Origin of the sequence: Alteromonas sp. ASW11-130, from assembly GCF_026183735.1 — a bacterium.
In the GTDB taxonomy this organism is placed as follows: Bacteria; Pseudomonadota; Gammaproteobacteria; order Enterobacterales; family Alteromonadaceae; genus Alteromonas.
On sequence record NZ_JAPFRE010000045.1, the window covers coordinates 288,358 to 375,251 of the forward strand.

Annotated in this window: 87 protein-coding genes (1 of these 87 running past the window's edge); 22 read left to right on the top strand and 65 right to left on the bottom strand. The window is 42.7% G+C overall.

Translation table 11 applies throughout. From position 1 onward, the window contains the following. The 6 genes from OPS28_RS16470 to OPS28_RS16495 form a co-directional block, all read right to left on the bottom strand. Positions 1-1,805: the 5' portion of a P-loop NTPase fold protein gene (locus OPS28_RS16470; protein WP_265610558.1), read on the bottom strand. Its footprint begins 1,534 nt before the window's first position; 1,805 of the gene's 3,339 nt are visible here — the first part of the coding sequence; the start codon lies at positions 1,803-1,805; the stop codon falls past the left edge of the window. 10 nt (positions 1,806-1,815) lie between these two features. After that, complete coding sequence (locus OPS28_RS16475; protein ID WP_265610559.1) at positions 1,816-3,138, bottom strand: restriction endonuclease subunit S; 1,323 nt, start codon at positions 3,136-3,138, stop codon at positions 1,816-1,818. Beyond that, positions 3,131-4,648: a type I restriction-modification system subunit M gene (locus OPS28_RS16480; protein WP_265610560.1), complete on the bottom strand. Its 1,518-nt coding sequence runs from the start codon at positions 4,646-4,648 to the stop codon at positions 3,131-3,133. The genes OPS28_RS16475 and OPS28_RS16480 overlap by 8 nt, the downstream gene beginning before the upstream one ends. A gap of 53 nt (positions 4,649-4,701) precedes the next feature. Further along, the gene (locus OPS28_RS16485) at positions 4,702-5,280 is read right to left on the bottom strand and encodes a restriction endonuclease subunit S (protein WP_265610561.1); all 579 of its coding nucleotides are present in this window, start codon (positions 5,278-5,280) and stop codon (positions 4,702-4,704) included. 584 nt (positions 5,281-5,864) lie between these two features. Next, positions 5,865-6,068 (bottom strand): helix-turn-helix transcriptional regulator, encoded by a 204-nt coding sequence (locus tag OPS28_RS16490; RefSeq protein WP_265610562.1) that lies wholly within the window; start codon positions 6,066-6,068, stop codon positions 5,865-5,867. Positions 6,069-6,080: 12 nt separating this feature from the next. After that, the gene (locus OPS28_RS16495; RefSeq protein ID WP_265610563.1) at positions 6,081-7,355 is read right to left on the bottom strand and encodes a tyrosine-type recombinase/integrase; all 1,275 of its coding nucleotides are present in this window, start codon (positions 7,353-7,355) and stop codon (positions 6,081-6,083) included. A 196-nt stretch (positions 7,356-7,551) separates the two neighbouring features. On the opposite strand from OPS28_RS16495, the gene OPS28_RS16500 reads away from it, so the two are divergent. Both OPS28_RS16500 and OPS28_RS16505 read left to right on the top strand, forming a co-directional pair. Next, positions 7,552-7,872: a hypothetical protein gene (locus OPS28_RS16500; RefSeq protein ID WP_265610564.1), complete on the top strand. Its 321-nt coding sequence runs from the start codon at positions 7,552-7,554 to the stop codon at positions 7,870-7,872. A gap of 116 nt (positions 7,873-7,988) precedes the next feature. Continuing rightward, complete coding sequence (locus tag OPS28_RS16505; protein ID WP_265610565.1) at positions 7,989-8,282, top strand: hypothetical protein; 294 nt, start codon at positions 7,989-7,991, stop codon at positions 8,280-8,282. An 813-nt stretch (positions 8,283-9,095) separates the two neighbouring features. On the opposite strand, the gene OPS28_RS16510 is transcribed toward OPS28_RS16505, so the two are convergent. Both OPS28_RS16510 and OPS28_RS16515 read right to left on the bottom strand, forming a co-directional pair. After that, the gene (locus OPS28_RS16510; protein ID WP_265610566.1) at positions 9,096-9,350 is read right to left on the bottom strand and encodes a hypothetical protein; all 255 of its coding nucleotides are present in this window, start codon (positions 9,348-9,350) and stop codon (positions 9,096-9,098) included. Between the two features lie 780 nt (positions 9,351-10,130). Then, the gene (locus OPS28_RS16515; RefSeq protein WP_265610567.1) at positions 10,131-10,298 is read right to left on the bottom strand and encodes a hypothetical protein; all 168 of its coding nucleotides are present in this window, start codon (positions 10,296-10,298) and stop codon (positions 10,131-10,133) included. 388 nt (positions 10,299-10,686) lie between these two features. On the opposite strand from OPS28_RS16515, the gene OPS28_RS16520 reads away from it, so the two are divergent. Next, entirely contained in the window at positions 10,687-11,439 is a 753-nt protein-coding gene (locus OPS28_RS16520) for a PEP-CTERM sorting domain-containing protein (RefSeq protein ID WP_265610568.1), read from the top strand. Between the two features lie 152 nt (positions 11,440-11,591). Here OPS28_RS16520 and OPS28_RS16525 read toward each other — a convergent pair whose 3' ends face one another. From OPS28_RS16525 to OPS28_RS16540, 4 genes are all read right to left on the bottom strand, one after another. Continuing rightward, positions 11,592-12,302 (bottom strand): NlpC/P60 family protein, encoded by a 711-nt coding sequence (locus tag OPS28_RS16525; RefSeq protein WP_265610569.1) that lies wholly within the window; start codon positions 12,300-12,302, stop codon positions 11,592-11,594. A gap of 261 nt (positions 12,303-12,563) precedes the next feature. Further along, entirely contained in the window at positions 12,564-13,208 is a 645-nt protein-coding gene (locus tag OPS28_RS16530; protein WP_265610570.1) for an OmpA family protein, read from the bottom strand. A 206-nt stretch (positions 13,209-13,414) separates the two neighbouring features. Further along, positions 13,415-14,632, bottom strand: coding sequence for an HD-GYP domain-containing protein (locus OPS28_RS16535; protein WP_265610571.1), 1,218 nt, complete (start codon positions 14,630-14,632; stop codon positions 13,415-13,417). Between the two features lie 67 nt (positions 14,633-14,699). After that, a complete protein-coding gene (locus tag OPS28_RS16540) occupies positions 14,700-15,041 on the bottom strand; it encodes an MGMT family protein (protein ID WP_265610572.1) in 342 nt (113 codons plus the stop codon). Between the two features lie 26 nt (positions 15,042-15,067). Between OPS28_RS16540 and OPS28_RS16545 the strand changes: the two genes are divergently transcribed. Continuing rightward, a complete protein-coding gene (locus tag OPS28_RS16545; protein WP_265610573.1) occupies positions 15,068-15,649 on the top strand; it encodes a tRNA-uridine aminocarboxypropyltransferase in 582 nt (193 codons plus the stop codon). Here OPS28_RS16545 and OPS28_RS16550 read toward each other — a convergent pair whose 3' ends face one another. The 25 genes from OPS28_RS16550 to rpmH all read right to left on the bottom strand — a co-directional run bounded on the left by OPS28_RS16550 (position 15,650) and on the right by rpmH (position 35,696). Beyond that, positions 15,650-16,003, bottom strand: a complete 354-nt coding sequence (locus tag OPS28_RS16550) for a VOC family protein (protein WP_265610574.1) — start codon at positions 16,001-16,003, stop codon at positions 15,650-15,652. It abuts the gene before it with no gap. Positions 16,004-16,023: 20 nt separating this feature from the next. After that, a complete protein-coding gene (locus tag OPS28_RS16555) occupies positions 16,024-16,443 on the bottom strand; it encodes a GFA family protein (RefSeq protein ID WP_265610575.1) in 420 nt (139 codons plus the stop codon). A gap of 106 nt (positions 16,444-16,549) precedes the next feature. Continuing rightward, positions 16,550-16,966, bottom strand: coding sequence for a F0F1 ATP synthase subunit epsilon (locus OPS28_RS16560; protein ID WP_169211212.1), 417 nt, complete (start codon positions 16,964-16,966; stop codon positions 16,550-16,552). 58 nt (positions 16,967-17,024) lie between these two features. Further along, complete coding sequence (atpD, locus tag OPS28_RS16565) at positions 17,025-18,413, bottom strand: F0F1 ATP synthase subunit beta (protein ID WP_265610576.1); 1,389 nt, start codon at positions 18,411-18,413, stop codon at positions 17,025-17,027. A gap of 33 nt (positions 18,414-18,446) precedes the next feature. Further along, positions 18,447-19,307: a F0F1 ATP synthase subunit gamma gene (gene atpG, locus OPS28_RS16570; protein WP_265610577.1), complete on the bottom strand. Its 861-nt coding sequence runs from the start codon at positions 19,305-19,307 to the stop codon at positions 18,447-18,449. Between the two features lie 56 nt (positions 19,308-19,363). Next, complete coding sequence (gene atpA / locus OPS28_RS16575) at positions 19,364-20,905, bottom strand: F0F1 ATP synthase subunit alpha (protein ID WP_265610578.1); 1,542 nt, start codon at positions 20,903-20,905, stop codon at positions 19,364-19,366. Positions 20,906-20,918: 13 nt separating this feature from the next. Further along, positions 20,919-21,452 (bottom strand): F0F1 ATP synthase subunit delta, encoded by a 534-nt coding sequence (gene atpH / locus OPS28_RS16580; RefSeq protein ID WP_265610579.1) that lies wholly within the window; start codon positions 21,450-21,452, stop codon positions 20,919-20,921. A 14-nt stretch (positions 21,453-21,466) separates the two neighbouring features. After that, entirely contained in the window at positions 21,467-21,937 is a 471-nt protein-coding gene (gene atpF, locus OPS28_RS16585) for a F0F1 ATP synthase subunit B (protein ID WP_265610580.1), read from the bottom strand. 49 nt (positions 21,938-21,986) lie between these two features. Beyond that, positions 21,987-22,208: a F0F1 ATP synthase subunit C gene (gene atpE / locus OPS28_RS16590; RefSeq protein ID WP_169211206.1), complete on the bottom strand. Its 222-nt coding sequence runs from the start codon at positions 22,206-22,208 to the stop codon at positions 21,987-21,989. 101 nt (positions 22,209-22,309) lie between these two features. Continuing rightward, a complete protein-coding gene (atpB, locus tag OPS28_RS16595) occupies positions 22,310-23,146 on the bottom strand; it encodes a F0F1 ATP synthase subunit A (RefSeq protein WP_265610648.1) in 837 nt (278 codons plus the stop codon). A gap of 62 nt (positions 23,147-23,208) precedes the next feature. Further along, positions 23,209-23,655, bottom strand: coding sequence for an ATP synthase subunit I (locus OPS28_RS16600; protein ID WP_265610581.1), 447 nt, complete (start codon positions 23,653-23,655; stop codon positions 23,209-23,211). Positions 23,656-23,777: 122 nt separating this feature from the next. After that, positions 23,778-24,650, bottom strand: coding sequence for a ParB/RepB/Spo0J family partition protein (locus OPS28_RS16605; protein ID WP_265610582.1), 873 nt, complete (start codon positions 24,648-24,650; stop codon positions 23,778-23,780). A 44-nt stretch (positions 24,651-24,694) separates the two neighbouring features. Next, entirely contained in the window at positions 24,695-25,489 is a 795-nt protein-coding gene (locus OPS28_RS16610; RefSeq protein ID WP_265610583.1) for a ParA family protein, read from the bottom strand. An 18-nt stretch (positions 25,490-25,507) separates the two neighbouring features. After that, positions 25,508-26,146 carry a 16S rRNA (guanine(527)-N(7))-methyltransferase RsmG gene (gene rsmG / locus OPS28_RS16615; protein WP_265610649.1) on the bottom strand — a complete coding sequence of 213 codons (639 nt, stop codon included), beginning with the start codon at positions 26,144-26,146 and terminating at the stop codon, positions 25,508-25,510. Positions 26,147-26,148: 2 nt separating this feature from the next. Continuing rightward, positions 26,149-28,050: a tRNA uridine-5-carboxymethylaminomethyl(34) synthesis enzyme MnmG gene (gene mnmG / locus OPS28_RS16620; protein WP_265610584.1), complete on the bottom strand. Its 1,902-nt coding sequence runs from the start codon at positions 28,048-28,050 to the stop codon at positions 26,149-26,151. Positions 28,051-28,543: 493 nt separating this feature from the next. Beyond that, complete coding sequence (locus OPS28_RS16625; protein ID WP_265610585.1) at positions 28,544-29,326, bottom strand: DUF4097 family beta strand repeat-containing protein; 783 nt, start codon at positions 29,324-29,326, stop codon at positions 28,544-28,546. Between the two features lie 81 nt (positions 29,327-29,407). Further along, complete coding sequence (locus OPS28_RS16630; RefSeq protein ID WP_265610586.1) at positions 29,408-30,229, bottom strand: ATP-binding protein; 822 nt, start codon at positions 30,227-30,229, stop codon at positions 29,408-29,410. Positions 30,230-30,249: 20 nt separating this feature from the next. Further along, on the bottom strand, positions 30,250-30,903 hold the full coding sequence (locus tag OPS28_RS16635) for a DnaT-like ssDNA-binding domain-containing protein (protein WP_265610587.1): 654 nt from the start codon (positions 30,901-30,903) through the stop codon (positions 30,250-30,252). A gap of 4 nt (positions 30,904-30,907) precedes the next feature. Further along, a complete protein-coding gene (mioC, locus tag OPS28_RS16640) occupies positions 30,908-31,348 on the bottom strand; it encodes an FMN-binding protein MioC (protein ID WP_265610588.1) in 441 nt (146 codons plus the stop codon). A gap of 1 nt (position 31,349) precedes the next feature. Next, positions 31,350-32,732: a tRNA uridine-5-carboxymethylaminomethyl(34) synthesis GTPase MnmE gene (gene mnmE / locus OPS28_RS16645; protein ID WP_265610589.1), complete on the bottom strand. Its 1,383-nt coding sequence runs from the start codon at positions 32,730-32,732 to the stop codon at positions 31,350-31,352. A 5-nt stretch (positions 32,733-32,737) separates the two neighbouring features. Next, on the bottom strand, positions 32,738-33,220 hold the full coding sequence (locus OPS28_RS16650) for a YajQ family cyclic di-GMP-binding protein (protein ID WP_265610590.1): 483 nt from the start codon (positions 33,218-33,220) through the stop codon (positions 32,738-32,740). A gap of 55 nt (positions 33,221-33,275) precedes the next feature. Next, the gene (yidC, locus tag OPS28_RS16655; RefSeq protein WP_265610591.1) at positions 33,276-34,943 is read right to left on the bottom strand and encodes a membrane protein insertase YidC; all 1,668 of its coding nucleotides are present in this window, start codon (positions 34,941-34,943) and stop codon (positions 33,276-33,278) included. 10 nt (positions 34,944-34,953) lie between these two features. Next, positions 34,954-35,223, bottom strand: coding sequence for a membrane protein insertion efficiency factor YidD (yidD, locus tag OPS28_RS16660; RefSeq protein ID WP_265610592.1), 270 nt, complete (start codon positions 35,221-35,223; stop codon positions 34,954-34,956). Continuing rightward, a complete protein-coding gene (gene rnpA / locus OPS28_RS16665) occupies positions 35,184-35,546 on the bottom strand; it encodes a ribonuclease P protein component (protein WP_265610593.1) in 363 nt (120 codons plus the stop codon). Before rnpA ends, yidD begins: the two co-directional genes overlap by 40 nt. Before the next feature lie 15 nt (positions 35,547-35,561). Next, entirely contained in the window at positions 35,562-35,696 is a 135-nt protein-coding gene (gene rpmH / locus OPS28_RS16670; protein WP_014290886.1) for a 50S ribosomal protein L34, read from the bottom strand. Positions 35,697-36,271: 575 nt separating this feature from the next. Here rpmH and dnaA point away from each other — a divergent pair. Genes dnaA through gyrB form a run of 4 tightly spaced genes read left to right on the top strand, consistent with a single transcriptional unit; the run spans position 36,272 to position 42,437 of the window. Further along, positions 36,272-37,702 carry a chromosomal replication initiator protein DnaA gene (gene dnaA, locus OPS28_RS16675; protein WP_265610594.1) on the top strand — a complete coding sequence of 477 codons (1,431 nt, stop codon included), beginning with the start codon at positions 36,272-36,274 and terminating at the stop codon, positions 37,700-37,702. Between the two features lie 47 nt (positions 37,703-37,749). Then, on the top strand, positions 37,750-38,853 hold the full coding sequence (gene dnaN / locus OPS28_RS16680) for a DNA polymerase III subunit beta (RefSeq protein ID WP_265610595.1): 1,104 nt from the start codon (positions 37,750-37,752) through the stop codon (positions 38,851-38,853). 60 nt (positions 38,854-38,913) lie between these two features. After that, the gene (gene recF / locus OPS28_RS16685) at positions 38,914-40,008 is read left to right on the top strand and encodes a DNA replication/repair protein RecF (protein WP_265610596.1); all 1,095 of its coding nucleotides are present in this window, start codon (positions 38,914-38,916) and stop codon (positions 40,006-40,008) included. 2 nt (positions 40,009-40,010) lie between these two features. Then, positions 40,011-42,437: a DNA topoisomerase (ATP-hydrolyzing) subunit B gene (gene gyrB, locus OPS28_RS16690; protein WP_265610597.1), complete on the top strand. Its 2,427-nt coding sequence runs from the start codon at positions 40,011-40,013 to the stop codon at positions 42,435-42,437. Between the two features lie 613 nt (positions 42,438-43,050). Here the strand turns inward: gyrB and OPS28_RS16695 are convergent. Beyond that, positions 43,051-44,223: a GAF domain-containing sensor histidine kinase gene (locus OPS28_RS16695; protein WP_265610598.1), complete on the bottom strand. Its 1,173-nt coding sequence runs from the start codon at positions 44,221-44,223 to the stop codon at positions 43,051-43,053. A gap of 251 nt (positions 44,224-44,474) precedes the next feature. Between OPS28_RS16695 and OPS28_RS16700 the strand changes: the two genes are divergently transcribed. Together OPS28_RS16700 and OPS28_RS16705 are read left to right on the top strand one after the other, a co-directional pair. Further along, entirely contained in the window at positions 44,475-44,645 is a 171-nt protein-coding gene (locus OPS28_RS16700) for a hypothetical protein (RefSeq protein WP_265610599.1), read from the top strand. Between the two features lie 145 nt (positions 44,646-44,790). After that, complete coding sequence (locus OPS28_RS16705; RefSeq protein WP_265610600.1) at positions 44,791-44,997, top strand: transposase; 207 nt, start codon at positions 44,791-44,793, stop codon at positions 44,995-44,997. Positions 44,998-45,480: 483 nt separating this feature from the next. Here OPS28_RS16705 and OPS28_RS16710 read toward each other — a convergent pair whose 3' ends face one another. Next, positions 45,481-47,133 carry a hypothetical protein gene (locus OPS28_RS16710; RefSeq protein ID WP_265610601.1) on the bottom strand — a complete coding sequence of 551 codons (1,653 nt, stop codon included), beginning with the start codon at positions 47,131-47,133 and terminating at the stop codon, positions 45,481-45,483. Positions 47,134-47,907: 774 nt separating this feature from the next. Here OPS28_RS16710 and OPS28_RS16715 point away from each other — a divergent pair. After that, on the top strand, positions 47,908-48,144 hold the full coding sequence (locus tag OPS28_RS16715) for a DUF2798 domain-containing protein (protein WP_265610602.1): 237 nt from the start codon (positions 47,908-47,910) through the stop codon (positions 48,142-48,144). A 3-nt stretch (positions 48,145-48,147) separates the two neighbouring features. Here the strand turns inward: OPS28_RS16715 and OPS28_RS16720 are convergent, their stop codons facing one another. The 3 genes from OPS28_RS16720 to glyQ are packed head-to-tail and all read right to left on the bottom strand — an operon-like array spanning position 48,148 to position 51,589. Further along, the gene (locus OPS28_RS16720) at positions 48,148-48,591 is read right to left on the bottom strand and encodes a hypothetical protein (protein ID WP_265610603.1); all 444 of its coding nucleotides are present in this window, start codon (positions 48,589-48,591) and stop codon (positions 48,148-48,150) included. 17 nt (positions 48,592-48,608) lie between these two features. Beyond that, positions 48,609-50,681 carry a glycine--tRNA ligase subunit beta gene (gene glyS / locus OPS28_RS16725; RefSeq protein WP_265610604.1) on the bottom strand — a complete coding sequence of 691 codons (2,073 nt, stop codon included), beginning with the start codon at positions 50,679-50,681 and terminating at the stop codon, positions 48,609-48,611. Positions 50,682-50,683: 2 nt separating this feature from the next. Then, positions 50,684-51,589, bottom strand: a complete 906-nt coding sequence (gene glyQ, locus OPS28_RS16730) for a glycine--tRNA ligase subunit alpha (protein WP_265610605.1) — start codon at positions 51,587-51,589, stop codon at positions 50,684-50,686. Between the two features lie 122 nt (positions 51,590-51,711). Here glyQ and OPS28_RS16735 point away from each other — a divergent pair, with 122 nt between their 5' ends. After that, entirely contained in the window at positions 51,712-52,299 is a 588-nt protein-coding gene (locus tag OPS28_RS16735; protein WP_265610606.1) for a DNA-3-methyladenine glycosylase I, read from the top strand. Between the two features lie 179 nt (positions 52,300-52,478). On the opposite strand, the gene OPS28_RS16740 is transcribed toward OPS28_RS16735, so the two are convergent. The 4 genes from OPS28_RS16740 to OPS28_RS16755 form a co-directional block, all read right to left on the bottom strand. Beyond that, positions 52,479-52,937, bottom strand: coding sequence for a DUF2489 domain-containing protein (locus tag OPS28_RS16740; RefSeq protein ID WP_265610607.1), 459 nt, complete (start codon positions 52,935-52,937; stop codon positions 52,479-52,481). Positions 52,938-52,946: 9 nt separating this feature from the next. Then, positions 52,947-53,438 (bottom strand): Der GTPase-activating protein YihI, encoded by a 492-nt coding sequence (gene yihI, locus OPS28_RS16745; RefSeq protein WP_265610608.1) that lies wholly within the window; start codon positions 53,436-53,438, stop codon positions 52,947-52,949. A gap of 296 nt (positions 53,439-53,734) precedes the next feature. Further along, the gene (locus OPS28_RS16750; protein ID WP_265610609.1) at positions 53,735-54,385 is read right to left on the bottom strand and encodes a class I SAM-dependent methyltransferase; all 651 of its coding nucleotides are present in this window, start codon (positions 54,383-54,385) and stop codon (positions 53,735-53,737) included. A gap of 359 nt (positions 54,386-54,744) precedes the next feature. Beyond that, on the bottom strand, positions 54,745-55,368 hold the full coding sequence (locus tag OPS28_RS16755; protein ID WP_265610610.1) for a c-type cytochrome: 624 nt from the start codon (positions 55,366-55,368) through the stop codon (positions 54,745-54,747). Positions 55,369-55,547: 179 nt separating this feature from the next. On the opposite strand from OPS28_RS16755, the gene yihA reads away from it, so the two are divergent. Next, entirely contained in the window at positions 55,548-56,165 is a 618-nt protein-coding gene (gene yihA, locus OPS28_RS16760) for a ribosome biogenesis GTP-binding protein YihA/YsxC (protein ID WP_265610611.1), read from the top strand. 282 nt (positions 56,166-56,447) lie between these two features. Here yihA and OPS28_RS16765 read toward each other — a convergent pair whose 3' ends face one another. From OPS28_RS16765 to polA, 13 genes are all read right to left on the bottom strand, one after another. Beyond that, entirely contained in the window at positions 56,448-57,563 is a 1,116-nt protein-coding gene (locus OPS28_RS16765) for a hypothetical protein (protein WP_265610612.1), read from the bottom strand. Positions 57,564-57,665: 102 nt separating this feature from the next. Beyond that, positions 57,666-58,472 (bottom strand): outer membrane lipoprotein-sorting protein, encoded by an 807-nt coding sequence (locus OPS28_RS16770; protein ID WP_265610613.1) that lies wholly within the window; start codon positions 58,470-58,472, stop codon positions 57,666-57,668. An 11-nt stretch (positions 58,473-58,483) separates the two neighbouring features. Next, positions 58,484-60,820 (bottom strand): efflux RND transporter permease subunit, encoded by a 2,337-nt coding sequence (locus tag OPS28_RS16775; protein WP_265610614.1) that lies wholly within the window; start codon positions 60,818-60,820, stop codon positions 58,484-58,486. Beyond that, positions 60,810-61,880 carry a flavin-containing monooxygenase gene (locus OPS28_RS16780; protein WP_265610615.1) on the bottom strand — a complete coding sequence of 357 codons (1,071 nt, stop codon included), beginning with the start codon at positions 61,878-61,880 and terminating at the stop codon, positions 60,810-60,812. Before OPS28_RS16780 ends, OPS28_RS16775 begins: the two co-directional genes overlap by 11 nt. 1 nt (position 61,881) lies before the next feature. After that, positions 61,882-62,151: an acyl carrier protein gene (locus OPS28_RS16785; protein WP_265610616.1), complete on the bottom strand. Its 270-nt coding sequence runs from the start codon at positions 62,149-62,151 to the stop codon at positions 61,882-61,884. A 32-nt stretch (positions 62,152-62,183) separates the two neighbouring features. Continuing rightward, positions 62,184-63,857: a fatty acyl-AMP ligase gene (locus OPS28_RS16790; protein WP_265610617.1), complete on the bottom strand. Its 1,674-nt coding sequence runs from the start codon at positions 63,855-63,857 to the stop codon at positions 62,184-62,186. A 3-nt stretch (positions 63,858-63,860) separates the two neighbouring features. Continuing rightward, positions 63,861-65,036, bottom strand: coding sequence for a cysteine desulfurase family protein (locus OPS28_RS16795; protein WP_265610618.1), 1,176 nt, complete (start codon positions 65,034-65,036; stop codon positions 63,861-63,863). Position 65,037: 1 nt separating this feature from the next. Further along, the gene (locus tag OPS28_RS16800; protein ID WP_265610619.1) at positions 65,038-65,406 is read right to left on the bottom strand and encodes an iron-sulfur cluster assembly scaffold protein; all 369 of its coding nucleotides are present in this window, start codon (positions 65,404-65,406) and stop codon (positions 65,038-65,040) included. Positions 65,407-65,486: 80 nt separating this feature from the next. After that, the gene (locus tag OPS28_RS16805; protein ID WP_265610620.1) at positions 65,487-66,662 is read right to left on the bottom strand and encodes a LuxE/PaaK family acyltransferase; all 1,176 of its coding nucleotides are present in this window, start codon (positions 66,660-66,662) and stop codon (positions 65,487-65,489) included. Between the two features lie 77 nt (positions 66,663-66,739). After that, positions 66,740-67,507, bottom strand: a complete 768-nt coding sequence (locus tag OPS28_RS16810; protein WP_265610621.1) for an AraC family transcriptional regulator — start codon at positions 67,505-67,507, stop codon at positions 66,740-66,742. Positions 67,508-68,120: 613 nt separating this feature from the next. Next, positions 68,121-68,915, bottom strand: coding sequence for a glycosyltransferase family 2 protein (locus OPS28_RS16815; protein ID WP_265610622.1), 795 nt, complete (start codon positions 68,913-68,915; stop codon positions 68,121-68,123). Positions 68,916-68,919: 4 nt separating this feature from the next. Continuing rightward, on the bottom strand, positions 68,920-69,693 hold the full coding sequence (locus tag OPS28_RS16820; RefSeq protein ID WP_265610623.1) for a glycosyltransferase family 2 protein: 774 nt from the start codon (positions 69,691-69,693) through the stop codon (positions 68,920-68,922). 408 nt (positions 69,694-70,101) lie between these two features. After that, positions 70,102-72,858 (bottom strand): DNA polymerase I, encoded by a 2,757-nt coding sequence (gene polA, locus OPS28_RS16825; RefSeq protein ID WP_265610624.1) that lies wholly within the window; start codon positions 72,856-72,858, stop codon positions 70,102-70,104. Between the two features lie 413 nt (positions 72,859-73,271). On the opposite strand from polA, the gene elbB reads away from it, so the two are divergent. Continuing rightward, on the top strand, positions 73,272-73,925 hold the full coding sequence (gene elbB / locus OPS28_RS16830; protein ID WP_265610625.1) for an isoprenoid biosynthesis glyoxalase ElbB: 654 nt from the start codon (positions 73,272-73,274) through the stop codon (positions 73,923-73,925). Positions 73,926-74,061: 136 nt separating this feature from the next. After that, positions 74,062-75,513: a TrkH family potassium uptake protein gene (locus OPS28_RS16835; RefSeq protein WP_265610626.1), complete on the top strand. Its 1,452-nt coding sequence runs from the start codon at positions 74,062-74,064 to the stop codon at positions 75,511-75,513. A 14-nt stretch (positions 75,514-75,527) separates the two neighbouring features. Here the strand turns inward: OPS28_RS16835 and trkA are convergent, their stop codons facing one another. Genes trkA through def form a run of 4 tightly spaced genes read right to left on the bottom strand, consistent with a single transcriptional unit; the run spans position 75,528 to position 79,723 of the window. Next, complete coding sequence (trkA, locus tag OPS28_RS16840; RefSeq protein ID WP_265610627.1) at positions 75,528-76,907, bottom strand: Trk system potassium transporter TrkA; 1,380 nt, start codon at positions 76,905-76,907, stop codon at positions 75,528-75,530. 25 nt (positions 76,908-76,932) lie between these two features. Beyond that, a complete protein-coding gene (rsmB, locus tag OPS28_RS16845) occupies positions 76,933-78,252 on the bottom strand; it encodes a 16S rRNA (cytosine(967)-C(5))-methyltransferase RsmB (RefSeq protein WP_265610628.1) in 1,320 nt (439 codons plus the stop codon). Between the two features lie 2 nt (positions 78,253-78,254). Next, entirely contained in the window at positions 78,255-79,205 is a 951-nt protein-coding gene (gene fmt / locus OPS28_RS16850; protein WP_265610629.1) for a methionyl-tRNA formyltransferase, read from the bottom strand. A gap of 8 nt (positions 79,206-79,213) precedes the next feature. Beyond that, positions 79,214-79,723 carry a peptide deformylase gene (gene def / locus OPS28_RS16855; RefSeq protein WP_265610630.1) on the bottom strand — a complete coding sequence of 170 codons (510 nt, stop codon included), beginning with the start codon at positions 79,721-79,723 and terminating at the stop codon, positions 79,214-79,216. Between the two features lie 227 nt (positions 79,724-79,950). Here def and OPS28_RS16860 point away from each other — a divergent pair, with 227 nt between their 5' ends. From OPS28_RS16860 to hemF, 6 genes are read left to right on the top strand one after another with little or no spacing between them, the layout of a single operon-like run. After that, entirely contained in the window at positions 79,951-81,033 is a 1,083-nt protein-coding gene (locus OPS28_RS16860; protein WP_265610631.1) for a LysM peptidoglycan-binding domain-containing protein, read from the top strand. A 48-nt stretch (positions 81,034-81,081) separates the two neighbouring features. Then, positions 81,082-82,242, top strand: a complete 1,161-nt coding sequence (gene dprA, locus OPS28_RS16865) for a DNA-processing protein DprA (protein WP_265610632.1) — start codon at positions 81,082-81,084, stop codon at positions 82,240-82,242. Then, complete coding sequence (locus OPS28_RS16870; RefSeq protein WP_265610633.1) at positions 82,214-82,690, top strand: DUF494 family protein; 477 nt, start codon at positions 82,214-82,216, stop codon at positions 82,688-82,690. The genes dprA and OPS28_RS16870 overlap by 29 nt, the downstream gene beginning before the upstream one ends. 25 nt (positions 82,691-82,715) lie before the next feature. Further along, positions 82,716-83,261: a DNA topoisomerase family protein gene (locus OPS28_RS16875; RefSeq protein ID WP_265610634.1), complete on the top strand. Its 546-nt coding sequence runs from the start codon at positions 82,716-82,718 to the stop codon at positions 83,259-83,261. A gap of 60 nt (positions 83,262-83,321) precedes the next feature. Further along, complete coding sequence (locus tag OPS28_RS16880) at positions 83,322-83,879, top strand: Sua5/YciO/YrdC/YwlC family protein (RefSeq protein ID WP_265610635.1); 558 nt, start codon at positions 83,322-83,324, stop codon at positions 83,877-83,879. Between the two features lie 2 nt (positions 83,880-83,881). Further along, entirely contained in the window at positions 83,882-84,817 is a 936-nt protein-coding gene (gene hemF / locus OPS28_RS16885; RefSeq protein ID WP_265610636.1) for an oxygen-dependent coproporphyrinogen oxidase, read from the top strand. Positions 84,818-84,820: 3 nt separating this feature from the next. On the opposite strand, the gene OPS28_RS16890 is transcribed toward hemF, so the two are convergent. Then, complete coding sequence (locus OPS28_RS16890) at positions 84,821-85,231, bottom strand: group II truncated hemoglobin (protein ID WP_265610637.1); 411 nt, start codon at positions 85,229-85,231, stop codon at positions 84,821-84,823. Between OPS28_RS16890 and aroE the strand changes: the two genes are divergently transcribed. Further along, the gene (gene aroE, locus OPS28_RS16895; RefSeq protein ID WP_265610638.1) at positions 85,230-86,039 is read left to right on the top strand and encodes a shikimate dehydrogenase; all 810 of its coding nucleotides are present in this window, start codon (positions 85,230-85,232) and stop codon (positions 86,037-86,039) included. The genes OPS28_RS16890 and aroE overlap by 2 nt on opposite strands. A 4-nt stretch (positions 86,040-86,043) precedes the next feature. On the opposite strand, the gene OPS28_RS16900 is transcribed toward aroE, so the two are convergent. Then, a complete protein-coding gene (locus OPS28_RS16900; RefSeq protein WP_265610639.1) occupies positions 86,044-86,586 on the bottom strand; it encodes a gamma carbonic anhydrase family protein in 543 nt (180 codons plus the stop codon). Positions 86,587-86,894 lie beyond the last annotated feature (308 nt).

The window sequence follows — 86,894 nt, forward strand, 5'->3', positions numbered from 1 at the left end:
CTTTGCTTTAACTTTGTTCTCAATTGCTTTAGGAAATCGTCTTCTTGGGTAGTTAATTCAACTAACTGCTCAACCGCCGATTTATAGTTGAACTCTCCAAGGTTCCAGTTATCAAATGACCAGAGGTATGAATGTTTAATTTGAGCGATATAATGCCTTAAATAGGCTTTTTTATTGTTAAACGCTTCGTATAACGCTTTGACAATATTTATTTTATACTCATCAACATGCGAATCTGACAGTATCCATTTGTCTTCACAAGCTCTTAACGCCACCCAAAATGCTTCGTCATGCGATTTTTCTAATAAAGATAATTGTTCTCCATTCCCTTCTTTGATGGCCCTCTGAATTTCGGGCGCCAGTAATAGTTGCATCCCTTTTTCGGCAGCAACGCCGAAAAGCATACCTGCCAATTCCTTTTTAAGTTGCTGGGTAGAGTGATGTCCTGAATAGTCGTTTGGAAGACCATCACCAAGCAAAGCATTTCGCAGTTCAGATTCAGACTTTTCTTGTCTGTAGATAGCATACAGACAGATAGCTTCGGCACTTACTTCGTCCTCCCAGTGCATCGCCAACATACCTGCTCGGTTTATTTGATTGTGGATTTGTCTAGGAGAAGGGGATACATCCAATTTACTCATGTACTTGGTGTATGTGTCTCGAAATTCCTTTTTCCGAGCACTTGGCCATCCCGTAAACGCCCGCTCGACGCATGATTCAAGATAACCTATCCATGCCGACACGACAGGCGTTGGTACTTCGGTAACGACCTGGAAACATTTTTCCATAAACGAAGATGCAACATTGCAACCTCCATTACTTTCTTCTACCGCCCAAGCTCGCCTAATGCCCTCTCGATCATAGGGGATTAGAAACCACAACTTATCGGCCCATTCTGGCTTATTTTCGTTAGCTGAGGATGATCGGTGCTGAAAGAAAGTTTGTAATGTGGACCACACACTTTGCGCATATTCGGCATCCACCCGATCCAAATTATCGATGACGATAATTACTCGTTCAAAATTGTAATCATATTCATTGTCAAATATGTGGCTTAATACCTCACTGAAGAAGCGCTCAAACTCGATCGAAGTTCGCTCACCATCTTCAGTGATATCTTGTGTGTAGTTTTCCTGTGACTCAGCTTCAAGAACGTCCCATTTAACATTTTCACCACTACTATCCTTGTCCCCCCATATATACCAATATCCAAGAACAAACAGTGGTGTTAGCGCAAACGTTAGGCCGAACGCAAACGGCCAATTTATGGCATCTGCCCCTTCACTTAAGGGCCATAAAAGGTTTTCATACTTTACGGCGGATAGTAGAGCTGCGCCTACAGGAATAGGCAAGGCAGATATTGACAGTAGTTTTCCAAGCCGTGATGCAGACTTTTCTGTGGTTACTGATACTGTTTTCTTTCTGGCGCTTACTTTTTCACGCAGATCATTAAGAGTTTTATCTTGCCTATTTGGATCTATTGCCTCAACTAGGCTTTCTAAAAATATTTTTCGTAGAGGGTCACCATCATGCGCCCAGGCATCGAACGAAAAAAATAGACTTTTGTCTTGCTCTGGTTCTGCATCAAGCTCCTTTTTTAAAAGATTGATCACTGTTGACTTACCAGAACCCCAACCACCTTCCAAGCCGACAGTTAAGCCTGACTTAGCCGTTGAAATTAGGCTTTTAAGCGTGCTAGCAACACGTTCATGGGTCTTATCTTCGAAGAGATCGGTATCAGCGACCTTCTCTTCGAGCACTCGAAATGAATAGTCGTGGTTTAAATTAACATCATCCTTTGCCATCTTTAGCTCCTTAGTCGTCCACTTTCACTCTGCGTTTACCCGTTAACAATTGCTGCATCAGCGCTTTTTTCTCTTGTTTTAGATCGGCTAGCTGTCGTTCTAGTAGTTCGATTTCCTTGTCTGTGTTAATGAGTACAGAAGCAATTTTACGCTGTTCACTCTTCAATTTTGGCAAGCGAAGTTTTAATTTTTTAGATCCTTTTACATCCAAGTGAAGGACTGTCGAGCCACTTGCCCTTGCCCTCATGAAGTTTCTGTTTTGTCTGATTTTTAACAGGTAAAATAAGAATGTTTTATCAACACACTCATCAATTTCTAACTTTACGATATCCATAGATATGTAAGACTTTTCAAATTCTAGGTTTGGCACTAAAACCGGAGCGCCAACTACTTCAGCATTTCTTGTTAAATCAGTGATTGCAAAAATCAGGTCCCCCTCAACTACCGAGTACTTTTCATCAACAGGAGATAACAAATACTTGATTCCTTTTGAGCTATAACCACCTCCTCTAAGGAAACTTTTTAAAGTGATAAACCCATGCAGAGTTGATTCTTCGGAATACTCGTTTGATTTGTAGGTATAACCCTTATGATACTTTGCAATGTCTGCCAAATGAACCTCTTCCCACTCCCCCTCAAACGGTTTGCCGTTATCATCAAGTAGGCGCTTTCTTTGGGTATGAGCGCCGGTGAGCAGCTGCTGCATGAGGGCTTTTTTCTGCTGCCTACTGTTTTCTATTAAGCGCTCGGTGGTGCTGATGGCCTTGTCCCAGGTGGAGAGGATTTTGGCGATTTTACGTTGTTCTGGGAGCGGTGGCACAAGAATGGGCAACCTCTCCAAAGTAGCTTTATTTAACTTGAATCTTCCAGCTCCTTGCCTAGACAAAAAATTAGTAATATTTCTATGTTTAAAGAAAATATAAAACCACTCAGAGTCACATTCTGAGGTACTTCCCAAAATATGCGCATGATTATTAACTGTGCACTTACCGCTAATAAATTGAGTTTGCGCCATATACGAATACTTCAAAAAATGATCTCCATCTTCTCCTATTAAGGCATAGACTCCATCCTGCTGATATTCAGATATATAGTCTTGAATTTTTGTCGGTCCGTAGTAGGGATAGTCGCCCTTAATAGTTGACCGAACTTCTTGACTGATTGGTTTTCTCAAATTATTACGAATCGAAAGTACATTTGATACTTTATCTAAAGTCCAACCCAGAGGTATTGTTTTCACTTGGGCTTGAACCAGCTCCAAATCAGTTGGCTGATCAGGTACCAGCCGTTCCTGCACGTCCTTGTGCTCACGGCACTCGAGTTTCCTACTCATCGTAACCTAACTCCTTTAAGTAACCTTCCATCTCTACTTCCAATGTCTCTAGCTGGCCCTTCAACTTCACTCGCTCATTGCGCACAGCCATCAAATCGATTTCTTCCTCTTCCTCGAAGGTATCCACGTAGCGTGGGATGTTGAGGTTGTAATCGTTTTCAGCGATTTCATCCTTAGTAGCTAAATAGGCGTACTTATCAACGCTCTGACGAGCGTTGTAGGTTTCAATGATTTTCTGGATGTTTTCTGCCGTTAGCTGATTCTGGTTTTTGCCCTGCTTAAACTCACGGCTGGCATCAATAAACAACACATTGTTGTCGGTTTTGTGTTTTTTGAAGAGCAAGATAGCCGCAGGAATACCGGTGCCGAAGAAAAGCTTTTCGGGTAGGCCAATAACGGCATCTAGTAGGTTCTCATCAATTAATTGTGTTCTGATCTTCCCTTCCGAGCTTGCTCGGAATAACACACCATGTGGCACTACCACGCCCATGCGCCCTGTTGTGGGTTTGAGGGTTTCGATCATGTGGCTGATAAACGCGTAATCGCCTTTTGTTTTGGGTGGAATTCCACGGCGAAAACGGCCGTAAGGGTCGTTACTGGCATCTTCATGGCCCCACTTATCCAAAGAAAATGGCGGGTTAGCGGTGACCACATCAAAATGTAATAAACCTTGGCCGTCTTTGGTTTTTAATTGCGGATGGCGGATGGTATCGCCCCATTCAATGCGGTGGTTGTCTTCACCATGCAAAAACATGTTCATTTTGGCTAAGGCCCACGTAGAGCCAATGGCCTCTTGGCCATATAAGGCATACTTCTTTGAGCCTGTTTTCCTGCGGATAATGGCACCACATTTCATCAACAAAGAGCCTGAGCCACACGCTGGATCACAGATCTCGTCGCCTTCTTGAGGGGATAAAATTTCTGCCAACAGGTCAGATACTTCAGGTGGAGTGTAGAATTCGCCCGCTGTACGGCCGCTGCCCGCCGCGAAGTGCTTGATTAAGTATTCATAGGCATTGCCAATGATATCTAACCCACCAATACGGCTGGGGCGGAAATCTAAAATTGGCTTGCCGAAATCTTCTAATAGGTGACGTAACAAGTCGTTTTTTTGCTTTTCTGGCCCCAGTTTATCGGTGTTGAAGCTAATGTCCTGGAACACGTTTTTAAGCTTGCCGCCGTTGCCTTCTTCTATTGCATGCAATGCCTGGTCGATGCGTTGTCCATTACCTGCCTGATGACGTTGTTCATACAGATCCCAAAAGCTCGATCCTTTGGGCAGCACAAAACGCTGTTTACCCATCATGGCTTCAATTAGCTCTGGCTGGTCGCCGTATTGTTTTTCAAGCGTGGCATATTCATCACGATATACATCGCTGATGTACTTCAAGAACAACATGGTAAGGATAAAGTCTTTATAGGTATCAGCACTGATGACACCACGGAAGGTGTCGCAGGCAGCCCATACCGCGTTGTTTATGTCTGTTTGTGAAATCTGTGTGTCCGTCATCGTTTTTGTCCGTTAATTAAATCTTGTTAACTGTGTTAATGCTCGTGTTTCTGTTAAGCCAATAAGTCTGTTGCAATGGCCTGCATCAGCTGCCGCCGATTATCCAAAAGTTGTTGCATCAGCGCTTGTTCTTGCAAATGTGTTTTAGCAAGTGCTGCAATAGTCCGCTGTTTGTCCAAAGCTAACTGTTTCACCGGTGTTTCGGCCAATATGCTGCGAGTAATGCTGGCCACCAAACTTCCTTGCCCGGCCTTTTGAAAGTAGGTTTGGGCAGGATACTGATTTAGCTGCCAAGCCAGAAATTGAGGGTCGATGCCTTCGTTTGTGACTCGCACAATAAAGAAGTGGGGGGCGCACAATGTGTCATCTGTGTCACGATCCAAACAAGCCGCGATATTTCGTGGTCCACGGGCAGTAAAAAGAATATCTCCTTTTTTGAGCCATTCGGGCGACTTTCTGCCAGTTATGGTTGTGCGTGCCAGCTTTTGCCATGTAATTTCTCCGTTTTCAGTAGCATTTCGAAGCTGGATCACTTTTGCTTCGCCATCTGCCACTTCGGGGATCTTGCCGCGAAAAGGATGACCGGCTTTGATTTCTGCGATGTCACCAAGCACTGTTTGAGTAACGCTCATTTTTATGCACCATTTTAATGATGCACTTATAATTGTTCTTTATTTACTCAAAGTCAAGATTTTATTTGCACCAATTGAAAGATGCAGTAATTAATGTGTGGGTTTGTTATACAAATCCGTATGCCTTGAGAGCGGCTTAAAACACGGTTTCGCTATAGGTGAGTGCGAGACTTTGACACGGATGTTGCCAAGTTTGGCAAGGTTTTGAAATCACGTTTTTGGCGTTTTTTGGTTCTTGAGGGAAATAAACGACAATGTCACCTTATATTTGTTATATAACTTTATAATGGTCATAATCGTTATAATAGTTATAACATGAATCGTTCAATTTTTATATAACCAATGAGCGTTTCGCACTCCCTGAGAGCGAACTATTTTTGAGTGCTTACAGGCAATTCATCGCTGTATCAGACATTATCCGCTCCTCACGTTTGACACGTGAAAAATTCCTATTTGTGCATTTGAGGATTGTTTATATCTATTGGTGCGTAAGGGGTTTTTGGGCAATTTATTGTTTTTCTGTTCTGTTGCCCGTTTACAGTGTGCGGTTCTTCAGGTGGGTATTTACAGGAAGTGATCTGGTTTTAATTGTTCACCTCTTGGCACATTGCGTAGTTATTACTCAACCAATTTTCAAAATCCGCAATGGGCCAGCCGACTACTTTCCTGCCAATTCTAAGCGGCTCAGATATGATGTTTTGACGACGCCAGCGCAACAGAGTACGGTCAGTGACATTAAGTATTTCTTGTACTTCTTTGAGCGAATAGAAGCGCTTTTGATTGTTCATGTGCAATTCTCCTTATGCCGCTAATTGAAGTTCATTAATCGCTGTGATGCCATCAGGGAAGGCCATCGGCACAATGATATCGGCTACCATTGCATGCGCTCTCTTACGGGCTGCAAAGCGGTTATGGCGGTCATATCGACGTGCTTTAGCATTGAGCTTATGATTCAAGCATGCCTCGGCTACATCAAACTCAACGTCAAGACCAGTTAGCATAGTTCGAAACGTTCTACGCAGATCATGTATTGTGAAATACGGAATAGCGACGTGCTTCATCGGACTTTTATCTGATGTCAGAATCATGCGCAGTACGTAATTTGATGCACTTGCAGATAAATGCTTATCGATTGGTTTATGCGGCGCAGCCGGGAATAGATAATCAGATCCGTTTGCAAGTAGATGTAATCGCTCAAACAATGGCATTACTGAAACAGGAATAGGTACAGCAACAGGCTGGCTGGTCTTAACGTCTACCTTGGCCAAATTAAATACTTGAGCATTCCAGTCTACTTGATCCCATGTCGCAGCAAATAATTCCATCTTTCGTAAGCCAAGCGTGAGAAGAAGAACATAACTGATTTTGTGGACCTCATTAACAATCTCAGGGTAACTATTAAGCACCGAAAAAAATCTCTCAATTTCATAATCCGCTAATGCCATTCCAGCATCGGCGATCGCGTGGCCAGCATCCTTCATTGTCAAATTTTCACACACATTGTATTCAACGATTTTGTGTGCCGCTGCATACCCAAACATTCCTTTCATTATGCGCAGGGCCGCCTGCGTTACTGTCGGTTTGTCATCTTTTCTGATCGCAGCCAATACGTCTTCAATTTCACGTAACGTGATCTGTTGTGTTGCAAACCTGCCAATACGTGGACTTACATCTCGATGATAAACGCGGTCATGCATTTGCTGTGTACTTTGGCTGTATGCTTTCGACTCTGTAAAGCGAGCAAATAGCTCATCTACCGTTTTAATGTTACGTTTTTCATTGTTTACTACAGCTAAGACAGGGTGAAACCCTTTTTGGCACTCAGATCGCACGCCGTCCAACTTTTGGACGGCATCGTTCAGTGTTAAATGCTGCTTACTTTGTTGGGTCTCTGCATTGATGGAGAATGCACCAATCACTCGCTCAAGTCGCTTGCCGTTCACTTGAGCACGCAATACCCAATTTGCCTTACCATTGCCTTTTGGCTTCAGGTACAGGTTGCTGGCTACAGCGAACATCTTATGTTCGCTGTCAGTTGTCAGTCTGTTGATGATTTGCTCTTCGGTCATGTTCATAATTCACCTCTCTCTTGAACATGCTTTTTATGAAAACAAGTCGTTATAAATCAGGCAATTAACAAACTAGTATATTTTGAAAATAGATCGGTAAGTCGCGTTTTATCAATAGGTTACAACGCAAAATATTTGTAATTGTTACTTAAGCAAGCAGCAAAAGTGGTGGTTTGTCTGGTGGTGTGCTTTGCTGATATACATGACAACGAAAAACGTAATTGATTTACATCAACAGAAAATAAAAAAGCACATTCAACACTTGATGAAAGAAGCCACTGCTGATTTCTTAGCGCTGTCACCAACACATGGACTCCAGTCAACTCATGTTTTCGAGGGATGGGAGCATATTGTAGAAAATTGGCTGATCTTGAGATTTGATAAAGAAGTGCAAAAGAACGCTGATTTTGTGCAGATCACTGATCTGAAATACAAATTCAATGAACTCAGCATCAACTACATTTCTCGCTTCAATATTGATTACGATGATTTCATTGAGCAGTTAGCAAGCCACCGAAGTTAAGCAACGCCTTAGAGATCAAATCAATGAAAGTATTCGCTAAAGCTAACTGTTCATCGCACATCGCTGATGAATTTGAAGAAGAGAGATGAGCAAAATATTAACAATAGGTGTTAATAATGGAAAATGTGGCAGCAATAAGTAGTGAGCAGAAGTTTAAGATTTTGATCAAGGCGGAAATGCGGTATTTGGCGGATCTGTTTGATTTCGACAATAACCAGTACGACGCGAATAAAGTTAAGAGTTTTATAAATGCAGCGTCACACGGGGAACGCCTTATGGCTCAGTTCGCTTTAGGCGTTTGGCCTGGCACCGATAAATTCAATTTCGACTTTACAGAAGCCGCTGCTCATTTAGAGCAAAAGCAAATAAAAACAGTCACTGACTGGTTGCAAAATCCATTTTGGCCGTAAGTATTCTCAACATCCTTTGGGCAGCTGGGGGGTTAGTTCCGAGTCGGAACTGGTTTCAGAGATCCCGTTCGGAGTCTGAACTAATACATCGAAAGACACTTGTTCGGACTCTGAACCAAGTGATTTGCGCGGACTTTAAGTCTCTTCCTTGTTAACAATGTCCAATAGTCAGCCTGATGATTAGAATACACAGCCTATTTTCATCAAAATTGACCTGATTTCGATGAGAATATCGTTTTTTTGGATTCAATCCCCTTAAATGATTTCCAGAATTCATCGAGTCTGTTCCAACTCGGAACAGGTAAGTGGTGTTCAGACTCCGAACTGAATCCGAAGTATTGTGATCGAAATGTGGTTTTGCTCACAGAAAATTATTAAGCCATCAGCAAATCAATATTTCATGGTAAGCTGCCAACACATCATAATCCGATCGGTAGTTCCGAGTCGGACTACGAATTCAGAAATCAGAATCCCAATTGACAGCCAAACCTGACAAACATGTGTGCCGGTCAGTTCAAGGTATAGTTGCACTTTTCAGCTTTTTCATTTTACAGTTAATTACAGTCGACAATAGTAATTACGAATTTTTCTATACTTCTCTGCAATTGATAATAAGCCCAAATTTCTATGGATTAGTTTCGTAAAAGTATTAAGAGTTTTTTTCTGTTCAGTTCCGACTCGGAACAGCAAATTGGTGTTCCGAGTCGGAACCACATAGTGATAAGGGAAGCCAACTAGAATGTTCTTCTGAACAGTTCTCATATTTTTAGTTTGCAAACCACTTCGCCTTATTACCCTGCGGATACAATGAGATTAGAACTCTTCAACGTAGCTAATAGCTATGTCAGGGAAAAGCCTTTGAAGCCGCTCGACTTGTCTTCGGTAAAATTTTGACCACTTTGCATCGCCTTCATAGATTATGGTTATGGATTGTATCCCCGACTCAATCATTTCGAGAACTTGGCCCGATACTTTGTAATATGCAGTCCCCGACGTTTTTTGGTTGTAGCGTTTCACTGCGGTTTTTTCAGAAGAGTACACGGTATATATATGAATTAAGCTGCTCATAGCTATTAACCTCGTATTGAGGCCAAATATCAATTCAGTTCAAATATGCGAATCATGCGCCAGTTGCATACTGGCAGAGCTTATTGGATACGACATTTAATAACCAAAAGGTATTTGGCATAAACGTCGTTCATAGAAGCGGGGACTTATAGAATGACAAAAATTAATTTGAGCTGATAATCGACAGGTCGTTCGTCAAACGAAGGCCGTGACCAGAACCCCGAATTTACCGATCAAAGTAAATTAATGTCCGTGTAGCCTTTTTTACGACGGGGATATGTTACGACCAAAAACCAAATTGGTCAAGAAACAAACACCCTTGTTCCGACTCGGAACTAAAAAGGGCAATACAATCGATTTAGTCATCCACATCCTTTTTCAACCACCTCATTTCTATTTTTTATACCCTAAAGGGGGACTGTTTCGTTAATACCTTGTAGGGTATCGACTCATGCCGCCTGAAAAATATGCTCAAAAAACCGTCTATTGATGATTCTATGTTCAATGGTATAGTGACAGAACACAGTGAATGTAATTGACCTGTTGTCATATGTCAGTGGTAGTCAATGTGGTGGTCACGCTCATTCAATGACATCGTAAGTGGTTGATTAAGATAAGGTTTACCCACCTTTTATACGCAAAGATCCAGAATATTGAGTAATAAGCGAATCACACGCTGATCTCTGCTATTGCATGGCTATAGTGGTGGTCGGTGTGGCAATCACAGTTCATGCGCATCAAAGATATTGTGATCGAAATTAGCCTATTCGTAGCCAAGTATTAACGGGTTGGGTCATCCTCACTTTCCGCGACACTCATCACTTGATAACTTGATATCTCAGCCTCGCCGAGCCATCCACCATGGTGTTCATGTCTACTGGGTAAATTTTTGAACAACAGCTTGTTTTCAGTGGCTATGCACCACTTTTTACTTACCGCCTCTTTCACCTGTGCCTCTGTGTTACACCAGTGGATTGTTCTGGCACATTTATCACAATATCGAACTTCTGTTTCACCTTGAATTTTTTTAAAGTGAACCAGACCTTATCGCATTTTTTTAAAGTATATTGGCGCGAGCTTTCAGACATAACTGTTCCCTTTATTACTTGCGCAACTCTTAGAGAAAGAGTACACCACCTCCCCCCCCTGATGTCGATTTTTTTTACACACCGGTTAACTTTTTTGTAACTATTTGGCGAGATTTCTAATTAAGCACTTGTTTTTAATCCGGATAAATATACTGGCCCTATTATTGCTTAAAATTATTATCAGTTCAATTTGCTGACGCATGTATCAAAATAAAACATGCTTAGGCTCGATGGGTAAAGTAACATTTATGAAGTTTATAAAATTTTTCCTCACTCCCCTTTTATTCTTATTAACACAACCTGCATTTGCCTCCCTTATAACGTGGGATTCAGCGACGGGTGGGAATGATCATTGGTATCAGGTGGTTTTGGCTGATGGCATCAACAGGACTGAAGCAAATAGGATCGCAGAAAATCGTGGGGGCTATTTGGTGACAATTACCTCGCAAGAGGAGCAGGACTTTATCACTGCAACTATGCTTTCTCCATATGTTAGAGATGAAATTAGAAACTCCATGTTTTGGACAGGTGGCTACGCGACGAATACAAATTTGAGCGAGTTAAAGGATGGTGCTTCGCCTGAGTGGGCATGGCAGAATGGAGAAGCTTGGACATTCGATAATGGTTTAGGGTCTTCCGCTGATGCAAACGGAATGGATCACATTCTGACCGGTGGAGTTGAAGCGTGTGGTTATGATGCTTTCCTCTATTGCGAGTCATTTAATATTGAATTGGCCTCCTTCATGCGCATTTCAGCGTTTGAAAACTGGGACGGTCAAGCCACTGGCAACTGGAGCGATTTACGAGAAAGTGGCACTTTGCCAGAGATGATGGTCGACGCTTTGACCGGTGAAATTACCTCGCCTTTTACTTTAGTTAACCGCATCGGTGGTTATATCATCGAATACAATTCAAAGCCTTTGTCAGTAAGTGAACCCACATCAATTTTATTATTGGCATTAAGTCTGCTGGCAGTGAGTGTTCGTCGCCGCACCCTTTAAAATTGGCTGTGTTATTTCGATACGGTATTAATAAATTCAGCTCAGGGAACGCCGCATTATTAGTTAAATGCCCACATCGTCCCTGTTGGTAACAACAGTGACGATGTGCTAAACGCTCATGATATGTAAGCTGATATCATACAACAGGTCTACTACGCTTCGTTTGTAGACAACAAATATCCCTGACTGGTGGCTTTACGAATAATTGGTTTGCCAGCCAGTCCGGTAACCGGCCAGCGGGCTTCTAGCAGTCTGTTTCTCGCGATACGCGTGATCGTAACAGCATTAGCCTGGTTGCCGCCTAGCACGTGATAGGCGTCGTCATCTTCAGCCCAGTACAAGCCAACATGTCCTTTGTAGCTCTGTTTTGTTTCCCGCCAAAATATAAGCACTGCCCCTAACCCCGGGGTGGTCCGTGCACCGAATTTCTGCCAGTTTCTAGCGAGCAGGGGGTTGTTGGGGATTGCTTCGTTACTGAGTTGAGTGCTTATGCAATGCGCTACAAACAGGCCGCACCAAGGGATATCATCATCATTGTAGTCAGCTAGCCCGAGTTTCGCTGCCCAATCTATTATCAGCGGATTGGAGCCTTTTCCTGCCACCTCCTTCACGTCTAACAGGTTCATGGCTATTTCTAACCAGGGTAAAGAAAGTGGAAGGCATTCTTCATCTTTATCTGAGGTGGAATCCTGGGGAAATAATTTTGCAAGCGTTTTCGGACCCACTAAGCCATCTGCGGTTAAGCCGTTTTCCTGTTGAAACTGCTTTATTGCTTTGGTCGTTAATCTGCCTGGAAATCCATCAATCGGACCTGGGTTGTAACCACGATCAAATAGGGCTTGTTGTATATCTTTGGTAATCATTGGCTATACCTTTTGAGATGTGGCTGCATAATACTAAGTTGGTGTTATCTATAAGAGGTATAGCTTAATTTCATCAATGCTCAACCCTTTTTGGCTCAGCTGAATAATTTAACCTGAAGTAGTTGGTGGCTGGGAAAACTGGGCTGACGAGAAGAGGCCGATGAGGCGTTGTTGCCGATAGATTAACTTCTCCGTCATGCTTTGGAGTTTATTGGCGTGACAATAAAGAAGGCTCCGGGAAGGTTCCCGGAGCAGGTCGAATTAAACGCCTTCGCGAAGTGGTCGGATTTCCAGCTCCACACGACGGTTCATTTGTCTGTTGGCAGCGCTGTCGTTAGGCACTTTGGGCTTATACTCACCCAGACCCACGGTGGTGATACGTGTAGGATTTACATTGTAAGAAGTCAGTTGTGATTTAACTGCTTCTGCGCGACGTTCCGACAAAGCCTGGTTATGCTGATCGCTACCTGTATCGTCAGTGTGTCCTTTAATCATTAGGATGGTTTTCTCATAATTATTAACCACCTTCGCTACATCATTTAGCACGGGATTAAAATTGGGACTAATCGACGCACTATTAGTGGCAAAAGTAATATCCCCTGGCATAACTAAACGCAAATTGTCACCATCTCGGACCACATCTACACCCGTATCCGCCAGCTCATCACGTAATTCCTTTTCTTGTTTGTCCATATAGTTACCAATTGCGCCACCTGCGATAGCTCCTACTGCCGCGCCCCAGGCATATCGGCTTTTGTCATGATCGCCCGTAGCTTTACCCAATAATGCACCTACCACGGCGCCAATACCTGCACCTTTTTGAGTATTGGAAAGGCTATTGTTATTGGCACAGCCCGCCAGTGCTATTGACGACGCCATTGCTGTTGCAATTACAAATTTTTTCATATTCGACTTATCCTTATATTTCAAATAATACTTGCTATGTAGAACCTTTGCAGCAAGACCTATTCCAGCTACATACGTAACTTTTATCAGTATGGGTTAATGAAGCTGAATGACGCCTAAATGAAGAGAGAGAAAAGCATTGGTAAAAGTAACCTTCCTTGCCTCATTAGTATTTTGATAAGAATAGTGAAAACTAATTGCGTCATTTAGACCGCAATAGATTTTTCGAAAAACGCATTAAAATTAATTTTATAATCGCTGGCCATTACCGGCTTATCAATTTTTACCGTGGTGGTCGAATTAAGATCGATATCTTTGGGTTCAAGAAAGTGATTTCCTCGAAGGGAATAAAATACTTTTACCTTAGGCGCTGTAGTGGAATCTGTTTGCTCGGTTACCATAGCCAAACGTTCGTTAGATAACTTAACTAAACTTCCTACCGGATAGATACCCATGCATTTAATAAAGAGTTGAACTAACTCAGCATCCAGTTTGTTTGGCGTTTCACCCAGCAAAATTTGCAACGCTTTTTGGCTTGGCATCCCAGCTTTGTAACAGCGGTCCGCAGTGAGCGCATCGTACATGTCAACTACCGCCAGCATTCTGCCGGCTCTGCTGATTTCATCGCCTCGCGAGCCGTTAGGATAGCCATAACCGTCTAAGCGTTCATGGTGTTCACTAACTGCCTGCACCAAATGAGAAGCAATATTCATTTCTTCTAATACATTAACACCGTAATAGACGTGATCTTTCATCACATTCATTTCCATATCGGTAAGACGTCCTGGCTTATGCAGAATACTATCAGGGATGCGAATTTTACCGATATCATGTAAAAAGCCTGCATAGGCTAAATCTTCGACTTCCTGATCAGACATTTCAAGAAATCGTCCAAAATTGGCCAGCAAAATCGCCACGTTCAATGAGTGTTCTAACAGATAATCATCTTTTTCGCGGATTTTAGTAAGGCAAACAAGCGCATCGGGATTACGATCTATAGATGAAACTAAGTTTTGACTGAATTCACGGGGAATTTTATTATCGAATGGTAAGCCCTTTTTCACCGCATTAAGCAGCTGTTTTTGTATCGCCTTCCCGCGTTTATGAATCCGCTCGGCACGTAGCAACTCTTGAGTGAAACTTACAGCATTTCCTACTTCCTTTTCAGGTTCGGAACTGGGGGTTGAACGTGCGGTATCATCAGCTGCTTCTTCAATATTGTCCTCGTCAGGAACAAACTGTTTAGAAACATCAATAATTAACCGCTTGACGCCACGCCGCTTCAAGCTATCGACAATAGCTTTTTTTGTCACGCGTCCCTTACTTTTGATCTGCACTTTCCCAGATTGCTCAAGAATCTGGTGCACATACATCCCAGGTTTAAGTTCACTAATTTTGATAGACTTTAAGGCGCTGTCCGACATACTCGTTAAATAGGGAAGCAAATTATTGCTACCGAAAATACCTGACTTTTAATGTGGTAACAAGTTTTTAAAACGCTAGCCTGTATAAAATATCGGTTAAATCTGGATCCCATTTGTATTTTTTCATTTCGATGTAATTATTGTTGACTAGCACCCCTTCGCTCATGATACGTTGACATTGTTCAATTGCCTTATCGGAGCCGTTTGGGAATGCAATTTGTCCGTTAGATTTGACCACCCTGTGCCAAGGAAGATTTCGCGTGGGATCATGCTGTTTCAGGTACAAGCCTACTAACCTGGCCCTACCAGGTAAACCAGCTAAATCAGCAATTTGTCCATAGCTCGCTACTTTACCTTCAGGAATGAGGCTAACTGTGTGGTAAATTTGACTTCTGTGTTCTTCAGACATGTTATTAAAGCTAAACTAGGTGAAATATGCGTTCTTATTGTTCCATGTGCCACTTCCCCGCGTCTACATGTTTGTGTGCGCATATCTCCCGTACCCCATGCCCGCTTTCCATTGTTGTCCTCCAGCATAATAATGAAGCTGGCCATGCGAAAAATACCGTTAGGCTATTAAAGCTCGCCATGCCAGAGATACGTGTAATAACGGGCAGAACTCCATCTGATTTTACTGATATAGCCTTAGAGGTTACGTCGGGGCAGAGTGGGGTGATATACCCAACTGAGAACAGCACAGCGCTGGAAGAATACGAAAAACGCGGTGAACCAACGTTACTTAAACAACTTATCTTCATTGATGGAAGCTGGCCGCAAGCTTATGGTATATGGCAAGCCAATACATGGTTACACGCATTGCCACAGTTTCACTTTAATGACGCGCCTAAAAGTGAATATGAAATTCGTCACGTAAGAATGAAAAATAGTCTATCCACGCTTGAAGCAGTTAGCTATGCGATTTCAACGATCACAGCTACAGATACGTCACCACTTCTAAAACTTCAATTAGCATTTCAACAAAAGTGGCGTTCCCCCAAATCCCATCGCAGAAATTAATTATTTATCTGACCACATGGCAAATTCGCTTCCACCAGGTTCGATAAAATGGAAACGTCTTCCCCCGGGGAAATTGAAAATAGGTTCATTTATTTTACCGTTCGCCCTTTCTACTATCGATTGAGTTTGCTCCAAGTCAGTAGTATAAAAAACGATTAACGAAGCGCCATTGCTCCGCAGTGAAACTTGATCATTTAAATAGAAACCACCCTCTATTTCAGATGCGGTAAAAGCAACATATTCCTCGCCATAATCGGTGAAAGACCAGTTGAAAACATTACCGAAAAACGCCTTCGTTTTCTGCAAATCCCTACTTGGCATCTCAAGGTAGTTAATCGACATATTCTTAGCCATGACCCATCTTCCTTATTGATCTACTCATTTGAATATTGCGCGATAACTTCCGCACCCGTCATTTTAACGGTGTCGTTAGAGAATTCGTAATAGTGCGGCTTTTCATCAATGAAAATTTGCGAGGCCATTGTGACGTTATCCCCTAATTGCATTAACCCTGCTGGAATAAAATAACTCCCAGACTCAAGATAATGATAAAAAAGATGGGTACCACACTGTTTACAAAAGCCTCGTTCCGCCCATTCAGAAGAGTGATATCGCACAATATAGGGCTCGCCTTTAAATGAAACCTTGGTACCGCAATTAGCAACCATCATGGGACCACCGCCCCATTGACGGCACGTTGAGCAATGACAAATATGTAATTCAGAAATGGGATCTGCAATAGAAAGTGAAACCGCGTTGCACAAACAGTGTGCTTGTTTACTTTGTTCGGTCATGAGGGGTCCTGATTAACCTAGATAAGTTAACCATAGATTGATTCTGGGAAGATGACCAAAAAAAACCCGGTGAAAGCACCGGGTTTTTGAAAATCTGAATCTAACCTTATTTACGCAACTTTTGAATCAAGCGTAACTGAGCAATTGCTTCAGCTAATTCTTGAGCCGCTTCTGCGTAATTGAAGTCAGCACCTGGATTACTGATGTGCTCTTCAGCACGGCGCTTAGCTTCTTCAGCGGACTGTTCATCCAAATCTTCTGCACGAACAGCGGTATCGGCAAGAACGGTTACGTTACCAGGTTGAACTTCTAAAATTCCACCTGCAACGTAAATCACTTCTTCTTCACCATGCTGCTTAACCAAACGCACCATACCAGGCTTAATTGGAGTGATCAGAGGCGCGTGACCAGGGTAGATACCCAATTCACCTTCGCTTCCGGTCACCTGTATAGTTTCAACGCGTCCCGAAAAAATTGCTTCTTCTGCGCTTACTACATCCAGATGTACTGTCATAGCTGCCATTTAAACCTCCGAATAGGTGCCTTGCAAAATATTGTAAACCGGCCGAAGCCGGTCTATATTATTTAGCTTTTTTGGCTTTCTCTACTGCTTCTTCGATTGAACCAACCATGTAGAACGCTTGTTCTGGAAGGTCATCGTACTCACCGGCCAGAATGCCTTTAAAGCCACTGATAGTGTCTTTCAAAGAAACATACTTACCTGGTGAACCAGTAAATACTTCAGCTACGAAGAAAGGCTGAGACAAGAAACGTTGAATTTTACGTGCTCTTGTAACGACTAACTTATCTTCGTCAGATAGCTCGTCCATACCCAAGATAGCAATGATGTCTTTTAGTTCTTTATAGCGCTGAAGAACCGTTTGAACACCACGTGCAACATCATAGTGATCTTGACCGATTACTAGCGGATCAAGCTGACGAGACGTTGAATCTAGTGGGTCAACAGCAGGATAAATACCCAAAGATGCGATGTCACGAGAAAGTACTACCGTTGCATCTAAGTGAGCAAACGTGGTTGCTGGCGACGGGTCGGTCAAATCATCCGCAGGAACATATACCGCTTGGATTGAAGTGATTGAACCTGTCTTAGTAGACGCGATACGCTCCTGAAGTACACCCATCTCTTCTGCTAACGTAGGCTGGTAACCTACCGCAGATGGCATACGACCTAGCAACGCAGATACCTCTGTACCCGCTAGGGTATAACGATAGATGTTATCAACGAAGAACAGTACGTCACGCCCTTCATCGCGGAATTTTTCCGCCATCGTCAAACCAGTCAAAGCAACACGTAAACGGTTACCTGGTGGTTCGTTCATCTGACCATATACCAGTGATACTTTATCCAGTACGTTCGAATCGTTCATTTCGTGGTAGAAGTCGTTACCCTCACGAGTACGCTCACCTACACCAGCGAATACTGAGAAACCACTGTGCTCAATTGCGATGTTACGGATAAGTTCCATCATGTTTACGGTTTTACCAACACCGGCACCACCGAACAGACCAACTTTACCCCCTTTAGCAAACGGACATACAAGGTCGATAACCTTGATACCTGTTTCTAAAAGCTCTACCGCGCTTGATTGTTCTTCGTAGCTAGGCGCTGCACGGTGAATAGACATTTTTTCTTCTTCACCAATTGGGCCAGCTTCATCGATAGGATTACCTAGTACGTCCATGATACGGCCTAGTGTGGCAGTACCGACTGGAACCATAATAGGTTCGCCTGTGTTTTCAACAGCAGTGCTACGACGTAAACCATCTGTAGTACCCATCGCAATGGTACGAACTACGCCACCACCTAACTGCTGTTGCACTTCCAGGGTCAACCCGGCTAAGTCACCATCGGTAACTTTAAGTGCGTCATAAACTTTTGGCACCACGTCTTGTGGAAATTCAATATCCACAACGGCACCAATGATTTGGACGACCTTACCTTGACTCATAATTTGTCCTCGTTATCTTTTATAAACCTTTGCCTACACCGCTGCCGCGCCGCTGACAATCTCACTGATTTCTTGCGTGATTGCAGCCTGACGAGCCTTGTTGTATATCAATTGCAGGTCATCAATTAAGTTACCGGCATTATCGGTAGCGGCTTTCATTGCTACCATTCGTGCCGCCTGCTCGGATGCAGCATTTTCTACTACACCTTGATACACCTGAGACTCTATGTAACGAACCATCAAAGACTCTAAAATTTCTTTTGGATCCGGCTCGTAAATGTAGTCCCAACGATGCTTATAATCTTTGTCATCTGACTTAGGCAAAGGCAGTAATTGGTTCATCACTGGTTTTTGCGTCATGGTATTTACGAAGTTGTTATAAACCAGATACACGCGATCCAATTTACCTTCGTCGTACGCATTTAACATTACGCGTACTACACCTACTACATCGCTCACTTTAGGCTTATCACCTAAACCTGATTCAGCAGCCAACAACTTGCCACCAAAACGGTTAAAGAACGAACAGGCTTTAGACCCTAACGCTGCGAAATCAACTTCCACTTCTTTCTCGCGCCAGTGTTTAATTTGCTGCGCGACAAGTTTAAATTCGTTGGTGTTCAAGCCACCACACAAACCTCGGTCAGTTGATATCACAATAAATCCAACACGCTTCACCTCGCGCTCTTCCAAATAAGGATGGCGATATTCAAGGTTACCGTTGGCGATGTGACCAATCACTTTAAGCATGTTTTCCGCATATGGACGACCTAGGGCCATACGTTCCTGCGCCTTTTTCATTTTAGACGCAGCAACCATTTCCATTGCGCTGGTAATTTTTTGAGTATTTTTAATACTCCCAATCTTACCTTTAATCTCTTTACCGCTTGCCATGACTATTTCTCCGATTACTCAACGATGAGCTGACTAAAAAAGTCAGCTCCTGATGATTACCACGTCTGAGTGGCTTTAAACTTAGTTAAAGCATCATTCAATTGTGCGGCGATATCGTCGTTGTAGTTACCTGTTTCATTAATAGTCTTCAGCAATTCGGTGTGCTCACTGTTCATGTACGAATGTAGAGCGGCTTCGAAATCAAGAATTTTATTCAATTCGACATCTTTCAAAAAGCCTTTCTCTACCGCAAACAATGAAACACCCATGTCACCAATAGACAGCGGACTATATTGTTTCTGCTTCATTAACTCAGTTACGCGCTCACCGTGCTCAAGTTGTTCACGGGTTGCATCGTCAAGGTCGGATGCGAACTGAGAGAACGCTGCCAATTCACGATACTGGGCTAATGCCAAACGAATACCACCACCTAATTTCTTAATGATTTTCGTTTGCGCTGCACCACCAACACGCGATACGGAAACACCTGCATTTACAGCAGGGCGGATACCGGCGTTGAACAGGTCAGTTTCTAAGAAGATCTGCCCGTCGGTGATTGAAATTACGTTGGTAGGAACGAACGCAGATACGTCACCGGCCTGTGTTTCAATGATAGGTAGCGCAGTTAATGAACCTGTTTTACCTTTCACTTCACCCTTAGTGAATTTTTCAACATACTGTTCGTTAACACGTGCAGCACGCTCAAGAAGACGCGAGTGAAGATAGAATACGTCACCAGGGTAGGCTTCACGACCTGGAGGACGCTTCAATAGCAATGATATTTGACGGTAAGCAACAGCTTGCTTAGACAAATCATCATATACGATAAGCGCATCTTCACCACGATCACGGAAGAATTCACCCATGGTACAACCAGAATACGGAGCCAGGTATTGTAACGCAGCTGATTCAGATGCTGATGCAGCTACCACAATGGTGTGTTCCATCGCGCCGTGTTCTTCCAATTTACGTACTACGTTAGCGATAGTAGAAGCCTTCTGGCCTACTGCTACGTAAACACATTTAATACCAGTGCCTTTTTGATTGATGATAGCATCAACAGCCATAGCTGTTTTACCACACTGACGGTCACCGATAATCAACTCACGCTGACCACGACCGATAGGAATCATTGAGTCAACTGACTTATACCCAGTTTGAACTGGCTGATCAACTGATTGACGTTCAATAACACCTGGTGCGATTTTCTCAACTGGCTCAAAGCCTTCCGCGTCGATAGAACCTTTACCATCAATTGGCTCACCTAGCGTGTTTACTACACGACCAAGTAATGCGCGGCCTACAGGTACTTCTAGAATACGACCAGTAGAGTTTACTTTTACGCCTTCTTTAAGGTCAGCGTATGGACCCATTACTACTGCACCAACAGAGTCTCGCTCAAGGTTTAGTGCAATCGCATAGCGACCACCTGGAAGCTCAATCATTTCACCTTGCATTACATCGGCTAGGCCGTGAATGCGGATAATACCATCGGTTACTGCAACGATGGTGCCTTCATTTCGAGCTTCACTGGTAACATTAAACTGTTCAATTCTTTTTTTGATCAGTTCTGCAATTTCAGTGGAATTAAGTTGCATGCTCTTATCCCCGTTATGCTTGCAACGCGTCTTCGAGACGGTTCAGTTTAGACTTCACGGAACCATCAATTACTGTATCACCGGCTTTGACGACAAAGCCCGCGATAAGTTGCGGATCCACGTTACAATTAAGCTTCACTTTACGTGCCAAACGTTTTTCTAAGCTTGCGCTAAGTTCAGTCTGTTGCGCCGCGCTAAGTTCAGTAGCAGAAGTAACATCTACTTCTACTTCTTTGTCATACTCAGCTTTATAGGCATCAAATAGTTCTGAAATTTCTGGTAACGCAACTAAACGTTTATTTTCAGCCAAAACTTTTACAAAATTCTGACCATGTTCATCGAGCTGTTCGCCAGCCACACTGATAAATATTTCAGCCAGCTTTTCAGAAGCAACCGCACCAGTTAATAATTGGTGCATATCGTCGTTCTGAGTTACTGCGCTGGAAAACGCCAGCATGTCCTGCCATTGGGCAATGGCGTTACGCTCGACCGCAAAATCAAATGCCGCTTTAGCATAGGGACGAGCAACAGTTGTCAATTCAGACATGGCTCATCTCCTCGTTAAAGTTCAGCGACAAGTTTTTCAACAATGTCGTTTTGTGCTTGTGCATCGATTTCACGTTGAAGAATTTGTTGCGCACCCGCAACTGCTAAGGCAGCTACCTGTTTGCGTAATTCTTCTTTGGCACGATTGCGTTCAGCTTCAATTTCGGCATAACCCTGAGCGATAATTTTTTCACGCTCGGCGTGACCACGCTGGGTTTCTTCGTCAACAAGCACGTTAGCTCGTTTCTTAGCCTGCTCGATAATTTCAGCTGCTTGCGCTTTCGCCTCTTTCAATTGCTCAGTAGCTTTGTGCTGAGCTAATTCCAGGTCTTTCTCGGCGCGATCAGAAGCTTCCAAGCCATCGGCTATCTTCTTCTGACGCTCTTCAATTGCTGCCAACAAAGGTGGCCATACGTACTTCATGCAGAACCACACGAAGACAGCAAATGCGATTAATTGACCAATTAGAGTGGCGTTAATATTCACAACCGCTCCTCCTCATTAAAGTTCGCTAATAGACTTGAGTTAATAAAAATTAAGCACCAACAGCGAACAATAGGTATAACGCGATACCAACACCGATCATAGCGATCGCATCGATAAGACCCGCAACGATAAACATTTTTACTTGAAGTTGAGGGGCTAGTTCAGGTTGACGAGCAGCAGATTCTAGGAATTTACCACCTAACAGACCAAAACCAATAGCAGTACCAAGGGCACCCATACCGATCAGAATTGAAACAGCGATGTATAACATTTACGTCTCCAGTTTAAGTTTAAATTTAAAGTTAAAAAAACCGTTTATTACTTTTACTTTTTTACTTCAGGCCACTAATTCCGCGGCCTTGTTAAAACTACCTAGTGGTCTTCGTGGGCAAGGCTTAAGTACACGATGGTCAACATCATGAAAATAAACGCTTGCAGTACAATCACCAGAATATGGAATACCGCCCATGGGAAGTGCAGAGGTAACTGCCATAAACCCAGTGTAGCGATTAGAATAAAGATCAACTCACCTGCATATAGGTTACCGAATAAACGCAGCGCCAATGAGAATGGACGAGCGAGTAGGGTAACGGATTCAAGGATGAAGTTGACTGGAATAAATGCCCAATGATTGAAAGGCTGCATGGTAAGTTCTTTAGTGAAACCACCAAATCCTTTTACTTTCACTGAATAAAATAAAATCAAGAAGAAAACGCCTAATGCCAGGGCCAACGTCAGATTCAAGTCAGTAGTAGGAACAACCTTCATGTATACATCATGAGGGTCCATACCAAAGCCATGATAACCGACCTGTCCTGCCAACCACGGTAGTACATCTACCGGCACTAAATCCATCAGGTTCATCAAGAACACCCAAACGAAAATCGTAAGTGCTAATGGTGCGATTAGATTGTTACGACCATGGAATGAGTCGCGGACATTGTCATTAACAAATTCAATGATAATTTCAACAAATGCTTGCCACTTTCCTGGCACGCCAGTAGTGGCTTTTTTTGCTGCACTGCGGAATAACCATAAGAACAATATGCCTAGGCCGATAGACCAGGCTAATGTATCTACATGCCATGCCCAAAATCCCGCATCGGCACACGCTTTATTAAACGCGATACCTTGGTCAGTTGAACACATGGTGGCATTGGTCAAGTGGTGCTTGATATATTCTGAGGTAGTAATTTCAGATGCCATTATTTAACCCAAGTTTAAAGTTTAAAAATCTTTTTTAGCGTTCGTGCATGCTTTTTAAATTGGTTCTACCCTGCACGAAAAAATGCTAACCAGTAGCTAGCGGCTGTGATGACAAACCCTGCAAACAATGCAATTGGTTCAATATCAAATTGAACAAATGCCACCACAAACAATAAAACAGTAATTAACAGCTTTACCTTTGCGCCTTGGTTGAAGCTTTTTACAACCAGTCTATTTTTTGAAGCCCCTGAATATCTGAATGCAAACAGCGCAAACACGCTGTTGGGGACGATACTGATAGTAGCGCCAATGGCAAATGAGATTGCCCATGTTTCCATACCAGATAGCGCAATTATTACGCTTATTACTAGCGCAATAAAGCACTGATAGAGTGCCCCCGTTCGCGCTAACTTTTTGCCTTTTTCAGTAATTTCCATCGTAACCGATAAAACCTGTTGTTTTGACGCCGACAAAAAGCGACAGAAGTATACTGTCTTGTCGATTTTTTTCAACCATTCAACGTCTTTTGGAAGCGAAATTGGAACATTTCAAGTTAACAATCGATTAACAATCGCCATCTAACCAGAAATAAGTGTGCATTACGAGTCGGTTCGGCCAAAAAAACAAAATAGTTTTAATGAATTTTTGCTAAAATACCGTCAAGATGTTCTAAATCGCTAAAATTTATCACCAGTTTGCCTTTTCCCTTTGCGTTATGGTCTATTGAGACATTTGCCCCTAAATTTTCCGATAAACGGGTAACTAGTTGCTTAACATCAGGGTCAATCACTTTTTCAGGTTTAGGTTTAGCGGGTTCAAGGTATTTGCGCACCAGTCTTTCAGTATCACGTACAGTCAAACCTTTACCCGACACAGTTTGTGCAGCTAGGGACTGTTGTTCGCCTTCCAAAGCTAGCAGAGCGCGAGCATGTCCCATTTCAATGTCACCATGCTCTAGCAATAATTTAACATCATCGTTCAGGTTGTTCAGACGTAACAGATTGGTCACTGTGGTACGTGATTTGCCTACCGCTTCTGCTACTTGCGCGTGGGTTAACTCAAATTCTACCATTAAGCGATCTAACGCCTGCGCTTCTTCCATTGCATTTAGATCTTCGCGCTGAATATTTTCTATAAGTGCTATAGCCACCGCGGCTTCATCTGGCACATTTTTGATAATACAGGGTACGACTTCTAATTGAGCCAGTTGCGAAGCGCGCCAGCGGCGCTCTCCTGCAATAATTTCGTAACAGTTTTCGGCCGTTTTTCGAACCACAATAGGCTGAATAACACCTTGCGAGCGGATAGATGCGGCTAACTCTTCCAAAGCATCGGGCGACATATCCTTTCGCGGTTGATATTTACCCGGCTTTAGGTACTCAATAGGTAACTTACTTAACTCACTTTGTTCAGCAACTGTATTGTCTCGTTCATTGACAGGGGATGCCTGGCTCGTTGCCAGTAAGGCGTCTAATCCGCGCCCTAATCCTCTTTTTTTTGCAGACATAATACCCTCAGTATTTTTCGCTTAATGATTCAAGTGATTATTTGTTAGTTTGCGTGCGCAGTCGATTGACGAGCTTTGTCCCGACGGCGTAATATTTCTCCCGCCAACGCCAGGTATGCTTTAGCGCCAGTAGATGATTTGTCATAATACATCGCAGGCGCGCCAAAACTAGGCGCCTCAGCCAAACGAACATTGCGGGGGATAACCGTTCGATATACCTGTTCGCCAAAATGGCGTTTCAATTGTTCAGATACATCGTTTGCCAGGCGATTACGTGGATCATACATGGTTCGTAATACGCCTTCTATTTTTAATTGCGGGTTCACTACTGAAGCGAGTTTCTGAATAGTATCCATTAACGCCGTTAACCCTTCTAATGCATAGTATTCACATTGCATAGGTACCAGCACCGAATCCGCTGCAGCGAGCGCATTTACCGTTAGCTGGTTCAGCGAAGGCGGACAATCAATAAAAATGAAATCATAGTATTGCATGACTGGTTTTAACGCATTGCGTAATCTTATTTCTCTGGCGAAAAGTTCCATCAACTTTATTTCCGCCGCAGTTACGTCACCATTGGCTGGAATCAGATCATATTTACCAGCAGTTTTTTCGACAATAACGTCTTTGATAGGTTTATCTTCAACCAACAACTCGTAGCAAGTGGCCTCTACCTCGTACTTATCGACGCCACTCCCCATAGTGGCATTCCCCTGCGGATCAAGATCAATCAACAGCACCTTGCGCTTGGTTGCCGCCATCGATGCGGCCACATTTACAGCTGTAGTGGTTTTCCCCACACCGCCTTTCTGATTCGCAATAGCTATAACTTTTGCCACTAAGCACCCTGATCTACGTTATTTTTTTTTAATGGTAACCAAATGACGTTCGCCGATTAAATCGGGGACAGATATTTCGGTAACAGCCTCAATATGGTAGTAATCACTTACTTCATCTATTTCCTGTTGAGGATATTGCCCTTTTAACGCCAAAAATCTCCCCTCAAAATCTACCAGATGTTGGCACCAGTGCAACATATCTTTTAAAGAAGCAAACGCGCGACTTATCACAATATCGTACAATAACTCTGGTTGATGGGCTTCAACGCGGCTTTGAATGGGATGAATATTTCCAAGTTTGCACTCATGTGCGACTTGTTTCATAAAGCGAACCCGTTTACCGAGGCTATCTAATAAACTAAATTCGATATGTGGCAAAACGATTGCCAGTGGAATGCCGGGTAATCCGGGACCCGTTCCCACATCGATTACACGTTTGCCCCGCACGAAGGGCATCACACTTAACGAATCCAAGATATGTTTTTGCAACATCTGTTTAGGATCACGTACTGAGGTTAAGTTATACGCTTTGTTCCATTTTACCAACATTTCCAGAAAGAGCAGCAAGGTTTGATGTTGTTCTTCGCTAATGACAAATCCCAGTCTGTCAATTCCAAGTTCAAGTTCTCTAGCTAACTCTTCGCGCTCAAAACTCATCGTCACGCTGATTGCCGCTCCTGTTTACGCATTAATCCATGTTTTTTCAAATAAACCAGCAGCAATGATATAGCAGCTGGTGTAATACCTGAAATTCTAGATGCTTTACCAATCGTTTCCGGCCTTGCTTCGGTTAGCTTTGCAACTACTTCGTTAGACAAACCCGAAATTTGGCTATAGTCAAAATCAGGCGGCAGTAGGGTATTCTCATTGCGCTGCGCTTTAGCGATCTCATCCATCTGTCGAGCAATATAACCAGCATATTTTATCTGAATTTCGACCTGCTCGGCTGCTTTTGGACACCCAATCCCAGGGCCTATCTCGTCTATTGCCATCAGATCGCTGTAAGTCATTTCTGGACGACGAATTAACTCTTCGAGTGAGTGTTCACGGCTTATGGGATTTTTTAATTTTTCATTAAGTTTTTCCACTGCACTGTGAGCTGGATGGATCCACTGTCCGCGTAAGCGTTGCAATTCAGTTTCTACCGCGTCCACCTTGGTATTAAACGATTGCCACCGCGCATCATCGATTAACCCAAGTTCACGGCCCAGTGCTGTTAAGCGCATATCTGCATTATCCTCACGTAATAACAAGCGATATTCCGCTCTACTCGTAAACATGCGATAAGGTTCTTTGGTACCCATGGTGGCTAAATCATCGATTAATACACCCATATAGGCCTGATCACGACGCAAAATAAACGGATCTTTCTGCTGGACCTGTAACGCCGCATTCACCCCGGCCACTAACCCTTGCGCACCAGCCTCTTCATATCCAGTAGTGCCATTTATTTGGCCAGCGAAAAACAAACCGCTAATAAATTTAGTTTCCAAGGTTTGTTTCAGATCGCGGGGATCAAAGAAATCATATTCAATGGCGTATCCCGGCCGTACGATATGCGCATTTTCGAACCCTCTGATAGATCGCACCAACGCCATTTGTACATCGAAAGGAAGACTGGTCGATATACCGTTTGGATACACTTCCATGCTGTTCAAACCTTCTGGTTCAACAAATATTTGATGCGAATTTTTATCAGCAAAGCGGGTAATTTTATCCTCAATACTGGGGCAGTAACGGGGTCCAACGCCTTCGATCACACCTGTGTACATGGGCGATCTATCTAATCCACTGCGGATAATTTCGTGGGTATTTTCATTGGTATGCGTGATATAGCATGGGATTTGACGCGGATGCATTTCTCGCGACCCCATAAATGAAAAGACCGGAGTAGGGGTATCACCCGCTTGTTCCTGCATGACCGCAAAATTAAGACTTCTGGCATCTAATCTAGCTGGAGTGCCGGTTTTTAACCGATCCACACGAAATGGGAGTGCTCGTAAACGATCAGCTAATGCGATTGAAGGCGGATCGCCCGCGCGTCCACCTCGATAATTTTCTAAGCCGATATGAATAGTGCCGCCAAGAAAGGTACCAACAGTTAGTACAACTGCCTTAGCTTTGAATTTGAGACCCATTTGGGTAACTACACCCACGACTTGATCTTGTTCAACAATAAGATCGTCGCAACTTTGCTGGAACAGCGTCAAGTTTGTTTGCTGTTCAACCATATTGCGAATGGCATTGCGATATAGCGTACGATCGGCTTGCGCACGAGTAGCGCGAACAGCGGGTCCTTTACTTGAGTTTAGCGTACGAAATTGGATCCCGCCTTGATCGATTGCGAGTGCCATAGCACCGCCAAGGGCATCAATTTCTTTGACCAGATGACCTTTACCGATCCCACCAATGGCGGGATTACATGACATCTGGCCAATGGTTTCAATGTTATGGGTAAGCAATAAAGTTTGCATGCCCATACGCGCTGCAGCCATAGCAGCTTCAGTGCCGGCATGACCGCCGCCAACAACTATGACATCAAACTCTTGTTGGTAAAACATGATGAAACCTCGCTTACCGATGACTAAAGACGATCCCAGAAAAATGGGGCGCGTATTTTAGCGAAGTTATGGCATAAAGAAAACGGTTAAATTTTCTGCGATATAGACTTTTTTGCGTAAAACAATCGAAGCTAATTATATATAGGATCTATTTAGATCTTTTATATTTATTACTATTAAGCAAGCCATTTTCTGTTAATAAGCCACTATTCACTATCCAAATCATCAAGTTAGAGGATGAATAAGATCTGATCTAGCTCAGGTTAACTGCCTCCTGATCTTGTTAATAACTAGGTGCTTTATCCACAATCATGAAAATTTAAAAAGTTGTCCTTTTTGAGATCAAAGCTTGTACACAGCGTTACAGGGGATCTTATACACACCCCTGATCTAACTGTGATCCAGTTGGGGATAACTTGTAGAAATGATCGTGCGATCTCACGGCGGAACCCTTGCAATTAAGGATCCCGCTGTGTATGGAAAGTTATTCAGATCAGCGTTTCACGATCCGGATACTTCCCCCTGAGGTGTGTAACTTTAATTGAGGCCCACCCCCATTTATTTGTCCATCGATCGAACGTTTCTTTACTCTTCCATCTATATCGAACTCACTTTTGACTATACCACCGCTTGTAGAAGCATCTAAATCCATTCTAATATCAGCCGGTAAAGCGGCTACGATCGAGCCACCAGAGGTGTTTAGTATCGCGTCTTTGGCTATTTGCTTAGCAAAGACAACATTGATGCTGCCGCCTGACGTGTGCGCGTCTATTTCGCCCTCAATGTCTTCTGTTTTGATTGAGCCTCCAGAGGTATGAAGCTGGACATCGCCTTTTACGTCAGCGACTTTTATAGCGCCACCAGAAGTTCGAGCATCAATATCTCCGGTCAGATCATCGACGATCTCAATTTTTCCGCCTGCAGTATTCAAATCTAGATTGTAGTTTTTCGGTACCGTGATCAGATAAGAAATGCGTGTTCGGCTCCAACTATGCTTGTTTTGGCGCTCGCCACGAACCTTTATGCCATTGTTATGTTTATCAAAATTAACGGTGAATTCCTCTTCGTCTTCACCATCAATTTCTATATAAAATTCAACTGACTCGTCATTATGAGTTTTTACTTGGATATTGCCTTGGTCAGTTTTCAAGTGCAAAGTATCTCCATACTGGGCATCAAATTCTTCTTCAATGACTTTCGCTTGCGCTACTGAAGCTAATAGAATGAGTGGTAAAAAGAGCGTAGATAACTGCTGGGGAAGTGTGAAAGTGAGCATGCGTTGTATTCCTTTAGTTTATAGACAAAAGGTATGACGCACTAAATTTCAAAAAGGTTTAAAAAAATTTTTTCTTTTAATCTATCTTAGTTGATTAGGCTGATAGGCAGGCGGTTGTGCTGCCTGTTCACTATCATCCGCTACCAGTCCTTTACGTCTACTGGGGCCGGCGAACCTGACTTTATAGGTATCGTATTCTTTGATGGATTCAAAACAATAGCGGCCTAAGGCCATTTCTAATTCAGACAGGTTATGATTAGTAATCAAGATACAATTCTTTTTATTTACTAACCGCTGGCGCAGTAAATTACCTAACCAACTTTGGGTGTTCTTTTTTAACATGGTTTCGTTCACACAGACTTCGTCAAGAATAAGTAAATCGACATTTAGTAATTCTTGATGCGCTTCACGAAATTTTTGGCCGACATTATCCTGTGCGCCAAAATCATAAGAGGAATAGCGTAATTCTAATAATGTGGAAAGTTGGCGATATAAAACCGTAATTTCGTATTGGTCTATTAATTGGTGTGCAATTGCCCCTGCAATATGGGATTTACCGCGGCCATAGTCGCCATAGAAAATCATCATATGCGAGCCTGCGTTGCGCCAGTTTATATCTTCATGGGCTGCAATGAAGGAATGGGCAATACTGACAGCTTCGATTACGTCATCACTGTCTTCTACCAAATTGGCAAATGTCCACTTTGGGTTTAAGTCGGAGCGACCATGCAATGTCGAAATCCGCTGGTTCTTACTTACCTGTTGCGCTTGTTTAACTTCAGCATTCGCCTGCATTTCGTATTGTTTGCGCAGTGTTTGATAGTCAGTGTAATCCTGTGGGTCAGCGGTATTCTTACCAAGAGCCTTGGCTAACCCATTAATTTTATCTTTCAGCGATTGCATAGTATTTGTGTCTTATTCAGTTACTGTTTTCGAGGATACTTCTCGACAAGCTTACGGGTATTATCATCTGCTTCAACCGATGGTGCAACTTGCGTGATGTTCTCAGCCCTCGTTCGTACCGCCACGTCAGCCCTTCCCAAACGTTTACTTCGCAGGGAATAAACAAATTTCTGCGTCCATTGAAAGTGGCTGAGCACGGTGGTGGGACGGCCCAGCCAGTAACCGATAAACTCATTAATATCATCTTGGTCATAGGCTTTATTAGCTAAACCTAGTAACGTTGCCATCTCTTCAAACAAGGCATCGTCAGGCTGCCATTTCATATTTATTGCCTGATGCTGGCGGTGAAGATGACTAAACGAATCATGTTTTGCCTGAATTAGCGGTAAAAGAATCACCTTACCGTTTAATGATGATTCAAACGACAACGGGGAGGGTAAAGCGATCAATCCGGCTTGTTCGAGTGTTTTCAACAGGTCATTAATATGTCTACCTCGGGTAAAAGGTTGTTCGGTTGAGTCTGCATTAACCAGAGCGAGTAAAAACTTATAATTGAGCGCTTCAGAAGCGGCTGTGGTGGTATTAGCGGTAGGCCGTAAGCCTAAGCAATAAACGACCCTGGCTGCATTTGTCAGCGGGCCACATAAGGCGTGATACTCTGCTTCGGTAAACATACAATTAAGCCAGTTGAGTACTCGAATGTGAAGTAAACCAGGCTACCGCTTCATCTTCTGGTATAGGATGAATTAATACGTCAATATGAAGTGGTGTAGCTATGATATTTGCACCAGCTTGCTTAAGTAACGTCTCCATTGTTTTGGCTCCCTGGCAAAAGGTATCGTAACTGCTATCGCCTAAACCTATTACAAATGCAGATACAGTCGACAGATCTGCGTTTTCTAATTGCTCTGCAAAAGGTTGTATATTGTCTGGTAGGTCACCGGCACCGTGAGTGGAGGTACAAACAATCCAGATAGTGTCTTTACTTATTTGACTTAAGTCAGGCGCAAGATGAATTTCAACAGTGCCCTTTTGTTGGGTGATATGTTCTGCTAGTGCGTCTGCTACATATTCTGATGCGCCCAACACAGAACCTACAATTATCGCGTAATTTGACATATTATTTACCAATACAAAATGAAGAAAATATTCTTCCTAACAAATCGTCAGAAGTGAATTCGCCGGTAATTTCTGTCAATTCTTGATGGGCCAGACGAAGTTCTTCAGCTAGCAGTTCACCTGCAAGGTGCTCGGTCAATTGTAATTGTCCGCTTTCTAAGTGGTTAAGTGCATTGGCCAATGCATCGAGATGACGACGACGAGCAATGAACTTACCTTCAGTTGTGGTATCCAAACCCATTGTTTTAGCGAGATGCTGAATTAATAATTCAATTCCATTTCCCGTATTGGCGGATAATCTTAGTATGGTGGTATCGTTATGTTCAGACGAAAGCGTTTCTTGTCCTATTGGCTCGCCTGATAAGTCCGCTTTGTTCCTTATTACGGTAACAGGAACACTGTCAGGCAAGCGATGCATAAATTCAGGCCATATCTTATACGGGTCAGCTTCATTTGATTCAGTACTATCTACTACAAACAACACCCGGTCAGCCTCTTCTATGGCTTGCCATGCGCGTTTAATACCTATTAATTCAACTTCGTCAGTACTTTCTCTTAAGCCAGCAGTATCAATTATATGTACAGGCATCCCTTCAATATGAATATGCTCTTTAAGAATATCGCGCGTGGTACCAGCAATATCTGTCACGATAGCGCTATCTCGGCCCGCTAAGGCATTAAGTAAACTAGATTTACCTGCATTGGGACGACCCGCAATAACTACATGCATCCCTTCCCGGAGCAATGAACCTTGTTTAGCCTGATGTTGCACGTGCTTTAGTTGTTGTAGGATAGCATTTAAATCTGAGGTCACTTTTCCATCAGACAGAAAATCAATTTCTTCATCCGGAAAATCGATTGCTGCTTCCACATACATTCTTAATTGAATAACCTGCTCTGCAAGCTGATTAATCTGCTCAGAAAATTCACCTTGTAGCGAGCGAAGTGCACTTCTTGCGGCTTGCTTAGAACTTGCGTCAATAAGATCGGCAATTGCCTCTGCTTGTGCTAAATCGAGCTTATCGTTTAAGAATGCCTGTTCGCTAAACTCGCCTGGCCTGGCTAAACGTATTCCTGGTACTTGTAAGACGGCATCAATCAGCATATCCATAACGACTTGTCCGCCGTGGCCTTGTAATTCAAGTACGTCTTCTCCTGTAAAGGAGTTAGGGCCAGAGAAAAAAAGAGCAATACCCTGATCTATAATATTATTATGCGAGTCGTAAAAAGGACAATAGGACGCTAGTCGCGGTGTAAGCGAAGTATGCAATATAGCTTTGCTTACAGCTTTTGCTTCAGGCCCCGAGACACGAATAATCCCTACACCACCTCTACCAGGTGCAGTAGCTTGGGCTACAATGGTTTCATGAGTAGGGAATTCCAAACGAATTAGTCTCTAAAGTTAGTGTATTGGAAAGGCTGCCCAAGGTCAGATTGTTTAACCAACGCAATCGCTTCTTGTAAATCGTCACGTTTTTTCGCTGTAACACGTAGCTGGTCACCTTGTATAGAAGCTTGCACTTTCAACTTTGCGTCTTTCATTAATTTAACAATTTTCTTCGCTACAGGCTGTTCGATACCTTCTTTAAAGGCAATTGTTTGATAGAAATTTTTTCCGCGATGGTCAAAATCTTTAACATCCATCGATGAGGTATCTAGGTTTCGTTTAGCGCAAGCATTGCGAAACATGGATTCCATTTGCTGTAACTGGAATTCTGCCTCAGCTTGCATTTTTACTGTTTTATCCTTGTATTCAAAGCTCGCCTCTACACCCCGAAAATCAAACCGTGTAGACAATTCTCTGTTGGCATTTTCGGTAGCATTGCGCACTTCTTCCATGTTGATTTCTGAAACAATATCAAATGATGGCATATGTATTCCTCGTACGTAATCAAAACAGCCCTTATAGGGCTGTTTTAAGTTCTATTTATTTAGTCTGTAATCCGCGTTTTTCCATTGAAGCGTAGATTATCTTCGCCTGAATCAGAGTGATAACGTTGCTGACGAGCCAGTAAAGTACCAGTCCTGCAGGGAACCAAAGGAAGAACACACTCATCATAACCGGCATCCACTGCATAATTTTTTGTTGCATGGGATCGCTGATGGTATTGGGTTGCAGTTTTTGCAACAGATACATACTTGCGCCAGTAAGAACAGGCAAGACGAAGTACGGGTCTTTTACTGATAAATCGGTAATCCATAAGTAGAACTCTGCGTGACGCAATTCCACACTTTCCATAAATACCCAATACAACGCTAAAAAGATAGGCATCTGTAACAATAGTGGGAAACAACCGCCCATTGGGTTGACCTTTTCTTTGCGGTATAAGTCCATCATTCCCTGCGACATTTTTTGCCGATCGTCGCCGTAACGTTCCTTTAATTGCTGCATCTTAGGAGCTAAATTACGCAGTTTAGCCATCGACTCGTATTGCTTCTTAGTGAGAGGGTACATAATTCCTTTCACAATAATCGTGATTAGAATAATGGCCAGTCCCCAGTTTCCAACGAGATCGTGCAGAATTTGCAACAATTTAAATAACGGTTTTGAAATCCACCATAAAACACCGTAATCAACAGTTAAATCTAATCCACGAGCGATGGTCTCTAACTCATCCTGATCTTTGGGGCCGAGGTAGAGTCGAGAGGCTAATGTAGTCGACTCACCACTAGCGATATTTACTGGCTCACCGGTAAAACCGATAATGGCGTATTGATTGCGAATTAACCGGCTGTATATTTTGTTAACTTGATCCTGAGGAGGCACCCAAGCAGATACAAAATAGTGTTCCAGCATACCTACCCAACCACCTAACGTGGTTTCGCGAAGATTCTTGTCTTCGATATCGTCAAAGGTGTATTTATCATAGCGTTCATCTTCGGTCGAGTAGGCGGCACCGCGATAAGTTGGCATGAAAACATTTCCATCTGAATCAGCAAGAATTTGTTTCAACTGAGCATATTGTTGGACATTAGCTGTTTGTGCCGTATTGTTTTCAATTGTGTAAACAACATCTATGTCGTGTTTTCCGCGGGTAAACTTTAGTGTTTTGGTTACCACAATGCCGGCTGAATTCCGCCATCTTAGAGGAACTTCCAGCGTATCACCTTCAAGGGTATAGCTTTGGTGAGCTACGCTGTATCTAGGCCGACCTTGTGAACTTCCATCCGGTCCATTAGCCCCTACCAAGCCACTCTGCGCTATGTAGAGCTGCTCATTGTTTCTAAGTAAGCTATAAGGCTGGGAGGACCCTTGCTTGACCGGAAACTTATTTAAATCGGCATAAACGATATCACCGCCCACCAAATCTACTTTTAGATCCAGCGTATCGGTTGAAACTGTGATTAAGCGTGACGTATTCGAATTAGTTGCCGAGGGAAGCTGATTACCAGCCTGTGGCGTAGATACTGGAACGTCTTCACTCGCCTGAATAGCAGGTTCTGTTGAAGCCACGCCTTCATTTTGTGAAGATACTGATTGTTCCGTGCCAATTGGCTCGACGGGTTTTGGACCATAATCTACATGCCACTGCTGCCATAGCAGAAAACTGACTAGTGCCAGGCCAATAACCAAAAAACTACGTTGCGATTCCATAGAGGTCTCTTTACTTTATAGGTTTGTTGTTTTGTTTGTTTGGGACTGGATCACATCCGCCCGCGTGCAAAGGATGGCATTTTAATATGCGTTTCACCGATAACCAACCGCCAATTACCAATCCGTGTGTTTTTAATGCATCAATAGCATATTGTGAACAGGTGGGATGAAACCTGCACCGTTGTCCAAGCATAGGTGAAATCAACAGTTTATATACCCAAATAAGTAATAAGGGAATGCCTATTGTGATTCGGCGCAACGTTTGACTAACTTTTGCCATTGCTTTTCCAAAGTTTTAAATATTTCGTCATTGCTGAGCTGATCAGCGCCAGACTTGCCCACGACAATAATATCTATCGGGGGTAGTTGATGAGCCTTATGGCGAAAGCTTTCGCGTATGATTCTTTTAATACGGTTACGATCGTGCGCTTTTCTTATGCGCTTTTTAGATAATGTGATGCCAAGCCGGGGATTTTCAAGCTGATTATGTCTAGCAAGTAAGGTAAAAGCAGGAGATACGGCTGGAATAGCCTTATTAAAAACACGGGTAAAGTGGGAGGGAGTTAGTAATCGTAACTCCCTAGAAAATTGATTTTCGCCCACTTCGGCAACTAACCATTAAGCAGAAAGGCGAGCACGGCCCTTTGCACGGCGAGCTGCAAGTACTTTACGACCGTTTTTGGTCGCCATACGAGCACGGAAACCGTGTGAACGCTTACGCTTTAGGTTGCTCGGTTGAAATGTTCTTTTCATGACCAAAGTCTCACAAACAAAAATTAAATTTAGGCAGTTTTCGAATACGTCACATGTTAAATGACTATTTTTTAGCTACCCTTCCAAAAGGACGCTGAATTCTAGAGATCTAAAGCCTTGCTGTCAATCTTAACTGGTACGAAAAACAAAAATAATGTTGGTAATTTGTTCAAGTAGGTTTAAAAACTCTGCAGGTATAAAAGCGCTGTGTGAATAAATCAGATCTGTCAATACATTTATCCACAGATTACATTTTTCTGAGCGCTTTCAATTACATTTTTGGGTTAATGATCGTATGTACAGTGGATCCTTCGATCTATACTTTGTCAAGCAAGTTACGAAATTTTAATAAGTAAAAACAATCATATAATAAAACGATCTTAGTGATCTGTAATGATCCCGATTTACATTCTGCAGTAAAACAAGGATAATCCACAGCATAATATTAAACCTTTAAAAATTTGCGCAACGTTTGATATTTCTTTTTTGAAATATCCATTCTCAATTAGTCATCTTCACGCAATTTATTTTTTAGTAGATTCTGTGTTCGTCGCGCATAGGAGCATTTTTTTAACATGTCATTATGGAACCTCTGTCTTGATAGGTTAAGGCAAGAATTGCCTAACCAGCAGTTCAGCATGTGGATAAGACCGTTGACATCAGATGAGCAGGCTGACGTTATTACGTTATATGCGCCCAACCGTTTTATTCTGGATTGGGTGCGTGATAAATATCGTGACAAGGTAACCGAGCTGTTTGCCGAGTTCGCAGGTAATGAAGCACCACAACTTCGTTTAGAAGTGGTGAGCCGTCGAGCTCCTGAAATCAAAACCAATCAAACGCCAAGTAGTAGCCAAGCGCCTGCAACTATGTCTTCGTCCGCTACAACGCAATACAATGCGGTGAATGATAAGGCTAGAAAACCAACAGAAGCGAAACCAACTACTTCTCCAATAGTCGTACCTATTCCTGAGGCGGCTAAACATAAGAGTAATATTAATCCAAATTATCAATTTGATAACTTTGTAGAAGGTAAATCTAACCAGTTAGCAAGAGCTGCCGCCACCCAGGTCGCTAATAATCCTGGCGGCTCCTATAATCCTCTATTTATTTATGGAGGGACGGGTTTAGGTAAAACTCACTTACTTCACGCAGTGGGTAATGGCATCATTGCAAATCGTCAAAATGCTAGAATCGTCTATATGCATTCTGAGCGTTTTGTTCAGGATATGGTTAAAGCGCTGCAGAATAATGCGATAGAAGATTTCAAACGTTTTTATCGCTCAGTAGATGCATTACTGATTGATGATATTCAATTTTTCGCTAATAAAGAACGATCTCAGGAAGAGTTTTTCCATACCTTTAATGCATTGTTGGAAGGTAACCAACAAATCATATTGACGTCGGATCGTTACCCCAAAGAGATTGATGGCGTAGAGGATCGATTAAAATCTCGTTTTGGCTGGGGTTTGACTATTGCTATTGAGCCTCCTGAGCTTGAAACTCGGGTTGCTATTTTAATGCGTAAGGCAACTGAAAATCGTATTAATCTGCCCAATGAAGTAGCCTTCTTTATCGCTAAACGGTTGCGTTCAAATGTTCGGGAATTAGAAGGGGCGTTGAATCGTGTTATTGCAAATGCAAACTTTACGGGTCGGCCCATCACCATAGATTTTGTGCGCGAAGCGTTACGTGATTTATTGGCCCTGCAAGAAAAGTTAGTAACTGTTGATAATATTCAGAAAACTGTTGCAGATTATTATAAAATTAAAGTTGCAGATATTCTCTCTAAGCGTCGCAGTCGAAGTGTTGCAAGGCCCAGACAAGTAGCTATGGCATTATCAAAAGAATTAACTAATCATAGTCTACCAGAACTAGGCAATGCATTCGGCGGCCGAGATCACACTACAGTGCTTCACGCATGCCGAAAAATAGAGCAGCTTAGAGAAGAAAGTCATGATATAAAGGAAGACTATAAAAACCTTATTAGGACGTTATCTTCTTAACTTAAATATTCCGTTAAGATGCATTTAAAGAGGCGCAACAAGAACCGATGAAATTTTCCATCAGCCGTGAAAAATTTTTGCAACCCCTACAATTAGTGTCTGGCGCCGTCGAACGCCGGCATACCCTACCAATTTTATCCAATGTACTAATAAAAGTTAGTGAAGGATCACTTTGGCTAACGGGAACGGACCTTGAGGTTGAATTAATTTCTAGTACCCCTCTTGAAGGTGAAATACAGGAAGGCGAAATTACAGTTCCAGCCAAAAAGTTGTTTGATATAATCAGAGGGCTATCTGACGGTACTGATATTCAGTTTTCGGTAGATGGAAATAAAGCGCTAATGAAAGCGGGCAGGGGTAAATATACTTTATCCACGCTTTCAGCTAATGATTATCCTAATCTTGAAGATTGGGAAGGCGAAGTTGAGTTCGAAGTAACGTCCAGTGATTTGAAACATCTTATTGATAGCACACACTTTTCGATGGCTCAGCAAGATGTACGTTATTATTTAAATGGGATGTCCTTAGAAACAGAAGACAATCTTGTACGTACGGTAGCAACGGACGGTCATCGCCTAGCGTTATGTAGATTTGGGTTTGAAGGAGCCAGTTTACCGGCACGCCAGGTTATTATCCCTCGCAAGGGCGTGCTTGAAATATCCCGTTTAATAGGTGAAGAGGATAAGTCCCTTAAGATTCAAATAGGCGCCAATCATCTGCGTTTGTTTTCGAGTGAATTCATTTTTACCAGTAAATTAGTTGACGGTCGTTTTCCTGATTACCGTCGCGTTCTTCCTAAAGATGGCGATAAAGAAATTATCGCGAGTAAAGCGGTTTTGAAAGAAGCTTTTTCGCGCGCAGCTATTCTATCTAATGAAAAATTCAGGGGTGTGCGTTTAAACCTATCTTCCGGTGAACTTAAAATTACGGCAAATAACCCTGAACAAGAAGAGGCAGAAGAAATTGTCGATGTTGATTACCAGGGTGATGATCTGGAAATAGGCTTTAACGTTGCTTACCTGATTGATGTATTGAATGCGCTTTCGGCTGAATCCGTTAAGATATCCCTATCAGATGCAAATGCTAGCGCATTAATAGAAGCGGCAGATGATGATTCCGCGCTTTATGTTATCATGCCGATGCGTCTATAGTTTTGGAACCCTACTTCTAAGAAGTAGGGTACAATGCTATCAAAGCCCTTTGAGATTTCTATGAAACTGGCGCAAGTCCAGATATCAAACTTCAGAAATATTTCCTCTGCTTGCTTAAACCTATCTCCTTCCTTATCAGTTATAAGGGGGCAGAACGGCAGCGGGAAATCTTCATTATTAGAAGCAATTTATTATTTAGGTTACGGTCGCTCCTTCAGGACAAATAAGCATGAGTCTGTAATTAAAGAAGAGCAATCGTCGTTCAGCGTATTCGCTAAGTGTGATATCGATAATTCATCCCCTATAAAAGTAGGAATACAACGTACTCGCACCAACGAGGTTACTTGTAACGTGAATGGTGAACATTCCAAAAAATTGTCTGACCTAGTGAGTTTAGTACCGGTGCAGCTTTTTACCCCGCAGAGTACCGACTTATTGGTTGGCAGCCCTTCAGACCGAAGACGATTTATTGATTGGGGTGTGTTTCACGTGGAACAATCTTTTCAAGCGCAGTCGCGGACATATCAATTATTATTAAAGCAACGAAATGCAATAATTAAGAAGGGCGATGACCTGACCAGACCAGAACATAGTTTCTGGACGGAGAAACTAAAAGAATCGGCAGAATTTATTAGTTTAAAGCGTCAGCAATATATACAAGCGTTAATTCCCTATTTTAAATCGATAATGGAGCAATTTTTACCTGAGTTTTGTGTCGAAATTGCTTATTATAGGGGGTGGGATAAACATCATTCTTTCGAAGAAGCCCTGCAAAGAAAACGCGATTATGACTACAGAGTTGGTTACACTTCGGTAGGTCCCCATAAAGCAGATTTAAAAATAAAAGTTAATAGTGTTTCGGCGCAAGAGATGCTTTCCAGAGGTCAACTTAGAATGACGGTAGCAGCTTTACAATTGGCGCAAACAAAGCTATTTAACGCACAATCACAGAGACAAAGTATTTTTCTACTTGATGATATTGGTGCCGAGTTAGACAGCATCCGAAGAGAAAAGTTTTTAACTAGCTTGTTGGAAACGAATACACAAGTAGTAGTAACAGCAATAGTCGGTGAGATGATCGACTTCGTAAAGAATTACAACGATAAAAGAATGTTTCACGTGGAACATGGCATCGTGAAAGAGGAGAGCAACTAAGTATGTCAGAACAGCAAAATTACGATTCTTCCAGTATTAAGGTACTGAAGGGATTAGATGCAGTGCGCAAACGTCCTGGTATGTATATTGGTGATACCGATGATGGTACCGGGCTGCACCACATGGTTTTTGAAGTGGTCGACAATTCTATCGATGAGGCATTAGCAGGACACTGTAGTGAAATAGTTGTTCAAATTCATTCTGATGGTTCAGTTTCGGTATCTGACGATGGACGCGGAATTCCCACATCTATTCATGAAGAAGAGGGCGTATCTGCAGCCGAAGTTATTATGACTGTACTCCATGCCGGGGGTAAGTTCGACGATAATTCCTATAAGGTCTCAGGGGGACTTCACGGGGTAGGCGTCTCTGTAGTAAATGCTCTGTCTAAAAAACTCAAGTTACGAATTCGTCGGGATGGTAAAACCCATGAACAAGAATACCAACACGGCGTGCCTCAAGCTCCTCTAGCAGAAATTGGGGAAACGGATAAGTCAGGTACGACCCTTCGTTTTTGGCCAAGTGAAGATACATTCACAGATGTTGAATTTCACTATGATATCTTAGCAAAGCGTTTGCGAGAGCTTTCGTTTCTAAATTCAGGTGTATCAATAAAGTTAGTCGATGAACGGGACGGCAAAGAAGATCACTTCAAATACGAAGGCGGTATACGGGCTTTTGTTGAATACCTGAACCAAAATAAAACACCTGTTCATCAAAAAGTGTTTCATTTTGCCCATGAAAGACCAGAAGATGGTATTTCAGTAGAAGTGGCAATGCAGTGGAATGACAGTTTCCAGGAAAATATTTTCTGTTTTACTAACAATATTCCACAACGGGATGGCGGTTCACACTTAGCTGGCTTTCGTGGAGCACTTACCCGTACGTTGAATAATTATATGGAGCAGGAAGGCCTAAACAAAAAAGCAAAAACGAATGCGAGTGGTGATGATGCCCGTGAAGGGTTAACCGCCGTTATCTCTGTTAAGGTCCCTGATCCGAAGTTTTCATCGCAAACTAAAGACAAGCTAGTATCTTCAGAGGTACGCCCAGCTGTTGAGTCCACAATGAATGATAAACTTTCTGAATTTCTTTTAGAGAACCCTGCAGAAAGTAAAATTATCGCTTCGAAAATTATCGATGCCGCCCGTGCCCGAGAAGCGGCACGTAAAGCGCGTGAAATGACACGTAGAAAAGGTGCGTTGGATTTAGCGGGACTCCCGGGGAAACTTGCTGATTGTCAGGAAAAAGACCCTGCACTAAGTGAACTGTATATAGTGGAGGGTGACTCTGCTGGCGGTTCAGCCAAGCAAGGTCGTAGTCGAAAGTACCAAGCTATTTTGCCACTTAAAGGTAAAATCCTAAATGTGGAGAAAGCTAGATTCGATAAAATGCTTTCGTCGCAAGAGGTAGCTACACTTATCACTGCGTTAGGCTGCGGTATCGGCAGGGACGAGTACAATCCAGATAAATTGCGCTATCACCGCATCATTATCATGACCGATGCCGACGTAGATGGATCGCATATTCGGACCCTATTATTAACTTTCTTTTATCGTCAGATGCCTGAAATAATCGAGCGGGGATACGTCTATATTGCTCAACCACCTTTATACAAAGTGAAAAAAGGTAAACAGGAACAATATCTGAAAGATGATGATTCACTCGTTCAATATTTGACGTCTATTGCATTGGATGGTGCTGCATTATATGCAAGTGAAGATGCTGCACCTATCTCTGGGGTAGGGCTAGAAGAGCTTGTTAAACAGTATCAAAGCGTTGAAAAAATGATTACGCGTATGCGTAGAATGATGCCAGAGACCATCCTTTACCGTTTACTGTACACCAAGACTATCTTATTAGAAGACTTAAAAAATGAAAGTGCGCTAAGAGATACAGCAGAACATCTTATTGCTAGTTTAAATGACAAGAAAACGTCTGATGGTGCTGAATTCCGTTTTGAAATAAAACGTGATGAAGAAATGAGTGAGTTCTATATATCGATTATTATGCGTATGCATGGAATCGACTACGAATATAAACTTAACCATGATTTTATCGACTCGACTGAATACGAAAAAATTCGTAATTTAAATGACGCTATCAATAATATGATGGATGAAGGAGCGTTTGTTCAGCGTGGTGAGCGTAAGCACCAAATACGTTCATTCAAACAAGCACTTGATTGGTTAATGGGAGAGGCTAAGCGCGGTCAATACATACAGCGTTACAAAGGGTTAGGGGAGATGAATCCCGAACAACTTTGGGAAACCACGATGGATCCCGCGAGCCGACGCATGTTGCAAGTTACTATTGAAGACGCTATAGCATGTGACCAATTATTTACTACACTAATGGGCGACCAGGTAGAACCACGTCGCGCATTCATTGAAGCAAATGCGCTAAAAGTCGAAAACTTAGATGTATAGTTAGATATTAATACTCGAACCTTACCAAAAGCGGCCCCATGGCCGCTTTTTTCATTATTAAGTTGCATTTCTATCGATACGTAGTCATTAAATTATCGATGGCAGATAGTGTGCGCGCTAAGGGAAAAGTTTTGAGCTTTGCTATTCCAACTTAGAGGTAATTTAGAAATTCTGAAATTAATAATGTAAGGACAGCTTTAATCACGAGAACCCGCGCCGGTAGTGGCAAAGAAAAACAGACACTTTAGTTTAGAATTGTGTCATTTAGAGGGAGGTGGAAAACGGTACTGCTTCGCTCGCACGGCTTTACTAGATCTACTTTCTACTTTCTACCTTCTACTTTTTACTTTTCACTAACCGATCGCACTTTAGCTACAATGAAATACTCCATACTGGTTTAATAATATTTTGTAACCTAAGACAAAAGGCCGGCACATGTATCCTAGCGACCACCGCCCGTGTGCTGTATTTAAAAATACACAGACAGATACTATTTCGGATATATGTTCGTTATCAGTCTTCGATAGACATACAAGCTTTAATAGCGGCTAGCAAATCGAGTAGTATTTCTACGTATGCAACGATAAGACTATTCAGAAGGGAGAATAGTCGTCTAGGAAACTTTCATTCTGAAAGTAAAGGTCGTCTTACTGTTCTCCGATAAAACAGATAAATCGCCTGAGTGCGCTTTAGCTATTTCGGAGGCGATGAATAACCCTAAACCTAAGCCCTTACTTTCCTTGTTTTGTTCACAGCGCCAAAAGGGTTGGAACAAACGTTGTTGAATTTCACGCGGGATTTCAGAGCCTTCGTTTGTCACTTCAATAAGAAATTGACCATTTCTTTCGTATGCACAAACCAATATAGGGCTTGAAGTGTCTCCATGGGTAATGGCATTTATTAATAGATTAGAAAGAAGTTGGCAAATACGATGTGGATCACATTTAACTGGCGAAGGAAGGTGTATATCGCAATCTATTCGACATGATTTATTTAAGTCAGTAAGCTCTGAAACCGCATGTTCAATGAGAGCTTCAAGATTTTCAACGGTATGTGGATAAATAGTAATCCCACCACCAACGCGCCCTTGAGTAAAATCCATCACGTTATTTATTAGCGCTTTCATCCTGCCAACACTATTGGTCATTTTTCTTAGAATTTTCTTTGAGAATTCATCATTTAAATGGTCTTTTAATAAATCTACAGATAAAGAAAAAGATGATAGGGGCGTGCGAATATCATGTCCTAGTATGGCTATGTATTGCTCCCTTAAGCGTGCCGCACTTTTCTCATCCGACAGTGCGGTTTGGACTTGGTCGAAGCGCTCTTGATCCATAAGCTGACGGGAAAGAAGATTTGCGAAGGCAAGGATTTGGCTTTTAATTTGCGTATTCTTTAAATCAGCAGGTTCAGGGTCTAAGCCACATAACGTACCGAAAAATTCACCGTTTCGTCCATATATTGGATACGAAAAGTAACTTTCGAATTTATACATTTTAGGAATGGGGCTATCACGATAGTTTTCATCATGTTTTACACTGTCGATGATTATCGGGGTAGAAGACTTTCGAACGTGTTGACAATACGTAGTTTGGATAGCAAGTTCATCACCAGGCGCTAAATTATAATCAACTAAATCTAACACTGCACATGTAGTCCAATTGCTCTCGGTAACTCTCGCTATGCAGATGAACCTAAGACCGGTTGCTTCTGAGATCATTTTCATAATATGAGGTACTGCCTCAATTGCCTGAACACGCTTAATATCATCTAAGACTGATGTCACAATTTACACTCACAAATTAGACCAGAAATTTTATCGTCCAAAGCAACTTATTTAGATGCAAATAACAATAGGATGTTTACACTTACGTGGTTATAGATAGGCGTCGTCACGCTTCTTCTTTCGCAATGAGCTAGCTTATCAAATTTTCTAAAACGAACCACACAGAATCAATAGATAATTTGTATAAAAAATCGATTAAATAATGATAATTACACTCATTATTAAATTGTGTGCCGTAAATGGAAATTAATATGAATACTGACCTCATTTTTATTACCGAGGTCGACCCGGCCCTGAACTATCAGGTCGCAGTATCAATCCAGAATAAGGGATGGGTGACCGAACAGTGTTGCAACGATAAATTAGCATTAAACGAAATTCTGCTGGCGAAGTCCACAATGTATCAGTATTGGGGAAACTAGTATAGGTGAGGCCGGCCATAGTCGTTGGGATAGCCGAAGGCGTGAAGGAAGATAAAGCAGGTCGACCAGGCTTCTTATCTTATTCAAAGCCACGCGGCCTGACAAGCGTCAAACTCACAAGCAGCGTTGGTATGTATAGGGTCTAATGGAATTGACGGCTGAATACTATCCTGAGGCGTTGTGGCAGCGTTGTACAGTCCACACTTACCGCACCGTGTTCAGCGCTGTAGCACGCACCAAAACCAGCTGTGTTCTAAATATACTTAAAGCTAAAGCCATCCACGGCACGGAAACTTTGGTTGTTGCGCGAAAGAAATTAACACAAGTAGGCGATGAGCAGCGCAGCATGTGACTAACCGCTGCTAGAGACAAATTAGAAACATTTATAAACGAGACCTCCAGCTTTTATCGATTCCCTAAACAGCATTGATTACGACTGAAAAAGAATAACCCCTGCATATTTTATAAGAGAAATTCGGCGTCGGGCACGAGGGGGCGTTCCCAAAAGGAGAATCTGCACGAACGCCCAACGACCCTAGATTTAGCCATATCGCTGGAATTAAACGGGTCGTCAGGAAATACATGAATATGGAATTACTGAGACAAATGGAAATTAAAAAAGCAATTGCGAGCTTGACCGTGCTGTGGAGCAAATGTGTGTAGTTGCACGCGTGTTTGGATCGTCAGAGCATACAGTATGGTAGTATATGTGGATGATTATTCTTTTTTGCATCCCATTTTGAACTTGAGGGAATCACCTAACCTCATGGCATTGTGGCTATATAAGATATAGATAAGCTATCAGGTCGCCTTGGCGACCTGAATCAACTATAGACTAGTTTGTCCCTGAGGGGTGGTGGCCCCAGTCGATAACAGACACATGTTGAATTAAACCATCGAAAAAGAAACGAGTGTCGCGGCTGGCAGATGGCTGTGGATCCGCACCAATAAAAATATTCACATTACTTGACTCTACACCTCCAGCATATTGAGAGAGGGAGTTATCTCTTTTGTTGTCAATCCAAAGATAAAGCCCACCATCACCATCGTAAGCGCCTACGATGAAATAACCGTCACTTCCATTAATCCTTTGGTTTAAACCTCCTAACCCTGTGGAAGCTATGTCGTAGGTTTTATAGCGATATTTGCCATTAACTCGTACACCAAAACGAATAATATTTTTGCCCCCAGAGTTGGCAAGCTCCAGTGCGAAACCGCCGCTTTCAGCTTTGCTCACCAACGCCATTACACCTTCAGAAAAATTTGAGAGTTTGTCAAAATTCACATATGCAGAAACTAAGAAGCCATTGCCGGCGGTATTGCTTCGCTGACCTAAATTAACTGCTCGATAACGTAGCCCCTGATTCGTTCTGAAATCTAATGAGCATGAGAATCTATCTTGTCCTTTACTATCATAATGCAGTTGAGGATACCCGAACAAAGTACTGGTAGGCGCACGGTCAACTGGTCGGGCTATTGTACCGGCGCCCCCCCAATAATTAACATGAAAGTACAGTTGATTATCAAATTCATTGGTACACGTTGCGGCATTCAGATACGCAAGTAGGTTTTTTTCTTTGATTACATTTTTTGCGTAATCCACCCGGTAATCCGATGTGACTAAATCAAACTCTTCACGTAGTGCCGCAACAAATGCATCGCCATTTGCAACAGGAATAGAGCCAACCCCTACGCCCAAACCAAGTGATTTTGCATATTGACTTGCCCCTAAAAGATCTTTCATTTGATATTTAAACTCAACGAAATGTAAGTTATTTTTATACACGTCGTTATAAATGGAAGACTGGAGTGCATTAATAGAGTTTAGTCCGCCCCAATTAACTCCCCAATAAAGCACGGAATACTTTAGTTTGTTTGCTATCAGGGTACCGAACGTTCCTTGGGCTGCTGCATTTTTAATTTTAAGCAGGGTGGGTATTTTGTAATGAAATCCTCTTACCAGTACCTCTCGTCCATTGCTGAAGTACTTCGAAAATGAAGGCTTAGACAGCACTGTCAAAAATTCGGTGACAAAGCCATCAGTGTTTCCGCTCGTTATTGACTTCACTTCGATGGCAAGGCTGGCAGTGGAGTTTAGCAATGTTGGGTTAGCTAAAATATCGTTTAGCAAAGGCTCATACTCCGATTTAGATGAATCGAAGGTTGAACACACTCTAGAAGCTGGTTCATGAGAGACACACATTTTCTGACCGTCAAAACCGACATCCAACTCTATAAAATTGGAACCTCTAGCGATGGCTGTATTAATTTTTGCATTTGCTTGCGCTAATGTAAGAATTTGATTCTGTGGTCCGTTATAACAGTTGTGACAATTGATAGCGACTTTGTTACCAGCCGGTGAAACGGCGATATCACCCGCTAAATTCCAGGTAAAAGGGTTTGCGGAAGATTGCACATTACTTGCCATTAACGAGCAATAAAAACATATTAATAGCGTAAAAAGTTTGTTTAGTTTATTTTTCTTCATATTTTGTAATTTTCCCTAAATTACGATAAAAACAAATTGCAAAGCGATGAACAAGCACCTAATCCCATCATTAGATAATAAGTGCACCCCTTATGTTAAAACGATGACCACAAGGAACAGCCCATCATCGTGCCTGTGTAGTCAACACACACATAAAGACAACAATATCAGTAACAACCATTTGTTCGCACAACTAAGATAACAGAACAAAGCATATTTGCACGCAAGGGTAAGTTATAAACCATTTCCAACGAAAATTAGGTAGCTAAATAAACGCAGTATATCGCTTCACAAATCACATTATCGGAGGGGGCGTAGTATTTCAGGCGGATGAGAGACAAAGTAGAGATCCTTTCATCCATCCTGTGGGCAAGTGTTTTGTATTTTTGTAAGAATCATAAGTAAGGCTGCCCGGTTACGTAGACGCCTTTCATATTATCGGAGTTTCCAGCGCTTGTAAGAGACGTTTAACAATCACACTGTTCCAGTAACTGTTCCAGTTGAGGTGTTTATGAGCAAGCGAAAATAGTATACCGAAGAATCTACCTCGATATCTATTTCTCCAGAGTAACGTTACGTAATCTTTTCGGTATGAAGGCGCAGGCAGGGACCATCAGTGGGGTAGAGTAGGCATTCGTAAAATAATATTACAGTCACGCACGTTTGCTAGACTAGTAGCACATTTAGGAGTTAGTTAAACTGTGCGTTTGCACTCAGTTTTTTACTTTTTACTTTTTACTTTTCACTTTTCACTTTAACTGTATGGAGTCGTAATTGGTTAACTTAGATAAATTTTGTCATGCGCTATGTATGTCGTTGGTATTGTCAACATTAATGTCTGGTTGGGTGACATTTATCAATATTGGTTGGGTCGATGAATTAGGCGCAGCATGGTTAAAAGCCTTTTTATTAGCTTGGCCAGCTGCGTTTGCTATTTCATTGTTTATGGGAACACCGATAAGTAAAGTATCGACCAGATTAAGTGGTCTTTTGAGACGACACAAAGTGTAGCGGTTACTTTATTTGAACAACGCTTAACCTAAGTTCACCTTTTCCAACATCACTGACAATAAATCGATAGATACCGTCTTCTGCGGGGGTAAATTGTAAATTTTGTGCTTCCGACCCACACGTCAGGTAAAATGTACTGCGGGTTGAAACGATCTGGCCAGCATAACTACCCCCACAGGTTTGCGAGGGACTCCAGTACTGATTCGAAAACTTGAAATCATTAGGCTGTCCATCTGCAATAAGTTCCACATCCACGGTTCCTTGGCGGCTTTTTTCGTTCAGGCGATGATTTTCTCTGGCTTCCCACCAGTTAAAAACACCCCGAATGTAAAGTTCATCTAATGCGATGTCGCCATTAGCTGTGTGTGCAGGTAGTTGACTGTCAGGCTGCGTTGCGCAGCCTGACAAGGTCAATAATCCAATGATTCCAAATATGTGCAGCTTCACAATTACCCCTAATAGAATTAGTTTTTAGCTAATAGAGAGATGTCCGCGGTGACCATAAAGAGTTCACGTAACATGAATAATAGCGCCAGACGGTTCTTTCTTACGGCGTTATCTTCAGTCATGACCATTACGTTATCAAAAAACGCATCAATACTTTCACGCAGTCGTGCTAACCGTGTGAGGACAGCGGTGTAATCTTGCTGTTCAATTGCTGCGCTAAGCTCCAACTTGGCTGATTCCAAATCTTGGTATAGCGTTTTTTCTGCCGATTCAGTTAATAACGCGCTATCGATTTTCCCGCCGGATTCCACGTTTTGTTTAGCAAGTATATTGGCTACCCGCTTATTCGCCGCTGCCAATGCGTCCGCAGCTTCTAGTTCTTTAAATGTGCTAACTGCTTGTATACGGGCAACAAAATCTGTCGGACGGGTAGGGCGACGGGCACTTACCGCTTGAATTACATCAATACTGACGCCTTGGTCCTGCAGTAGCGCCTGAAACCGACCCAACACGAAATCTACCACTTGTGTACGGCAATCCTGATTAGTCAATTTGTCTGCGTAAATATCAACGGCTTTGTTGACCAGCAGATCTAAATCTAATGGCAATTTAAGTTCGCTGATAATTCGTAAAAGCCCAATGGCAGCTCTGCGCAGGGCAAACGGATCTTTATCGCCTTTGGGCAATTGATTGATTCCGAAAATCCCTACAAGGGTATCTATTTTATCAGCCAGGGCTACTGAAGCGCTTACGGGGTGGGCAGGCAATACGTCACCGGCAAAGCGGGGTAAATATTGCTCATAAAGTGCGTTCGCTACTTCTTCAACTTCACCATCATGAAGGGCGTAGTATTTTCCCATCACACCCTGCACATCAGGAAACTCCGTGACCATATTGGTCATCAAATCAGCTTTGGCTAACTCTCCTGCTCGATAGGCAAGCTTTTCATCGGCCTTGATGTGCTTGGCAATGAAGGCCGATAATTCAGCAATACGTAACGATTTATCTTTTAAGGTGCCTAATTGTTTTTGGAATAAGACAGACTCAAGACTATCCAAACGGCTCGCCAATGTACGTTTTTTGTCAGCATTAAAGAAAAATTCAGCATCGGCCAGACGCGGACGAATAACCTTCTCGTTGCCGTTGATAACCTGTTCTGGTTCACGACTTTCGATGTTACTGACAAATAAAAACTGATTGCTAAGCTGCCCATCTTCCTGCAACAAAGGCACATACTTTTGATCGTCCTTCATTGTGTAAATAAGCGCTTCTTTAGGCACTTGTAGGAATGAGGTATCAAAGGAAGCGGTGAGCACAACCGGCCATTCTACCAGCGAAGCAATTTCTTCAAGTAACGACTGATCATAATCGGGTTTCAAGCTCAGGTTAGCCGCGGCTTTATCCAGTTCTCGGCGAACATGTTCCGTGCGCTGATGAAAATCAGCAAGCACGTACTGTTGTTGAAGTGTAGCTAGATATTCATCGGCGTGAGCGAGGGTAACTCCTTGGGCACCATGAAAACGATGACCATTAACTTTATTATCACTCTCTAAACCCAATGCGTTGACACTGATTACGTCACTGCCAAATAGTACACATAGCGTATGTACGGGGCGAATAAACTGTGTCGTATAATTTCCCCAGCGCATTGGTTTTGGAATAGGAAGTTTGGATAACGACTGAGTCAAAATGCCTTCAAGCAACTCACTAACCGATTGACCGGATTGATGAGCTTTATGCAATAACCACTCGCCTTTATCCGTAACCAAGCGTTCTGCTTCGTTGATTTCAATGCCATTACCGCGCGCCCAGCCTAGTGCGGCTTTGGTGGGTTCGCCATTTTCATCGAAGGCTGCACTTACCGCCGGCCCCCTTTTTTCAACGGTCTTATCTTTTTGGGTAGAATCCAACTGCTTTATCGACACCGCTAATCGACGCGGTGCGGCAAACCATTCAATAGATTCGAAAGAAAGCTCGGCATTCGCTAGTCCCGCCTGAATATTACCGGCAAAACTAATCGCTAAGTGTTTAAGTGCTTTCGGTGGTAGTTCTTCAGTACCTAATTCAATAAGAAGATTATCTTTATGCACGATTACTTCTCCTTCTTACACATAGGGAAGCCCAATTCTGCTCGGACTTGGTAATAACTTTCTGCACACCCTTTCGCAAGGGTGCGTACGCGCAGGATATAGCGCTGACGTTCAGTTACTGAGATAGCATGGCGGGCATCTAACAAGTTAAACGCGTGGGAGGCTTTCATCACCTGTTCATAAGCAGGTAAAGGTAGATTCTTTTCGATTAACATCTTACTAGCGGCTTCGCACTCGTCAAAGGTTTTAAACAATACATCTACATTGGCGTATTCAAAATTATAAGTCGATTGCTCCACTTCGTTTTGATGGAATACATCGCCGTAGGTCACTTTTCCACGCGGTCCATCAGTCCACACCAAATCGTAAATACTATCAACTCCCTGAACGTACATGGCTAACCGCTCTAGCCCGTAAGTAATTTCGCCTGTTACTGGTTTACACTCTAGCCCGCCTACTTGTTGGAAGTAGGTGAACTGTGTGACTTCCATACCATCAAGCCAAACTTCCCAACCGAGTCCCCAGGCACCCAATGTCGGCGATTCCCAGTTATCTTCTACAAAGCGAATGTCATGGACTAGCGTATCAAAACCGAGCTCTTTTAATGACCCTAAATACAACTCCTGAATATTATCAGGCGAGGGTTTAAGCATGACTTGGAACTGATAGTAATGTTGTAAACGGTTAGGGTTTTCACCATACCGACCATCGGTGGGACGACGGCAAGGTTGCACGTAGGCGCTGCTGATTGGCTCTGGGCCAAGCGAGCGTAAGAATGTCATCGGGTGAAATGTACCGGCCCCCACTTCCATGTCTAACGGTTGAATGATGACACAGCCTTGTCGGGCCCAGTAATCCTGTAAAGCGAGGATTAACCCCTGGAAGGTTTTTATATCGAAATTATGCATTCTCTGTATAACCACGTGCTTCAAAGACAAATTAAAGGTCGCCTAGTATACAGATACTGAGTCTATGAATGTAGGCTTTAGCGAGTTAAAGTCGGTATATTCAATAAAGATAGGCAATAAATATGGCTGATCCTGAACTAAAACGATGCGGATGGGTTTCAGATGATCCACTTTATCAACAATATCACGACCAAGTATGGGGCAGACCGGAATTAGACGACGAAGCATTGTTTGCCAAACTATGTCTAGACGGTCAACAAGCTGGATTGTCATGGATTACGATTTTACGAAAACAAAAGAGCTATGAAGAAGCGTTTTGCCAATTTAATGCGGAAAAAATTCTTAAAATGCCTGATGCTGAGCGAGATAAGCTAATTGAAAATCCTGGCATTATCCGAAATAAATTGAAAATTAATTCTATCTTTAAGAATGCAGAAGCTTATTTAAAGATTAAGGAACAAGAGTCGTTTAAAGATTTTATCTGGCAATTCACTAATGGCAAAACCGTAATTAATGAATGGCGTGACCAAAAACAGGTACCGGTGAGTACTGATTCATCCAGACAAATGGCAAAGACGTTGAAAAAAGCCGGGTTTACCTTTGTAGGGGAAACCATCTGCTATGCATTCATGCAAGCAGTGGGTATGGTGAATGACCACACCATAGATTGTCATTGTTATGAAAAAGTGTGTGAAGAGGCTATTACATAATACGAAATTGCAATGAGGAGGAAACTCGGAACAAAAGTACCGATTTTCATCGGGATGATGATTTTAGGCTACTGGTACAACATGTCGCCATCGTGATGTGCATCACGATCTCCCTTGTCACATGAGCAGCGATAAGCGATAAGAGGTTAACATCATTCATAGTTAACCTCTTGTCGCTGCTAATTTAATTCAAGTGTCGCGCAGTAAGATTGTAATGCCGGTAATTCTTTCAATACCGCATTTTCATATTCGGATTCTATTTGCTCCCGAGCGACATCCTGGCGCATCCGTTCGGATTTAGGTAATTTTGCTCTGGCTTCCAATATAGCAAAACCGCTGACCTTGTGAAAAAACTCGTACAGTTTTGGGTATTGCGTAGAATAATCCGGAGGTGAAGATAAGGGCAGCGCCTCGAGCAAATTACATATTCTGATTGCACCTTCAGACAACTCACACTGTTGTTGTTGCATTGCTTTTACTATTACCTGAATACTCTCGATAATGGTTGCAGTTCTACGTTCCCTTGCAAGCTGCTGGCGTTTATTTTGTTCTTTAAGCTGAAACAGCAAGCGGCCCGCATAAAAGCCTAACGCTAAAATAATTATCAGGCCTATAGCGGCTAACCCAATCCACATCATTATTTCTTTTTATTCCTTAAAATCATCAATATTTAATTGTTCTATGCTGTCTAAAGGCGAGCTTTCTTGGTCTTCCTGATCTTCATCATCTGCGATTCCAAGCAGTTCACATAAAATTCGGTGACGCGCCATTTTCTCATCAATATATTGTTGTTCACCAGCATTCAACTTCGCTCCACCTTCCAACCTGTCTAATAACAGGGCCAAACGCTCATCTGCCTCAATATCTGCTAATTCCTCAGCGGGCGTAGCATAGTGACGCTTTTCAGCTGGCGTGGTCTTAGCGACTAACGACACGGGTTTTTTACTGCCAATCCTCGGATCGCTAATTCCCTTTTTCTGTGTAGTTGATTTATTCGTTGAGGCCACATTATGTCTGCTACCTGCAGGTTTTCCTTTCGATGGTTTTGTTCGTTTAGGTGCTTTAGGTGGACGAGGAGCGTTGGGATCTTTACGAACCCCGATTAGACCTACTTTTCTGGATTTCTTTTTACGCGGCATAGCTTCTTAATCATTTCACTTTAAATCTGAACGCTATTATAGCGGTCTTTTACTTGAAACGTGGTGTTCTTTTCGACTCAATTGTGTCTCGAACCGTCGAATTCGAATACTTTATCGTGTGGCTATTTACACTGACAGGCTCTAACAAAGGTGAAACAAACAGTAAACCCAAACGATAGAAGGCATTCTGAATGCTTCCCTAATCCGCTTTTTAGTCACTCGCTTTGATGAGAACGGTGTATGGCATTCTGCTTACTTTGCCGCTGCTAAAATTGCAAAATCTTAAAAACGAAAGATTAGTAGATACTGTTTTTCTGCAACAAAACTACGTCGGCAGTGACGATATGAAGCGTAAATCCCCATTGTTTGGCAATAAAGTTAAATGTCTTCTCACTAAAAAAACTCACATGAGTTTGATCATTTTTATAGTGCCAGTTAATAAATCGTTCTTTACTCAATACCCGTTTGGTCATAATGGCAAGCCAACCTCTGGATTTAAGAAGTCGATGCCACAGTTCCAATTCGCGGTGCGGATTATGGAAATGCTCTATTGCTTCGGTGCAACTTATAAAGTCGTACTTTCGCGTTAATACGGACTCGTCAGGTTGGAAAAAGGGATCGTATATGGCTACCTCATGACCCGCATCCTCTAATATTTGCGCGAGTACGGGAGAGGGGCCACAACCAAAATCTAATCCACATTGCTGTAAGGGCAACGCATCTAGTAAAGGGATCGCCAAACGCGATAAAAAATTTTTATAACCTTCATCTTCTGCATCGTTTTCATGTAATTTATATTCATTTAACTCAGTGCATGTTGAGGGGAGGGCTTTCTTTTCCACAAAGACCAGGTCGCACGTTTGGCATTGCCAGTAACTGCGCCTCTTATCTTGTATATAGAATTCAGTATTGTTGGTTTGGCAAAGGGGGCAGGCGTGATTAGACATTAAGTAAGTTAAGTATTAAAAAAGAAAAAAGGCGATAGCCTGAACTATCACCTTGTTTGTATGAGTGTCTGATGACACCTCTCCCGTTATCGCACCTCTGTGTGCTAGTTAGCTTCCTGCTAAGCCCTACTTTTTATTATTATTAACAGAGCATCTTTTCTTATTGTTTTGGATCTTCCTGACGCTTTATTGCATCGTCCTTGTGTTATTTCTTATTATTATTATGTATTCCCCTGAAGCCACTTTATTATTTTAGTATGTGTGAGCATCAAAAGTTATGCAGTAGAATACAGGACATATTTAAAATTTCAACCACTTTTATTACAATTATTTAACAAATTGATGAAATTAGTGGAAATTTAGTGCAACCCTGAAATGTAACTTGCCAGTATCGCGATATCTTCATCAGTTAATTTTTGTGCGATATCGCGCATCATCCCGTTCATATCATTAGTGCGCATGCCGTCTTTAAACGCATTTAATTGTGCGGCAGTATAGGCTGCATGTTGGCCACTGATATCTGGGAAACCGGCTAACTGCATACCGTTACCACTGGGTCCATGGCATGCAATGCAGGCAGTAATACCACGGTCTTCATCGCCCCCGCGATACAGCGCTTCACCAGGCTCAATATATTCTTCCAATGTGGCACCAGGGGTCGCTTCCTGATTGGAGTAATACGCAGCTATGTCTTCCATATCTTGTAGAGATAGGGGGGCTGCCATACTGTTCATTACAGCACTATTACGTCCTTCTTCGCCACCTGTTTGGGATGCCAGTTTAAATTCTTGTAGCTGCTTAACAAGGTAGTTTGGATGCTGACCTGCAAGCTTTGGATTTGCTTCTATTACACTATTTCCGTCAGGCCCATGGCAAGCTGCACATGTGGCAGCCTTTTCTTTGCCTGCAGCAGCATCGCCTTTTGCGAAGGCAGCGCCACTTAGCATAAATGTCATTCCAATCAGCAAACACAGTTTTTTCATAATTTATCTCTGTAATTGTCCCAACGGCAAGCGTGGTATACGTGTTATCATCGCTATTTTACACATTTAATGCGCTAGAAAAACCTATTCCATGTTAAAACTATGGTTTTTCGCCATTTTTATTGCAATATCCTGTCATCCAGACGGCTATTGCGCAACTAAAATTTGAGCTACGATACATGACGTACTATACAAAAGCGAAATTTTTAACCAGTGCTCCTGATATTAAACATTTAAAAGATGAAGGTGGGGTCGAAGTCGCCTTCGCCGGTCGTTCTAATGCCGGAAAATCAAGTGCATTGAATACGTTAACCCGCCAGCGAAACTTGGCCCGTACCAGTAAGACACCAGGTAGGACGCAATTAATTAATGTGTTTGAACTTGATGAAGAGCGAAGGTTAGTAGATTTACCCGGTTATGGCTATGCTCAGGTACCACTGGCGATGAAGAAAAAATGGCAAGCATCATTGGGGGAATATCTACAAAAACGTTCTTGCCTAAAAGGGCTCGTGGTATTGATGGATATTCGCCACCCGTTTAAAGACCTTGATCAGGATTTAATCCATTGGGCGGTAAGTGCAGACCTTCCGGTATTGGCGCTATTAACCAAATCTGACAAACTTAAATCCGGTAAACGTAAGGCACAATTATTGATGGCCAGGGAAGCTGCTTTGGCGTTCTGTGGTGATGTGACGGTGAATACATTTTCGGCGCTCAATAAACAGGGGTTGCCCGAGCTAGAACAAATGCTTAACCGTTGGTTAGGCTTGGAAAGGGATACTAAACCTGAGGGATGATCACGCTAATTGATTGGCTAATCTATTGTAAACGGTGGGGGTCTCATTTACGTGAAAAAATAGCCCCACGATGACAGCCTGTAGTTATCTCAGGCTGAGTGCTCTTTACTTACTTTAACAGTTCTAGCTCCCTCCCATGTTTTTCTTGCATAAAAAGGTACTCGCAGTCTCGTATCAGTGCAGCATCCGACATATTGTCTGTAATAATGAGAAGATTCGAACAGGGTGTCCGAAATAGCGCTGGTCAAAGTCAGTCCCAAATTCCGTGTAACCGAAAGTAGACTAAAAGGCATAATGAATGCTCAACTTTACAAACTCTTCTTTTCTTAAAGCGTGTAAACGTTGGTCCTCAGGAGAGGAGTCTAAAACGCTTATAAACTTGAATTTGTATCGTACATAATCGCTTAGTCGATATTGATAGTTAAGCTCTAGGTATTGCCCTTTATTATCGAGATCATAGCTGTATAAAAAACGGATATTCCCTTGATTAGTTTCGCCAAAGTCGAACTTTGCACCTATAAAGATATCGTTCTGACCATGTGTTTCGGCAGTGATACCCCGGTCATCAAACACGTATTCAGCTATAAATATAATTTCATCAATATAGTCTTCCAGTATATAACTTGGGTATTCAATGCCTATATTCGAAGTGGTAAAGGCGCTTTCGCGCTCCTTTCCGAATTTAGCTTCAAGCTTTAAGGTGAAGTCGTCAGCTAAATATACGCCGTCTAACAGCACATTTTTCGTTTGTATGTAGTACGGGAGTAATTCTTTTAAATTGACTTGAGGGATTAGAATAGGAGAACGTCGCGTTCCTTCAAAATATGAAACGGCAAATTCGTAATCGCTAAAGTAAAAAAGTGCTCTTGTGGCAAATCCACCCTCTTTTTCATTATTCTCATACACATTTTTTTCCGATACTGGCAATCCAAAGGCAGGTCGTTCAGGAAAGTCTATAGGCCTGAATTCAGGTAAAAAATAAATACTAAATTCGCCGTTGCTGAAGGGGTGCGACATCGAAATAAAGGTCTGACCAAGCTTTACCTTTCCGTCTAAGCTTTCCCTTAGATCAGATTGATTTAACACGTTGACCACGTTAATAGATTCGGAAACGCCCCAGAAAAATGTGTCGACCCCTGCGCCGAGGGTTATTTTACTATTACTAAAATAAACATTTGCTTTACGAATATCGGTATAGCGTCGAGCATTATCCATGCTGTCCCAATTAGTAAAGATCTCACCGTTAAATGTAAGCTTTTCTAGCGCATATTTTAATTTAGCTTCTACTCTAATTCCGCCGCTGAGTTGGTCGCTTACCGCTTCACTCTTTTCTTCAAAGTAATAGCGACCGTTCGTTGCTAAATCAGCATTGAAATCGTCGAAAAGATTATTAGCCACTCCTTTACCAGGTAAAATGATAAAGATGAGAAGAATATAAAGCGGCGGGAACATTTTACTCTCAGTATGTGCGCACTTAGACAACCGACAAGCCAACTTACATTACTTCCCTAGTGAACTACGGTGAAATTCTCTTTTTGTCAGACCTGAACCGAACTGTATGGAACTGTACTCTAAAACGGTAGCTTTGTTAGTCTGTACGTTTCGCATTTCCACAACATTAGCGCGCCAATACTTATCGTTGTAAAGTTTAAAATCGGTAGCGGTAAACACTTTAAGTAATGAATCTTTTCTATCGTAATACTCTATTTTGTGAATTTGCTTATTGTCTTGCTCAATCCACATGATTTGTTTGCTATAGCCAGAGTGTTTATCAACCGGGAAACGAGTAATAACGTCACACTTTGAGTTGTCCATATTTTTATTAGGACAGGCTTCGGTCCTTAAAAACCTATAGTTATAATCTTCTAGGTTTTTATTCGTCATATCTTCAAACGAAAACTCACTACCCATGAACGCACCAGACTTATTTCGCGAAGATATCCGTTTAGTACGGTCAACCGTGGGTAAAAAAAGCCATTGATCATCCGTGCCCTCTCGCGAAGGGTGGGTAAGTAGTGCCGTGCCTTTGATATCTGCCGGAAAATCGAATGTAATAAGCGATTTATCCCCCTGATCCGTGTTCTCGAGTATTTTAATTTGCAGTTCTCTGACCGTTTGTGCGCCTTGCCCATTCTTCAGTATCATTGATAATTTTGCGCTGCTATCTTCAAAACCCGCGTCTCGCGTGTCGAGCAATGCTGCAATTTCATATCCTTTACCCACACTATTTTGTTCAGCGGAAGCATTGCTAGCCACCACAACAAACGGGAAAGTAACTAACATTAGGCGTAATTTAATAGATTTCATAAGAGTTCCTTCTAATTTGGATGGTTTATAAGCTGGCTTTGAGGTACCGAAACGGGGATGTTTCGAATAAAGCGAAGGGCTAGAACGGGCAACACTATTAAGTCGAAAAGCAGGGCTAGAATAATTGTTCCGCTAGTTAATAGCCCCATTTGCGCATTTTTTTCAAAGGTGGAGGTCGAGAGCAACAAAAAGCCAACTACCAGCAAAGCTGAGCTGATAACTATCGCGCTCATAGTATGATTAAAGGTGTTTTTAACACTTTGCTCGGGCGTGAGTCCTCTTTTTAAACCACTAATGTACTGATATAGGAAGTGAACTGTATCATCGACGATTATACCAATTGCCATGGCTGATACACCGGCTAGGCCCATTGAAATTTCGCCATGGATGCAATACCAGAAACCAAATGCTATTCCTACGGGAATTAGGTTAGGTATGAGTGTTAACATCCCGATATAAAGTGATCTGAAAACGAAGGTTAGCGCAATCGATATCACAAGAAATGCTAAAAAGGCACCCTGCAACAAACTAACGATATTCTTTTGCCCAATGTGAGAGAAAATTAATGAAGGGCTTGAGTAGCTATAGCTAATATCGGTGGGTTTATTAGTATCTAACCAGTTTTTTACCTTGTTCTCAAAAGAAAGCATTTGATTAGAGCTACTATTGCGTAATCGGACAGTTAGTTTTAAAGCTGAGTTATCAAAGCTCATCATGTCATTAACCCCTTTACCAAATGGAAGTGACATTTCATAAAGCAGAAAGTGCTGCGCTGCCATAGTGGGGTTATCAGGAATACGGTAAAAGGCTGGATTATCCTTATTCATCAATTGGTTTAACTGTTTTATGCGATGCAGTGGACTGGATGTGGTAACTACTTCAGGCTGTTGCGTAAGCCAACTATCAAATCGCTCGACAAAAGCTAAATATTCAATCGAAAACACACCACTTTTTTGAGTAGTGGAAAGAGAGTAGCCGATATTATATAAACCAGAAAATTGCTCATCGATTGCTTCTGATTGTGCTCTAAACGGCACCGATTCATCAAAATATTTTATTAAGTTATCGTTACCCTTGTTTAATAGGCTTAAACCGGCAAAAACTAACGTACAAGGCACTACGATAAAAAGTATTTGTTTTTGTTTTCTGATGACAAATCCTGAAAGCCAACCCATGTTATCGAATACCTTTACGGCATAACTTTTTCGGCGCGACAAGGTTAGTTTCATCAATAAAGCGGGCAAAAGTGTAAACGAGAGACATAGCGAAAACATCACGCCAAAAGCAACAATGTTGCCTAAATCTCTAAACGGGGGGGAGTCACTGGCATTCATTGCAAGAAAACCGATAACCGTAGTGAAATGACTCACGAAAATTGGTTTAGCATTATGTTGATAGGACGCCAGAATAGCCTCGCGTTGTGAAACGCCGTTAATTAGTTCTCTCTTAACATAACTAATTATGTGAATGCTTGAGGCGACAATAACCGTGAACATAATTATGGGGGCCGAAATAGACGGGGCAGATAACTTAATACCAGCCCAGCCCGCTAAACCCAGTGCGCCAAGTAACGAAAGTAGCAGCACAGTGAGAATGCAAAACGCCGCCTTTGCTGAACCTAAAATTACGCCCGCCGCAACTAAAACAAAAATTATCATCAAAGGAATTAAGGTAACAAAATCACGTTTTGCAGAAGTAAAGAATGCACTATTCATCGACACTAACCCTGACACGAAAAATTCGTGTTTTGGGTATTCAAGCTTAAGCTTATTAAGTATGTCTTCTACACCCTGGCTAACTGCCAAGGTTTCTTGTTTATGATTGATTCCAGGTAAAAGTGTTGTGATATTTATTGCGGCGTATTTTCCATCGGCTGTAATAAGGTTGCCCACCAGGTCTCTTTCGACTCGTGCAAACTTTTTAATGTAGTTAACATGGGCCGGTGTAATTTGGTTTTTTTCATACACAAATTCTTCAATCGTAATGTCATCATCCACCGCTCGTGAGTGGGGAAAGTTTGTGAGTGAATCTACCCGGGACACATGAGCGACGTTCCATAATGCTTCGGTAAAGGAGTGTAATAAGGTTATCGTTTCGATATTGTATACATCTGGTAGCTCGGGTTTAATCATGATGAAAATGTTGTCGGTTTTACTGTATGTGCTTTCCATCGTCTCTAACACTTGTAAATCAGTATCATCCTCATCAAAAAATATTTTATAGTCGCTCGATAACCCCATGTTTTTTAACCCTACGATAGCTACCAAGGTAAGTAACACAGCAATGAAAAGCAGAATTTGATTTACTTTAGGGGTCAATAGCCAGTTTATGCTTTCTCTATTCTTCATATTGCTTCTCCTTATTTTTCATGTGGTTTTCAAGAAGAGAAACAACATGAGTAGCATCTTTATGCACGCCCAATATCAATTCCGAACCCCGGCAACTAAACCATTTTCGACCTAATACAAATAGCCCAGGTTCGGGAGTTAGCCCTTGGGAATGAATAAAACCCTGGCGATCGATACAATGTGGTAGCTTTAGCCAATGCGTATAGTCTCTATACCCTGTGGCCCATATCACCACCTCGACGTTGTCAACAAGTCCGTCAGTGAATATCAATGTTTCTTTGGCACAGGATATGAGGCGCGATCTAATTGTCACCCCCAATTCCGTTAGACGCCTATTATTAAAAGCCGCACAAGGAACCGGGTTTCTTTTTTTAAGTATTCTGGCAACTATTGACGAATTTCCTGAATCTATAATTCCTGATAACTTTAACCACCAGAACAAATCTTTGCCCAGTACGCGGTTTGGTGGTAATGCCCGAGGTGCCCCCGTCGCTAAGGTCACGTCACATCGATTAGCAAGACCACCCGCAATTTGCCTTCCCGAAGCACCGCCACCTATCACGGCCACCTTACAGTTATCTGGGATTATTTTTAACGAGGTGAGTTGAGAGGTGTATTGCATCACATTTTCTGATAACTCATCACTTACTTTAGGAATATGAGGAACCTGATTTGAACCCGTGGCATTAATTACTGTTTTAGCCAGAAATTCTTCACCAGAACGCAGATATATCAAAAATAATCCATTGTGCTTTTTGACAGACGTTACTTCTGCTTTTTCGCGTACATTCAGGTTGAACTTCTTTACGTAAGACTTAAGATAATTTGAAATTTCCAAAGGCAGCGGAAACTCATCCGTAACACCGGGCAAAGCGAGTTCAGGGAGCTGTGAAAATTGGCGAGAAGTAAACAAGGGAGTAGATAACAGCCGCTGCTTCCACGCAGAACCTACTTCACTTCGTTCAAGTAAAAGACTATCAAAACTGCGCTTTTGTAGTAATCTAGCCGCGTAGACGCCACATTGGCCTGCACCAATAATAATCACATCCCATACGCGCATTTTAATTCACCTGATTAGCTGTTTGAGATGTATCACACACATAATCAATGAGCGAATTCACGGTGGGATAATCGAATGCTAAGGTAGGCGCAACATCAGATTGAATGAAGTCTTCAATCACGGTCGTTAATTGAACATGACCTGCCGAATCTAAGCCTAAGCGCGAAAGTGAGGTATCGGCGTGGTCTTCTAATGAAAATCCCTCAACCTTAGCGGATAGAAAGTTTGTAATCTCTTCTATTAGCGCGTCTTTTGAAAATATTTCGTTCATGGTTTCTACCTTAACTATCTAACTATTGGGCGTTAAATCAATTCAATACATGCAGAACGTTTTACTTTTCCGCTAGTGGTTTTAGGAATAGTGCCGGGTTTAACGATGAGTAGTTTATCGAACGCTATTTCATGATGTTCGCTAACCAGTGCTCTAAGGTCGTTTTGTATTTCTGTATGATCGAGCTTGTTGTAAACGCGTTTTTTAATTTCGACTATTGCAGCAAGTTTGATTTTTGAGTCGTGTTGATAGGTAAAAACCGACGCGCCATTAATTCCATTTGCGTGTTGGTAGTTGTTGAATGTACGTTCAATATCATAGGGATAAAAATTACGACCACGTATAATAAGCAGTTCTTTAATCCGCCCTGTGACGTACAGACTTTTATTTTTGACGAAACCCAAATCCCCCGTTCGTAAGTATTGAAATCCATCGTCGGAGAGTAATTGCGCCTGAAAGCCGCCCTTCGTTTTTTCAGCATTATTTAAATAGCCGGCGGCTACACAATTTCCAGCGATCCATATTTCTCCAACTTCATCTTGTGAACACTCCACTTTGCTTTCCGGATTCACAATCTTGACCCTGAAATCAGGTCCAATATGACCACAGTCGACAACTTCTAGACCGGCGGTTCGTTGGACTACCTTACCCCGTGACAGTTTTACTTTGTCTAAGGTAATGGTTTTGAGGCCTTGTTGAGGTGGACCTCCCGACACTAAGAGGGTGGTTTCTGCCATGCCGTAGCTTGGAAAAAAACTCGATGGCTTAAAACCATAACCAGAGAACTTGGTTGAAAAGGCTCTTATCGTTTGTGGGCAGACTGGCTCTGAACCATTCAGCGCTACTTTCCAACAACTAAGGTCAATGTCTGATAAGTTTTCTTTTTCATCTATAAAGTTAACACAGTGCTCATAACCAAAATTAGGTGCAGCGGAGCATGAAATATTGTAATAAGAGATAAGCCGTAACCATCGACTAGGTCTCTGCACAAAATACATCGGAGGCATGAAAACATAGGTTCCTGCCATATAAAGTGGATGCATCATGTGACCTACCAACCCCATGTCATGAAATTGTGGCAACCAGCCTCCTACCACAACGCCTCTTTGGTGGTTACAAGCTACCCGAATAGCTTCCATGTTCTGAACGATGTTTGTATGGGTAACTATGACGCCTTTGGGGGCACTTGTAGAGCCTGATGTGTATTGGATAAAGGCGGTGTCGGTAGGCTCGATAGTAGGTAAGGGGGCACTCACTTCTACTGCATCTTCTTCCGTAACCCAGGTTAAACCCTCACATGCCGTAGAATTTAATTCCGTTATTTGCGCTGCCAGCAATAACTTTGTCGATTGTGTAGTCAGTATTGCTTTAATATTTGCGTTGTTAATAATGCTGATCGTCCGCTCGAATTGTTGAGCGTTTCGCGTGACATTAAGGGGTACCGCCGCCACGCCCGCTAATAAACACGCCAAAAAATTAATTATGAAATCAAATCCAGTGGGATAGAGTAGCGCGACAGGTTGGTCTCGGTAGCCTAAAGAGACAAGTAATTGCGCTCTCTCACTGACCGCACCATATAGTTGTGCATACGTTATATGTTGTGCTGTTTCCAATCCTCTAGGCTGAAAAATACAAGCGTTTGAGTCGGGTATTGAATGCGCGTGTTCACGAATAGCATCCATAAATAAGTGAAACGTAGGTTGCATAACTTACCTCCCGCTGATTGCTATTAGTGCCTGCACTTCGGCAACTAAGGTGGTCACAAATCTTTTAACATCATCCCGCGAGGTGAATCGACCAAAGCTAATTCGAACTGAACTAACAATATCGTCATCGCTTAACGTCATCGCTTCTAATACATGCGAAATGTTTTTTGCTTTATTGTTGCTACATGCAGACCCGATAGAAATAATATAGCTATGCATTATTTCCATACGAGCGGCTAAAGCTTCGCCGCGGATTCCGGCGATAGAAATATTGAGGGTATTTGATAAGGCATCATTGTATGCGGTGCTGCCATTGTATTTTATTTGTATTGGTGAGGAATCCAGTAGGCTCATCATGTATTGCTTGCATGACCAATTATTTTGATCCCACCTTTCAACCTGATTCGACGCATCTTGCGCCGCTTTAGCCAAGCCAGCAATAGCGACAAGGTTTTCGGTTCCTGAACGCATAGATAATTCCTGCCCTCCGCCGTGAATGAGTGGCGTTATGCGTGACGCATCTTTGATATATAAACAGCCAACCCCTTTAGGGCCATAAAACTTATGTGCAGAAAGCGATAAGTAATCTACATGGAGGGCTTCCAGATCTATTCGTCGCTTACCCACTAATTGAACGGCGTCTACATGAAACGGAATGTGTTTGTCACGAGCCAACTTGGATATATCAGGAATAGGTTGTAAAACACCTGTTTCATTATTGGCATACATAATAGTAATTAGCTGAGTATCATCACGTAACGCTCTTTCGACATCAGAGACGTTTACCTTTCCGTTTTGGTCGGGCTTTAAATAGGTCACCGAAAAACCAAAATGAGCAACGCAATACTCTACGGTACTTAAAACCGACGCATGTTCGATTTCACTCGTTATTATGTGTCCCGGGTTAGCAATGTGGTTAAGTAGTACACCCTTTACTGCCCAATTATTAGCTTCAGAGCCCCCGGAGGTGAAGAATATTTTGCTGGGTTGAGTATTTAGCAGTGAGGCAACTTGATTTCTCGTATCATTAATAATCTTCTTGCTAAGCATCGCGTGACGATTACTACTCGAAGGATTAGCAAAATGTTTGATGGTGGGTATCATCGACTCTACTACTTCAGTTGAAATAGGTGTGGTAGCGTTATAATCAAAATAGCCAGAAAGACGCTGCTGTTCCATCTCACGCTACTCCAATATCTAGCTGGCTCACAAGTTTGGAGTGAAGCTCTGATAAAATATCTAAGCAATGGCGTTGCGACGGCTCTAGTTCCCCTAGCATCGAGCTGATTTCCTGAGTACATCTTTTGGAAATAGTAGTGATAGACTGCCCCTCTATTGAGCGACAAAAAACATTTGCCGTCGCTAACGAAGTTGCACAACCCCACGCTCTAAATACCGCTTTACTAATCTGGCTATCAGAGATTAGAAGCTGAACTTTAATGCGATCGCCGCATACAGGGTTTCCAATCTCTATCTCATGATCTGCCGTCTCTAAATCACCTACGTAATTTGGTGCGGAAAAATTATCAACAATAATATCGTTATACATGTGTTTACCTCTGAGAACTCTCTAACCAGTGAGGTAGAACTGTCATTAGGACATTGTTCACTGGCTAGTCGGTTAGTAAATTATGCGACCACCGGGCAAGCGCTGGAATGCAACTCTTCTGTTTCATCAAGTTGCTTATCAAGATTAACTGCACAACATCCGAATTCGGTCGACTCGGGTAAACGCATCACATACTCAACCCGTTGACCACTTCGGTGATCATTGTCTGTTTTGGGTAATAATCGAACTAAGTCTTCGGTGAGAATAAAGCCTGGTGTAGAACGAGCTGAAGGGTCAAGGATTGCTAATTGCCCCACTTCGTTAAGTGCGACTTCTTTATCTAAATTTTGGGGGTCTCGCACTGAGAAATGGATGTAGGGCGAAACGTGTTTAATTCCATGTTTGTCATCAATAGCGACTACATTAGATTCTACAAGCGCGTAAATATCGCGAATTTGATGTTTCTCCACGCCCAGGTATTCCATACATTCACTGTTAAATTCTGCACGCGAGAGCATTTCCCCACTAAAGCGCTTCCAGCCTCCCAATGTAATAATTAAGGTATTCTTATCCAGTTTTATCCTCTTATTAGTTGCCTTTAAAAACCGAATAAAACGGTTAATTAAGAACGGAGGGCCAATAATGTGGCGGTCGAAGTTATTCTCCCAAACGGATAATTGATTTAGCGCGTCCTCCGGAACGAAGTTGTCACTTCGTACCATAAATTTGTGAGTGTCGAGTAAACCAGCCATCAAATTCAACGCTTTTATCATACCCATTTCAGGGATTTCTTCGTTAGACGGACATAAATATAAACCGGCTCCTTTAGAGATTTCGAAGAACTCCCTATACATGGCATAGATACCTAATATCGCGTTATCAACAGTTTCTGAGCAACGTCGTGAGACACTGGGTATGCCGGATGTCCCAGTGCTTCGCATCTCTAATTCGACACTTTTAAGGCTTTTCGATAAAAGTTTATGGTTGTCATTCGCTTTAAAAAGGTGAATGGGAATCAGAGGTAGTTTGATTAAGTCGGCAGGAGACCTTAAAGACTCGGGGGTGATTCTTTTTTCATCGCATGCTGAGCGATAAAACGCATTATTGTTATAGTGGAACGTAAAGGCTTCAAATATGAGTGATGTTTTAAACCCTAGCAACTGTGCTTCAGGCATCGCGAAAAGTTGCTTAGTAGAGGAAAGTGCCACTTTTATTGGATCTAAACCTGCGCGCATTAATGTATTCGTTAATTCCATTGAAAATAATCCGTTACTTAAAAAATGTAAGAGAACTTATTTTAATGGGTGGCTGAACGAATACTTGTATAAACTTGCTAACTTATCGAGAGCAGAGTTTTTATTTCTGAAATTGATAGTCCAAACATCTTTTTGAACGTACGACTCAAATGAGCGCCATCAGAAAAACCAGCGCTGTAGGCAGCCTGGGTGGCTGAAGCTCCTTGAGCAATAGCATTACTTGCGCAATATAGGCGTCGCCACCTTAAGTAGGGTCGCCATGCGATACCAACTTGTTGACTAAATAAATGCAGAAAATGACTTTCTGATATGTATAACTCATCGGCGACATCAGATGCACGCCAATTGGCAGGTTTCTGGCACTCACCGTCAAAACATAAGTTTAGTTTTTCCATCAGTTTACGAATTCTTTTATCGGTGATTTCACTGATATCGAGAGTGAAATTCAGTGGCAAACCAAGTTGGCGAAATAGCGGTGAAATTTCCGTAAATGGACAAGAGATAGGGGAGGCGGGAGCACTATATTCATCCACCAGGTGGGATAGGGTAGATACCGGAGAGTTATTTAATAGTTGGCGTAAACCTAAGCCCAGTGTGCTTTGAGGCTCTACTAACAATAGCCAGCCTTCTGTCAGTTTTAACCGATGCTCTACTTGCGAATCGATAATGAAACTGCCTGACAACTCCCCATCTGACCATTCACATAATGCCCCTTGAGTTGACCAAACAATCTGTATTGCATGATGTTGGTGCTTTTTTGCGTCCAGGGCCGCGCCATAAAAAAGAATCATGCTTTCTTTAATCCACACACTAGGTTTTAAAGAGGTAGCCACATTTTCAGACATAGAGTAAGGGATTTCACTGCATCATTAATATTGGCACAGTATAAAAGATACAGAGGTGTGAAGCCAATTAGATAAATTGCATTTATGTTGCTTTGCGTTTTTTATCTACCTCTACATGAATCGCCACGGATGAACGGGGGGAAATTTTCATAAAATACGCGCAACAGCCCGTTATTTAGAATGGCTGTTTACGATGTGTCAATAAGGACACTATTGAGCGATAGCGGAATAGAGAAAAAAGTGAAAAGTGGAAAGTGAAAAGTGAAAAGTGAAAAGAAAACCCCGCGGTAAAGCGGGGCCAAACACAAAGAGAAAACACATTAAAACCGTATATTCAGAGTACTCTTATTCGTTTAAGTTCAAAAATTTTTTTCATAAACTTTAAAGGTGGTCATTCTCGCACTGTGGCTTGGGTAAGGAATGCCATATTGACAGTAAATTGCAGTTGTTCGTAAACACTTAATATAAACTTTCACCATGGTAGTGAAGGGCAAACTACACAAGATCATTGTGATCGATAGTAATAACTATCATTAAGGGCGCCACTACCGAAATGAATAGGGCAGTACTTGACCATAAGAGTTAAATGAAACGCCTAACCTTGAGGCCTCGATTAATTATTTTCTGAACTCGGCTTTCTTTTTTTGTGATAAGTAAGTTCGTGCAGTTTTGCTTCTTTAAGAAACGCATACATAGATTCGACGACTGCATGAACTAGACCTCTTCGGCCTGAGAGAATCATTCGTCGTAAGAAATAGGTTTTGGCGAACATTATTGGAAATATAAAAATTAACTTTAATAAAGAAGGGCGTTTTCCTTTCATCGCTTTTTCTTCCGCTTTTAACGACGAATAGCTATTTTGTTTTGTGACTAGTTTATGTGTCGTGTCATAGCCATAGTGAAGTATCTTGCCATTAATCTTAGCTTCTTTAGCGCCCTCTATTAGTTGAACATTTTCGTGAACCAATCGATCTAGTGGGAAAGCTGCGTGCGTCTTTTTATATAGTCTTACAATTGAACGCTTTGCAGACTTTGCCGACATTGGTTGTTGCCAAAATACGTCTTCAAAGCTTAAGCGGTAAGCATCTGCATGGCCCGAATTAACTGCACGCTGTATGTTTGCTACCATATCTTCAGGTACGATCTCATCACCATCAAGATTAAGTACCCAATTATTCTTACATAAGGACATTGCGTACGCTTTCTGTTTTGCAAAGCCCAACCAAGTCTTATGTACTAATTTTGCACCATATTCTTTAACAATGTCTTGAGTGCCATCTGTACTACCACTATCCACGACGATAATTTCATCAAAAGATTTTACAGACTGTAGTGCCTCCTTGATATGTTCTGCTTCATTTAGCGTCACAAAAAAAACACTAATCGGGGTAGAACTGGACTTACTCATAACACTAATCCTTCTGCTTGGTTTGAGAGTTCAGTGCCCAAAGAGCGGCGTATTTATGAAAAGCATACTGACCTAAAATAAGCGCCATCATAAATCCTCTGCTACCGTCCAGAAAGCCTCCTCGTAAAATATATTGCTGAAGAAAATCAGTAAAAAATCTAAATACGGCATAAGGCAAACTAGCCCGTTTACCTTTTTTATATTTTTCTTTAGCACCCAGCACTCCATATTTAAGATGCTTTTCCATGACGTGTTGATAATCTCGCCAACTATAATGTAACAATGGTGCAGCTAATTTCTTCACACACAGGTCGGGTAAAATAAGTGATTCGTGAACACTTCTGTTTTTAAATTCTGCTCCATTTTTCAGAAATAATTTACCCTGCGGTGTTGAATAGCGGCCATGCTTAAGGGGCTTTCCAAAAAGAAATGTCTGCCACGGAAATTTCACTAGTGTTGCAGCAATGTTTTCGTGACTAAGATAACTGTCGATCTCATCTTTTAATGCTTGAGTCATTACTTCGTCGGCATCAATATTTAGCACCCATGAATGCTCGCAATAGCTTAATGCGCGATTTCTCTGCGGTCCGTATCCTGGCCAGTCAGTTTGATAAACTGTATCAGCGTACCTTTCTGCTATTGACACTGTATTATCCGTACTTCCTGAGTCTAGGACAATTAATTGATCTACCCAACCACTTAATGAAGCTAGGCATGACTCAATACGATCTTCTTCGTTATGGCAAATAACAAAGCATGAAATTTTTTTTCTTTTCATTTATAACCCTTCTCTTATTCATGAGTTTGCCATAATCACGGGTAGATATACTAGAACTGTTCTCTAGTAAAAGGGAAACGAGGGGTTATACCCATTTAGATGTGTAGAAACTATGCAGTTTTAATGATTCTTTCACAGATGTGAGTTGTTCGGAGAAATCGTTACCTATGAGAAGAACCTTGTAGGACAAGAAAAGTCAGCCCTTATTTTTTTATCAGACATAAAAAAACCCCGGTCAAAAAAACCGGGGCCAAATCAAAGGAATGAAAACAGTGTTTTCACCTCTGTACCCTACGTGAGTAAGAGTACTTAAGGGTGTTTAAGTTATCAAGTACTTTTTGTAATTAAATTACCAAAATTGGTTTTTTTTGCTTGTGAATAGACCAAATGTTGTAAGCTAATTACCTCTTAATGGGCCTCATCCCAATTGTTGCCTATGCCGACTTCCACTTCAAGCGGGACAGATAAGGCCGCTGCTCGCTCCATTAAGGTTTGAATTTGCTTAACGTGTTTATCTACGTTTTGTTCTTTTATTTCAAACACAAGCTCATCGTGTACTTGCATCATCATGTATACTTCGTCTTTCGCTTCTTTATCAATCCACTCATCCACGGCAATCATTGCTAATTTAATGATATCTGCGGCAGTTCCTTGCATGGGGGCATTGATTGCAGCGCGTTCCGCCCCTTTTCGACGTGCCCCGTTACTGGCCTTAATATCAGGCAAATACAAGCGACGACCAAACACCGTTTCTACATAGCCTTTTTCCTTCGCACTTTCTCTGGCTTCTTCCATATAGGTGCGCACACCCGGATAACGTGCAAAATATAAATCCATGTATTCCTGAGCTTCGCCCCGGGGGATATTAAGTTGCCTGGCTAGGCCATAGGCAGACATCCCGTAAATCAACCCGAAGTTAATCGCCTTTGCATTGCGACGTTGGTTGGTGGTGACATCTTCTAATTTCATGCCAAAAACTTCCGCAGCGGTTGCGCTGTGGATATCTATGCCTTCTGAAAAAGCGGTAAGTAAGCCTTTATCTTTCGATAGGTGTGCCATTATGCGTAGTTCAATTTGCGAGTAGTCAGCGGCAACAATTTTAAAGCCCGCTTGGGGAACAAAAGCTTGGCGAACACGGCGCCCTTCTTCGGTTCGGATAGGTATATTTTGCAGGTTTGGGTCAGTTGATGATAAACGGCCGGTGGCTGCAACGGCTTGATGGTATGAGGTATGTACGCGCCCAGAACGACGGTCAATCATCTTCGGCAACTTATCTGTATAGGTGTTCTTCAGTTTGGTTAAACCCCGATACTCCATTATGAGTTTAGGAATAGTGTAGTCTAACGCTAATTCCTGCAACACTTCCTCAGATGTAGATGGGGCACCTTTTGGGGTCTTTTTAATGATGGGCAATTCTTTTTTCTCAAACAATATATGCTGCAACTGTTTGGTTGACCCTAAATTAAACTCTTCCCCCGCTTCTTTATGAACTTCTTCTTCAAGCTCCATAATGCGCTTTGCCAAATCCTGACTCTGTTGATTAAGTTGCTGGCTGTCAATTCTTACCCCTAACTGCTCCATGCGAGCTAATACGTTGGCTACTGGCATTTCTATATCTAATAGTAGCTTTTTAAGGGGGGAAATATTTTCAAGCTTCTCCCATAACACCTGATGTAACAGAAAGGTCACTTCAGCGTCTTCGGCTGCATAAGGGGCTGCTTTTTCAATTTCTATTTGGTTAAAGCTAAGTTGTTTGGCTCCTTTGCCAGCGATATCTTCAAATTTAACTGTCTGATGACTTAAATAAGCTAACGCTAGTGAATTCATATCGTGTCGAGTGGCGGTGCTGTTTAATACATACGATTCCAACATCGTATCGAAGGCTATGCCGTTCAGCTGAATGTCATAATTTGCAAGGACATGTTTATCATATTTTAGGTGTTGACCAATTTTTTTGGCACCCTCGCTTTCAAGTAGAGGTTTTAGTTTATTAAGGACCAGGTCGCGAGAAAGTTGTTCTGGCGCCTCCATATAATCGTGAGCGACGGGCAGGTATGCCGCTTCGCCCGGTCCAGTGCAAAAAGACATGCCAACCAGTTCGGCTTCTTTATAGTTCAAGCTGGTTGTTTCGGTATCAAACGCCCATAGGGGAGACGCTTCTAATTTCTTGAGCCACTTGTCTAACGCTTCTTCAGTAAAGATAGTTTCATACTTACTGTGATCTACCTTAATTGCGTTGACGGCTGATTGAGAAGGGTTGTCTTCTAACTTTTCAGCGGAAGTTTCCGCGGATACTTCCTGCAACCAACGTTTAAATTCAAACTCGGTAAACAATGTTGCCAATTTTGCATTGTCGGCCTCAGTGGGGGTCAATTCGTGAGGTTTTACATCAAGTTTAACGTCAGTTTTTATCGTAGCCAGTGTATGAGAGATACGAGCTTGTTCTTCGTATTCTTGCATTTTCTTTGCCATGGTTTTACTGCCTCGAAAGCCTAAATCTGCGAGCTTATCGAGGTTATTGTAAATATCGCTGATACCGCCAATACCATTTAGCATGGCCTGCGCGCTTTTATCACCGACGCCGGGTACCCCAGGAATGTTATCTACTTTATCTCCTTTAAGGGCAAGAAAATCAATGATGAGCTCGGGTGGTACGCCAAATTTTTCATTCACTCCAGCGATATCCATCAACTGGTTAGTCATCGTATTAATTAATGTGACATGCTCATTAACCAGTTGCGCCATGTCCTTGTCGCCAGTGCTGATAAGTGTATTAATACCGGCTTCTGAGGCGTCTTTCGCGAGGGTGCCAATAACATCATCGGCTTCCACACCTTCTTCAATAATAATAGGCAATCCCATAGCGCGAATAATCTCATGTAGAGGCGCGATCTGGCTGCCTAGTTCTTGCGGCATGGGGGGGCGGTTGGCCTTGTAGTCGGAATATATATCGTCACGAAAAGTTTTACCTTTGGCATCGAACACTACGGCAATATGGGTAGGCTGATATTGCTTTAATAAACTTTTAAGCATATTGATCACGCCGTATATTGCACCCGTATCCTGTCCTTTAGAGTTTGTTAACGGTGGGAGACCGTGAAACGCTCTGAATAAATAGGACGAACCATCTACAAGAATGAAGGGAGGGGTAGTTTGTTTTGACATGCTGGATACGCTTTCGGCTTGGAAAAATGAATTGAGCAAGAGCATGCCACATGCTCCAGCACTTCGCCAGATGGTGACGAGAAAAGAATAGTAATAAATCTGTGGATAAGTCTGTGGTAAAATCGACGCGCCTGCAATTCAAACACAGGTTAACCTCAGAATTTAGAACCCTGAAGTCGGTATGATATAAGGCGTGAACGACTAAAAAGATAAACCTTATTTTAATTATTGTTATTAGATTTTATGTGGATAACTTGGTGCGCTTAATTTTTGTTCAATGCCAAGTTAGCGAAGTAATTTAGCACAGTCATATCAAAATCATAAAAGGTATTTTGATATTATTTTTGTACAATAAAGTGCAAAAAGTAAGCGAATTTGCATAAGCCGGAACAGATAAGGCTTTGGAGGGTAATATGAAGAAAGTAGCAGTGATCTTAAGTGGCTGCGGTGTGTTTGATGGCGCGGAAATTCATGAAGCGGTATTGTCACTACTGGCCATTCGACAACATGGTGGGGAATACCAGTGTTTTGCGCCTGATAAAAAGCAGATGCATGTGGTTAATCACCTTTCTGGAGAAGAAGACACGTCGCACACCCGTAATGTGTTAACCGAATCTGCCAGAATTGCCCGTGGTGAGATTAAGCCCGTAACCGAACTTAATGTTGACGAGTTTGATGCTTTGATTGTGCCGGGTGGATTTGGCGCGGCCAAAAACTTGTGTACATTCGCTAATGACGGTGCAGACAGTAAAGTCGATGAGCAAGTTGCCAAAGCGTGCAAATTGTTTGCAGAAAAAGATAAACCAGCGGGATATGCTTGTATAGCCCCAGCATTAGCTGCGTCTATTTACGGGCAGGGGGTGAAGTTGACTATTGGTACTGACGAAGCAACAGCCGAAGGCATCAATGCCTTAGGGGCCACACATGTTAATTGCCCGGTTGAAGAAATTGTTATTGATAGCGACGCGAAATTAGTGACTACACCTGCCTATATGCTCGCTCAAGACATTTTGGACGCCCATACAGGCATAAATAAAATGGTACAAACAGTCATTGGCATGGCTTAATTAAATTTGGCAAAGAAAACAATGCTTTTTCTTTGCCACCTTTAACGTAACCAAGCATAATAATAGACCAAGTGTTGATATTCTAAATGCACACACTTCAACTGCCCGATAAATCAAAGAAAAATAAGGCATAGACATGCACTATCGTGCGATAGTACGAATTCTTGGACTGCTGGTAGCGCTTTTTAGCGTCACAATGATTCCGCCTGCCGTGGTATCGGTTATCTATCAGGATGGTAGTGGTCTGCCTTTCATTCTTACCTTCATCATGTGTGTGGTAACCGGTCTGGCCTTTTGGTATCCGCAACGTAATCATCGTCGTGACTTACGTGCCAAAGAGGGGTTTCTTATCGTCGTTTTATTTTGGACCGTACTGGCAAGTTTCGGCGCTATACCGTTTATTCTGCTGGACCAACCATCGATGACGATTACCGATGCATTCTTTGAATCCTTTTCCGGATTAACCACTACCGGCGCTACTGTTATAGAAGGAATCGAGTTTTTACCGCATTCGGTGCAGTTTTATCGCCAGCAATTACAGTGGCTCGGGGGAATGGGAATAATTGTGTTGGCAGTCGCGATTCTTCCTATTTTAGGGGTTGGGGGCATGCAGCTTTATCGCGCTGAAACGCCTGGTCCAGTAAAAGACTCAAAGATGACGCCGCGGATTGCCGATACTGCAAAACACCTTTGGTATATTTATCTTTCATTGACTATAGCCTGTACAGTATCGTACTGGTTTGCGGGGATGGGCTGGTTTGATGCGATTTGTCACGCTTTCTCGACAATCGCAATCGGCGGCTTTTCTACTCACGATGCCAGCCTGGGGTATTTCGATAGTCCGATGGTAAACGTTGTCTGTTCGGTGTTTTTACTGATAGCTGCGCTTAATTTTTCTCTTCATTACGCCGCCGCCGCATCGCGTTCGATGAAAGGTTATTTTCACGATCCTGAATTTAAGGCCTTTTTTGTTATCCAGGCAACAATAATTCTAACCTGCTTTTTAGTGTTGGTTTTAACCGAATATTACACGGACGCAGAAGAGGCACTTGATCAGGCGATGATTCAAGCCATTTCAATCAGTACAACCGCCGGCTTCGCTACAACTGACTTTTCCGCGTGGCCAGCATTTCTACCTATCCTATTAATTTTCGCTAGCTTCATCGGCGGCTGTGCCGGTTCCACAGGCGGAGGGTTAAAAGTAATACGCGTATTCTTGCTATTTTTGCAGGGCAGGCGTGAAATTGATCGGCTTATTCACCCAAAAGCGGTTTATTCCGTTAAGCTAGGAGAGCGGGCGATGCCAGATAGGGTAGTTGAAGCTGTTTGGGGCTTTTTTTCAGCCTACGCGATAGTTTTCGTAGTGATCATGATTGGTATGATTGCGACGGGTTTAGATAATCTATCTGCTTTCACCGCTACTGCTGCGACCCTCAATAACCTCGGTCCGGGGCTTGGCAGCGTAGCCGTTACGTATTCTGAAGTGAGCGATGGTGGAAAATGGTTGCTGGTGACCGCCATGCTGTTCGGTCGATTAGAAATATTCTCATTGCTCGTATTGTTCTCGCCCACCTTCTGGCGAAGCTAGACGGTAGTAATTTATCAGCCAAAAAAGAATGCGCTGGGCTGGAACAATTTTTCTACATCGCCAATATACTTCTTGTCTACTAAGAACAAGATTACATGATCGTTTGCCTGTATCACCGTATCACTGTGCGCAATAATAACCTGCTCGTCGCGGACAATCGCACCTATGGTAGTACCCGGTGGAAGACGTACGTCTCCGATCTGTTTTCCAACCACCTTGGACGTATTTTCATCCCCATGTGCGATGGCCTCGATGGCTTCCGCTGCGCCGCGCCGTAAAGAATAAACATTGACGATGTCGCCCCGGCGGATATGGGTTAGCAGGGCGGAAATAGTCGCTTGCTGAGGAGAAAATGCGATATCAATTTCGCCACCTTGAACCAAGTCGACATACGCGCCGCGCTGAATAAGAACCATGGCTTTTTGCGCTCCCATGCGCTTAGCTAGCATGGCAGACATAATATTCGCTTCATCGTCATTGGTGACCGCGATAAATGCATCGACTCGGTCGATACCTTCTTCGGTAAGTAATTCCGGATCGGAAGCATCACCACAAAAAACGATGGTTTTATCTAAGTGAGCTGATAAGTATTGGGCACGATCGGCATTGTATTCGATCAGCTTAACATTATGTTTGTGTTCCAGACGTTTCGCTAATCCTGCGCCAATTAAGCCACCACCTGCAATCATAATGCGCTTATAACTGGATTCAAGTTTTTGTAGTTCGCTCATCACCGCACGAATATGCTTGGTCGCTGCGATGAAAAACACCTCATCATCCGCTTCAATAACAGTGGTACCTAATGGTCTGATGGGTTTTCCCCGTCGATAGATTGCTGCTACCCGCGTTTCCACGTTTGGCATATGCTCTTTTAGGGCGGATAAGGCATGACCCACTAACAGTCCACCATAATAAGCTTTTACTGCCACTAAACTGGCTTTTCCTTCAGCAAATTCAACAACTTGCAATGCTCCGGGATAATCTATCAAGCGCTTTATGGAGGTGGTCACCAATTGTTCCGGTGCGATAATATGGTCAACGGGGATATTTTGTTGTTTGTAGAGCTGTTCCTGATAGATGATATATTGCTCACTACGAACACGCGCGATTTTAGTAGGCGTTTTGAACAGACTGTAGGCAACCTGGCAAGCCAGCATATTACTTTCGTCACTACTGGTAACGGCTATCAACATATCTGCATCTTCAGCGCCGGCTTTGCGTAGCACATCAGGATGCGATCCTACCCCCGTAACAACTTGTAAATCCAGCCTGTCTTGTAAAGTGCGAAGTTTATTAGCATCAGAATCGATCACAGTGATTTCGTTTTTCTCACCTACTAGATTTTCAGCAAGTGTAGCCCCGACTTGTCCTGCACCAAGAATGATTATTTTCATTTAACTCGCTAACGCCCCTGTTCGTTTACGATGCAGACTTTACCAGCCTCGCATAATAGAAACCATCCATTTGTTGCTCGCCAGGCAGGATTTGCCTACCTGGATGGTTATCTGTTTCGTCACGGGTAATGGCATCCAAATGAGCGTCATCGTATCGTGCCAAAAACCGCGAGATTTGCTGCGCATTTTCTTGCGGGAGGATGGAGCAGGTAGCGTAAAGTAGTGTGCCGCCTTCTTTTAATAAAGGCCAAAGCTTATCCAGCATGGTTTGTTGGAGCGATACGAGACGCTCAATATCGGTAGCTTTACGCAGCCAGCGTATATCGGGATGTCGTCGTATTACTCCAGTAGCTGAGCAAGGGGCGTCGAGTAAGATGCGGTCGAATAAGTTACCGTCCCACCATGTATCTGTATCTATGGCATCCGCATGAACCACAGTTGCCTCTAGCTTCAAGCGCTGTATATTTTCTTTTAAGCGGGCAAGGCGAGATGCTTCATTATCTAATGCGACACATGCATTTAAATTCGGAGCCAGCTCGAGTATATGGCTGGTCTTGCCCCCTGGTGCTGCACAACAATCCAAAATACGTTCGCCAGGTTGTGGATTGAGATAACGGGCGGCGTATTGGGCCGCCCCATCTTGCACGGAGAACCAACCTTGTATATAGCCCGGAAGAGAGGGAATGTCTGTTCTCGATAGTAATAACACGGCATCTGGATGGTCGTCCGACAACCTATATTCTACATTGTGTGCTTTAAGGCTTTGGGTGAAGTTATCAACGGTAGTTTGCTGCTGATTCACTCTAAGCCAAACAGGCGCGATAGTATTAGTCTGCTCGATGATGTGAGAGATCTGCTCTTGCGAGTAATGCGGTTGAAGCGCTTTCACAATCCATTTCGGTAAGCCACTGGCTACGATGGGGTCGCTAGACAGCTGATGCGCTAGGTTTTCGCGCTGGAAACGGCGTAAAATAGCATTTACTAACGCTTTCAACCCTGGGCTGCCTAGTTGAGGACATGCATTAACCGTTTCCGAGACTGCCGCGTGTTCCGAAACGCGACTAAAAGCAAGTTGATACAGCCCTAATAACAATAAATGTTCGATAATTTTATTTTTGCCCTTCAGGGGCTGTTCCAATAGCGCTCTAAGCCAAAGTTGTAGCTGAGGCAACTGACGCATTACCCCCATCGTCATTTCCTGTATCCACGCACTATCTTTTGATGTGTGGCGACGTTGCGCAATATTCAAGCACTCTCGGGATGATTTACCAGCTTCGAGAATTTGGTAAATGACCCAGGCCGCATCTCCACGCAAATCTTTATTTCTAGGAAGAGAGAGTTTCATGGCTATTCGTTGCTGCTAAGGACAGTACCAGGTGTAAACCAGTTACTGCGTGCGTTAAGAACATCTGCCACAGGTAACGGACGTTTGCCGGGCAGCTGTAGCTGGGTGACAACAAGCAACTTTAAAGAGGTAGCAATGGCGATACCCTTTTTATCAGCTCGAACTATTGTACCGGGTGGCTGACTTGTCTCGGATGCTTCGACTGTTGCTTGCCACACTTTCACATTTTCATTATTAACCTGCATCCAGGCGACTGGCCAAGGATTAAATGCGCGAATGTTTCGTTCAATCTGCTCGGCACTTAGTTGCCAGTCTATGCGCGCTTCTTCTTTGGAAAGTTTTTTCGCATAGGTAGCGTTATCAGTGTTCTGCGGTGTAGGGGTAAGTTGTTCAAGTTGATCAAGTACCGTTAATAGCGTATGCGGCCCCAGTTCAGCTAGTTTAGTATAGAGGCTGGCACTGGTATCCTCAGCGGTAATTGGAAGTGTGGCGATAGTAAGGACGTCGCCGGTATCTAAGCCTTCATCCATTTGCATTATAGTGACGCCCGTTTCTTTATCTCCCGCCCAAATTGACCGTTGGATAGGCGCAGCGCCTCGCCATTTAGGTAAAATAGAACCATGAACATTTAAACATCCCAATGGGGGGGTATCTAACACGGCTTTTGGCAGTATAAGACCATAAGCTACTACTACCATGATATCGGCATCTATAGCAGCGAGGTCTCGCTGAGCATCTTCGTTGCGTAAGGTTTCAGGTTGATATATCGGGATATCATGTTGCAGGGCCAACTTTTTTACATCACTCGGGGTGAGTTTTTTCCCACGTCCCGCGGGCCGATCGGGTTGTGTATAGACAGCCACAACCTGATGCTCTGAATTAATTAAGGCATGTAAGTGCCGGGCGGCGAAATCGGGGGTTCCCGCGAAAATGATTTTTTTTGCTATAGTCACGTCGACGCTTATGCTCTTGCTGCTAAACGGGCTTCTTTTTCCAGTTTTTTACGAATACGCTGGCGTTTTAATGGCGATAAATAGTCAACGAACAATACCCCTTGTAAATGGTCCAGTTCATGTTGAATACATATAGCCAAAAGGCCAGATGCTTCTAATTCAAATGGGTCCCCATTCTCGTCGAATGCTTTTACTTTGACCGACTCTGCGCGTTCAACTTTCGCGTAGTTACCCGGTACTGATAGACAGCCCTCTTCACTCGTCACTTTACCTTGTTTTTCAACAATTTCAGGGTTGATAAATACGTAAGGCGTATCCTGATCCTCTGATACGTCCATTACTACCACCTGAATATGACGGTCAACCTGAGTAGCGGCCAAGCCAATGCCATTTTCGTCTGTCATGGTTTCAAACATGTCACTGACAAACTGCTTGAGCTCGTCATCAAATTTCTCTACCGGTTTTGCCACCGTGCGCAAGCGCTCATCGGGAAAACTTAATACTTCTAAAATGGCCATAATCTCACTTGTAGTTTATGTAGTGACTGCAATCTAAGATAAAACTGTATAAATTCATATACGATCTGATTGTCAGCACTATTTACACTTATTAATAGGGTACTATTCTAACGTATATCCATACCTACGTGCATTTTTTTGTTTTGGCTTTGTGGGTATAGTACTAGTAACGTACAAGTTGATGTAGTGCAGCATAAACGCACGTAAAGAGGACAGGGTCAACATATATGATATTTGACAGAAAACTAATTAATACAAGTTTGTGTTTGCTCACCGCATTCATGCTGGTTGTCGCTGGTTTTACGGCGGCTCAAGAGGTGGATTTAAAGCCAACCGCACCTAAAACTTACACGGTAAAGAAAAATGATACGTTATGGGATATTGCGAGTTTATTTTTAGAGAAACCGTGGCTCTGGCCGGAGCTATGGCGAAAAAATACACAGATTACTAATCCTCATTTGATCTATCCCGGAGATATACTGACCATACGATACGTCAATGGTCAGCCTGTCTTAGACGTCGCGCGCAATAAAAAGCAGATAACCCTCACTCCTTCGACTGTGACCGAAACTAAACCTTTTCCTATTAGTGTTTTACCTTGGTCTGCTATTGCCACTTATGTTGATCAAAACGAGTTACTGCCAGAGGAAAGTTATACCCGTTTACCGTACTTGCTAGGCAACCAAGAAGCAGAAATGCGTTTTGTTGAAGGAGATATTGTGCTTAGCCGCAAAATGGGCCGGCCTCAAGATCAGTATCGTGTTATTCGTAAGCAAAGTACTATTAAAGACTTGGACGGGAAGGTGCTTGGCGTACAAGTCCATCATGTGGCGGATGCTACCATGGTTGAAGATAGAGCTGCAGACCAGTGGCTGGTTAAAGTCGATGGTTCAAACTTCGAAGCTCAGCGCGGCGATAAACTATATGCGGGCGAATTTACTGGGGCGGATGATTTAAGCCTGACTGCAGCAACAACCCAACGCGGAAAAATTGTCGGCAACCTGCATGAACATTCACTTACCGGAAAACGTGATGTAGTTATTGTGGATATCGGCAGTGATTCGATTAAGCCTGGCACGGTGATGGGCATTTATGCCCAGGGACCGGACATCATTGATGGTAAATCACCCCGATATAGCAGTGAAAGTAATGTGGTAAGAAGTGTTTTTAACGACGGAACTACCGTAAAACAACCTGCGTTGAAAGTAGGTGAACTGATCATATTTAAAACGTTTGAAAAAGCCAGTTATGGCATCATTACACGGGCCAGGGATCGGGTTAAAAAAGGCGCAATTGTGGCCAACCCATAATAGCGAATGTGTTTTGCTCTGACTGACTCACATCATGAAGGGCAAAAGATGAAAAACAAAACCACTACACAAAAAGATCTCAGTCAGTGGTTAGCATTGACCACGGTTAAAGGAGTTACACCAAAACAGTGGTTGGATGTATTAGTCGATAACGCTATATCACTTGAGCAACTTTTTGAGGGTAGTTGGCAACCAAAAGCAGACCAACCTGCTGACCTTCCTGAAAAACTGGTAAAGCTGATTGATTCTGCTGATGAGCGTACAATTCAGCAAAGTTTGCATTGGCAGTCAATGGATTCGTCACACCGAATCATCAGTGTTTTCTGCTCATCTTATCCGGAAACGTTGCGGCAATTAAGTTCGCCGCCTTTGGTACTTTTTGTAAAAGGGAGCATGCAGCTTATCACGCAACCTTCCATTGCAATTGTTGGAAGTCGGCGATGCACTCACCCAGGCAAACAAATAGCCCATCAGTTTGCTGGTCAGTTGGCGGAAAATGGGTGGAGTGTAGTTAGTGGCCTCGCCGCAGGTATTGATGCGGCCGCGCACGAAGGGGCGCTCAAAGGACCCGCTAAAACGATTGCGGTAATTGGAACCGGGCCAGACAAAGTTTATCCTGCTCGTAACCACAAATTACACGATAAAATTCTATCGCATGGTGGGGTGGTGGTGAGTGAGTTTTGGCCTGGTACCCCGCCACGCGCGTCCCACTTTCCCAGACGCAATAGAATAATCGCTTCAATGTCTATGGGCACGCTGGTAATTGAAGCCGCAATTAAGAGCGGCACCTTGATAACTGCGAATTTAGCCATAGATCTAGGGCGGGAAGTATTTGCTGTACCCGGTAACATTTTTAATTCCACCTCAGAGGGTTGTCATTATTTAATCCAACAGGGTGCAAAACTAGTATTTAAAGTTGAAGACATTATTGAAGAGTTTTCGTCGTTACCAGTGCAACTGCCGTTGAGATCGGTCGAGATGACAGAAAAAACTCAACATGAAACCTTGGCAACAGATGAATTATTAGATAGTGTGGACTTTGATGTTACAGCTGTAGACGTTATTGCCGAACGCAACAAGTTGTCAGTTTCAGAGGTATTGGCAACCCTTTTAGAATATGAATTGCGGGGTTGGGTAGCAGCCGTTCCAGGCGGCTACATCAAATTGAGGGGTAAAAAAAATGTTCGACATCCTCATGTATCTATTTGAAAATTTTATTCACAGCGAAACGGAAATTCGCGTTGATCAGGATGAGTTAACGGATGAACTGGTTCGTGCTGGCTTTCATCATGATGAAATCTATAAAGCGCTGGCATGGCTGGAAAAATTAGCGGCGCTGCAGGAAACGGATATCAAACCGTATTTCTGCAAAAATATAAACTCCAGTCTGAGTCGAATTTATACTCAGGAGGAACAGATGCGACTCGACATAGAATGTCGCGGTTTTCTTTTGTTTCTGGAGCAAGTTGGTGTGTTAGATGCGTCTACCCGTGAAATGGTAATAGATCGGGTTATGGAAATCGATTCAACGGAATTCTGTCTGGAAGATCTGAAATGGGTGGTGTTGATGGTGCTGTTCAATGTGCCGGGTAAGGAAAACGCCTATGCTCAGATGGAAGATTTGTTATTTGATGAGTCAGATGGCACCCTACATTAATTCTACCATTAACTGGTTATGGTGAATGTCAAAAATTGACCTTTCTTTGTTTAGCGCAGAGGAACATGCGCTAGATGATTCTCTCGGTCCTTGTCCCGAATGTGGCAGGGCCCTACATATTAGAAATAGCAAAACCGGCCCCTTTGTTGGTTGCTCAGGTTTTCCTGACTGTCATTTCAGCAAGCCAATACACGATAATCAAACGACGACCTTAACTGCAATTGATGGTTCTGTTTGTCCATCGTGTGGAGAAGGGCTCGCGGTGAAAAAAGGCCGTTACGGTATGTTTGTTGGTTGTTCGGGCTTTCCCGTTTGCCAACATATTGCGCCATTAAAACAGAAGCAAGAAACAGAATTAGCCTGTCCGCAATGCCACGATGGAAAAATAACCGAACGAACCAATAAATACGGTAAACGTTTCTATTCGTGCGATCGTTATCCCAAATGTCGATATGTGGTAAACTGGCCGCCGGTGGCAGGAACCTGCCCGGACTGTGGTTGGTCTATGTTAATCGATAAAAAAGGCACGGTATGCTGCCCCCAACCAAAATGCGATTTTAAGCAGTCATAGTTAATGCAATTAGAAAATAATATTGCAAATATCTAACTATTCAATTTCAGGTAGCTCAATATGAACGAGATGCAGTGTGCTGAATTCAAGCAAGCCTTTGATGAAGGTAGGCTGGTGGTTTATCCCACAGAAGCAGTAATGGGGATTGGATGCGACCCTGATAATCATAAAGCAGTGAATACATTGCTTGCCTTAAAAGATCGCCCAGTCGAAAAAGGAATGATCTTGATCGCGGACACCTATTCCAGACTACTCCCTTACGTAGATGACAGCCTTATATCACTTGATATGCGGCCAGTTATTTTTTCTTCATGGCCCGGCCCGGTAACCTGGTTACTCCCAAAGTCGGCCAGTGCTCCCGACTGGATAACCGGCGGACAAGATAAAATTGCCGTACGCGTCACCAATCACCCTACAGTAATCGATTTGTGCCGGGCTGCAGGGCGTCCGCTCGTTTCAACTAGCGCTAATCCTTCGGGATTAACTCCAGCTAAATCCGTTTCCGAGGCAAAAAATTACTTTGGCGATAATGTTATTTACATAGATGGTAAAACGGGGGGGTATAATTCTCCATCTACTATCCGGGATTGTGCTAGTGGCAAGGTAATAAGAGCGTAACGATGACATCAATTAGAAACATAGAAGCATTAGCTCACCCAGAAGATGCTATAAAAAGAGTACAAAATTACTTGCTCAACTTACAAAACTCTATCTGTGCCGCATTAGAAGAGGTTGATGGGGAAGCGAAATTTGTAGAAGACAAATGGCAGCGTGAGCAAGGTGGGGGAGGCCTGACCCGTGTTATTAGAGATGGCAATATAATTGAGCAAGGAGGGGTAAATTATTCTTATGTCTTCGGGGAGGCAATGCCCGCGTCCGCCACTGCATCAAGACCTGAGCTTGCTGGTCGAAGTTTTAAAGCTATGGGAGTGTCGTTGGTTATACATTCTCACAATCCCTACGTACCTACTTCCCATGCAAATGTACGCTTTTTTATCGCGGAAAAACCAGGTGAAAAACCTATTTGGTGGTTTGGTGGCGGATTTGACTTAACCCCTTTTTATCCATTCGAAGAAGATGTAAGACATTGGCATCAGGTTGCAAAAGGTGTGTGTGCGCCTTTCGGCGAGTCTATGTATGCTGATTACAAAAAGTGGTGTGATGAATATTTTTATCTGAAACATCGAGATGAAACGAGAGGCGTGGGCGGTTTATTTTTCGACGATCTAAATCACCTTGGTTTTGAACAATCATTTGCTTTTATGCAAGCCGTTGGTGATGGATATTTAAAGGCCTACCTTCCTATCGTCACAAAGCGCAAAGATACATCTTATGGTGAGAGAGAACGACAGTTTCAGCTTTATCGGCGTGGCCGCTACGTTGAATTTAACCTTGTATACGACAGAGGTACCCTGTTCGGACTGCAAACAGGGGGGCGCACTGAGTCAATCTTGATGTCTATGCCGCCGCTCGCGAGATGGGAGTATTGCTATACCCCTGAAAAAGGCAGTGACGAAGCTTCACTTCAAGAATGGTTAAAGCCAAGGGAATGGTAAAACTTACTCCTCCTTATTTATCATGTGTTCGGCTAATTGGTTAAGCGAAGCCAGCAGCTTATTGGCAAGGGCTTTGTCAGATACATGCGTAAACATCGCCTTGCGCATGCAATACATCCATTGTTCCTTTAGTACTGGTGTGACGATAAATGGTAGATGACGTGCACGTAATCGCGGGTGACCAAATTGCTGTTCATACGTATTAGGTCCGCCCAACCACATGGTTAGGTAAAGGGCAAATACTTCACGAATTCGGGTTAATGGCTTAGGATGTATAGCCAGTAAATCCGCCACTAACGGATCCGACTCCATTATATCGTAAAAGGTTTCTGCTATCTTATTTGCAGTCGCCTGGCCGCCAATAACTTCAAATGGCGTTGTGGGTTTCTTTTTAAACGAGCGAAAAAAATTCATGAAAAAATTAGCCGTGTTCGGAAATCCGGTTAAACATAGTTTATCACCAACTATTCACCAGATGTTCGCCGAATCCTGTAATGAAATCATTTCATACGAAAAAATTGAATGTTCAACAGATGGTTTTGTTAACACATTACTAGACTATTTTAACGATCCCGATGTTATTGGGTGCAATATTACGGTTCCGTTTAAACAGGATGCATTTGCATTATTAAAAACGAATTGCGACGATTATGCTAACCAAGCTCAAGCCGTAAACACAGTTCGTAAAACTGACACGTTAAGCGGATTCAATACTGATGGTATAGGATTGAGAAATGACTTGCTGGCACAAGTAGGTTCCTTACTAGGATGTAGCATTCTTCTGATCGGTGCGGGGGGGGCAGCAAGAGGGGTGGTTCAGCCATTAATAAGCGCTGGGATCAGTAAATTGCATATTACTAACCGCACGCATACAAAAGCTATCTCTTTGGTTAACCAGTTCAATGATGATGTTCTTGAAGCCATCGCTCCAGAGGAGCTTGGCGCAAACCACTACGATATTATTATTAATTGTACGTCCGCGAGTCTAGAAGGTAGGGTTCCAGACTTAGGCTCAATTAAATTTAACGAGTGTGCCTTGGCCTATGACATGGTCTACGGCAACCAGCCTACTGTTTTTATGCACCATGCGGCGCACCTTGGTGCAAAAAGGTGTTCAGATGGTTTAGGTATGCTGGTTGGACAGGCTGCTGAAGCATTTTATATATGGACGGGAAAGCGGCCCGAAACCAAAGATGTTCAAGCCGCTTTGAAAAACACCTAATCTATTACTGGCTGGACGTGTGATTTAGGTAATCGTTTTTAAGATCCACATAATTTATGGCCGATTGTTTTAGAAATGCTATTTCTGCGTCGGTCAAAGGCCGTTTCTTTTTCATCGGATTTCCCACATACAAATAACCACTTTCAAGATGTTTGTTTGGCGGTACCAATGTACCCGCTCCAATGAACACATCATTCTCCACCACTACATTGTCCATAATGATCGCCCCCATCCCTACCAGGATGCGGTCACCTAATTTGCAACCATGTAACATACATTTATGACCTATGGTCACGTCTTCACCTATTTCTAATGGATGGCCATCAGGGTTAGAGGGGGTTTTGCGGGTGACGTGTAGCACCGTTCCATCCTGGACGTTTGAGCGCGCACCAATAGTGATTTTATTAACGTCGCCGCGAGCCGCCACGAAAGGCCAGATGCTGACATCCTCGGCTAGCGTAACATCGCCAGCAACAAGCGCCATGTCATCTATATAAACTTTATTGCCAATATTCGGCAGAGTAGATTGATAGTGTCGAATAGTCATAGAAAATTACTCATAAGGAATTAGAGCCACTATACCTGCTGTAAACGCACAGAAATAGAGCTTATAGTCTATAAAGTAACCGTTCAGACGTTTTATGACAGTTTTTTTAAAATAACTGTTGACGCAGAGAATTAAATCCCTAAAATGCGCATCCGCTTCGGCAGGAAAGTCAAAACGACAACTTGCTGGATTAGGTGAAAGCCTTATCAGAAGTGGTTTTCAGAGAGACGCTTGAAAAAATAATTTCAAAAAAATGTTGACACTGAAAACGAAGCGCGTAGAATGCGCATCCCGCTTCGGGGACAACC

What these genes read in the sequence shown, in the direction of transcription:
- OPS28_RS16735 (WP_265610606.1), top strand. Translation starts at nt 51,712, where the DNA reads ATGGCTGATCCTGAACTAAAACGATGCGGATGGGTTTCAGATGATCCA.
- OPS28_RS16495 (WP_265610563.1), bottom strand. Translation starts at nt 7,355, where the DNA reads ATGAACATGACCGAAGAGCAAATCATCAACAGACTGACAACTGACAGC.
- aroE (WP_265610638.1), top strand. Translation starts at nt 85,230, where the DNA reads ATGAAAAAATTAGCCGTGTTCGGAAATCCGGTTAAACATAGTTTATCA.
- OPS28_RS16795 (WP_265610618.1), bottom strand. Translation starts at nt 65,036, where the DNA reads ATGGAACAGCAGCGTCTTTCTGGCTATTTTGATTATAACGCTACCACA.
- OPS28_RS16560 (WP_169211212.1), bottom strand. Translation starts at nt 16,966, where the DNA reads ATGGCAGCTATGACAGTACATCTGGATGTAGTAAGCGCAGAAGAAGCA.
- OPS28_RS16890 (WP_265610637.1), bottom strand. Translation starts at nt 85,231, where the DNA reads ATGAATTTTTTTCGCTCGTTTAAAAAGAAACCCACAACGCCATTTGAA.
- OPS28_RS16540 (WP_265610572.1), bottom strand. Translation starts at nt 15,041, where the DNA reads ATGTCTGAAGAACACAGAAGTCAAATTTACCACACAGTTAGCCTCATT.
- OPS28_RS16555 (WP_265610575.1), bottom strand. Translation starts at nt 16,443, where the DNA reads ATGACCGAACAAAGTAAACAAGCACACTGTTTGTGCAACGCGGTTTCA.
- yidC (WP_265610591.1), bottom strand. Translation starts at nt 34,943, where the DNA reads ATGGAATCGCAACGTAGTTTTTTGGTTATTGGCCTGGCACTAGTCAGT.
- dnaN (WP_265610595.1), top strand. Translation starts at nt 37,750, where the DNA reads ATGAAATTTTCCATCAGCCGTGAAAAATTTTTGCAACCCCTACAATTA.
- OPS28_RS16535 (WP_265610571.1), bottom strand. Translation starts at nt 14,632, where the DNA reads ATGTCGGACAGCGCCTTAAAGTCTATCAAAATTAGTGAACTTAAACCT.
- OPS28_RS16520 (WP_265610568.1), top strand. Translation starts at nt 10,687, where the DNA reads ATGAAGTTTATAAAATTTTTCCTCACTCCCCTTTTATTCTTATTAACA.
- OPS28_RS16505 (WP_265610565.1), top strand. Translation starts at nt 7,989, where the DNA reads ATGGAAAATGTGGCAGCAATAAGTAGTGAGCAGAAGTTTAAGATTTTG.
- glyQ (WP_265610605.1), bottom strand. Translation starts at nt 51,589, where the DNA reads ATGCATAATTTCGATATAAAAACCTTCCAGGGGTTAATCCTCGCTTTA.
- yihI (WP_265610608.1), bottom strand. Translation starts at nt 53,438, where the DNA reads ATGCCGCGTAAAAAGAAATCCAGAAAAGTAGGTCTAATCGGGGTTCGT.
- dprA (WP_265610632.1), top strand. Translation starts at nt 81,082, where the DNA reads ATGAAAAACAAAACCACTACACAAAAAGATCTCAGTCAGTGGTTAGCA.
- polA (WP_265610624.1), bottom strand. Translation starts at nt 72,858, where the DNA reads ATGTCAAAACAAACTACCCCTCCCTTCATTCTTGTAGATGGTTCGTCC.
- OPS28_RS16750 (WP_265610609.1), bottom strand. Translation starts at nt 54,385, where the DNA reads ATGTCTAATCACGCCTGCCCCCTTTGCCAAACCAACAATACTGAATTC.
- OPS28_RS16625 (WP_265610585.1), bottom strand. Translation starts at nt 29,326, where the DNA reads ATGCTCACTTTCACACTTCCCCAGCAGTTATCTACGCTCTTTTTACCA.
- OPS28_RS16550 (WP_265610574.1), bottom strand. Translation starts at nt 16,003, where the DNA reads ATGGCTAAGAATATGTCGATTAACTACCTTGAGATGCCAAGTAGGGAT.
- OPS28_RS16480 (WP_265610560.1), bottom strand. Translation starts at nt 4,648, where the DNA reads ATGACGGACACACAGATTTCACAAACAGACATAAACAACGCGGTATGG.
- OPS28_RS16860 (WP_265610631.1), top strand. Translation starts at nt 79,951, where the DNA reads ATGATATTTGACAGAAAACTAATTAATACAAGTTTGTGTTTGCTCACC.
- hemF (WP_265610636.1), top strand. Translation starts at nt 83,882, where the DNA reads ATGACATCAATTAGAAACATAGAAGCATTAGCTCACCCAGAAGATGCT.
- OPS28_RS16780 (WP_265610615.1), bottom strand. Translation starts at nt 61,880, where the DNA reads ATGCGCGTATGGGATGTGATTATTATTGGTGCAGGCCAATGTGGCGTC.
- def (WP_265610630.1), bottom strand. Translation starts at nt 79,723, where the DNA reads ATGGCCATTTTAGAAGTATTAAGTTTTCCCGATGAGCGCTTGCGCACG.
- OPS28_RS16900 (WP_265610639.1), bottom strand. Translation starts at nt 86,586, where the DNA reads ATGACTATTCGACACTATCAATCTACTCTGCCGAATATTGGCAATAAA.
- OPS28_RS16790 (WP_265610617.1), bottom strand. Translation starts at nt 63,857, where the DNA reads ATGCAACCTACGTTTCACTTATTTATGGATGCTATTCGTGAACACGCG.
- OPS28_RS16805 (WP_265610620.1), bottom strand. Translation starts at nt 66,662, where the DNA reads ATGGAATTAACGAATACATTAATGCGCGCAGGTTTAGATCCAATAAAA.
- rsmB (WP_265610628.1), bottom strand. Translation starts at nt 78,252, where the DNA reads ATGAAACTCTCTCTTCCTAGAAATAAAGATTTGCGTGGAGATGCGGCC.
- OPS28_RS16475 (WP_265610559.1), bottom strand. Translation starts at nt 3,138, where the DNA reads ATGAGTAGGAAACTCGAGTGCCGTGAGCACAAGGACGTGCAGGAACGG.
- OPS28_RS16705 (WP_265610600.1), top strand. Translation starts at nt 44,791, where the DNA reads ATGGAATTGACGGCTGAATACTATCCTGAGGCGTTGTGGCAGCGTTGT.
- atpA (WP_265610578.1), bottom strand. Translation starts at nt 20,905, where the DNA reads ATGCAACTTAATTCCACTGAAATTGCAGAACTGATCAAAAAAAGAATT.
- recF (WP_265610596.1), top strand. Translation starts at nt 38,914, where the DNA reads ATGAAACTGGCGCAAGTCCAGATATCAAACTTCAGAAATATTTCCTCT.
- OPS28_RS16650 (WP_265610590.1), bottom strand. Translation starts at nt 33,220, where the DNA reads ATGCCATCATTTGATATTGTTTCAGAAATCAACATGGAAGAAGTGCGC.
- OPS28_RS16800 (WP_265610619.1), bottom strand. Translation starts at nt 65,406, where the DNA reads ATGTATAACGATATTATTGTTGATAATTTTTCCGCACCAAATTACGTA.
- OPS28_RS16815 (WP_265610622.1), bottom strand. Translation starts at nt 68,915, where the DNA reads ATGAGTAAGTCCAGTTCTACCCCGATTAGTGTTTTTTTTGTGACGCTA.
- OPS28_RS16630 (WP_265610586.1), bottom strand. Translation starts at nt 30,229, where the DNA reads ATGCAATCGCTGAAAGATAAAATTAATGGGTTAGCCAAGGCTCTTGGT.
- mnmG (WP_265610584.1), bottom strand. Translation starts at nt 28,050, where the DNA reads ATGTTTTACCAACAAGAGTTTGATGTCATAGTTGTTGGCGGCGGTCAT.
- atpG (WP_265610577.1), bottom strand. Translation starts at nt 19,307, where the DNA reads ATGGCAAGCGGTAAAGAGATTAAAGGTAAGATTGGGAGTATTAAAAAT.
- OPS28_RS16700 (WP_265610599.1), top strand. Translation starts at nt 44,475, where the DNA reads ATGAATACTGACCTCATTTTTATTACCGAGGTCGACCCGGCCCTGAAC.
- OPS28_RS16635 (WP_265610587.1), bottom strand. Translation starts at nt 30,903, where the DNA reads ATGTTTACCGAAGCAGAGTATCACGCCTTATGTGGCCCGCTGACAAAT.
- OPS28_RS16810 (WP_265610621.1), bottom strand. Translation starts at nt 67,507, where the DNA reads ATGTCTGAAAATGTGGCTACCTCTTTAAAACCTAGTGTGTGGATTAAA.
- OPS28_RS16490 (WP_265610562.1), bottom strand. Translation starts at nt 6,068, where the DNA reads ATGAACAATCAAAAGCGCTTCTATTCGCTCAAAGAAGTACAAGAAATA.
- OPS28_RS16770 (WP_265610613.1), bottom strand. Translation starts at nt 58,472, where the DNA reads ATGAAATCTATTAAATTACGCCTAATGTTAGTTACTTTCCCGTTTGTT.
- OPS28_RS16710 (WP_265610601.1), bottom strand. Translation starts at nt 47,133, where the DNA reads ATGAAGAAAAATAAACTAAACAAACTTTTTACGCTATTAATATGTTTT.
- atpH (WP_265610579.1), bottom strand. Translation starts at nt 21,452, where the DNA reads ATGTCTGAATTGACAACTGTTGCTCGTCCCTATGCTAAAGCGGCATTT.
- OPS28_RS16755 (WP_265610610.1), bottom strand. Translation starts at nt 55,368, where the DNA reads ATGAAAAAACTGTGTTTGCTGATTGGAATGACATTTATGCTAAGTGGC.
- elbB (WP_265610625.1), top strand. Translation starts at nt 73,272, where the DNA reads ATGAAGAAAGTAGCAGTGATCTTAAGTGGCTGCGGTGTGTTTGATGGC.
- OPS28_RS16605 (WP_265610582.1), bottom strand. Translation starts at nt 24,650, where the DNA reads ATGTCTGCAAAAAAAAGAGGATTAGGGCGCGGATTAGACGCCTTACTG.
- OPS28_RS16835 (WP_265610626.1), top strand. Translation starts at nt 74,062, where the DNA reads ATGCACTATCGTGCGATAGTACGAATTCTTGGACTGCTGGTAGCGCTT.
- OPS28_RS16525 (WP_265610569.1), bottom strand. Translation starts at nt 12,302, where the DNA reads ATGATTACCAAAGATATACAACAAGCCCTATTTGATCGTGGTTACAAC.
- OPS28_RS16875 (WP_265610634.1), top strand. Translation starts at nt 82,716, where the DNA reads ATGTCAAAAATTGACCTTTCTTTGTTTAGCGCAGAGGAACATGCGCTA.
- yidD (WP_265610592.1), bottom strand. Translation starts at nt 35,223, where the DNA reads ATGGCAAAAGTTAGTCAAACGTTGCGCCGAATCACAATAGGCATTCCC.
- OPS28_RS16740 (WP_265610607.1), bottom strand. Translation starts at nt 52,937, where the DNA reads ATGATGTGGATTGGGTTAGCCGCTATAGGCCTGATAATTATTTTAGCG.
- OPS28_RS16510 (WP_265610566.1), bottom strand. Translation starts at nt 9,350, where the DNA reads ATGAGCAGCTTAATTCATATATATACCGTGTACTCTTCTGAAAAAACC.
- OPS28_RS16545 (WP_265610573.1), top strand. Translation starts at nt 15,068, where the DNA reads ATGCGTTCTTATTGTTCCATGTGCCACTTCCCCGCGTCTACATGTTTG.
- gyrB (WP_265610597.1), top strand. Translation starts at nt 40,011, where the DNA reads ATGTCAGAACAGCAAAATTACGATTCTTCCAGTATTAAGGTACTGAAG.
- rpmH (WP_014290886.1), bottom strand. Translation starts at nt 35,696, where the DNA reads ATGAAAAGAACATTTCAACCGAGCAACCTAAAGCGTAAGCGTTCACAC.
- yihA (WP_265610611.1), top strand. Translation starts at nt 55,548, where the DNA reads ATGACGTACTATACAAAAGCGAAATTTTTAACCAGTGCTCCTGATATT.
- OPS28_RS16485 (WP_265610561.1), bottom strand. Translation starts at nt 5,280, where the DNA reads ATGAGCGTTACTCAAACAGTGCTTGGTGACATCGCAGAAATCAAAGCC.
- OPS28_RS16530 (WP_265610570.1), bottom strand. Translation starts at nt 13,208, where the DNA reads ATGAAAAAATTTGTAATTGCAACAGCAATGGCGTCGTCAATAGCACTG.
- rsmG (WP_265610649.1), bottom strand. Translation starts at nt 26,146, where the DNA reads ATGAGTTTTGAGCGCGAAGAGTTAGCTAGAGAACTTGAACTTGGAATT.
- atpD (WP_265610576.1), bottom strand. Translation starts at nt 18,413, where the DNA reads ATGAGTCAAGGTAAGGTCGTCCAAATCATTGGTGCCGTTGTGGATATT.
- OPS28_RS16775 (WP_265610614.1), bottom strand. Translation starts at nt 60,820, where the DNA reads ATGAAGAATAGAGAAAGCATAAACTGGCTATTGACCCCTAAAGTAAAT.
- OPS28_RS16820 (WP_265610623.1), bottom strand. Translation starts at nt 69,693, where the DNA reads ATGAAAAGAAAAAAAATTTCATGCTTTGTTATTTGCCATAACGAAGAA.
- trkA (WP_265610627.1), bottom strand. Translation starts at nt 76,907, where the DNA reads ATGAAAATAATCATTCTTGGTGCAGGACAAGTCGGGGCTACACTTGCT.
- OPS28_RS16870 (WP_265610633.1), top strand. Translation starts at nt 82,214, where the DNA reads ATGTTCGACATCCTCATGTATCTATTTGAAAATTTTATTCACAGCGAA.
- OPS28_RS16785 (WP_265610616.1), bottom strand. Translation starts at nt 62,151, where the DNA reads ATGAACGAAATATTTTCAAAAGACGCGCTAATAGAAGAGATTACAAAC.
- mioC (WP_265610588.1), bottom strand. Translation starts at nt 31,348, where the DNA reads ATGTCAAATTACGCGATAATTGTAGGTTCTGTGTTGGGCGCATCAGAA.
- dnaA (WP_265610594.1), top strand. Translation starts at nt 36,272, where the DNA reads ATGTCATTATGGAACCTCTGTCTTGATAGGTTAAGGCAAGAATTGCCT.
- OPS28_RS16880 (WP_265610635.1), top strand. Translation starts at nt 83,322, where the DNA reads ATGAACGAGATGCAGTGTGCTGAATTCAAGCAAGCCTTTGATGAAGGT.
- atpE (WP_169211206.1), bottom strand. Translation starts at nt 22,208, where the DNA reads ATGTTATACATCGCTGTTTCAATTCTGATCGGTATGGGTGCCCTTGGT.
- OPS28_RS16500 (WP_265610564.1), top strand. Translation starts at nt 7,552, where the DNA reads ATGACAACGAAAAACGTAATTGATTTACATCAACAGAAAATAAAAAAG.